The sequence below is a fragment of the Paenibacillus cineris genome (assembly GCF_018333335.1).
GTDB classification, from domain to species: domain Bacteria; phylum Bacillota; class Bacilli; order Paenibacillales; family Paenibacillaceae; genus Paenibacillus_AQ; species Paenibacillus_AQ favisporus.
The window spans coordinates 230,686-346,028 of sequence record NZ_BORU01000004.1; the positions used below are offsets into that span (position 1 = coordinate 230,686).

General features: G+C 55.4%; 106 protein-coding genes (2 of these 106 only partly in view). 33 read left to right on the top strand and 73 right to left on the bottom strand.

The window, feature by feature from the left end; translation table 11 throughout:
• Positions 1-184 carry the end of a LysE family transporter gene (locus KI379_RS27790; protein WP_076171924.1) on the top strand. Its footprint begins 446 nt before the window's first position, so the window shows 184 of its 630 coding nt (coding positions 447-630); its start codon lies off the left edge, out of view; it ends in the stop codon at positions 182-184.
• On the opposite strand, the gene KI379_RS27795 is transcribed toward KI379_RS27790, so the two are convergent.
• Positions 126-1,565 (bottom strand): amino acid permease, encoded by a 1,440-nt coding sequence (locus KI379_RS27795; RefSeq protein WP_076171926.1) that lies wholly within the window; start codon positions 1,563-1,565, stop codon positions 126-128. The genes KI379_RS27790 and KI379_RS27795 overlap by 59 nt on opposite strands.
• A gap of 173 nt (positions 1,566-1,738) precedes the next feature.
• Positions 1,739-2,998 carry an alkaline phosphatase gene (locus KI379_RS27800; RefSeq protein WP_076171929.1) on the bottom strand — a complete coding sequence of 420 codons (1,260 nt, stop codon included), beginning with the start codon at positions 2,996-2,998 and terminating at the stop codon, positions 1,739-1,741.
• Between the two features lie 236 nt (positions 2,999-3,234).
• Between KI379_RS27800 and fumC the strand changes: the two genes are divergently transcribed.
• The gene (gene fumC / locus KI379_RS27805; protein ID WP_076171931.1) at positions 3,235-4,623 is read left to right on the top strand and encodes a class II fumarate hydratase; all 1,389 of its coding nucleotides are present in this window, start codon (positions 3,235-3,237) and stop codon (positions 4,621-4,623) included.
• Positions 4,624-4,706: 83 nt separating this feature from the next.
• Here fumC and KI379_RS27810 read toward each other — a convergent pair whose 3' ends face one another.
• From KI379_RS27810 to KI379_RS27870, 13 genes are all read right to left on the bottom strand, one after another.
• Positions 4,707-5,963 (bottom strand): MFS transporter, encoded by a 1,257-nt coding sequence (locus KI379_RS27810; protein WP_089549650.1) that lies wholly within the window; start codon positions 5,961-5,963, stop codon positions 4,707-4,709.
• 180 nt (positions 5,964-6,143) lie between these two features.
• On the bottom strand, positions 6,144-6,731 hold the full coding sequence (locus tag KI379_RS27815; RefSeq protein ID WP_076171937.1) for a TetR/AcrR family transcriptional regulator: 588 nt from the start codon (positions 6,729-6,731) through the stop codon (positions 6,144-6,146).
• A 180-nt stretch (positions 6,732-6,911) separates the two neighbouring features.
• Positions 6,912-7,073, bottom strand: coding sequence for a hypothetical protein (locus tag KI379_RS27820; RefSeq protein ID WP_163881934.1), 162 nt, complete (start codon positions 7,071-7,073; stop codon positions 6,912-6,914).
• Between the two features lie 94 nt (positions 7,074-7,167).
• Positions 7,168-8,937 (bottom strand): thiol reductant ABC exporter subunit CydC, encoded by a 1,770-nt coding sequence (gene cydC, locus KI379_RS27825; RefSeq protein ID WP_212985607.1) that lies wholly within the window; start codon positions 8,935-8,937, stop codon positions 7,168-7,170.
• On the bottom strand, positions 8,934-10,784 hold the full coding sequence (locus KI379_RS27830; RefSeq protein ID WP_212985608.1) for an ABC transporter ATP-binding protein/permease: 1,851 nt from the start codon (positions 10,782-10,784) through the stop codon (positions 8,934-8,936). The genes cydC and KI379_RS27830 overlap by 4 nt, the downstream gene beginning before the upstream one ends.
• A gap of 5 nt (positions 10,785-10,789) precedes the next feature.
• Positions 10,790-11,809 carry a cytochrome d ubiquinol oxidase subunit II gene (cydB, locus tag KI379_RS27835; RefSeq protein WP_076171943.1) on the bottom strand — a complete coding sequence of 340 codons (1,020 nt, stop codon included), beginning with the start codon at positions 11,807-11,809 and terminating at the stop codon, positions 10,790-10,792.
• Positions 11,793-13,205 carry a cytochrome ubiquinol oxidase subunit I gene (locus KI379_RS27840; RefSeq protein ID WP_212985609.1) on the bottom strand — a complete coding sequence of 471 codons (1,413 nt, stop codon included), beginning with the start codon at positions 13,203-13,205 and terminating at the stop codon, positions 11,793-11,795. Before KI379_RS27840 ends, cydB begins: the two co-directional genes overlap by 17 nt.
• A gap of 285 nt (positions 13,206-13,490) precedes the next feature.
• Entirely contained in the window at positions 13,491-13,973 is a 483-nt protein-coding gene (locus tag KI379_RS27845; RefSeq protein WP_076171947.1) for a hypothetical protein, read from the bottom strand.
• Between the two features lie 280 nt (positions 13,974-14,253).
• A complete protein-coding gene (locus tag KI379_RS27850) occupies positions 14,254-14,556 on the bottom strand; it encodes a hypothetical protein (protein ID WP_212985610.1) in 303 nt (100 codons plus the stop codon).
• Positions 14,557-14,617: 61 nt separating this feature from the next.
• Positions 14,618-16,684, bottom strand: coding sequence for an iron ABC transporter permease (locus tag KI379_RS27855; protein ID WP_373309625.1), 2,067 nt, complete (start codon positions 16,682-16,684; stop codon positions 14,618-14,620).
• 8 nt (positions 16,685-16,692) lie between these two features.
• Entirely contained in the window at positions 16,693-17,724 is a 1,032-nt protein-coding gene (locus KI379_RS27860) for an ABC transporter substrate-binding protein (protein ID WP_212985611.1), read from the bottom strand.
• A 201-nt stretch (positions 17,725-17,925) separates the two neighbouring features.
• Complete coding sequence (locus KI379_RS27865; protein ID WP_212985612.1) at positions 17,926-19,560, bottom strand: hypothetical protein; 1,635 nt, start codon at positions 19,558-19,560, stop codon at positions 17,926-17,928.
• Positions 19,557-20,354 (bottom strand): ABC transporter ATP-binding protein, encoded by a 798-nt coding sequence (locus KI379_RS27870; RefSeq protein ID WP_212985613.1) that lies wholly within the window; start codon positions 20,352-20,354, stop codon positions 19,557-19,559. Before KI379_RS27870 ends, KI379_RS27865 begins: the two co-directional genes overlap by 4 nt.
• A gap of 191 nt (positions 20,355-20,545) precedes the next feature.
• On the opposite strand from KI379_RS27870, the gene KI379_RS27875 reads away from it, so the two are divergent.
• A complete protein-coding gene (locus tag KI379_RS27875; protein ID WP_373309626.1) occupies positions 20,546-20,971 on the top strand; it encodes a DUF2500 domain-containing protein in 426 nt (141 codons plus the stop codon).
• Positions 20,972-21,144: 173 nt separating this feature from the next.
• On the opposite strand, the gene KI379_RS27880 is transcribed toward KI379_RS27875, so the two are convergent.
• Positions 21,145-21,894: a YheC/YheD family protein gene (locus KI379_RS27880; RefSeq protein ID WP_212985614.1), complete on the bottom strand. Its 750-nt coding sequence runs from the start codon at positions 21,892-21,894 to the stop codon at positions 21,145-21,147.
• Between the two features lie 237 nt (positions 21,895-22,131).
• Here KI379_RS27880 and KI379_RS27885 point away from each other — a divergent pair, with 237 nt between their 5' ends.
• Entirely contained in the window at positions 22,132-23,217 is a 1,086-nt protein-coding gene (locus KI379_RS27885; protein WP_212985615.1) for a glycosyltransferase family 4 protein, read from the top strand.
• A 33-nt stretch (positions 23,218-23,250) separates the two neighbouring features.
• Here the strand turns inward: KI379_RS27885 and KI379_RS27890 are convergent, their stop codons facing one another.
• The 3 genes from KI379_RS27890 to KI379_RS27900 form a co-directional block, all read right to left on the bottom strand.
• Positions 23,251-24,126 carry a hypothetical protein gene (locus tag KI379_RS27890; protein WP_244879472.1) on the bottom strand — a complete coding sequence of 292 codons (876 nt, stop codon included), beginning with the start codon at positions 24,124-24,126 and terminating at the stop codon, positions 23,251-23,253.
• A 345-nt stretch (positions 24,127-24,471) separates the two neighbouring features.
• On the bottom strand, positions 24,472-25,785 hold the full coding sequence (locus KI379_RS27895) for an MFS transporter (RefSeq protein WP_212985616.1): 1,314 nt from the start codon (positions 25,783-25,785) through the stop codon (positions 24,472-24,474).
• 67 nt (positions 25,786-25,852) lie between these two features.
• Positions 25,853-27,013 carry a winged helix-turn-helix domain-containing protein gene (locus KI379_RS27900; RefSeq protein ID WP_212985617.1) on the bottom strand — a complete coding sequence of 387 codons (1,161 nt, stop codon included), beginning with the start codon at positions 27,011-27,013 and terminating at the stop codon, positions 25,853-25,855.
• Between the two features lie 194 nt (positions 27,014-27,207).
• On the opposite strand from KI379_RS27900, the gene KI379_RS27905 reads away from it, so the two are divergent.
• Together KI379_RS27905 and KI379_RS27910 are read left to right on the top strand one after the other, a co-directional pair.
• Complete coding sequence (locus KI379_RS27905) at positions 27,208-27,783, top strand: hypothetical protein (RefSeq protein WP_212985618.1); 576 nt, start codon at positions 27,208-27,210, stop codon at positions 27,781-27,783.
• A 40-nt stretch (positions 27,784-27,823) separates the two neighbouring features.
• Entirely contained in the window at positions 27,824-27,994 is a 171-nt protein-coding gene (locus KI379_RS27910; protein ID WP_212985619.1) for a hypothetical protein, read from the top strand.
• Here the strand turns inward: KI379_RS27910 and KI379_RS27915 are convergent, their stop codons facing one another.
• From KI379_RS27915 to KI379_RS27930, 4 genes are all read right to left on the bottom strand, one after another.
• The gene (locus tag KI379_RS27915) at positions 27,995-28,972 is read right to left on the bottom strand and encodes a siderophore ABC transporter substrate-binding protein (protein WP_244879487.1); all 978 of its coding nucleotides are present in this window, start codon (positions 28,970-28,972) and stop codon (positions 27,995-27,997) included. It abuts the gene before it with no gap.
• A 235-nt stretch (positions 28,973-29,207) separates the two neighbouring features.
• A complete protein-coding gene (locus tag KI379_RS27920; protein WP_089549638.1) occupies positions 29,208-29,966 on the bottom strand; it encodes an iron ABC transporter ATP-binding protein in 759 nt (252 codons plus the stop codon).
• Complete coding sequence (locus tag KI379_RS27925; protein WP_076171982.1) at positions 29,963-30,919, bottom strand: iron chelate uptake ABC transporter family permease subunit; 957 nt, start codon at positions 30,917-30,919, stop codon at positions 29,963-29,965. Before KI379_RS27925 ends, KI379_RS27920 begins: the two co-directional genes overlap by 4 nt.
• Positions 30,916-31,875, bottom strand: a complete 960-nt coding sequence (locus tag KI379_RS27930; RefSeq protein ID WP_089549636.1) for an ABC transporter permease — start codon at positions 31,873-31,875, stop codon at positions 30,916-30,918. Before KI379_RS27930 ends, KI379_RS27925 begins: the two co-directional genes overlap by 4 nt.
• Positions 31,876-32,143: 268 nt before the next feature.
• On the opposite strand from KI379_RS27930, the gene KI379_RS27935 reads away from it, so the two are divergent.
• Positions 32,144-32,272: a DUF4023 family protein gene (locus tag KI379_RS27935; RefSeq protein ID WP_076171988.1), complete on the top strand. Its 129-nt coding sequence runs from the start codon at positions 32,144-32,146 to the stop codon at positions 32,270-32,272.
• A 462-nt stretch (positions 32,273-32,734) separates the two neighbouring features.
• Positions 32,735-33,361: a DedA family protein gene (locus tag KI379_RS27940; protein WP_076171991.1), complete on the top strand. Its 627-nt coding sequence runs from the start codon at positions 32,735-32,737 to the stop codon at positions 33,359-33,361.
• A 146-nt stretch (positions 33,362-33,507) separates the two neighbouring features.
• On the opposite strand, the gene KI379_RS27945 is transcribed toward KI379_RS27940, so the two are convergent.
• From KI379_RS27945 to KI379_RS27960, 4 genes are all read right to left on the bottom strand, one after another.
• Entirely contained in the window at positions 33,508-34,326 is an 819-nt protein-coding gene (locus KI379_RS27945; RefSeq protein WP_212985620.1) for a carbohydrate ABC transporter permease, read from the bottom strand.
• Positions 34,326-35,192, bottom strand: a complete 867-nt coding sequence (locus KI379_RS27950; RefSeq protein ID WP_212985621.1) for a carbohydrate ABC transporter permease — start codon at positions 35,190-35,192, stop codon at positions 34,326-34,328. The genes KI379_RS27945 and KI379_RS27950 overlap by 1 nt, the downstream gene beginning before the upstream one ends.
• Positions 35,193-35,221: 29 nt before the next feature.
• Positions 35,222-36,445, bottom strand: coding sequence for an ABC transporter substrate-binding protein (locus tag KI379_RS27955; RefSeq protein WP_089549633.1), 1,224 nt, complete (start codon positions 36,443-36,445; stop codon positions 35,222-35,224).
• A 192-nt stretch (positions 36,446-36,637) separates the two neighbouring features.
• Complete coding sequence (locus KI379_RS27960) at positions 36,638-37,015, bottom strand: c-type cytochrome (RefSeq protein WP_076172002.1); 378 nt, start codon at positions 37,013-37,015, stop codon at positions 36,638-36,640.
• A 182-nt stretch (positions 37,016-37,197) separates the two neighbouring features.
• Here KI379_RS27960 and KI379_RS27965 point away from each other — a divergent pair, with 182 nt between their 5' ends.
• The 4 genes from KI379_RS27965 (at position 37,198) to KI379_RS27980 (ending at position 40,958) form a co-directional block, all read left to right on the top strand.
• Complete coding sequence (locus KI379_RS27965) at positions 37,198-37,974, top strand: gluconate 2-dehydrogenase subunit 3 family protein (RefSeq protein WP_076172005.1); 777 nt, start codon at positions 37,198-37,200, stop codon at positions 37,972-37,974.
• A 33-nt stretch (positions 37,975-38,007) separates the two neighbouring features.
• Positions 38,008-39,729 carry a GMC family oxidoreductase gene (locus KI379_RS27970; protein WP_212985622.1) on the top strand — a complete coding sequence of 574 codons (1,722 nt, stop codon included), beginning with the start codon at positions 38,008-38,010 and terminating at the stop codon, positions 39,727-39,729.
• A gap of 44 nt (positions 39,730-39,773) precedes the next feature.
• The gene (gene tatC, locus KI379_RS27975) at positions 39,774-40,502 is read left to right on the top strand and encodes a twin-arginine translocase subunit TatC (protein ID WP_089549631.1); all 729 of its coding nucleotides are present in this window, start codon (positions 39,774-39,776) and stop codon (positions 40,500-40,502) included.
• Positions 40,503-40,757: 255 nt separating this feature from the next.
• Complete coding sequence (locus tag KI379_RS27980; protein WP_076172013.1) at positions 40,758-40,958, top strand: twin-arginine translocase TatA/TatE family subunit; 201 nt, start codon at positions 40,758-40,760, stop codon at positions 40,956-40,958.
• Positions 40,959-42,607: 1,649 nt separating this feature from the next.
• On the opposite strand, the gene KI379_RS27985 is transcribed toward KI379_RS27980, so the two are convergent.
• The 4 genes from KI379_RS27985 to KI379_RS28000 all read right to left on the bottom strand — a co-directional run bounded on the left by KI379_RS27985 (position 42,608) and on the right by KI379_RS28000 (position 49,088).
• On the bottom strand, positions 42,608-44,497 hold the full coding sequence (locus KI379_RS27985) for an ABC transporter ATP-binding protein (RefSeq protein ID WP_373309620.1): 1,890 nt from the start codon (positions 44,495-44,497) through the stop codon (positions 42,608-42,610).
• A complete protein-coding gene (locus tag KI379_RS27990) occupies positions 44,484-46,229 on the bottom strand; it encodes an ABC transporter ATP-binding protein (RefSeq protein ID WP_212985623.1) in 1,746 nt (581 codons plus the stop codon). The genes KI379_RS27985 and KI379_RS27990 overlap by 14 nt, the downstream gene beginning before the upstream one ends.
• 132 nt (positions 46,230-46,361) lie before the next feature.
• Entirely contained in the window at positions 46,362-47,363 is a 1,002-nt protein-coding gene (locus KI379_RS27995; RefSeq protein ID WP_212985624.1) for a glycosyltransferase, read from the bottom strand.
• A gap of 60 nt (positions 47,364-47,423) precedes the next feature.
• Positions 47,424-49,088 carry a PucR family transcriptional regulator gene (locus KI379_RS28000; protein WP_212985625.1) on the bottom strand — a complete coding sequence of 555 codons (1,665 nt, stop codon included), beginning with the start codon at positions 49,086-49,088 and terminating at the stop codon, positions 47,424-47,426.
• A gap of 148 nt (positions 49,089-49,236) precedes the next feature.
• Between KI379_RS28000 and ald the strand changes: the two genes are divergently transcribed.
• Positions 49,237-50,364, top strand: coding sequence for an alanine dehydrogenase (ald, locus tag KI379_RS28005; protein WP_089549627.1), 1,128 nt, complete (start codon positions 49,237-49,239; stop codon positions 50,362-50,364).
• A gap of 91 nt (positions 50,365-50,455) precedes the next feature.
• On the opposite strand, the gene KI379_RS28010 is transcribed toward ald, so the two are convergent.
• From KI379_RS28010 to KI379_RS28030, 5 genes are all read right to left on the bottom strand, one after another.
• Positions 50,456-51,214: a stalk domain-containing protein gene (locus tag KI379_RS28010; protein ID WP_212985626.1), complete on the bottom strand. Its 759-nt coding sequence runs from the start codon at positions 51,212-51,214 to the stop codon at positions 50,456-50,458.
• A 132-nt stretch (positions 51,215-51,346) separates the two neighbouring features.
• Entirely contained in the window at positions 51,347-52,345 is a 999-nt protein-coding gene (locus KI379_RS28015; RefSeq protein WP_212985627.1) for an efflux RND transporter permease subunit, read from the bottom strand.
• A gap of 319 nt (positions 52,346-52,664) precedes the next feature.
• On the bottom strand, positions 52,665-52,889 hold the full coding sequence (locus KI379_RS28020; RefSeq protein ID WP_076172035.1) for a cold-shock protein: 225 nt from the start codon (positions 52,887-52,889) through the stop codon (positions 52,665-52,667).
• A gap of 101 nt (positions 52,890-52,990) precedes the next feature.
• The gene (locus KI379_RS28025; RefSeq protein WP_212985628.1) at positions 52,991-53,749 is read right to left on the bottom strand and encodes a glycosyltransferase; all 759 of its coding nucleotides are present in this window, start codon (positions 53,747-53,749) and stop codon (positions 52,991-52,993) included.
• Between the two features lie 23 nt (positions 53,750-53,772).
• Complete coding sequence (locus KI379_RS28030; protein ID WP_105445504.1) at positions 53,773-54,360, bottom strand: TetR/AcrR family transcriptional regulator; 588 nt, start codon at positions 54,358-54,360, stop codon at positions 53,773-53,775.
• A 262-nt stretch (positions 54,361-54,622) separates the two neighbouring features.
• Here KI379_RS28030 and KI379_RS28035 point away from each other — a divergent pair, with 262 nt between their 5' ends.
• Complete coding sequence (locus KI379_RS28035; RefSeq protein ID WP_212985629.1) at positions 54,623-55,468, top strand: lipoate--protein ligase family protein; 846 nt, start codon at positions 54,623-54,625, stop codon at positions 55,466-55,468.
• Between the two features lie 36 nt (positions 55,469-55,504).
• Here KI379_RS28035 and KI379_RS28040 read toward each other — a convergent pair whose 3' ends face one another.
• The gene (locus KI379_RS28040; protein WP_212985630.1) at positions 55,505-56,212 is read right to left on the bottom strand and encodes a DUF2294 domain-containing protein; all 708 of its coding nucleotides are present in this window, start codon (positions 56,210-56,212) and stop codon (positions 55,505-55,507) included.
• 372 nt (positions 56,213-56,584) lie between these two features.
• Between KI379_RS28040 and KI379_RS28045 the strand changes: the two genes are divergently transcribed.
• From KI379_RS28045 to KI379_RS28055, 3 genes are all read left to right on the top strand, one after another.
• The gene (locus KI379_RS28045) at positions 56,585-57,112 is read left to right on the top strand and encodes a cupin domain-containing protein (protein ID WP_212985631.1); all 528 of its coding nucleotides are present in this window, start codon (positions 56,585-56,587) and stop codon (positions 57,110-57,112) included.
• 151 nt (positions 57,113-57,263) lie between these two features.
• Positions 57,264-57,950 (top strand): response regulator transcription factor, encoded by a 687-nt coding sequence (locus KI379_RS28050; protein ID WP_089549619.1) that lies wholly within the window; start codon positions 57,264-57,266, stop codon positions 57,948-57,950.
• Positions 57,943-59,223, top strand: coding sequence for a sensor histidine kinase (locus KI379_RS28055; protein WP_212985632.1), 1,281 nt, complete (start codon positions 57,943-57,945; stop codon positions 59,221-59,223). The genes KI379_RS28050 and KI379_RS28055 overlap by 8 nt, the downstream gene beginning before the upstream one ends.
• An 835-nt stretch (positions 59,224-60,058) precedes the next feature.
• On the opposite strand, the gene mprF is transcribed toward KI379_RS28055, so the two are convergent.
• Positions 60,059-62,698 carry a bifunctional lysylphosphatidylglycerol flippase/synthetase MprF gene (mprF, locus tag KI379_RS28060; protein WP_212985633.1) on the bottom strand — a complete coding sequence of 880 codons (2,640 nt, stop codon included), beginning with the start codon at positions 62,696-62,698 and terminating at the stop codon, positions 60,059-60,061.
• Between the two features lie 326 nt (positions 62,699-63,024).
• Positions 63,025-65,184, bottom strand: coding sequence for a catalase (locus KI379_RS28065; protein WP_212985634.1), 2,160 nt, complete (start codon positions 65,182-65,184; stop codon positions 63,025-63,027).
• 206 nt (positions 65,185-65,390) lie between these two features.
• Here KI379_RS28065 and KI379_RS28070 point away from each other — a divergent pair, with 206 nt between their 5' ends.
• Both KI379_RS28070 and KI379_RS28075 read left to right on the top strand, forming a co-directional pair.
• Positions 65,391-65,702, top strand: a complete 312-nt coding sequence (locus KI379_RS28070) for an ArsR/SmtB family transcription factor (protein WP_076172062.1) — start codon at positions 65,391-65,393, stop codon at positions 65,700-65,702.
• Between the two features lie 125 nt (positions 65,703-65,827).
• A complete protein-coding gene (locus tag KI379_RS28075) occupies positions 65,828-66,952 on the top strand; it encodes an NADH:flavin oxidoreductase (protein ID WP_212985635.1) in 1,125 nt (374 codons plus the stop codon).
• 155 nt (positions 66,953-67,107) lie between these two features.
• Here the strand turns inward: KI379_RS28075 and KI379_RS28080 are convergent, their stop codons facing one another.
• The 5 genes from KI379_RS28080 to thrC all read right to left on the bottom strand — a co-directional run bounded on the left by KI379_RS28080 (position 67,108) and on the right by thrC (position 75,597).
• Positions 67,108-70,230 carry an MMPL family transporter gene (locus tag KI379_RS28080; protein WP_212985636.1) on the bottom strand — a complete coding sequence of 1,041 codons (3,123 nt, stop codon included), beginning with the start codon at positions 70,228-70,230 and terminating at the stop codon, positions 67,108-67,110.
• Between the two features lie 77 nt (positions 70,231-70,307).
• On the bottom strand, positions 70,308-70,925 hold the full coding sequence (locus tag KI379_RS28085) for a TetR/AcrR family transcriptional regulator (protein ID WP_076172070.1): 618 nt from the start codon (positions 70,923-70,925) through the stop codon (positions 70,308-70,310).
• Between the two features lie 259 nt (positions 70,926-71,184).
• Positions 71,185-72,198, bottom strand: coding sequence for a biotin synthase BioB (bioB, locus tag KI379_RS28090; RefSeq protein WP_244879473.1), 1,014 nt, complete (start codon positions 72,196-72,198; stop codon positions 71,185-71,187).
• A gap of 432 nt (positions 72,199-72,630) precedes the next feature.
• Positions 72,631-74,142 carry an FAD-dependent oxidoreductase gene (locus tag KI379_RS28095; protein ID WP_244879474.1) on the bottom strand — a complete coding sequence of 504 codons (1,512 nt, stop codon included), beginning with the start codon at positions 74,140-74,142 and terminating at the stop codon, positions 72,631-72,633.
• A 222-nt stretch (positions 74,143-74,364) separates the two neighbouring features.
• Positions 74,365-75,597: a threonine synthase gene (gene thrC / locus KI379_RS28100; protein ID WP_212985637.1), complete on the bottom strand. Its 1,233-nt coding sequence runs from the start codon at positions 75,595-75,597 to the stop codon at positions 74,365-74,367.
• 175 nt (positions 75,598-75,772) lie between these two features.
• On the opposite strand from thrC, the gene KI379_RS28105 reads away from it, so the two are divergent.
• Entirely contained in the window at positions 75,773-76,654 is an 882-nt protein-coding gene (locus tag KI379_RS28105) for a LysR family transcriptional regulator (RefSeq protein ID WP_212985638.1), read from the top strand.
• A gap of 201 nt (positions 76,655-76,855) precedes the next feature.
• On the opposite strand, the gene KI379_RS28110 is transcribed toward KI379_RS28105, so the two are convergent.
• The 4 genes from KI379_RS28110 to KI379_RS28125 all read right to left on the bottom strand — a co-directional run bounded on the left by KI379_RS28110 (position 76,856) and on the right by KI379_RS28125 (position 80,825).
• Positions 76,856-78,829 carry an FUSC family protein gene (locus tag KI379_RS28110; RefSeq protein WP_244879488.1) on the bottom strand — a complete coding sequence of 658 codons (1,974 nt, stop codon included), beginning with the start codon at positions 78,827-78,829 and terminating at the stop codon, positions 76,856-76,858.
• A gap of 95 nt (positions 78,830-78,924) precedes the next feature.
• Positions 78,925-79,422: a MarR family winged helix-turn-helix transcriptional regulator gene (locus KI379_RS28115; protein ID WP_212985640.1), complete on the bottom strand. Its 498-nt coding sequence runs from the start codon at positions 79,420-79,422 to the stop codon at positions 78,925-78,927.
• Positions 79,423-79,632: 210 nt separating this feature from the next.
• Complete coding sequence (locus KI379_RS28120; protein ID WP_212985641.1) at positions 79,633-80,532, bottom strand: ROK family protein; 900 nt, start codon at positions 80,530-80,532, stop codon at positions 79,633-79,635.
• 122 nt (positions 80,533-80,654) lie between these two features.
• Positions 80,655-80,825 (bottom strand): hypothetical protein, encoded by a 171-nt coding sequence (locus KI379_RS28125; protein WP_163882017.1) that lies wholly within the window; start codon positions 80,823-80,825, stop codon positions 80,655-80,657.
• 142 nt (positions 80,826-80,967) lie between these two features.
• Between KI379_RS28125 and KI379_RS28130 the strand changes: the two genes are divergently transcribed.
• The 3 genes from KI379_RS28130 to KI379_RS28140 are packed head-to-tail and all read left to right on the top strand — an operon-like array spanning position 80,968 to position 84,676.
• On the top strand, positions 80,968-82,452 hold the full coding sequence (locus KI379_RS28130) for a spore germination protein (protein WP_084203960.1): 1,485 nt from the start codon (positions 80,968-80,970) through the stop codon (positions 82,450-82,452).
• Between the two features lie 15 nt (positions 82,453-82,467).
• The gene (locus KI379_RS28135; protein ID WP_212985642.1) at positions 82,468-83,565 is read left to right on the top strand and encodes a GerAB/ArcD/ProY family transporter; all 1,098 of its coding nucleotides are present in this window, start codon (positions 82,468-82,470) and stop codon (positions 83,563-83,565) included.
• Positions 83,555-84,676, top strand: a complete 1,122-nt coding sequence (locus KI379_RS28140) for a Ger(x)C family spore germination protein (RefSeq protein ID WP_089549604.1) — start codon at positions 83,555-83,557, stop codon at positions 84,674-84,676. Before KI379_RS28135 ends, KI379_RS28140 begins: the two co-directional genes overlap by 11 nt.
• Positions 84,677-84,834: 158 nt before the next feature.
• Here KI379_RS28140 and KI379_RS28145 read toward each other — a convergent pair whose 3' ends face one another.
• Positions 84,835-85,152 (bottom strand): hypothetical protein, encoded by a 318-nt coding sequence (locus KI379_RS28145; protein WP_373309622.1) that lies wholly within the window; start codon positions 85,150-85,152, stop codon positions 84,835-84,837.
• A 187-nt stretch (positions 85,153-85,339) separates the two neighbouring features.
• Between KI379_RS28145 and yedE the strand changes: the two genes are divergently transcribed.
• Positions 85,340-86,548: a selenium metabolism membrane protein YedE/FdhT gene (gene yedE, locus KI379_RS28150; protein WP_076172093.1), complete on the top strand. Its 1,209-nt coding sequence runs from the start codon at positions 85,340-85,342 to the stop codon at positions 86,546-86,548.
• Positions 86,538-86,765 carry a sulfurtransferase-like selenium metabolism protein YedF gene (yedF, locus tag KI379_RS28155; RefSeq protein WP_212985643.1) on the top strand — a complete coding sequence of 76 codons (228 nt, stop codon included), beginning with the start codon at positions 86,538-86,540 and terminating at the stop codon, positions 86,763-86,765. The genes yedE and yedF overlap by 11 nt, the downstream gene beginning before the upstream one ends.
• Positions 86,766-86,974: 209 nt before the next feature.
• Here yedF and KI379_RS28160 read toward each other — a convergent pair whose 3' ends face one another.
• The 8 genes from KI379_RS28160 to KI379_RS28195 all read right to left on the bottom strand — a co-directional run bounded on the left by KI379_RS28160 (position 86,975) and on the right by KI379_RS28195 (position 95,041).
• Complete coding sequence (locus KI379_RS28160) at positions 86,975-87,994, bottom strand: NADP-dependent oxidoreductase (protein ID WP_244879475.1); 1,020 nt, start codon at positions 87,992-87,994, stop codon at positions 86,975-86,977.
• A gap of 134 nt (positions 87,995-88,128) precedes the next feature.
• Positions 88,129-88,422, bottom strand: coding sequence for an ArsR/SmtB family transcription factor (locus KI379_RS28165; RefSeq protein ID WP_212985644.1), 294 nt, complete (start codon positions 88,420-88,422; stop codon positions 88,129-88,131).
• Positions 88,423-88,479: 57 nt separating this feature from the next.
• Positions 88,480-89,406 carry a M15 family metallopeptidase gene (locus tag KI379_RS28170; RefSeq protein ID WP_212985645.1) on the bottom strand — a complete coding sequence of 309 codons (927 nt, stop codon included), beginning with the start codon at positions 89,404-89,406 and terminating at the stop codon, positions 88,480-88,482.
• Between the two features lie 74 nt (positions 89,407-89,480).
• On the bottom strand, positions 89,481-90,554 hold the full coding sequence (locus tag KI379_RS28175; RefSeq protein WP_212985646.1) for an acyltransferase: 1,074 nt from the start codon (positions 90,552-90,554) through the stop codon (positions 89,481-89,483).
• A 149-nt stretch (positions 90,555-90,703) separates the two neighbouring features.
• Positions 90,704-91,561, bottom strand: coding sequence for an RNA polymerase sigma-70 factor (locus KI379_RS28180; protein WP_212985647.1), 858 nt, complete (start codon positions 91,559-91,561; stop codon positions 90,704-90,706).
• A 34-nt stretch (positions 91,562-91,595) separates the two neighbouring features.
• On the bottom strand, positions 91,596-92,777 hold the full coding sequence (locus KI379_RS28185; protein ID WP_212985648.1) for an NAD(P)/FAD-dependent oxidoreductase: 1,182 nt from the start codon (positions 92,775-92,777) through the stop codon (positions 91,596-91,598).
• A gap of 156 nt (positions 92,778-92,933) precedes the next feature.
• Positions 92,934-94,193: an MFS transporter gene (locus KI379_RS28190; RefSeq protein WP_212985649.1), complete on the bottom strand. Its 1,260-nt coding sequence runs from the start codon at positions 94,191-94,193 to the stop codon at positions 92,934-92,936.
• Positions 94,190-95,041: a MerR family transcriptional regulator gene (locus KI379_RS28195; protein ID WP_212985650.1), complete on the bottom strand. Its 852-nt coding sequence runs from the start codon at positions 95,039-95,041 to the stop codon at positions 94,190-94,192. Before KI379_RS28195 ends, KI379_RS28190 begins: the two co-directional genes overlap by 4 nt.
• Before the next feature lie 216 nt (positions 95,042-95,257).
• On the opposite strand from KI379_RS28195, the gene KI379_RS28200 reads away from it, so the two are divergent.
• Complete coding sequence (locus KI379_RS28200; RefSeq protein ID WP_212985651.1) at positions 95,258-96,259, top strand: phosphotransferase; 1,002 nt, start codon at positions 95,258-95,260, stop codon at positions 96,257-96,259.
• Between the two features lie 16 nt (positions 96,260-96,275).
• Complete coding sequence (locus tag KI379_RS28205) at positions 96,276-97,184, top strand: aminoglycoside phosphotransferase family protein (RefSeq protein WP_244879476.1); 909 nt, start codon at positions 96,276-96,278, stop codon at positions 97,182-97,184.
• A gap of 81 nt (positions 97,185-97,265) precedes the next feature.
• Here the strand turns inward: KI379_RS28205 and KI379_RS28210 are convergent, their stop codons facing one another.
• The 12 genes from KI379_RS28210 to KI379_RS28265 form a co-directional block, all read right to left on the bottom strand.
• Positions 97,266-97,586 (bottom strand): MGMT family protein, encoded by a 321-nt coding sequence (locus tag KI379_RS28210; RefSeq protein ID WP_089549593.1) that lies wholly within the window; start codon positions 97,584-97,586, stop codon positions 97,266-97,268.
• Between the two features lie 201 nt (positions 97,587-97,787).
• Positions 97,788-98,648, bottom strand: coding sequence for an AraC family transcriptional regulator (locus tag KI379_RS28215; RefSeq protein ID WP_076172125.1), 861 nt, complete (start codon positions 98,646-98,648; stop codon positions 97,788-97,790).
• A 282-nt stretch (positions 98,649-98,930) separates the two neighbouring features.
• Positions 98,931-99,299, bottom strand: coding sequence for a hypothetical protein (locus KI379_RS28220; RefSeq protein WP_084203961.1), 369 nt, complete (start codon positions 99,297-99,299; stop codon positions 98,931-98,933).
• Positions 99,300-99,369: 70 nt separating this feature from the next.
• Complete coding sequence (locus KI379_RS28225) at positions 99,370-100,665, bottom strand: glycosyltransferase family 2 protein (protein WP_212985653.1); 1,296 nt, start codon at positions 100,663-100,665, stop codon at positions 99,370-99,372.
• Entirely contained in the window at positions 100,658-100,801 is a 144-nt protein-coding gene (locus KI379_RS28230) for a hypothetical protein (protein WP_163882044.1), read from the bottom strand. Before KI379_RS28230 ends, KI379_RS28225 begins: the two co-directional genes overlap by 8 nt.
• A 21-nt stretch (positions 100,802-100,822) precedes the next feature.
• Positions 100,823-101,698, bottom strand: a complete 876-nt coding sequence (locus KI379_RS28235) for a diguanylate cyclase domain-containing protein (protein ID WP_076172130.1) — start codon at positions 101,696-101,698, stop codon at positions 100,823-100,825.
• A 205-nt stretch (positions 101,699-101,903) separates the two neighbouring features.
• Positions 101,904-102,266 (bottom strand): winged helix-turn-helix transcriptional regulator, encoded by a 363-nt coding sequence (locus KI379_RS28240; RefSeq protein WP_076172132.1) that lies wholly within the window; start codon positions 102,264-102,266, stop codon positions 101,904-101,906.
• A gap of 128 nt (positions 102,267-102,394) precedes the next feature.
• The gene (gene hxlB, locus KI379_RS28245) at positions 102,395-102,961 is read right to left on the bottom strand and encodes a 6-phospho-3-hexuloisomerase (RefSeq protein WP_212985654.1); all 567 of its coding nucleotides are present in this window, start codon (positions 102,959-102,961) and stop codon (positions 102,395-102,397) included.
• Position 102,962: 1 nt separating this feature from the next.
• Positions 102,963-103,595 carry a 3-hexulose-6-phosphate synthase gene (hxlA, locus tag KI379_RS28250; RefSeq protein WP_076172136.1) on the bottom strand — a complete coding sequence of 211 codons (633 nt, stop codon included), beginning with the start codon at positions 103,593-103,595 and terminating at the stop codon, positions 102,963-102,965.
• 206 nt (positions 103,596-103,801) lie between these two features.
• Positions 103,802-105,076, bottom strand: a complete 1,275-nt coding sequence (locus KI379_RS28255) for a DUF4129 domain-containing protein (RefSeq protein ID WP_212985655.1) — start codon at positions 105,074-105,076, stop codon at positions 103,802-103,804.
• On the bottom strand, positions 105,073-106,164 hold the full coding sequence (locus tag KI379_RS28260; RefSeq protein WP_244879477.1) for a DUF58 domain-containing protein: 1,092 nt from the start codon (positions 106,162-106,164) through the stop codon (positions 105,073-105,075). Before KI379_RS28260 ends, KI379_RS28255 begins: the two co-directional genes overlap by 4 nt.
• A gap of 5 nt (positions 106,165-106,169) precedes the next feature.
• On the bottom strand, positions 106,170-107,144 hold the full coding sequence (locus KI379_RS28265; protein ID WP_212985657.1) for an AAA family ATPase: 975 nt from the start codon (positions 107,142-107,144) through the stop codon (positions 106,170-106,172).
• A 417-nt stretch (positions 107,145-107,561) separates the two neighbouring features.
• Between KI379_RS28265 and KI379_RS28270 the strand changes: the two genes are divergently transcribed.
• Complete coding sequence (locus KI379_RS28270; RefSeq protein ID WP_244879478.1) at positions 107,562-108,191, top strand: hypothetical protein; 630 nt, start codon at positions 107,562-107,564, stop codon at positions 108,189-108,191.
• A gap of 72 nt (positions 108,192-108,263) precedes the next feature.
• On the top strand, positions 108,264-108,629 hold the full coding sequence (locus KI379_RS28275) for a DUF423 domain-containing protein (protein WP_105445472.1): 366 nt from the start codon (positions 108,264-108,266) through the stop codon (positions 108,627-108,629).
• Between the two features lie 128 nt (positions 108,630-108,757).
• Here the strand turns inward: KI379_RS28275 and rlmN are convergent, their stop codons facing one another.
• Positions 108,758-109,855, bottom strand: coding sequence for a 23S rRNA (adenine(2503)-C(2))-methyltransferase RlmN (gene rlmN / locus KI379_RS28280; RefSeq protein ID WP_116233330.1), 1,098 nt, complete (start codon positions 109,853-109,855; stop codon positions 108,758-108,760).
• 274 nt (positions 109,856-110,129) lie between these two features.
• On the opposite strand from rlmN, the gene KI379_RS28285 reads away from it, so the two are divergent.
• Positions 110,130-111,194 carry a bifunctional transcriptional activator/DNA repair enzyme AdaA gene (locus KI379_RS28285; protein ID WP_212985658.1) on the top strand — a complete coding sequence of 355 codons (1,065 nt, stop codon included), beginning with the start codon at positions 110,130-110,132 and terminating at the stop codon, positions 111,192-111,194.
• Positions 111,195-111,307: 113 nt separating this feature from the next.
• Here the strand turns inward: KI379_RS28285 and KI379_RS28290 are convergent, their stop codons facing one another.
• The 3 genes from KI379_RS28290 to KI379_RS28300 all read right to left on the bottom strand — a co-directional run bounded on the left by KI379_RS28290 (position 111,308) and on the right by KI379_RS28300 (position 113,737).
• Positions 111,308-112,429, bottom strand: a complete 1,122-nt coding sequence (locus KI379_RS28290) for a hypothetical protein (protein WP_212985659.1) — start codon at positions 112,427-112,429, stop codon at positions 111,308-111,310.
• Positions 112,430-112,588: 159 nt separating this feature from the next.
• Positions 112,589-113,047, bottom strand: a complete 459-nt coding sequence (locus KI379_RS28295; RefSeq protein ID WP_212985660.1) for an SRPBCC family protein — start codon at positions 113,045-113,047, stop codon at positions 112,589-112,591.
• A gap of 84 nt (positions 113,048-113,131) precedes the next feature.
• Positions 113,132-113,737 carry a TetR/AcrR family transcriptional regulator gene (locus KI379_RS28300; RefSeq protein ID WP_244879479.1) on the bottom strand — a complete coding sequence of 202 codons (606 nt, stop codon included), beginning with the start codon at positions 113,735-113,737 and terminating at the stop codon, positions 113,132-113,134.
• Positions 113,738-114,002: 265 nt separating this feature from the next.
• On the opposite strand from KI379_RS28300, the gene KI379_RS28305 reads away from it, so the two are divergent.
• The 3 genes from KI379_RS28305 to tpx form a co-directional block, all read left to right on the top strand.
• Entirely contained in the window at positions 114,003-114,176 is a 174-nt protein-coding gene (locus tag KI379_RS28305; RefSeq protein ID WP_212985661.1) for a hypothetical protein, read from the top strand.
• A gap of 39 nt (positions 114,177-114,215) precedes the next feature.
• On the top strand, positions 114,216-114,752 hold the full coding sequence (locus KI379_RS28310) for a DinB family protein (protein WP_212985662.1): 537 nt from the start codon (positions 114,216-114,218) through the stop codon (positions 114,750-114,752).
• A gap of 165 nt (positions 114,753-114,917) precedes the next feature.
• A protein-coding gene (tpx, locus tag KI379_RS28315; RefSeq protein WP_212985663.1) for a thiol peroxidase crosses the window boundary here: on the top strand, positions 114,918-115,343 show its 5' portion. It continues 96 nt past the right edge of the window; the window shows 426 of its 522 coding nt (coding positions 1-426); it begins with the start codon at positions 114,918-114,920; its stop codon lies beyond the right edge, outside the window.

The following is a 115,343-nucleotide window of genomic DNA, read 5'->3' on the forward strand; positions in this document are numbered from 1 at the left end:
CAGCTGCGCCATCATGGCCGGCCTCCTGCTGTGGGATGTGCTGATGGCAATCGTAGCCAGCATGTTCCGGCGGGTGCTTACGCAGCGCCTGGTCAGCGCGATTTCGGTCATTTCCGGCATTTCGCTTATCGGATTCGGCCTCTACTTCGGATACGAGGCATACCGAATTTTGTTCGGGTCCTGATCGTTCTCGGGCCAGACTCTGCGTGCTCTTCGGTATGGTACGAGCCCTTCTTCGACCCATCAGTCTTGTTCCAGAAATGGCGCATGACCAGCGTAACACAGCCGATCACGACGATAAATCCGAGACTGATGAAAAAACCGGGACGGCTGATTTTATGAAACAGCGTTCCGATCAGTGTCAGGGTGATCAGCGCCATGCCGATATACCTCTTGGCTTTGCCCCATCCGGTCAGCTCCAGCAGCTTGCCGGACGTGACGAGAATAAACATCCAGTTATACAGCAGCATCATGCCCGCAGCCGTCGTAATGTACTCATATACGCTTTTCGGCATCAGCAGAGCGGATACCACGGAAGCGAGGAGCCCCACAGCCGTCAGACCGATGGCCGGCAGGGGCTTTTTGCCTTCCTTCTTCTTGCCCTTAATGAAAAAGGGCGGTGCGTCCCCATCGCTGGCCAGCGTAACGATCATCGTCGTCACCGCAAACAGCGAGGCCGTCATCGTCGAGAAGCCGGCAATAATGAGGACCGCATTAAACAAATGCGGCACAAACGGAAGTTTATAATCGACAAGAGCCACCACAAACGGGCTCTCCTCGGCGGCATAGGATTTCCATGGCTCGAGAATAAGCGCCAGTCCGATGGAAATGACATAAATGGACACTAACAGCAGCAGCATCACTTTGCCAGCCTTCGGCGCGTCTTTGGGCTCCTTCAGCCTCATGGTCATCAGACCTAACGCTTCCAGACCCCCGTATCCGTAAAAAGCAAAAATGAGCGCCGCCCAAAATCCTGTGAGCCCGCCCGGTACCCAATCCCGCGGAAAGGCGGGACCGTGAGCTTTGGTCGGGAGTACGCCGGATACCGCCAGAATGGCGATGACCATAAACATAAAGATCGCCGCAATTTTTAGCACGGCAAAAATGTTCTCCATTCGCTCGAATCCCTTGGTTCCAATCCAAATAATAAGGAGCCCGAGAACACCGTACCCCGCCGCAAAGCACCACATCGGAACCTGCGGAAACCAAAAGCGCGAAAACAAGGCAAGCGCCGTTAATTGGCTCCCCATAATAAGCAGCTCCGACGACCAGTACACCCAGCCGCTGCTGAACCCTGCCCACCGGCCGAAAGCCTTCTTGGCGTAAGAGCGGAACGAGCCCTCCATCGGATCCTCCGCTGTCATTTGAGACAGCTTGTCATAGACCAGGTAGGCTCCGAACGCCGCCAGGGCGTACGCAACGACAGCGGAAGGGCCGCCGATCTCGATCGCAATATGAGAGCCCAGAAAAAAACCCGTACCGACCGTGCAGGCCACCCCAAGGAGCGACAGCTGCCACCATTTCAGTTTCTTTTCTTTCGTCTGGGAGCCTTGATTCTGTGCCATAAATGATTCCCTCCACCGTATTGGTCGAACTCTGTTATCATCCCCTGGAGGTGACATCTTATGTACATTATGGCGGGCCCCGAAATACCAAAAAACCGCAGCTGCAGGGACTTTCGCCATCCTGCAAACTGCGGCTTTGAAACAATAGATTTATGATTCCTTTTAACGATTCGTTACTTCTTGATTCCCCAAGCTTTCAAAATGGCATCATGCACATACGTGTTTTCGTAGACGCCTGCAAACAGCTCGGCTCCGCTGCCCGTAGCCGTCAGCGGCACGTCCACGCCGGAGTGGCCGGAAGTCGTCCAGTCCACATAGAACTGATTCTTCGAGTTCGCGATGGCGAACGGACCGTCTTCCTTCGAGATGCCGTCTCCGGACTCGTCCTTGTCATCCGGCTCTTCAATTGTCAAACCGCCTGTCTCATGGTCGGCCAGCACAAGCACCAGCGTGTCAGGATGCTTTTTCGCGAATTCCTTGGCGACGCCTACCGCTTTATCCAGCTCCTGGCCGGCTTTGATCGTCAGCTTGGCGTTATTTTCATGCGCCATTTCGTCCGTACCTTCTTCCTCCACCATCAGGAAAAAGCCCTTTTTATTCGTAGAGAGTGTATCGAGCGCCTTTTTCGTCATATCCACAAGCGGTACCGTCGGGTTGTACAGGTCGCCTTGTCCTTCCTCTCTTTGCTGGAACATTTCTTCATTGGCGAACAGGCCGAGAATTCTGCCGTTCTTCGCTTTGCTCAGCTCTTCTTTGTTCGTTACAAATTGATATCCGAGCTGCTTGGCTTTCTCCACCAGGTTGCCCTGAGTGCCCTTGCTGCCTTCCGACGGATCTTCAGCAGGCTGGTCCGGATGCGGCCCCGGCGTACCTTGCGGGTACCAGAAATCCTCACCGCCGCCCAGCAGGACGTCTACTTTTTTCTCCAAGTATTGCTTGGCGATATCGCTTTGCTTCGAGCGGTCCTCCACATGCGATGCGAATGCTGCAGGCGTTGCGTCGGTAATTTGGCTCGTCGTCACCAGGCCCGTGGATTTGCCTTTCTCCTTGGCGATTTCAAGCAGCGTTTTGACCGGTTTTTTGTTGGCGTCCACGCCGACGGCTCCATTGTAAGTCTTCACGCCGCTGGCAATCGCCGTTGCCGCTGCAGCGGAGTCGGTGACCGTAGTTGTGGAATGGGTACGAAGAAGTCCAACATATGGCATATCGTCCATTTGCAGCTTGCCGTTAACGCCAACCGTGCTCAGACGGATGGCATCGCGAGCTGCGGTGCCCATGCCGTCACCGACAAACAGGATCACGTTTTTAGCTTTGCCCGCATTGGGCGATGGAGCTTTCGAGTTTCCTTGGGCGCTGACCGAGCCCGTAAAAATTAAACTTGCCGCCGCGCTCAGGCAGAAAGCGGTTTGAACCAGACGTTTACTGCGTTTCATTCATCATTCACTCCTTTAAAGGATTCTAGCATGTCCCCATTATAGGAGCCGATTGTTAAACGGGATGGCGGAGTTTGTAAAATGTATTTCATCTTTACGAAGAGGCATGCGGATTGGGGCCGGACAGGTCCAAACTGGTTTCGGGTGAAATCTGTTTTCTCCTGGTCCCCGGATTATGATATATTTCATATCAGGAAGACCTATTTTTCATAGAAGTGGAGAAGGAGGAAACACAATTGGAATTCAGAATTGAGAAAGACACCATCGGCGAGATCAAGGTTCCGGCGGACAAGCTTTGGGCGGCGCAAACCCAGCGCAGCTTTGAAAATTTTGAAATCGGCACGGAGAAAATGCCCCTTGAGCTGATTCGTGAATTCGCCATCCTCAAGAAAAGCGCAGCTCTCGCCAATAAAGAGCTCGGCAAGCTGAATGCAGAAAAAGCCGACGCTATCGTCGCAGCGGCCGACGAAGTGATTGCCGGCAAACTGGACGATCATTTTCCGCTCGCCGTATGGCAGACCGGAAGCGGCACCCAGTCCAACATGAACGTAAACGAGGTCATCGCCAACCGGGGGAACCAGCTGCTTCAGGAACAAGGCAGCGACCAGCGTATCCACCCGAACGATGACGTCAACAAGTCGCAAAGCTCCAATGACACCTTCCCGACCGCTATGCATATTGCCGCCCTGATCGCCGTGGAGGATCAAGTCCTGCCTTCCCTGGTGAAGCTGAAGGAGACTTTCCGGGCGAAGAGCGAGCAGTTTATGGATATTATCAAGATTGGCCGGACCCACCTACAGGACGCGACTCCGCTGACCTTGGGACAGGAAATCAGCGGATGGCACCGGATGCTGGAGAAAAGCGAAGGCATGATCCGCAGCAGCCTGGAGTCCCTGCGCGAGCTGGCAATCGGCGGGACCGCGGTAGGAACCGGGATTAACGCCCATCCGAAGTTCGGCGAGATGACGGCAGCCAATATCAGCAAGCTGACCGGCAAAACGTTCACATCGGCAGAAAACAAATTCCACGCGCTCACGAGCCATGACGAGATCGTCTATGTTCACGGCGCGCTGAAAGCGCTTGCCGCTGATCTCATGAAAATCGCCAACGACGTGCGCTGGCTGGCCAGCGGTCCGCGCTGCGGCATCGGCGAGCTGACGATCCCGGCCAATGAACCGGGCAGCTCCATCATGCCGGGCAAGGTCAACCCGACGCAGAGCGAAGCACTGACGATGGTCGTCTGCCAGGTTATGGGCAACGATGCAGCGATCGGCTTCGCGGCGAGCCAAGGCAATTTCGAGCTGAACGTGTTCAAGCCGGTCATCATCTATAACTTCCTGCAGTCCGCCCGCCTGCTGGGCGACGCCATGCGCTCATTCAACGATCATTGCGCCGTGGGCATCGAACCAAACCGCGCAGTCATCGAGCGCAACCTGAATCAGTCGCTCATGCTCGTGACGGCACTCAATCCGCACATCGGCTACGAAAACGCCGCCGCGGTCGCCAAGCTGGCACACAAGGAAGGCCTGACGCTGAAAGAAGCGGCCCTGAAGAGCAACCTACTCACCGAAGAGCAGTTCGACGCGGTCGTGCGTCCGGAGGAAATGATTCATCCGAAGGAATAGTTAGAGATAGAAAAAAAGTCGAGTTAAGGTCAGGAATCTTCCTGGCCTACTCGACTTTTTTTATTTCTCTCACCATACTCCCCTCAGCTTGTCATTGCCCCTCGGTCTGCCCCTGCGGCGGCAGGTTTGGCTTTGGAGCGTGCCAGCCGGATTTCCTCCTGCTTTCTCGCGGCGTAATAACGCCGGAAGCGGACGGAATAACCGAGCATATACAGCACCAACAGCGAGGCCAGCGTGTTCAGCACCACGAGCGACACATGCAGATCGAAAAAGTACGTCAACACGCCGGTGCCGACAACCGGTACGATAAACCCGGCATAGCCGGCAAGGTAAAAGGTCGTGATGACCTTTGACCGAGCCTCGGCGTGCGGCAGCTCACCAGCCAGACGCAAGCTGATTTGGAACGTCCAGCCGCTGCCAAGGGCTTGAACCAGCACCCCGATCCACAGCAGAACGATGCTTCCGGTGGATCCTGAGAAGACGACCAGCCATGCCCCGATCGATAGCAGCGCGATGCCCAGCCGAAGACGGGTAACCGGTTCGCTCGCCAGCGGCAACAATTGCAGCAGGGCCCCTCCTCCAAGCAGCAGCAGGATCAGCAGGCCGGAGACGGACAGGTTGGATGAATGGAGCACGCTTTTCACAAAAGAAGGAATCAGGGACAAAATAATACCGTTCAGCGTAAACAGCGTAAAGATCGGCAGGGCGCTGAACGACCAGAAATGCGGGCTGATCTCGGACGGCACTCCCAGCGATATCGGTGCAGGTGCTGCTTTCGGCTTGCCTTTTTGCGCCAGAAAATCGGCATCCTTTAACGTTTCCAGAGCCATCCACGCGGTCACCAATAATGCCGTCAACAGCCAGAAAGGAACGCGCAGCGGCATCAAGTGCAGATACTGAATGACCAGTCCCGTCAAAGCCGGACCGAGACCGAATCCGACCGAGACCGTTATACCCGATAAGGTGATGGCCAGCGGGATTTTATCACCCGGCGTCTGCTTCAGCAGAAACGCCACCGCGGTACCGGTAAACGTCCCGTAAGCGATCCCCTCCAGAATTCTTGCGGCATACACGAGCCATGCCTGCTGGCTGCCCATAAATACCAGAGTGGCAAGAATGGAGATCCCTATGCTGATCCGGAGCACCCGCTTGAGGCCCCAACCGCTTCCCCGGGATCCGGAGACCAGCAGTGACGGCAGCAGGAACAAGGCATATACCGCAAACAAAATCGTGATCTGCAGGCTGCTTAGATGGTAACGCTCCTGATAAAGCGGAAATAACGGGGACGTAAATGTCGCCCCGATTGACATCATTAATATGATCCAAAGCATGCGTTTCATATGATTACCCTCACTTTTATTGGAATGTTCGTTCAAGAAAAAGGGTTAAAAATCGGCCTCCTCCCTACAAAAGGGAGAAGCAGCCGGTGCTGTAACTGCATTTATCTGAACGCTCGTTCAAGAAAATCTCAAAAAAATAGGGTCCAGACTCGCTGAAAACTTCCCCATTTCTATTTATCTTTAAAAAACCGTAGACACCGCGACGGCACAAATATCCTCCAGTACGCCGCGATCAGCCGTCGTCCGGGCCATGACATGGACGCCCTGCTTGACGCCGTTCAAAAAACGGGCCAGCTGGCGCAGACTTTGCTTGCTTCGCACCAGCCCTTTGTTTTGCGCCCGCATCAAGAAGCTGAACAGCAGCCCTTCTGTATGCATATAGTGCGCATCGATCCGGCTGGCGACGTTCGGGACATAAGCTACCGCTCCCAGGGTCGTGTTCGTCATGAGGCAGCCGCGCCCACGGGCCGCGTTACTCAGCGAAACGTCCATCACTCTGGAAAAATAACGCTCCAGCTGCTCCTTGGGCGAGTCGCTGTCCTCTTTTAAAATATAGTTGTAATTCTCGTCCGTCCTTGCGCTGAAACGGTCCAGGCAGGCCAAAAACAGCTCGTGCTTGTCGCCGAACGTATCGTACAAGCTGCCCCGGTGAATCCCGAGATGATCGCACAAATCCTGGATTGAGGTGCTCTCGTAGCCCTTCTCCCAGAACAGGTCCAGCGCCTGGTCGATGGCTTTCTCCTGGTCGAATTCCTTATGTCTGCCCATACCGTAAACGCCCCTTTCTTGATCATGATGTGAGGATAACATTTTCTTGAACGTTCAGTCAAGTATTTTGCGCAAAAACAGGCGGGACGCCCCCGATCTTCACGATCTCCTTAAGGCGTCCCGACGTCATATCGCTGCTATAAATGGAAAATGGTCTTTTGGCCAAAGCCCGAGGGCCGATTATTCGTTATCCTGGGTTGGCTGCTGGCTGAACGCTTCTTTAGCGTCCTTCACCATTTCTTTGGCGAACTCTTCTCTTTGTTTGTCCGGTACCGGCATTTTGTTCAGCTCGGTTCTTTGGACTTCGTATTTGCTAGGCTCTTGATCGTTGTGATTCGTCATGTCCGGGTGCACCTCCTTTAATTGCAAAAAACTGCCCAAGTGGTAGGATGCACCAGTCCGGTTTTTTTATGCATGGCTAGCCTTCCACAGCCGCTTAATTGGCCTTGATCAGCAGCGCCTCCGGCCGGTCCAGCTGGTACAAGCTGCGGTAGCGGGGCTCGTTCTCCATCAGCTCGGCATGGCTGCCGCGCATCACGATCCTGCCGTCCTCCATAAACACGATTTCGTCCATGTGTTCCGCTCCGGCCAAATGATGCGTCACCCAGATCAGCGACTTCCCCTGCAGCGAATCGAGCATGATCCGGATCAGCTCATTCTCTGTCCGGGGGTCCAGGCCAACCGTCGGTTCGTCCAGCAGGACCACCGGGTTGTTCCGCAGCCAAATCCGGGCCAAAGCGATCCGCTGGCGCTCGCCTCCGGAGAACCGCTGACCGGTCTCGTGCATCCGGGTATGGTAGCGGTCCGGCAGCGATTCGATCAGCCGGTCCAGCTTCACCTGCCGGGCGGCCCGCACGATATCCTCCTCGCCGGCGTCCTGGCTGCCGAGCCGGATATTGTTGGCCACGCTCGTATCGAACAGATGCGGATTCTGGTTCAGCAAGGAAACGATATGGGGCATATGCTCCCCGATCGCCGCGGCCGGAACGCCGTTCAGCGTGACCTCGCCTTCGCTAGGGGTAAGCGCCCCTTCCAGCAGCTTAAGCAGGGTCGATTTGCCCGCACCGCTGCGGCCGATGATGGCGACCTTTTTGCCCTGCGGAATATCGAGGGATATATCCCGAAGTGTCCAGGACGGATCGCCTTCATAGCGAAAGCCGGCGCGTTCCACCCGAATATGAACGGCGCCGCCGGCCATTGCTGCGGCTTGATCCCCGCTCACCTGTCCGTTTCCGTATCCATTCACGTTAGACTCCTCCCCTTCCAAATCCGAGAGCCGCCGCAGGGAATCCCGGTAGCGGGGAAGATGCTCCACGGCTTCCGAGACCGGGAGCAGGGCATCCGTCACCGGGAACACGACCAGCACAAAGGCCGCGATCAGCACGGCAGGCAGCTTCCCGTCGGCATACATTCCTGCCGCCCAGACCAGCACCGCCAGCAGGATCAGGCCGACAACGCACTGGCCGGCCAATTGTCTGAAGCGTACCCAGGCGCGGAGCTTCGCATCCGTTCGGGCGGCCTCCCCGGCCTTCGCATCGTATGCCGCCAGAAACTGGGCCTCCCGGCCGCTGATCACCCAGTCGCCCATACCCAGCACAGCATCGGTCAGCTGCCGGTACATGCCGGCTTTCTGCGTTTTGGCCAGCTTCGTTTTGGCCTTGGTCATCATCAGGGATAGCCACGGCAGAATGCCGACAAGGATGAACATATACAGCGCCAGGACCAGGGCAAAGCGAAGATCCCAGCGGCCCACCGCCGCTGTGGCTGCCGCGTACATGACCAGCGCCGACGCTCCGGGAAACACGGTCCGCAAATACACATCCTGCAGATGCTCGATGTCGGCGGACAGCACGCCCAATACGTCTCCGGCGCGAAACCGCGACTGGATCCAGAGCGCCTGGGGCTCCAAGATGCGGTACAGCCGCTCGCGCATGGAGGATACGATCCGAAGGACCGTATCATGGCCCGCCAGCCGCTCGGCATAGAACAGGACGGCCCGCCCGATGCCGAACGTGCGGACGAGCACGATCGGCACGTACACCATCAGAATGTTCTCCGGGCGCAGCGCCGATTTGGAGATCAGCAGTCCGGAGGTGAACATCAGGCCTGCCGCGAACAGCAGCGCGAGACTGCCAAGCCCGATAATCAGCAGGCAGCGTCCCCAGTGGGCCCGGATGTACGGTATAATCCATCCTTCTTTTCTCACCTTACTCCCTCCATTTGCGATCGAATCAAAGCGTCATACGCCCCGCCCTTGCCGAGCAGCCCCGAATGGGTGCCCTCCTCTACGATTCTGCCGTGGTCCATCACCAATACACGGTCCATATCGGGCATCCAGTGCAGGCGGTGGGTGGCCAGAAAAACAAGCTTGCCCCGGAACAGGCGCAGCATCGTTTGCTTCAGTTCATACTCGGTTTCAATATCGAGATGGGCCGTCGGCTCATCCAGCAAAATAATCGGCCGGTCGCTCAGAAAAGCTCTGGCGAGCGCCACGCGCTGCGCCTGCCCGCCGCTCAGCTGGCGCCCGCCCTCGCCGATCGGCTCATCCAGGCCACCCGGCAGGCTGCGGACCAGCCCGGCAAGGCCGGCTGCTTCCACGGCCTGCAGCGCTTCCTCCCGGGACGCCTCCGGCGAGTAGAACCGGATGTTGTCCAGCAGGGAGCAGCTGAACAGATACGGATGCTGCGGGATGTAAGTGATCTGGCTGCGCCACGCTTCACCGGCCAGCGAACCGACCGGCGTCCCGTTCAGGCAAATCTCGCCTGCATCGGGTGCGAGGAACCCGCCCAGCACGTCGATCAGCGTGGATTTGCCCGCGCCGCTGGCGCCGATGATGCCGATGGTCGGCATGCCCTGAACCTCAAGGGACACGCCATCCAAGGAACGAGGGCTCTGGGGGCTCTGCCCCTGCCCGGACCCATCCGTACAGCCCTCAGCAGGCCGGTCAGCCCCAGCCTCCCGTCCGCGTTCCGCACCATCCGTCTCCGGTGCTGAACCGTACGCCTCAGCCTGGTGCTGCACGGTCACCCCCGACAGCGTCAGCCGGCTGAACGGCGACCAGCGCCAATCGGCGCCCGGACCCGGCGCTCCGTCGGAATCAGCCGGCTCTCCCTCCGGCCGGTCCAGGATGGACTGCATCACGGCGCCCGCCTCTTTGCCGTCCTGCGTCGCATGGAAATCCGTGCCCACCTGCCGGACGGGCAGGAAATATTCCGGCGCCAGGATCAGCACCGTCAGCGCGGTGACCAGTTCAAGCTGGCCGTTCACAAGCCGCAGGCCAAGGCCGACGGCGACGACGGCCACCGACAGCATCGTAAAGAAGTCGAGCGCGAACGAGGACAGGAAGGCGACACGAAGCGTCCGCATCGTCGCCCTCCGGTAGCGGTCGCTCACCTTGGCTACCGATGCGCCGTGCTCCCGGCTCTGTCCCAGCAGCCTCAGCGTCTCCAGGCCGCGCAGCGAATCGACGAAGTGGTTGGACAGCACACGGAAGGTGTCCATCTGCTTCTCGGCCTGCTTGCGGGCCGCCAGCCCGATGAGGATCATGAAGGCGATCAGGATCGGCATGGAAACCAGCAGAATGACGCCGGACGTGATGTCGCGGAAAAAGACGTAGGCCAGAATCAGCCAAGGAATGATGGACATGCCTGCCATCCGGGGCAGGATCAGCTCCAGGTATTTGCGGAACTTCTCCGTCCCTTCGAGCGCCAGCGTGACCAGATGGCCCGTGCCTTCGGTTCGCGCAAACCGCGGGCCGAGCCGGAACAGCTTGCGCAGCACCCTCCCCCGGACATCGGCAGCGGTGCGGTCCGCAAATGCGCTGCCGATTTTCTGCTGCAGCAGTCCGAGCCCGTGCCGGAGCAGAAAAGCACCCAGGAACATCGCGATCCTGCCGGTCTGACCGGATAGCGGCGCCCCGGCGAACAGAGCCGACACGGCCTCTGCCAGCCCCTTGGCCATCATCAGGATGGAGACGCCTTGCAGAACCGTCAGGAGCAGCATGACGGCGAAAACGGGCTTTATCCCTTTGTAACCCAGCAGCTGCTTATCCATCGTGCTCAGTACTCCAGATGGCTCTGCTCGTGAACCCGTTTATGAAAGACGAAATAGCTCCAAATCTGATAGCCAAGCACGAACGGCAGCAGGGATAAAGCCACGATCGTCATGACTTTCAGGGAATACGGACCCGATGCGGCGTTGGTCAGCGTCAGGTTGAACGCCTGATCGATCGAGCTGATCATGACGTTCGGGAACAGTCCGGCAAAGAAGAAGGCAATCGTCAGCGCAATGACGGCGCCCGTCATGCCGAATGCCCAGCCGTCACGGCGCTTGGCGATGAAAACGGCGGCCAGCACGTAAGCGGCGACGATCACCACGCCCATGACGGTCAGCAGGAAGGCACGGCCCTCAAAAATGTCCGTTTCGAAATAGGTCATCGCCCCGAACGCCGCAATCAGTACCGCCAGCGGGGCAAGCAGCACCTCCGCCAAGCGGCGGGCCCGCACCTGCAGGTCGCCGGTGACCCGAAGCGTCGTAAACATCAGTCCGTGCACGAGGCAGAGCACTACCATGGTGAGCCCGCCGACCACGGAATACAGGTTGACGATGTCGCCGAAGAATCCGGCTTTCATCTCCATCGCCTGGTCGATCGGCAGCCCCCGGATCAGGTCGGCGAAGACGACGCCGAGCAGCAGCGGCGGCAGCAGACTGCCGATGAAGATGACGACATCCCACGTTTTTTTCCAAGCTGCGGTCTGCACCTTGCCGCGGAATTCAAAAGCCACCCCGCGCCCGATCAGGGCGAGCAGCAGGAGCACCAGCGGCGTATAAAATCCGCTGAACAGCGTCGCGTACCAGTTCGGGAATGCGGCGAACATCGCGCCGCCGGCCGTCAGCAGCCACACCTCGTTGGCATCCCAGAAGGGGCCGATCGAATTGATCAGCACCCGGCGCTCCGTATCGTTTTTGGCCAGAATGCCCGTGGACATCCCGACCCCGAAGTCAAAACCCTCCAGAAAGAAAAACCCGATAAACAGAACAGCTACAAGGACAAACCACAGCTCATTGAGAGACAGCATGCGGAACTCCCTCCTTATCAAATGGATCGGCCGACTCATTCGAATGAGCAGCGTTGTCGGCGTACGGTCCTTTTTTGATGACGCGGACGAACAGATACACCATGACCACCGCCAGAATGGCGTAAATGGCCGTAAAAGCAATGATGGAGAACAATACCTGGCCGGCCGTGACGCTCGGCGATACCCCGTCGGCGGTCGTCATCAGACCGAATACGGTCCAAGGCTGGCGTCCAATCTCCGTCATGATCCAGCCCGACGTATTGGCGATAAACGGCAGCGAAATGGCAAACAGCATCAGGCGCATAAACCAGGTGTTGCGGTTGTCGAGCTTTTTGCGTGCCGCAAGATAGGCGCCATACAAGCTGAGCACAATCAGCAGCGAGCCGCTGGCCACCATGATGCGGAAGCTCCAGAAGGTCGTGCGCACCGGAGGAATGTAATCCCCGGGGCCGTACTGCTGTTCATATTGGGACTGCAGCTCCTTCATCCCCGTCACTTCGCCGGAAAACTTGCTGTAAGACAAGAAGCTGAGCAGGTAGGGAATTTGAAATTCCCCGGTATTGGTCTGATTTTTCGTATCGATAAATGCGGTGACCGTCCACGGCGCGGGATCGCTGCTCGTTTCCCAGAGCGCTTCGGTCGCAGCCATTTTCATCGGCTGGGTCTTCACCAAATATTGCGCCTGCTGGTGGCCCACCAGTGCCACGCCGATCGAGGACACAAGCCCGATGATCACCGCGATGGCAAAAGATTTTTTGAAAAAGGCGGTATCCTGTTTCTTCAGCAGCTTATAAGCGCTGACCCCGGTGACCACAAAGGCCCCGGTCATAAAAGCCGCCAGAATCGTGTGCGGGAACTCCAGCAGCAGCTGGCCGTTCGTAATCAAAGCTAGAAAGTCGTTCATCTCCGCACGGCCGTTATGGATCGTATAACCGACCGGACGCTGCATAAAGGAGTTGGCCGCCAAAATCCAGAACGCCGACATCACCGTGCCGAACGCGACCAGCCAGATGCAGATCATGTGGACCTTTTTGGACAGACGCTCCCACCCGAAAATCCACAGGCCGATAAACGTCGATTCGAGGAAAAACGCAAGCAGCGCTTCGATCGCCAGCGGGGCCCCGAAGACGTCACCCACAAAGCGGGAGTAAGCCGACCAGTTCATGCCGAACTGGAACTCCTGCAAAATCCCCGTCACCACGCCGACGGCGAAGTTGATCAGGAACAGCTTCCCCCAAAATTTAGCCATTCGTTTGTACTCTTCTTTGCCTTTGACGACATACATCGTTTCCATGATCGCGATCGTGAACACCAGTCCAATGGACAGCGGCACGAAAAAAAAGTGAAAAATCGTCGTCGCGGCAAACTGGATACGTGACAGCATAACTACATCCATCGTCTCTTCCCTCTTTCCTGTCGTTATTCTTAAAACCCGCCTAACAGGTTCCGATAACTTGGCTTCATCGTTTCTTCCTGTATCATGGCAGACTTTGAATCCGAATATTGTGATAAATGTCACAATGCAAAGCCCAAATCGTTGATTTTGTGAAATTAGTCACAAAATATTAAAAAATGAGGCCCTTCAAGCACAAAAAAGACGCCCGCACCTTTCGGCGCAGCCGTCCAATTCTTCAGTTCCTCTATATATGTTGCCTGCTTCAGGCTCGTTCGTGAAATCATGCTAGTCCCGTGCCACATAGTATTTATTGGTCATGTACCAGGCATCGCCCTTATCGGTCGGCACTCTGCCCTTCTTCTTGTCCAAAAATACGATTTCCTTGCACTTGGAACAATACCATTTGGTCGTGTAGTATTGGGAAAAGGTCGTGTAAGTCGTACCGCATTTGCAATCGACCTTGAAGTACACCCGGTTTTCTTCGTACGCCTTCGACAGCTGATCCGTGTTGTCGGACTCCGAAGAAGGAACCACGGGCTTGATCAGTTCAGCGTAATTGGAGAACCGATTATGCACTTTAAAATCGGCGACCAGCTCCGGATTCAGGCCAAAAAACTCCTTACCGATCGCTGTGATGAATTTCGCATCTGTGCGATAGCACTCGATCCATTCCTGAATCTGCTTATTGGATAAAGGTACAGTTCCTTTAATGCCGCTATTCAAGGTGTAGGTCATGATGCTCAAATTCTCATTGTCTTCATAGAACATTAATTCGGAAACCTCCTTATGATTTCAATTAATAATGTACTACTTCTGAGGGACAGAATCAAAGTGAGAAATAGTGCCAAGTGCCGGAAATATAAAAAAGCCCCCTTTCGGGGGCCTTCCAAAGCGGGAAACCCGCAGCTGCCGGATGTAGAGCGCTTTAATACGGCATGCGTGCGGCTTCATTTTTTGTATGAAATTACGACAAAAGGATAACATTTACCAGCCATTTTGTCGAAATCCGCCTGGTGTAAACGGTTGTTAGCCGCAGAAACAAGTCCGATTAAAGACGACGGTATGGGCCGGGATACGGACCGTGTGGATAGTGTGGATGCGGAACATGATGGTGACGGCCGTCCGCCAGCGCAATCACCAGCAGATCAAACAGTACGAGCGGCAGAATGAAAGGAAAAAACGAGATATGCGCCTTTCCGGGACTGCTCGAGACCGAGGAAACCTTCAGGTATACCTTGGAACTGCTGACCTTGACGATCTTACCGTAGAACGTGCTTCCGTACTTCGTCTTGATCTTTACCCGGCGGTTCATATACTTCTTGGCAGCCGAATAATGTTTGGATGTCGTCATGCGTCTCACCCCCTTCTCCCCAGCTTATTCCAGCTGAGGCGAAGGGAGCCGGGGCGGAAGGCTATTTCCTGAGCCGGTTGGAGCGGAACATCAGAAAGAGCAGGTAAGGCGTTCCGATGACCGCTGCGACAAGACCGACCGGAATTTCCTTGGGGGCGATCAGCAGCCTGCCGACGATATCGGATATGACCATCAACAGGCCCCCGAGCAGCGCCGACAGCACGACCGCGCGCCGGGTATGATGCCCGGTCAGCAGGCGGACGGCGTGCGGGGCCAGCAGGCCGACGAAACCGACCGTGCCAACGGCCTGAACGACGGCGGCCGCGATGAGCACGCCGATCAGCGCTGTGAGCAGCCGGGCCCGCGTCAGCGCCAGGCCAAGCCCCTGGGATACGGCATCGCCGAATCCCAGCAGGTCCGCCCGGCGGCCGATCAGCCAGGCCGCCGGAAGCAGGACGATCAGCAGCGCCGCCAGCCTGATCAAATCGCTCCAGCCGCGGGCATAGACGGTGCCGGCCAGCCAGGCCAGCGCCGGAGCAGCCCCCATGCCGGAGCGGATGACCAGGAACTGGATCGCCGCGGCGCAGGCCGCCGACACGGCGATGCCGACCAGCGTCAGCGTGCTGGTCTCCAGCCCCTTCCGCCAGGACAGCACGCCCACCACGGCTGCTGCGCCCATAGCGCCCACGATGGCCGCAGCCGGCAGCCATCCACCGGAGGCGGCCGGGAAGAGCACAATCAGCAGCAGCGCCCCAACGCCCGCGCCGGAGGTGACGCCCACCACCGAGGCATCCGCCAGCGGATTGCGGACGGTGCTCTGCAGCATGACGCCGGCCACGGCGAGACCGGCTCCGGCCAGCAGCGATACCAGCAGGCGGGGCAGACGCATATCAAGGATGATATTGCGGTACATCGCCTCCCCGCCGCCGCTCAGGACCGCGAGCGTATCGCCCAGCGGGATGCGCAGGCTGCCTGCCGATATGCCGATGACCGATGCCAGCAGGATCAGCACCATCATGGCGGCAAGCAGCAGCGGGTACGGCGGGCGCTTATGCAGCACGCCGGCGCTCATCCCGCCTCCGCCGTCCGCCGCAGCCGTGCGGCTGGCCCGCAGCGCCAGCCAGATCAGCCACGGCGCGCCGAATAGCGCCGTGACGGCTCCCGCCGGCAGCTCCCCGAGCGTGCCGCGGAACAACCGGGCAATGGCGTCGGCACCCAGCAGGATGACCGCGCCCCATAACGCGCTGCCTGGAATGAGCAGCGCATGCCGCCGCATCCCGAGCAAGCGGATGAGATGCGGGGCGATCAACCCCACAAAACCGATCGGGCCCACCACGCTGACGGTGACCCCGGCGAGCAGGACCGCCGCGGCGAGTGCGGCGGTGCGGGCCAGCCCGACCCGCTGGCCCAGCGCCTGGGCGGTCTCGTCCCCCATCTCCAGCAGGTCCAGCTGGCGCCGGAACAGCCATGCCAGAACGAGGACGCCGGTCACCCACGGCCAGCTGTAGGCCGCTCCGTGCCAATCGTTCTGGTTCAGCGAACCCGAGCCCCAGACGAACAGCCCATTCGTCTCGTTCTCAAACAGCAGCTGAAGCGCGCCGGTGAACGAGGCGAGCACCAGCGACACGATCATGCCGGAGAGCGCCATCCGGACCGGCGTGCTCCGGCTTGCCCCAGCCAGCAGGTAAGACAGCCCTGCGCCCAGGCAGCCGCCGAGCAAAGCCGTGATAAGCGGTGACGAATGAATCAGGGACGGCATAAAGATCGTGCACAGCACCACGGCAAAATAAGCGCCGGCATTGATGCCGAAGGTTCCCGCTTCCGCCAGGGCGTTCCGCGTCACCGTCTGCAGCAGGGCGCCTGCCGCAGCCAGGGCGGCACCGGCCAATATGCCCATGACGGCTCTGGGCAGCCGCAGGCCGCGAATGGTCTGGTGTTCCGCGATGTTTTCCGGGTGAACGATCGCCTCATACACCGTACGAAGCGGAATATGAAGCTCCCCTTGCGTCAGGCTCAGCACCAGAAGGATCACAAGGAGAATACCTCCCCCGGCAAACACCAGCAGATTCAGGCTGATTCGGCGGTTTTCCGGCCTTACGGCAGCCACAGGTTCCGTCACCGGCTCCATTACCGGCTTCATTGCGTCAGCAGGCTGACCGTCTTATCGACCAGGATTTTCGCCGACAGCGGGCCGCCGTATACCCACATATCGCCGCCGAGAGAATACGTTTGTTGTTCCTTGACGAAATGCAAGCCGTTCCAGACGGCATTGTTCTTCATCTGCTTCTCGATAATGTTATCATCGTCCTGAACGACGTACAGCAGATTGGCATCCTGTACAGGTACCAGCGATTCCACTGTCGTCTGGGCGTAGCCGTCCTCCGGAAGGGGATTAGGCTGATAGGCATTCTCGAAGCCCGCACGCTTCAGCGCGCCTGCAGCAATCGAGTTGTCCGAGTACAGCAGCATGACCGCCGCATCCTGATTCGAAAAGCCTTGAATCAAAGCGTATTTCACATGTTCTTTGCCCGCGGCCTTCAGCTTCGCTTTGGCATCGTCAAAGGTAGCCTGCACGTCAGCGAGCACCTTCTCGCCTTCTTCTTTCTTGCCGACGATATCGGCAATCGTCCGGAAGGAATTTTCCATCGTGGCGTATTGATCCTGGGAAGCTTCTTTGGAGTAGTTATCAAAAACTACGGTCGGCGCAATCGCCTTTAGCTGCTCGTATGTATCCTTCACGCGGAAATTTTCCGCGATAATCAGGTCCGGTTTGAGGCTTGTAATCAGCTCCAGACTGGGCTCCTGCCGCGTACCTACATCGATGACGTCCGCCGACAGCCCCGGCTGGGCGTTCACGTATTTCTTATACCCTTCCACGTCGGCGACACCTTTGGGCTGAACGCCCAGTGCAATCAAATCCTCCGCGTACGTCCATTCCAGAACGACGATGTTTTCCGGCGTACCTTTCATCTCGGCGGTTCCCATCGAGTGCTGGATCGTGCGCACCTCTTCCTGTTGGGCCGGTGTGCTTGAATCTCCGCTGCCAGCCTGTGCCGCAGCTCCTTCCTTGGCTTCTCCCCCCGTACTGCAGCCTGCAGTGAATAAAGCGATGAGGCAGCACATGATGAACGGGGCAAACAGCCCCCTTTTTAACCGGAATGTCTTCATGAACACAATCTCCCTCTCTGCTATGTACTTATTATTGATATTGAGAATCAGTATCAATTAAATATCTAAATGATATTGGTTCTCAATTGGGATGTCAATAGCGATTTTGGGCATTAAAAAGCGGCCTTCCGCCGCATTGGCGGAGCCGCTTATGTACAGCTTGATAGAAGACCGCTTGCAGAATATATTCCGGCCCTTAGCTTAAAGGTTACGGAAGGCCAGTTTCCATGCGGCAATATTGGCGATCAAGGCCACAGCCATCAGCACATATACTCCGTAAGTCGAGAAACGGAGTGCAAAATGAAGCCCTGCCATTGCCCCCAATATTAAAAAAAGTAGGAGCATCAGGCCGGTCCTTCCGGATTGCGTTCCTGCCTGAGCGGGTTCGGTAAACGGCATCTCCAAACCCATCAGCCGGAAGCTGATCACGGTATACAGCAGGGTCATAACGAGTATGACCAGCAGATCCGGCAGGATCCTGACGCCGAAAATCACCGTAAAGATCATGCTCTCCACAACGAAAATCGGCAAAATAAGCTGAGCAATGCATGCTTTAAGCGTGCCTTTATAGACAGGCTCATGATTACGCAGCGGTACCGTACTGAAAATCCACGCCCCTTTCGGCGTGCTGGTGTATTGCAGCATCATGACGGCGCTGGGGATCATCACGGCACAGAAATACATAAACAAATAAGAGTTACCTGAACGAATCTCCTCCCAGCTGCTGCCCGAATTAAACGTATTAAACATGAAAATAAACGGAAAGATCAGCGAGAGTCCCAGCGAAGGGTACACCTTCAGTTTATAATCCCGCTCCTTCCGGATCATGCCGAGCGCAAAGCGGAAAAACACCTGCTCCTCCCGGCTTCTGCAGATCCAGCGCCCCAGAACATCCGGCCACCGTCCGCCTCTTCCCTTCTTGCGGGCAGTCTGGGTGGACAGTTTCCGCAAATTGGCTTCAAACGAAGGGATCATCCGAACATAAATCCATACGGCCAGGAGCGGCAGGAGGACCGACAATAGGCTGAAAACGATGATCGCCTCTCCCCTATGTCCACCGAACAGCCATTCAAACGGAGCCGCAAACCAGACCGGGAACAGAAATACATGCCACCATTGGGCTTCATACCCGATCTGCAGATCCACTAAATTGAACACTCTGGCGATGAGCTGATAACCAACCGCCATGACCATCGTGAGGCCGATTTGCACATAATTGATGATGTCCTTCAGCTTTTCTCCGTCGAAGAAGCGGAGGACGAGCCAGTACAACAATGCCGTTATCGCGACGATCAGCAGATCCATCAGTACGATCTCCAGCACAAATATCAAGAAAAATACAATGCCATGTCGGAACAGGACGCCAACGAGCGGTGCGGCCGTAATCGAGCCTGTAATAAAAAACAAATAAATCATGATATGAATGGCCTTGGCCATATTGATCGTCTTAGCGTTCACCGGTTTGGAACCCAAAATGGTATGGTCCCGAACATCCAGCAATACAGAGGAGAAGTCGGAAATCAGCGACGTCGTGATCATAAACATCAAGATACCGAATACGATGCTCATCTGAAAAATAAGGTTGTGACCCATGACCACGAATGGCGTCATGACCGCCCCCATCACGGCATAGATCCACAGCGACTTAAGAAACTGGTTCGACAGCTCATCAGGATCAGCAGATCGGGAAGTTTTACCGATGAGTGTCGGCGCCCGGCGGCCATCCATTGTGAGTTTGATCTGTAGTATACGGCGCATCTGCACATAATCCATCCCTGCCTTTTCGAATAAACCCTTGCAGCGGTCCAGCAGAATCAGCGTTTTGAAATCATTCATCGCTGTACCTCTTTTACAATGGACACGATTCGGGCTGCCGTATCTTTATGCTCATGATACCCGGTCAGCTCTGTAAAAATTTCTTCCAGTGTTCCTTCATGCAGCTGTTCCTGCAGCTGCTCGAAGCTGCCGTCGGCGACAACGTTCCCTTCATTCAGCAAAACGATCCGGCTGCTGATCTTCTCCACAACCTCCATAATATGAGACGAATAAAAGATCGTTTTGCCTTCGGCTGCAAGGCTCGCCAGCATTTCCTTCACCACCATAACGCTGTTTGCATCCAGTCCGCTGAGCGGCTCATCCAAAAAAAGAATGTCGGGATTATGCAGGAGGCTTGAGATTAACAGTACCTTCTGGCGCATGCCTTTGCTTAAAGAGGAGATCCGGTTAAAGTACACCTCTTCCAAGCCAAACTGCTCCATCAGCCGCTGCGCCCTGTGATCGGCAAGCCGCCGCTCCAGACCGTACAGCTCGCCAACGAACGTCAGATATTCCTGAGCGGTCAAGCTATCGTACATCTCGGCGATCTCCGGAACATAGCCGATCTTGGCCTTATACTCTACCTCTCCGTCCGAAATATCCTTGCCGAAGATGCGAACCCGGCCGCTGTAGCCTTTGATCAGTCCCAGCATGATTTTGACCGTCGTACTTTTTCCCGCGCCGTTCGGGCCGATATATCCGATGATTTGCCCTTCATACACATCCAGGTTGATGCCCTTCAGAACCTGCTTTCCCCCATAGTTCATTTCGAGTCCTTGGATGGAGATGATCGGCTCACGGTTTGATTCTGGCATAGCAGCTCCCCCTATCATCTTATTTTCCAAATACTAGCATAGCAGATATAGGGATGGAAGCGGCCATGAATCATGCAATCGGCGTAATTTTTTACGAAATGCGACAACTTTCCTTGTTTTTGCGCGTTCTAAACGATGTCCGGTTGAATGCACACCAAACCGGCATCATGAAAGGAGAATGACACGTTATGGTGACTCCCGGACCACCGCCATTTGGCGGAGGAGGCTTTAGCTTCGACTTTATGTTTACCCTCGTACCTGTTTTAATCGGCATCGTGTTCGTTATCGTCATTGTCGGCATCATTATGAACGGTGCCCGTTATGTGAAAAATGCCCGTACGCCCCGGTCGTCCGTGTACGCCCGCGTCATTTCCAAGCGGATGGACATCCGCCATCACAGCGGCAGCCATCATGATAACGGCAGCGGTTTTGTGAATTCCAGCAGCTCTTCCAGAACGTATTATTACATCACCCTGGAATTTGATAACGGAGAGCGGGTGGAATATTTGGACGTGAAGAATCTGTACGGCTTGGTTGCCGAAGGAGATGCGGGATATGCCGCGGTCCAGGGCGATTGGATCGTCGGTTTTGAACGGGATGTTCGGCAAACGCCTTAATACGGAAAAAGCAGCCTTGCCGCAGGCTTACCTGCAAGACAATGGCTGCATTTTTAACATTCGGGGAAGCCCCCAATGATAAGTGCCTCATTATTCAAAAAAAGAAGGCCGGCGCTTCAGCCAAGCCCTTCCCCGCATATAATGCTTATGAACGGCATCCGGCAGATGCCTGCTTACTTCCAAGCCTGTCTGAACTTCATCACTTTACGATACATGGATTTGTCCTTCAGCTGGTTAAAAATGTACGGATCGGGCATCGTGTTCACTTCAATGATCCAAGGCGTCCACGTCCGGTCAAAGCCGATGTCCAGGCCGATGTGCCGGAAACCGGGGTATTTTTTGTGCAGATGCTTTGCGGTAGTCACTCCGAGCTTGTTCAGGGATTGGATGACTTTAGCCGTCTCTTTCTCATTCAAATGGGCCCCGAGCAGCGTTTTGACATCCATCGGCGTGCCCCCGCTGTGGTAATTGGTCACGATTTTGCCTTCGCGGGCGACTCTTCCGATCAAACCGGTCGCCTCCCAATCTCCTCCAGGACGCCGCTGCACCATCACCCGGATATCAAAACGACGCTTACGGTACTTTACGAGATGAATCCCTTTTTGAATCAGGTAGCTTCGCTTCCCGGTCAGCTTCTGCAGCGATTGATAGAACGGATCATAGCTGCCGAAGGTCTTTTTTACCGTCTCCACCTGATACGTATAATCTCCGTTCTCCAGCTGTTCCGCCCGGATCACCCCTTTGCCGTGGGTGCCGTTTTCCGGTTTGACATAGACCATACGGTACGACTTGAGCATCTCCTTCAGGTCGGTTTTGCTGATTTTACGGGTATCGAGCATAAACGGCCGGACTTCCTTGCTGCCAAGCAGCACTTTCGTTTTAATCCACTTGCTGACGACTGCCGTGCGGTTCTTCTCCCCCATCCACCGATCTCTCCTGTCCTGTCTTCAAAATTGATTGTAACGCGCTTGCAAAACCTGTTTATTGTATGCAAGGCACGGCGGACTGGACAGGACATTCATCCCGCAAGCAGAACAATAGATTCCGTTTCTGGGCTGGCATCCCGTACTCCCTAATGGGGGCACGCATAAATAATAGAAGGATCAATTGAAGCAGCAGGTGCGGGGATCAGCATCTTTGCTGTAAGGGAGGAAAGCGGCTTGAACATACTGATCGTAGCCCCCGAACGGCTCCCTGTTCCCGGCAGCGGCTCGGTGGAAATCTGCATTTTATCCATCGCCAGGCAGCTAGCCAAGAAGCATGCGGTAACCGTCTTAAGCAGAGCCTCCGCGGGATTGCCTATGGAGAGCACGGATGAGGGGGTCCGCATTGTCAGGGTCCGTTCCGGCAGCTCCAAAGTCTACCTCGCTTCGGTGCTTCGATTCATTCATGGGAAAACTTACGACGTCATCCAGGTGGATAACCGTCCCCACTATATGGCCGCTATTCAGCGGGCTGTTCCCCAGTCCAAAGTAACCCTGTTTCTGCATTCGCTCACTTTCGTGCCTTCGACACGGCTCGTTGCCGCGAGCCTGAAGCATGCATGGTGGATTGTCGCCAACAGCGCTTCGCTAAAGCAAAAGCTGTCCGTACGGTTTCCCTCACAAGCGCACAAAATACGTACGGTCGAGCTTGGCGTCGACACCGACCGGTTCCGTCCGCCAACCGATTTTGAGCGGGCGCAGGCCCGCAGCCGGTATGGGATCGGGGATGTCTTCACCGTGCTGTTCACTGGACGGATCATCCCGAGAAAAGGCGTGCCCATTCTGCTGAAAGCCGCGCAAATCGCAAGCAAGCAGGTCCCACTGCATCTTGTGATTGCAGGCCGGAGCAAGGAGGGATATATCCGGAAGCTGAAAGCCGAGGCCGCCAAGCTGAGGGTAGCGGTCACCTGGACCGGCAACAAAAACCACAGCGAAATTCACAGCATCTACCGGATGGCCGACTGCTTTGTCTGTCCCTCCCAGCGGCACGAAGCCTTCGGCCTCGTTAACGTCGAGGCCATGGCATCCGGGCTTCCGGTCATCGCCTCGCAGATCGGCGGCATTCCCGAGATTATTAAGCACGGGGTAAATGGTTACCTGGTGGATGACTACTGGCGCCCGGAAGGTTTTGCGGAATATCTGGTCACACTGGCCCAAAGCAAAGAGCTGCGGCGCAGCCTGGGCGGCAGCGGACGCAGCATGGTACTTCAGTCTTTCACATGGGGCCGGACCGCCGAAAAGCTCGCGGCGCTGTATTCCTAAAGGGTGCTCCTCTGGCTGCTGAAGACAAATGACTCAATGCATTTTTCTCAATAATCCGTCCGCGTTGCGCAGCATCAAAGCACCGGCAGCCAAGGAGAGCAGGAAGCAGAAACCGGCAGCGACAGTGAGCGTTGACCATTCAAGAACCGTATGGCCCAACAAAGTCTGCCATCCGATGAAGACCAATCCAAGCACGTAGCAAATGCCCGTTAGGTGGATCATTCGGAGACGTACCCAAATGGAAAGCGAAGTCCGAGTACTCAGCCAGGCGACGAGCGGGATGGCCTGAAGTGCGTGGAAGCCCAGGCCGTGCAGCCAAATAATGTTGCCATGCAGCCCAACGGTCCGGCCTTGGTTAACCGAAATCCAGATTCCCGCTGCAAAAGACAGCATCACGGCTACCATGGCATAACGGATGCCCGTCACCAGCTCAGGATGAGCCGCGTATACTTTGCGACGGAAATACTGCGCGGCCAGGAACAGATAAAAAACGACGAGCAGCAGGGCGACAGACGCAAAAATGTTGCCCACTCCCTTGTCAAAGGCGGACCCGTCTTTGACAAACCGGGGATTGACCCCCCGGAAGTTTTGTACCGTTTCGGCAAAATAGGAATACAGTGCGAGCGCGATGTAGGGGTAGCGGTAAAAGGCTCTTCCTCTTCGCCCCAAGCCCGAATATGGGATAATGAGGGCTGTGGACAGCAAAAATATCCCGATCGCAGCGTTAAAAGAAAATGCGCTTTGAACATTGCCCCCAGGGGCTACTTCCGCTCCGTTCACAAGGGTCCAGATTCCACAAAAGGCGGACAGCAGAAATCCCAGAACAGCGGTCAGGACCAGCCACTTCTCCCCTTCAAACCAGCGAAACGCCGGCCGGGCGCCCACGCTCCTTACATTGACCATTTCCATTAATAATCTCCTCCATCCGAACGTTTTGGCTTTGATTACGTCTTATTGTACAGAGAAGGAGGTTACGGGAATTCTATCCGGGGTCCAGACTTTTCCCTGGACTTTGGTCGATGCCGTCCCCGACCAAAGTGCGGGATACAAGCCTCTTCATTGTTTAGTTCGGTGACAGAATAAGCAGGGGGAAGTTGCAGCCAGGACAAACAGCCCTGAGCCGGTTTACCGGATCAGGGCTGTTTTGGTTCAGGCTTTGTTTGTCTGGCTGCCAAGCCGCTCCTCGTTGAGCTCGCAGAAGAAGTGCTCATCCCTGGGAGCTATCCGGCCTGCACAGGATCAAGGCAGCACCATCTACCCGGACACCTGCCGCAGGGGTTCTTCATGGGTGTGTTTCTTGCTGCCTGCCGGCCACAGAACCCGCTGCAGAAGAAGGCAGATGATCCCAAAGGCAAGAACGAGCAGGCCAAGGACGCAGAACACCTCTCCCACGCCAAATCCTTTGATCAGCAAACCACCGGCCAACGGAGCTGCGATCATAATCGTACTGGACATCATGTTCTGAATGCCGAATATCCGTCCGGTCATGCCTTCCGGCGTCTCCTTTTGCAGCGCGTAATTGTTCGTCACCATAAACAGCCCGTTGCCGATCCCGATGACAAGGCCCAGCACGATGCTCCAGATCTCCGGAGAACCGGGTCTCAGCAGCCCCATCGCCCCGATCGCAGCGCCTACCAGGACAATGCCGCCCCCGATCCCTGTGCCGTAACCGATCCGGTTCCGGCGGTTCAAGATCATGATCGTGGCTACCGCACCTACACCGGTTGAGGAGACCATCCAGCCCAGCAGAGATTCGTTATTTGGCGCAATCTCTCTAAAGAGCGTAGGAAACTGGAAATCGATCATAAGAATAACGAGGATGACCGTCATATTCACGATCAGCGTGGTGAGCAGAATCCGGCGCTGCAGCAGTACCGCCCAGCCCTGCTTCCATTGCTCGATGAAGCCCGGTCTATGCTCCGGACCGGCATTTTCACCCGTATTCATGTCCTCCTGGGGAGCCGTATGATTTGCCTCGATTCGGCGCAGCGTAAACAGCAGCAGGCAGGAGATCAACCGGGTTACGGCATTCACCAGAATACACAGCTGCGGGGAAAGCACCGTCAGGACGACCGCACCCAGCAGCGGACCGGCAATTTTGGAGAACTGGTTGACCAGGCCGTTGTAGGAAGTGGCCTTCAGCAGCTGATCCTCGTGGACCACCTGGCGTGTCAGCGCCTGATGGGACGGGACGCGGAATACGCCCATAGCGGCACGCAGCGCCAGCAGCGGCAGCAGCCAGTACATGCCGGGAGCAAACAGCAGCAGGACCGTCAGGACAGTCTCGGCCGCATCGGCGATCAGCATCAGGTTGACCTTTTTCCAACGGTCGGCGACCACCCCCGCGAGCGATCCGAGAAGGATGCCTGGCAGGGCCATCATGACCGGGATCAGCGCAATCATTAAGGGATCGGCCTGCCAGCGGTAGGCGACCAGAACCTGGATCGCAAAAGCGTCGAACCATTCACCGAACGACGAGATGGCGTAAGCCGTAAACATTTTGGCATAGATGCGGTTGGTCCACACCGATTTTGCGGATGGCCGCGGCTCGGTAACAAGGGTAGACATGAAAAATTCCTCCGTTCAGTCAGAATATGGCGTACTCTCACTGTAACGAAGGAATATCAGAGGAACATCAGACAGCATTCAGAATGCTTTCGATTTTTTCTTCGATCGGCGCTTTATTGGCTTCCAGTTGATACATCCGGTTATATTCGGCGTATTTTGCGGCAAACTGGCGGTGAAGCTGGGGATCCTGCACGCTGCGCTCCAGATAAACCAGCGTTTCCCGAATCGATCCGACGATCAGCGGCACGTTGTGGGTCATCTCTCCGACCTCTATGCCGTAGTTCAGGGCTGCCGCGGCCTCGGCGCGTTTCCCCTGCCGGAGCAGCATCCGGCCTTTAAGCCCGTGATAAAAGCAAATTTCCCGCAAATACGGGGTTTCCTCCAGCATCCGTTCAACTTCGCCTGCGCAGCGTTCGGCTTCGGGCAGGTTGTCTGCACCCAGGTGGACGTACATCTCCGCCATTTTGATATGGACGTTGAACATATCCAGATCTCCCCCCGCCTCGCGAACGGCCTCGTATGCCACCTTAACCCTGGACAGATCCTCTTCGACCCGGCCGTTGTCGGTATACAGCCCAATAATATTTAAAATCCTCAGCTCCCGCTGATGATCCTCCGGACCAATGTTGGCGGCCATGGTTCGCTCGAAATAATCCAGGCATTTTCCCGGCTCATTGTAAAAGTACAAGTAAAAATGCAGCAAATAATACAGCTTGCTCGACAGCGGGAATTCGTTATCCGTTAAAAACCAGTTGATATCCGCCTGCGCATACCGGATAAAAATCAGGTGGGACGGGGGCAGCTCAAATCCGAGCAGATCCTGCTGGCTCGCCAGCGTAATCATCGATTTGCATTGGCCGTACATGAGGTACTTGTTCATCAGCTGCCGCATTTGGGCTTGCAGCTCGGTATCCTGCATCGACGGATTGCGGAGATCCGGCTCTTTGACCGTCAGGCTGTAGCCATAGCCGCGCACCGTGTTTAGAAAGACCCGGTTACTCCAAAGACGCAGCTTCTTACGCAGACGGTAAATGTGGTCGTCCACCGTCCGCTCCACCGGATATTCCATCGGCCATACCCGGTCCAACAGCTGTTCACGGCTGAAAGCCTGACCGCGATGGCTGTATAAAAATTGCAGCAGCGCATACTCTTTGGCAAGCAGCGAAATGCGCTCCTCCTGGTAGCTGACCGTATATCCGCTAGGATCAAAATCCAGCTGGGCCACCATGCTCCCCCCTTTCTTCAACCGCGCATGTTGGCGACCGTTTGTAACCCTTTCTGTTATTTAAGCATATTCCCGATTTACCGCACAATAGGATGGAGACGTATGATGAAATGATACTGTTAAGCCAACTTTTACCGCAGCGAAACGTTCAAGAGTAAAAGACGTTGGATTTTGAGGTATGAGTAGGAGGTGCACCCGTGATCAAAATTCAAACCAGATTGGTCATGGTACCGGTTGTGTTATTTGTCATCTGCCTGTTGATAGGCTGCAGCCGTGCAACGTCGGCCTCGCCCGGCTCTCCATGGTTTCGCAGTGCTGAACAGGCCGTGGAATTTGGCCTTCATGAAGAGCAGGTTGAACGGTCCGACGTACTCACGACCATCACGGTCGACGGGGAAGAGCTTATCTTTTACGAAAAATACGGCGCCTTCGGAGTGGGCGGGGTGAACGAGGGATCCCGCGGATATCAGTGGTACCGGTTATCTGCCTATTTGAACTTTGAAGGAGAGGACACCCCTTATATGACCGGAGGCTTTACCGTTCAAACCGCTAAGGGGCGTAATGTGAACATTCTTGCCGGAAAAGTGTTTGATCCGAAGATTACCAGCATGACCGTAAAAGGGAATAACGAAGCTCAAGAGCTGTCCGTTACGGGGCATTCCCGTTTCTTCTTTATGGTCCACCAATCGCCTTTTTCTGAATTGGAGGTAACCCCCGGTTCTGCGGAAGGAGCGGCCAAGATGGAGGAACGAAAGGAACCAATAGATAGATAGCACCCCGATTTATTCAAGTGACGAAAGAGGTGTTTTATCGATGAAACGCCAACTTAGACGCCCGGCAGCTCTGCTCGCAACGATTGCCGGTACAGCCACCATCCTGCTTTGGATGAAGCTGGGCAACGCAAAAACCGCCGCGGCGTCCTTACGGACCTCCGCGACAGCTCCTGGTGGCACGCGCTTGAACGGGCGCGTACTCTTTGCCTAACTACTGAATGCTTGCTCCGACTTCCTTGACCATCTCCTGTACGGACAGCAGTCCGCCGCCGGAGAGGTACCAGTAGTTCGGATCGAGATATACGATATGCCCTTCTTTGAAGGCTTTCGTATTTTTGATCAGATCGTTCTCCACCGTCTGCTTGGCGGATACGGATTCTCCGCCTTCTCCGGCCACAGCCGCGCCGCGGTCTACAACGAACAGGTAGTCCGGATTCTTCTCGGCTACGTATTCGGATGTGACGCTTTGACCGTGCGTAGAAGCTTCAATGTTTGCATCCACCGGCGTAAAGCCCAGCACGTCGTGGATCAGTCCGAAGCGGGAGCCCGCGCCGTAAGCGCTCAGCTTGCCTTCGTTCGCCAGCGCGATCAGGGCGTTTTTACCCGATGCAGCGGCTTTATCGTGAATTTCCGCGATCGTCTTGTCAACATGGTCCAGCTCTGTTTTGATCTCGTCCTCTTTGCCGAAGATCTGGCCGACGGTGTTCATATTCTCCTTAAACGATTCCATGTACCGTGTCGTATCCAGGCCCAGATAGACCGTCGGCGCGATCTTGCTGAGCTCTTCGTAAGCATCGGATTGGCGGCCGGAGATAATAATCAGGTCCGGGCTCAGTGCGTTGATTTTTTCAAAATCCGGCTCTTTCAGGCTCCCCACGTTGCTGTATGCATCCTTGTCGGCGTACTTGGACAGGTACGGAGGAATGTTCGCCTGCGGAACCCCGGTAACCTGAACGCCCAATTTATCCAATGTATCCAGAATGCCAAAGTCGAACACGACGACCTTCTGCGGATTTTTTTTGACCTTTGTCTCGCCCAGCTTATGTTTAATCGTCAGCTCCTCGGAACCGGAAGCCGCCGAAGTGTTGGTTGGTTCAGCAGACGCCTCTTTCGCGGGTTCTGCCGTATTTTTATTGCCGCATGCCGCCAGGACGACGACCAATACGGCCGTGATGATGAACAGCATCATCTTTCTTGTATTCAACTTCATCCACCCCATATTCTGATTTGGTTTTCGGCTTGAACCAAGCCGTAAATGTATAAAATTATGTGATGAACTATCCGCCGGCGCCTGGCTGGGATGAGTCCACGCATATAATTTCCCTTGGTTAGCACTGCATATGATTTTTCACTTGGCCCGTTTAACTCAGGGAGAACTTTATTTTTCGAACAAGCTGCCTCTTACCTCTCCCGGGCCTCCGGCTTCAGGCAAAATAAACGCAAATTTTGTTGTTGTTAATGTTCTCAATGGGGATATCCATCCCGTAGACCTGCTTCAGCACGGGCGTATCGATGATCTCGTCCGCCGTTCCTTCCTTCACGACTCTGCCATTCTTCAGGGCAACGATGTCGTCCGAATAGACGGAGGCAAAATTGATGTCATGAATGACGATAATGACCGTCTTACCCAGCTCATCCACCATCCGCCGCAGCACCTTCATGATCTGCACCGAGTGCTTCATGTCCAGGTTGTTCAGCGGTTCATCCAGCAGCACGTAGTCGGTGTTCTGGGCAATAACCATGGCGATAAAGGCCCGCTGCTGCTGCCCTCCGCTCAGCCGATCCAGGTACTGGTCCTGCAGATCGCCGAGCTCCATATAATCGATGGCTTCCTGAACGTATTTCCAGTCCTCCGGCTTCAGCCGGCCCTGCGAGTATGGGAACCGCCCGAAGCTTACCAGTTCCTTGACCGTCAAGCGGACGTTAATATGATTGGACTGCTTCAGAATCGAGATCTTCTTGGCGAGTTCGCTGCTCTTGCAGCGGTCCACCCGCTCCCCTTCGATCAGGATTTCACCGCCGTCACAGGAAATGAGGCGGCTGATCATGGAGAGAAGCGTGCTTTTGCCCGCCCCGTTGGCACCGATAAAGGAGGTGATTTTCCCTTTGGCGATGTTCACCGAGACGTTGTCGACCACTGTTTTGCCGCCATACAGTTTGGAAACCCCTTTAACCTCGATCACGATGATTTACTCCCCTTTAGCAAAAGATAGATAAAGTACGCGCCGCCGACCATATTGATGATGACGCTCAGCGTCGTGGAGAAGGTAAACACCCGCTCCACCAGCAGCTGCCCGCCTACAAGGGCGACGATGCTGATCAGCACCGCAGCCGGAATCAGCAGCGTGTGCCGGTAGGTCCGCATCAGCTGATAGGCCACGTTCGCCACGAGCAACCCCAGGAAGGTGATCGGCCCGACGAGCGCCGTCGCGATGGAAATGAGCACCGCCACAACAATGAGCAGCCTTTTCACCACCCGGTCGTAATCGACGCCCAGATTGACGGCGTGATCCCTTCCCATAGCAATAACATCGAGATACTTGGTATAGCGCATAAAATAGGCGGTCACCAGCACGATCCCTGCCGCCGAAACCAGCAGCAGATCCGTATTGACGTTGTTGAAGCTGGCAAACATTTTGTCCTGGACGATTTGGAACTCGTTCGGATCGATGAGCACCTCCATAAAGGAGGACAGGCTCTGAAACAATGTGCCGAAGATCAGACCGAGCAGAAGCAGAAAGTAAATGTTCTGGCCTTCCCTTTTAAAAAGGAGCTTGTAGAACACCACCGAGAACACGGCCATCATGCCGACGGATATGAGAAAATTCACGTTTTTGCCCATCGCCGTCAGGCTGATTGAGCCGAAAACGTAGACCATAAAGGTCTGAAATAGCATATAAAGGGAATCCAGCCCCATAATACTCGGCGTCAAAATGCGGTTGTTGGTAATCGTCTGGAACACGACCGTCGAGAAGGCGATCGCTCCGCCGGTCAGGACCATGGCCAGCACTTTTTTGCCCCTGCGCGGAAGGATATAGTCCCAGTTGCCCCCGGACTGGATCACCATAAAGACAGCAATCAGGACAAGTGCGATGACGGTTAGAACGATCAGCTTGGTCAGGTTGGATTTGCTCATGTATAAGCCCTTCTTCTCAGCAGTAAATAGATAAAGATCGCGCTGCCAATCACCCCGACAGTGACGCCGATGGAGATTTCATACGGAAAGATGATGACCCGGCCCAGAATGTCGCAGAACAGAACGAACACAGCTCCCAGTAGTGCGGTATGTAGTAGGCTTTTCTTCAGATGATCCCCCAGATACATCGTGACGATGTTCGGAACGACCAGGCCCAGAAAAGGAATCATGCCCACGGTTAAAATCACGACTGATGAAATAGCGGCGACGATGACCAGTCCGATATTGACGACGGCCTTATAGTTAAGCCCCAGGTTCACCGCGAACTCCTCCCCCATGCCCGCAATTGTAAAGCGGTTCGCGAACAGATAGGCGATGATCAGGAGCGGAATGCTGATGTACAGCATCTCGTATCGGCCCTTGAGGATCATGGAAAAGTCGCCCTGCAGCCAGGAGGACATGTTCTGGATCAGATCGTTTTTATAGGCAAAAAACGTCGTGACCGAGCTGACAATGTTGCCGAACATGAGTCCGACAAGCGGAATAAAAATCGCGTCCTTGTATTTGACCTTATCCAGGATCCGCATGAAGATCATCGTTCCCAGCAGGGCAAAAACGAAGGCCACCAGCATTTTCACCAGCGGCGCCGCGTTACCAAACACCATGAGGGCCACCAAAATGCCGAACCTTGCCGAATCCATCGTTCCGGCCGTCGTCGGCGACACGAACTTGTTTCTCGTCAGCTGCTGCATGATCAGGCCGATAATGCTCATGCTCGTGCCGGCGATGATAATGCTGATCAGGCGCGGCAGGCGGCTGATCCAGAGCACCTGCTTCTGTTCGGCTGTGAGATGAAACAGATCCAGCGGGGAAATATCCTTCACCCCGATAAACAAAGAAGCGGCTGAGAATACGATAAGCAGGATCCACAGCGTCCACAGGTAAGTGTTTTTCATGGCTATCCAACGCTTTCTTTAGTCTGGCCAGTCATTGAAAATAATGAAAATATTCCGAAAAAGCATATGTCACTTTCGATCTAATTAATAATGATATTCATTCTCAATTAACCGACTTAGTTATTATTCTAACAGCTGACCGGTTTTTGTCAAACGTTTCTGGGTATTTTTATTCTTCTGCCTTCCTCCCGCAGGATGAATGCAGGCCGCCCGGAGTGGCCATAGTAACAGGGAATGCCGACTGCAAACACAAGGAGGTTGAACAGCCATGGACAGCACGCATGAGTATGTGGAGAAGCTCCACGATACCCAGGAAAAAGCCCGCAAACACAAGGATGGCATCAGCAAAGGAGCCAGCGCAAAGCTTCCGACCAAGCAGCATGGCACGAAGAAATAACCGCAAACCTTAAAAATGGGCATTTCCCTTTCGACCGAAGGGGAAGTGTCCTTTTTATTTGAAGATATAAGAAAGTATAAGCTCCAGAGAGTGCTCCTCCTTATACCGCAAGAAAAACAACCGCTAACCGCGGTCTGTCTACTTTGAAGGTACGTCGATAGGCGTTTTTCTTAAGAGAGCAGAAGTACAGGATTCGGAGCCGCCGCTTCCGGATCTCGCAAGAAAAACTTCAGCTAACAGCGGTCTGTCTACTTTGAAGGTACGTCGATAGGCGTTTTTCTTATTATTCAGGGATTTTCGCAAAGTTTCTGCAATCTCCAAGACCAAAGTCCAGTTTGATCCTAGTCCAGAGACAGTTTCTGGATGGCCTGCCGCTCCGTTAGAATGAACGAAAGCATGAGACGGCATCGGCCTCAGGTTGGATTTGACTGCAGGCGGCGAAGGCCGGTAAGGAGAGAAACTATGGAGTGGATCATCCATCTGTTTGAACAATACGGGTATATGGTGCTGTTTGGCGGCCTTTTCGCCGAATCGTTGGCAATTCCCTTCCCGGGAGAGCTGGCCATGGCCATCTCCGGCCATATGTCGACCCTGGGGAGCTTTCACCTGCTGCAAATTATTTTGTATTCGTATATCGGCGCCATTGTCGGCACGACGGTGACGTATATTATCGGGTATCGTATGGGAACGCCCTTCTTTGAAAAATACGGCAAGTACGTCCTACTGAACCCGGCCCGGATCGCCAAAATTACCGGCTGGTTCGACCGGTACGGCACCAAGCTCATTCTGATCTGTTACTTCGTGCCTGGACTCCGGCATTTTACCGGATACGTGTCCGGCGTGCTCCGGATCAATGTCCGGACCTTCTTTATCTATAACTACATCGGCGGACTCGCCTGGGTCATCGTCTATGTCATGATCGGCAGACTGGTCGGCTCGAAGATCGAGCAGTTCCTGCATTTGATTTCCCAGTATTCGCTTGCCGCGATCCTGGTGGCTGCTGCGGTCCTCGTTCTCGTCGTGTACCTAAAGCGGAGAAAAAAATCTGCAGTCCCCCGGGTCAAAGCCGAAGTGCGGCAGGAGGACTAAGGGCAGGCGCACACGAACGAGCAGCTAACAGCTGTGGGACAGCCGACGCCCGATGACCGCACGCCTAGCACTGGCTATCGTCTAGAACGTCAAAAGCCGCCCCCGGTGCTTGCCCGGGGAGCGGCTTGTAACAAACGCTTTACACTTTATTTGACGGCGCCCTGTGTCACGCCGTTGATGATCCATTTTTGTGCGAACAGGTAGATGATGATCATCGGCAGCATCGCCATCAGATACGAAGCGAAGGCCAGGTTGTAGTCCGTGTTGAACTGTCCCTGGAAAATGTACTGCACGAGCGGCAGCGTATAGCTCGACTGGTCGCTGATGATGATCAGCGGGAGCAGGAAGTCGTTGTACGTCGACAGGCAGATCAGGATGTCGACGGTGGCGTTGATCGGCGCCATCAGCGGGAAAATGATCCGCCAGAACGTGCCCCACGTCGTTGCCCCGTCTACCGTGGCGGCCTCTTCCAGCGCCGTCGGGATCGAGCGGATGTAGCCGACGTAGACGAAGACGTTAAAGGCCAGCGCATACACCGTATGCAGAATCGTCAGGCCGACCAGATTGGTCATGTGCAGCGCCGACGCCAGCTTGACGATCGGTAGCATGATGATCGGGAACGGAATGAACATCGCGCTGATGAAGTAGAAGTACAGCCCTTTGAAGAACTTCCGGTGCATATTCCGGGCGATGGCGTACGCCACGAGCGAGTTGGTGAGCAGCGTCAGCACCACCGTCGAGATCGTCACGAGCGCGCTGTTGCGGAATGCGCGGAAGAAGTTGGTCATTTTCACCGCGTTCGAGAAGTTTTCCCAGTGAAACGTGATCGGAATCGCGAAGACCGACCGCGTCATCTCCTCGGGATTTTTCAGTGCAATGGTCAAGGTCATGTACAGCGGGAACAAAATCAGCAGCGTCCCCAGGGCAATCAGGATCATGACGGCCCAGTTCGTTTTCGTTCTCATTACATATCGCTCTCCCTTCCTTGAAGAAATTTAAGCTGCAGGATGGAGATGATCGCAATGACGATTAAATATATGACCGAGTTGGCGGACTGGTAAGCGAACTCGCCTCCCTGGAACCCGCCGATGTAGATCAGGTGCGAAATGGACTGTGTCGCCCGGCCGGGCCCACCATTGGTCAAGGCGACGATCTGGTCGAAGACCATCAGCGAGTTTTTCATCGCCAGCACCATATTGATCGTGAAAAACGGGGAAATGAGCGGAAAGGTAATTCTCCAGAATTCCTGCCAGCGGCTGGCCCCGTCCAAATTTGAAGCTTCATACAGCGAAGCCGGGATGGTCTGGAGTCCCGCCAGATACAGGATCGTATTAAACGCAATCCCCTGCCATACCGCCACGATGACGACCCCGATCCAGGCCAGATTTTCGTTGCCCAGTATGTTCGTTGAGAACGCATGGATGCCCAGGTTCTGCCCCCAGATCGTAAAGACGTTGGAGAACAGGTAGTTGAAAATGTAACCGACGATCAGCACGCTCAAAATGTTCGGCAGAAAGTAAATGCCGCGGAAGAAGTTCCGCGCCTTGATCCGCGCGTTCAGGCCAAGGGCGATCAGCAGACTGAGCACATTGATCAGAATGGTGACGACAATGGCGAACTTGAAGGTGAACAGATAGGCGTTCCCCACGTTGCTGTCCGTAAAGAGGTTTGCGTAGTTGCGGAACCCGATAAAGTCGTAATGCTTCCCGAACCCGTTCCAGTTCGTGAACGAATAGTAAATGCCCTGCAGGGCGGGCAGTGTCATAAATACGAAGAACAGTACGACCGCCGGCACGGTCATCCAATAAAACGCCGTAAGTCGCTTGGACATCCCTTCATCCTCCTCTTTTAGTCATGATGTTATTTCCGGCTCTGGACTTTGTCCCACTCGGTATCGAGCGTTTTCAGGTAGGCGTCGATATTCCGGTTTTGCAGGAATCCCTGAACGATCGAGTTCAGCTGCACGGCGGCCGGGATATAGTGGTCGGCAAAATCGACGACTCGGCCCGCCTTGAAATAAGGCTGCAGCTCGGCAACCGCCGGGTCGTCCTGCGTCACGCCCTTGACGGCCGAAAACGCGGTTTGCTCTTTGATGTATTGGCCGATGTTGTCCGGCTCGAGGAGAAAAGCGATGAATTCCTCCGCTTCTTTTTTATGCTTGGTGCTCTCGGAGATGGTCAGCAGCGTGTCCACCCCGGAGATCAGCTTGTTCTTGTCCGGGTCGTTTCCGGTCGGGAACGGGAAGAAGCCGATATTCGCGTTCGGGTTCGATTTCCGGATTTCCGGAATGGCCCAGCTGCCCTGGATATACATGGCCGATTCCCCGCGCGCAAAGGCACGGTTGCCGTCCGCGTATGTTTTCCCGAAGTTGTCCCCATGTCCGTAATCGAGCAGCTTCAGCTGCTTCTCCGCCACCTCACGGAATTTCTCCTGGAAGGTCACCTGATTTTCACGGCGCTGCTTGAAGAAATCGATGCCGACCAGGTTGGGTGCCAGCGCATTAAACGGCAGATTCGTCTGCCAGTCGTCCTTGTATGTAAAATAAAACGGAATGATGCCGCTGTCCTTCACCTTTTGGGCAGTCGCAATCAGCTCATCCCACGTTTTCGGAACGCTCAGCCCCAGCTTCTTGAAGATGTCCTTGTTGTACATAATGCCGTTGGCGTTGGTTGCGTAAGGGATGCCGGTAATTTTACTCAGCCCCGTTACGTCCTTGAGCATTTTTATGTAGTTCGGATCAATGGATTCGACCAGCTTGCTCTGGGTCAGATCGGCGAAAATATCGCTCTGCGCCAGGATCGAATACGTGTCGGTCGCGCCCATGCCGATGACGTCGGGAATGTCGTTCTTGACGACCCTTGTCTTCAAGACCGTTTCGGCATCCGGCGGATTCACCTGGGTGACCTGAATCCCGGGGTGCGAAGCGTTGAACTTGGCCACCAGCTTATCAAAGGAGCCTTTGGCCTCCGGCTTGTTTTGAAAAAACTCCAGCTTGACCTTCCCGGCGTTCTCCCCGTTATTCCCGCAGGCCGTCAGCATCGACGCGAGCAGCAGGCAGGCCAGAAGGATTCTTCCCATTTTCATGCGAAACCCCCCATATCGAAATTCTTGATGTTGAATTTTCACTAAAATTACCCGATTTTGTCGAAAAATAAACAAGCCGCCAAGCATGAAGCCTGCAGCGAACATGCGAATGCAGCGCCGTCTTCCCGGCGAAGTAAAAAAGCAGCCCCCTGACGGAAAGGCTGCTTTTTGCATGGCTGGGCCGAAGCGCGCTTATTTTTTGGCGGCCAACCACTGGGCTACGCCTTGAATGTCAGCATCGGACAGTTGGCCTTTGAAAGCCGGCATGCCGCCGCGGCCGTTCGATACGATCCCGGCGATTTCATCCGCGGAGTATTTGGCTCCGACCTTTTGCAGGTTCGGTCCTACAGCGCCTTCGAGGTTGTTGCCGTGGCAGCTGACACAGTTCGCTTTAAAGGTCGCTTCCCCGTTGCCGGCTGCTGCATTGCCGCCGGTTTGACCGGTCGTTGCACCCGTATTCCCGGCGTTGTTATTGGCTGCGCCCTGGTTGTTGTTATTGTCGCTGCTTTTACCGCAGGCGGACAGGGAAAGAACGAGCAGCAAGCTCAGGAAAATGATCGATTTTTTCATTGGGGGTGTCTCCCTTCAACTTTTTCAAATTTGCCTCAATACAGCTACGATGCCCCAGCAATAAGCTTTTCATGTACGCGGATTATCGTGATTTCTCGGATTTGCGGTTTTTTCGCCTTGGCGTGGCATGTGCATAATATACCCAGCAAAGGGGAACATATCCCTCAAGGAGGAATGCAACCATGGCAGAACAACAAAAGGAACAACCACCAAGCGGGTCCAGGCGCCAGTTCCTGAAATATTCAGGGACGGCGATCGGCGGTCTGGTCGTCGGGGGCGTGATCGGCGGAGCCATTACCGGCGGCTTCAACAAGAAAAAGCCGGCTGCGAATGCGCCGACATCGCCGCAAACCGGAACGCAGCCCGCTGCAGATTATAACCATGCGACCATGTACTTCAACCAGCGCCAGCTGCAAATTACACAGGCAGCGACAGAGCGCATTTTCCCTAAGGACGATAACGGTCCTGGAGCCAACGATTTGGGTGTTGCTTACTACATCGACCACCAGTTAGCCGGTCACTGGGGCTTCAACGCCCGCGAATACCGCATGGGGCCTTTTGTTAAAGGGGAAGCCACACAGGGCGACTATCAGAGCATTAACCGTAACGAGGTCTTCCTGCTCGGGCTTACCGCCATTGACAATGCAAGCCAGAAAAAGTACCAAAAGGGGTTTACCGACCTTGCCGACGAAGAAAAAGACGCCATTCTGACTTCGCTCGAAAAGGGTGACATTGAAGTGATTAACGGCATCACCGGCAAAAGCTTCTTCGATCTGCTTCGCAATATGACGCTCGAAGGCGTATATGCGGACCCGCTCTATGGCGGCAACGTCAACATGGAGGGCTGGAAGATGCGGAACTATCCGGGCAACCAGATGTCCTATGCCAAAATTGTCGGTGAGGACGCTTTTGCAAAAACAGATCCGCTCAGCCTGCATGACCATTTGGCCACACATTAATTTTTACATGCTGACAGAGAAGGAGAGTTATCCATGGCTACGAAATTGCCAAGAGTCCCGGTATTGATCGTCGGGATGGGATGGATCGGTGGCATTATCGCCGCTGAATTAAGCAAACAGGGAATCAAGGTCGTCGGCCTGGAACGCGGTAAACCCCGTTCCACCGAGGATTACTACATGGTCCATGACGAGCTCCGTTACGCCCAGCGCTATGAACTGATGCAGGATTTGTCCAAGGAAACGATCACCTTTCGGAACACGTCGAAAATGACCGCCCTGCCGATGCGCCAGTACGGCGCCTTCCTGCTCGGGGAAGGTCTCGGAGGCGCGGGCATCCACTGGAATGGACAAACGTACCGGTTTCTGCCGTACGATTTCGAAATCCGGAGCAAAACGATCGAGCGCTATGGGAAGAAAAAAATTCCGGATGGCATGACCATTCAGGACTGGGGCATTACATACGACGAGCTTGAGCCCTATTTCTACAAGTTCGAAGAGGTCGCGGGCATTTCCGGGGATCAAGAACAGACGCCGATGGTCGGCAAACGCTCGAAGCCGTTCCCGACCAAGCCGATGATCAAGACGCCGATGATCAAAATGTTCGAGGAAGCGACTAAAAAGCTGGGCTACCATCCGTATATGATGCCGTCGGCCAACCTGTCCGAGCAGTATACGAACCCGGACGGCATTACCCGCGCCCCTTGCCAGTACTGCGGCTATTGCGAGCGTTTCGGCTGCGAATACGGCGCCAAGGCCGATCCGGTCGTGACCGTGCTTCCGGTCGCACAGAAATCGGGTCATTTCGAGCTGCGCGAGTATGCCAATGTGACGGATATTCTGCATGACGGGAAAAAAGCCACCGGCGTGAAATACGTCAACCCGTTGACCGGCCAGGAATATGAGCAGCCGGCAGACGTCGTCATTCTGGCGAGCTACGTGTTCAACAACGTCCGGCTGCTGCTGACGTCCAAGCTCGGCAAGCCGTACGATCCGAATACGGGAACAGGCGTCGTGGGCAAAAACTACGCTTACCAAACGAATGGCGGGTCGGCGACGGGATTTTATGACGACCAGCAGTTCAACCTGTTTGCCGGAGCTGGCGCGCTTGGCATGGAGATCCCGGACTTCAACGGCGACAACTTTGACCACAGCGATCTGAATTTCATCCACGGTGCCGGCATCCGGATTTCGCAAACCGGGCTCCGCCCGATCGCGAACAATTCGGTTCCGAAAGGGACGCCAACGTGGGGCAAAGACTTTAAAGCGACCTCGCTGAAATACGCGAACAACTACTTGACCGTGGCGGCGCAGGGATCGAGCATGCCTTGGAGGCATCACTATCTCGATCTGGATCCGACCTACAAGGATGCTTACGGCAAACCGCTGGTCCGGATCACGTTCGACTTTGAGGAGCAGGACCGGCAAATGATCGCCTTCATGGCAGGTAAAACCGAAGCCATCATGAAGGAAATGAAGCCTTCGTCCATCGGCTCCTCCAAAGAGCTGGGGCCGTTCAATATCGTGCCGTATCAATCCACGCACAACACCGGCGGCGCGATTATGGGATCGGACCCTTCAACTTCGGTCGTCAACAACTATCTCCAAATGTGGGATGCCGAAAACGTGTTTGTCGTCGGCGCATCCGCCTTCCCGCATAACAGCGGTTATAACCCGACGGGTACCGTTGGCGCCCTCGCTTACCGGGCTGCGGAAGGCATTGCGAAGTATTTGAAATCGGGCGGATCTCTCGTTTAAGCGAAAACACCGCCTGGGGGCAAGGAAAAAGCGGAGGGAATCAAATGGATCAAGACAACTGGATTGTTCATGTCGCCGAGGCGCGAAAGCGGCTTATCATCGTCGGCATCTGCTTCATCGTGACGTTTGCCGCCGGATTGTACGCCGCCCCCGGCATCCTGCTCTACCTCAAGTCTCAGCCTTTGGCGGAGCCGATCGCCTGGAACGTGTTTTCCTTTACGGACGGCATTCTGATCTACATGAAATGCGCGCTGATCTTCGCGCTCATGTTCACGGTTCCCGTCCTGCTGTACCAGCTGTGGGCTTTTGTGAAGCCGGGGCTCACAGAGCATGAGGCAAAGAGCGCGTTCCCCTTCATTCCGGTCGCATTCATGCTTTTTCTGGCCGGGCTGTCGTTCAGCTATTACGTCGTGTTTCCGATGATGCTGAAGTTCATGAAGCGCATGAACCAAACGATCGGGGCGATCGAAACGTACGGGATTGACCGGTACTTCGGGTTCCTGTTCGATCTGGTCATCCCGATGGCCATCGCCTTCGAGCTTCCAGTGGTCATTCTGTTCCTGACCCGAATCGGAATCCTGACGCCTGATACGCTGAAAAAGACGCGCAAATACGCGTACCTGGGGCTGGCGATCCTCGGCTCCTGCATTTCGCCGCCGGACTTCGTCTCGCACCTGTCCGTCACCATTCCGCTCATCCTGCTGTTCGAGATCAGCGTTTATGTATCCGGCCGCCAGTGGCGGAAAATGCAGTCCAGCCCGTCCGGCAGCTAGGTCGTTGCATTCCCGCCATCCGGTTGCTGGGCTACTGCAGTTCCTGCTCTTTAGCAGCTGGACAGCCCCAAAGTCTGGCAACTGCAGCAGTTCAATCCGTCTAGCAACATTGCACTCTCCGTCTATCCGAGACCGCATCAGTTCCGTAGTCCGGCAACTCGGGGGTTGCAGTCCTGACCATACGACAGCCGCCATCCGTCCAGCGTTCAGTCATCTGGGGCTAGGACGTTAATCCAGAAAAGAGGTGTACATGCTATGCTGAATAACATTGGTGTATCCGGCCTGGTCATTATTTTGGCCATCGCCCTCGTCCTCTTCGGGCCATCGAAGCTCCCGCAGCTCGGAAGAGCGTTCGGGGACACGCTCCGCGAGTTCCGGAGCTCCACGCGCGGAATCGTCGAGGAAGAAGAGACTTCCTCCGAGTCTTCGGTGAAGCAGCTTGTCGAGAAGCGCTAATATGCCAACGCAACGCCTATTAAACCGATAAAAAGCAGCCTCCCCTATGGGGAATGGCTGCTTTTTCAATGAGGGTCCCTTCGATGGGGACCCTTTTTGGCTCTTCAATGGGACCCTTTGAAGAGACTAGTTGCTTATTAATGAGGGTTCATTTCCGGGGACCCCTGCACGACTCACTTCTATGTGCCCTTCGCTTACTTTATAAGAATAAAGAGGGGGGTATACGAAAATCGTCCTTTTCCAGTGTACATTTCTCTATTTTGTCCCACAAAAGAAAGACACGGCACTTATATTCTCCAGCCCTCGAATCAAAGAGGATACCTCTATATTTAGTGTTAAAACTCACGGACAATCTATATCTAGAAATTTACGATGGACCAAAGGTATGGTACTAGTGTCCACCTTTTAAAAGACAAAATCGAGGTTTGTTCGTTGTTAGTAGACAAATCCAGCCTAATTGGGACCAGCAAGAGGGCGTAAGGGCCCAAACCGTTCTTTTTCCCGTTGTTCTCCTGGTTTTAAATTCACGAACTGCTCCCTGGAACTCCACAATTCACAAGCCAATCAACTGCTCCACGACACTCCAAAAATCTCAAGTCAATCAGCCTTTTCTCCGGTACTGTTCAGATTTTAAAACCACCAACACTTTTCCTGATCTCAAACCCACTAACTGCTCCTGACAATCACAAATTCTAAGTCAATCAGCCTTTTCTCCGGCACTGTTCAAATCTCAAAACCACCAACACTTTTCCTGATCTCAAACCCACTAACTGCTCCCGACAGCCACAAATCCCAAATCAACCAGCCTTTTCTCCGGCACTGTTCAGATCTCAAAACCACCAACACTTTTCCTGATCTTAAAACCACTAACTGCTCCTGACAATCACAAATTCTAAGTCAATCAGCCTTTTCTCCGGCACTGTTCAAATCTCAAAACCACCAACACTTTTCCTGATCTCAAAACCACTAACTGCTCCCGACAATCACAAATCCCAAATCAACCAGCCTTTTCTCCAGCACTGTTCAGATCTCAAAACCACCAACACTTTTACTAATCTCAAACCAATCTTCTACTACTCTTCTCGACACTCCCTGATCTCAAATCCACTACCCGTTCCCCGACACTTTCCATTTTAAAATATCTCTCGCACTTCCTCTGTCCTCATATAATGGACATATCCTTGTTTTGTTTTATAAAAGGAGGACACGACACTATATTCTTCTACGGGCGGTTGGATAGAAAATTTTCCTATATTTTGTGTTATTATTTATGTTCAAATCAATATATGGGGTTGTGACTGAGGACAAAGATATGGTGTTAGTGTCCACCATTTAAAAGACAAAATCGAAATTTGTTCGTTACGAGTGAACAAACACTATGAAAATAAAAATTTAGGTTTTGTTCATTGTCAGTAAACAAACATCTTGAAAGATACAATCTGAATGTGTTCGTTGTCACGGAACAAATACCGTGAAAGATACGATTTGAATGTGTTGGCTGTCAGTGAACAAACACCTAGATACACATCGAAATGTGTTTGTTGTCAGTGAACAAACTCCTTTAAAACGGTACAATCCGAATGTGTTCGATCTGGTTAAGACAAATTCAATAGAATCGTGAACAAGCTCCGGGAGCGCAAGCCGACCCATTATTCTCCTGCGCTCTCCAGGTTTTTGAACTGGCTCTCGAACATCCGGGCGTAGAAGCCCTGGCGCCCGATCAATTCGTCGTGGCTGCCCTGCTCCACGATCTCGCCATGATCGATGACCATAATGTTGTCGGCGTCCCGGATCGTGTTGAGCCGATGCGCGATAATGAAGGTCGTACGATCCTTCATGATTTGGAGCAGCGCATCCTGGATATGCAGCTCTGTTCGCGTGTCGATGCTGCTCGTCGCCTCGTCGAGGATGAGGATCGATGGCTTCGCCAGGATGACGCGGGTGATGGCCAGCAGTTGGCGCTGACCCTGGCTGAGATTGCCGCCGTTCTCCGACAGCTCCGTCTCATAGCCGTCCGGCAGGCGGCGGATGAACACGTCGGCGTTCGCCATCACGGCGGCTTCGCGGATTTCCTCATCCGTCGCGTCAGGCTTGCCGTACTTGATGTTTTCCTTGATCGTGCCGGAGAACAGGTACGTGTCCTGCAGCACGATCCCGAATGTGCGGCGGAGGCTGTCGCGGGTGTAATGACGGATATCGACGCCGTCGATCCGGATGGAACCCCCCGTCACGTCGTAGAACCGTGTCAGCAGATTGACGATTGTCGTCTTGCCCGCCCCTGTCGGCCCCACCAAGGCCGTACTGGTCCCCGGCTTCGATTCGAAGCTGACCCTTTTCAGGATCGGCACCTCTGGCCGGTACCCGAAGCTTACGTCCTCGAATACGACGTGGCCTTTGGTGCGATCGAGCCGTACCGCATCCGGCAAATCGTCCGGCTCCTCCCGCTCGTCCAGCACCTCGAACACCCGCTCTGCACCCGCCACACCGGACTGAAGCAGATTATAGATGTTGGCCAGGTCGTTCAGCGGGCGGACAAACTGGCGGGAGTAGCTCAGGAAGCTCGCGATCACGCCGACGGTAATGAGGCTTTTGACGGCGAGAATCCCGCCGACGAGCGCGACGGCGGCAAAACCGATGTTGTTGATGACGTTCATGAGCGGCATCATGAAGCCGGAGCGGATCTGCGCTTTGAGCCCGACTTCAAACAAGCGGCCGTTGACCGCCTCAAACTCGTTGATCGCTTGATGCTCGTGATTAAACGCTTTGACGACTTCCATGCCAGAAATCGTCTCTTCGATATGTCCGTTCAGCATGCCAAGCTGAACTTGCTGCTCTTTGAACAGCACCGACGTTTTGCGTGTGACCGTGCGCGTCAGCAAATACAGAATCGGCACGGTTATGAGGCTCGCCAGGGTCAGGATCGGGCTGAGCACGATCATCATCACCAGCGAGCCGATAATGGCGATACCGCCGGCCATCAGCTGCGTGGTGGATTGGGATACGGTCTGGCTCACATTGTCGATATCGTTGGTCAACCGGCTCATGACTTCCCCGTGCGAGCGGGCGTCGAAATAAGATACCGGAAGCTTCTGCAGCTTCTGAAACAACGAACGCCGCAGTCCCGCAACGATTCGCTGCGACACGCCGGCCATCAGCCAGCCCTGCAGAAAGACGAGCACGACGTCCGTGATATAGGCTGTTGCCAGCACGATAATAAACGACTGCAGCAGCCCGAAAGCGACGCGTCCCTGGTTCGCGGACATAGCGTCGATCGATTTACCGATCAGAAACGGCCCGATCAGGGTTACGCCCGCATCGATGATGATAAACACCATGATCAGGCTGAGCAGCTTGCGCTCGCGTCCGAAATAACGCCACAGGCGCCCCATCGTTCTCCGGAAGTTTTTGGGCTTGACCGGCTTTCCCCGGCCCATGCCCCCGCTTCCGGGTCCCCTCATCATCCCGGCAGGGCGTCCCGCAGGACCCGGTGCCCCAGGAGGCGGCGTCTGCTGTGCCTGTGCGGCTTCATTCTGCGGCATGCGGATGCATCTCCTTTCCCATCTGGGATTGGTAAATCTCCTGGTAGACCCGGCACGTCTCCATCAGCTCTTCATGCGTGCCCGTGCCGACCATCTCCCCGCGGTCCATTACCACGACCCGGTCGGCATCCATGACCGACGTGATCCGCTGGGCGATCAGGATGCAGGTCAGCTCGCTGGCATACGTCCGCAGCGCTTCCTTGATTCTGGCTTCGGTCGCGACGTCCACCGCGCTCGTGCAGTCGTCGAGAATCAAAATTTCCGGCTTCTTCACCAGCGCCCTGGCAATGGACAAGCGCTGTTTCTGTCCGCCCGAGAAGTTGACGCCGCCTTGGCCGATCCGGCTGGCATATCCTTCAGGCGAAGCCATGATGAAGTCATGCGCTTCGGCGATCCGGCACGCCTCTTCCATTTCATCTTGGCTCGCGTCTTCCTTGCCCCATTTCAAATTGTCCTCCACCGTGCCGGTGAAGAGCATGATCTTCTGCGGAACGACGGCGATCATCTCACGCAACGCATGCGGGTCCATGTCCCGCACGTCGGTGCCGGCCACTTTGACCCGCCCTTCGCCGGCATCGTAAAAGCGCGGAATCAGGCTGACGAGCGTACTTTTTCCCGAACCGGTCGAGCCAATAATCCCCACGGTCTCCCCGGGAAGGCAGGTCAGCGTAAAGTCGCGAATGACCGGGTCGCCCTGGGTTCCCGCATAGGAGAAGCTCACATGCTCGAAGTCGATGCGTCCGCGCTGAGAAGCGCGTTTCGCCGCCGACTTCCCTCCATGATACAGCCCGCTTCCTTCGGCAAACACTTCGCCAATCCGTCCGGCGGACGCCTTGGCCCGCACGAACATGTTGAAGACGTTGCTGATCATCATCAGCGAGAACAGCATTTGCGTCATGTAGTTAATGAACGCGATGATGCTGCCGACCTGCATCTGCCCGTTGTCGACCCGAATCCCGCCGATCCAGAGGACGGCGATGATGCCGAAATTGAGGAAGAGCGAAATCCCCGGTCCGAAAACGGACATGACCCTCATCGACAGGACCGAGCGGCTGGACAGCTCCGTGTTGGCGCTTTCAAATTTTTCCACTTCGTAATCAAAGCGGTTGAACGCCTTGACCACCCTTACGCCCGACAAGTACTCGCGCATGACGCCGTTCACTTTATCCAGCGCCCGCTGCACCCGGATAAAGAATGGAAAACCGATCTTCATGTTCAGCACGATGAGAACGGCCACAACCGGCACTACCACCGCCAGCACGAGCGACAAATGCACATCCAAACGGATGGCCATAATGAGGCTGCCCACGCACAGCAGCGGTGCCTTTACGAAAAACCGCATCATCCCGTTCACAAAGTTCTGCACCTGGGTGACGTCATTCGTCAGCCGCGTGATGAGCGAGGCCCGGTCGAACTTATCCATGTCTTCAAACGACAGGGACTGGATTTTCCGGAACAAATCGGACCGCATTTCCGCCCCGAACCGCTGTGACACATGGCTTGAAATGATGTTCCGGGTGGAGGCCGACACCGCGCCAACGGCGGTGATCAGGAGCATAAGCCCTCCGTAATGGAGGACTTGATCCATCCGGCTCTGGGCCACCCCGACATCGATGACCTTGGACATCATCGTCGGCTGCAGCAAGTCGCACAGCGACTCTACCGCCAGAAACAATACCGCTACGCAAAACAATTTCCAGTATCTCTTGACATACTTGTTGAAAAAGGACATGGCTGCATCACCTTTTTACGCTTATTTGAGGTAAAGCTACATGTTCACCGATATGTAATTTAAGACATATACACTAGTGAAGATTACTCCTTTTTCGGTCATCTGTCACGACCAATATCCGGCAAAAATCTTTTATTCCCTAAGCCACTTGTCAAAAAACTCGCGGTACCCTTCCTTCATGATGCGGCTGGAAAAGCTCTCAAACGCGTAGCTCCGGTTGTCCCAGGAATAAGAAGACGGCGATGCCGCAGCCATGTTGACCAGCTCAAACCAATTTTTTTCGTTCCCTGAAAAGGAATGCCGGGCGCTGATATGGCCGTAGCAAGGGTGCTCGGGCTTTACGACGATTTTGCCCATGGCGAGCGCTTCGGTCAGCGGCATGGCGAACGTATCGAATTTCGAACAGTTCCAGTACACCTTCGCCGTGTTCATCAGCTTAAAAATGTCATCCTGGCTCAGCGCAAACTGCAGCCGGACATTGAGCGGGATGTCGTATTTCTTCATGCTCTCCCGGTATCGTTCGCCCCCGAAGACCATGTACACCTCTTTGTCCGGATTCTGCCGGGCATACTCCAGCACGAGATCCGGCCGGCGGTTCTCCTCGTCCCGTCCGATCCACAGAATGCGGTTGTTCACGATCTGCGACGGGTCAAAATGCCGCTCCGCCAGATCCTCGCTGAATCCGATCGGGATCACATCCACGTCGGTTACCCCGAAATTGCGGGCAAGCTCGCCTTTCAAAAACTCGGTCTGCACGACCGCCTTGTCCACCATTTGATAAAAAGGCTTCATCATGTCGTACCCCGTCAGGGCCGGGTCGGGAAAGCTGTGCGGAAAGAGTACGCTGTTTTTAAGAAACATTTTCAGATAAGTAAATCCGGATACGGTATAGATCACGTGCTCGATGCCGTTCGCGTAAATCTGGTCCAGCACGATGTCATAGTTTACCAGGTCACCCTTCTCATGCTCGTATCCCGGCAACCAGTCATACCCGCTCACATGGCGCTCCGGAGATATAAAGACGATATCCACCCCCAGCTCACGGCCGATGGCCTGCAGGCGGTCCGCAAAGACGCGCGGCCCCTGCCTCTCGGTAAATTGGATCTTTCTCATGACCAGTCCGACTTTGTTCATAACTTCATCATCCTTTATCTGCACTGCCTTTCTGAGTTGAGAAATCAACAGGTATACGGGTCAGGACAAGAGCGGGCAGGCCAGCAGCGCCATTTCCAGGCATATACGGCGTTCCGGCTCCAAAAAGTCCTCCCCGAGAATTTCATTTAGTTTGTCCAGACGGTTGTACAGGGTCTGCCGGTGGATAAACAGCGCCTTGGCCGTATCGTTCTTCGAGCCCATGTACTGCAAATAGACGTCGAGCGTCTGCACCAAATGCAGGTGATGCTCCTTGTCGTAAGCCATCAGCGCCCCAAGCTGCTCCTCGACGAACGATTGGAGGAACGCCTTGTCCGGGATAGCCTTCAGCAGCTGGTAGACGCCGATCCGCTCGTAGAACAAGCTGCTGCGCATCAGCTCCACCGAGCGGGATACCTCCATCACTTGCTCCGCTTCCTTGAAGCTCTTGTGCATGTCGGTCATCCGCGGGCGGATGCTGCCAAAGCCTGCGTGCAGGCTGAACGGCTGGGTAAGACCCACGCCTGTCAGGCGCAGGCTATCCACGATCCGGCGCACCGCCTGCTTCAAGGCTGCCGCGTTGTCCCCCGAAGCAGAGCGCTCCCGCGCGCACAAAATGTAGATGCGGTGCCCTTTCTGCATCAGCAAATTGCGCAGACCGTGCTTCTTGAGCAGGGCGCGCAGCCGGACGAGGAGATCCTGCTCCTCCGCTTCGATCCGGTCCCGGTCGGGCCGCAGGGCGCTGTCCGGATACTCCAGCTCGACGATGCCGCCGATGAAGAGGACCTCCCCCTGCTTGGCCGGACGTACGCCCATCCGGGACCGCGCCGCCTCTTCGTCCTCCAGCTGGTGGGACAGGATGTCCTGGATCAGCTGGTTCTGATCCCGCAGATGCTTCTCCTCCAGGAACAGCATCCGCAGCAGCAGCGTGGCCAGCGATTTGGCCGTGTAGTCCAGCAGCAGGACGATCCGGTCCAGCGGCTGCTCGCCCGGGAGGATCATTCCCACGTACGCCAAGGTCTCGCCGAGGCAGATGACGGGCTGCGAGAGCAGCAGCCGGTCGCCCGGCATCGGAAAGCGGCTGGGCTCCTGGGCGGCCGCTTCATTTCCCTCCACCTGCTTGCGGTAGAAGAAAGTCAGCTCATCGGCCTCCTCCGAGGTTACCGGCTTCGGACAAAATTTATTCGCTTCCACGGACGAATGATACACAATTTGATAACCCGTGTATTCATATAATACATGGAGAACGGCATGAACATCCGTACTCTGCAGGGTAATCTGCTGCAGCCGGCGGGAAAAGGCCTCCAGATCCTTCAGCAGCTGATGCTGCTGGTTGATCAGCAGCCCGTGAATATCCTGGGTGATTTCAACGAAGCGGACAGGCTGCTCGAACACGAGCAGCGGAAAATCACACTGGTCCGCCAGCTCGATAATTTCCTCCGGAATGTTCTCGATGCTCGTGCCCAGCTCCACGCACAGCCCCGCCGCCTGCTGGCGGATGAGCTGCTGCATGTAGGACAGGCGCTCCTGCTCGTAATGATGGAGCCAAAGGCCGGTGGTGAGGATCAGGTCGTTCTTCGTCACGAACGGGGCCACGTTCGTGATTTCGAGAATATGCACCCAGCCCACCTCACGGTCCAGGCCGTTCGCTCCGGCAATCAGCCGGGCCCGCTTGAACACCGGGCGTTCCAGCACTTCCCGGATATGCAGGTTGAAGCCGCTGCTCATCGGCATTCACATCCCTTATGTTAATTATGGTAACACCAGCCGAACATTATGTCCTGCCGCTGCGGCAAACGGATTGACAAGACGTATGATGAATACGCGCCGATTCGATTGTACACTTTTAATATATTATGAGGTGAGGTGATCTGTCATGAAAATCGGAGTACCTAAGGAAATTAAAAACAACGAAAATCGCGTCGCCGTCACGCCGGCAGGTGCCCTCGAACTGATTCAGCACGGACATGCGGTATATATCGAGCATCAGGCCGGTGCGGAAAGCGGATTTCCCGATGAAGAATACAAGCAGGCCGGAGCCACCATTCTGACGGAAGCATCGGAGGTGTGGTCCCAGGCCGATATGATTATGAAGGTGAAAGAGCCGCTTCCCAGCGAATACGGATATTTCCGTAAAGGGCTCATCCTGTTCACGTACCTGCATCTGGCCGCTGAGCCGAAGCTGGCCGAAGCGCTGGTGCAGTCCGGCGTTACCGCCATCGCCTACGAAACCGTAAACGTGAACGGCACTCTGCCGCTGCTCACGCCGATGAGCGAGGTGGCCGGACGCATGGCGGCGCAGATCGGCGCCCAGCTGCTGGAGCGCCCGCATGGCGGCAAAGGCATCCTGCTCTCCGGCGTTCCGGGCGTGTCGCGCGGCAAGGTGACGATCATCGGCGGCGGGACGGTCGGCATGAACGCGGCGAAAATCGCCGTGGGTCTCGGCGCCGACGTCACCCTGCTCGATCTCAGCATTCCACGGCTGCGCCAGCTGGACGATATTTTCGGCAGCCAGATCAAAACGCTGGTGTCCAGCCCGTCGAACATCGCGAAGTCGGTTCAGGAGGCGGACCTCCTGATCTGCGCCGTCCTGATTCCGGGCGCCAAAGCGCCGCGCCTCGTCACCGAGGAGATGGTCAAATCGATGAAGCCGGGCTCGGTCATCGTGGACGTGGCGATCGACCAGGGCGGCATCGTCGAAACGATCGACCATATCACGACACACGATAACCCGACGTACGTGAAGCACGGCGTCGTGCACTATGCGGTGGCGAACATGCCGGGCGCGGTGCCGCAGACCTCCACCTTGGCGCTGACGAACGCCACCATGCCGTTCGCCCTGAAGCTGGCCGGCGAAGACCTGCAGCATCTGCTGGCAACGAACAGTGCCATCCGCAGCGGGGCGAACGTGGTCAACGGCAGCATCACCTACGAGGCGGTGGCCCGCGACCTCGGTTACGACTACGTGCCGGCGGAGAAGGCGCTCGGACGCATTAAAGTATAGTTACCACGCATCCCTACGGGATCGATACCCATCTCAAAAACCGGCTTCCTGATGTATAGGAGCCGGTTTTTTTGGGTCCGCTTCGGTCAATTTACTTGACAGTAATTTGAATTTCGGCCGATTCCTCGAAACGCTCGCCCGTGGACTTCAGGCTAAAATCGGGACGCGCCGTGATCGTGTACTTCCCTGGAGGAAGAGTGCTCCACCTGGTGTCCTTCAACATCTGGACGGGCAATTCCTCATTCGGGTGGGCCTTCTGATAGATCGTAAAGTTATAGCTTGGAATATCGATGAATGAGTCCAGCTGATCCAGAAACACATCGCCGGGCGAATAGGTAGTGGGGATCAGGATCGCAGGGATAAGGGCGCCCCCTCCCTCCCCCGCCTCATCGCGAATCTCAAAGTAGAACGGCTTAAAGCCTTGATTAACAACTGCCTCCTTGTCCCCCAGGTACTCCAGCTGCGCCCAGACCGGAATCGGCTTGCCGTAGGGAACCTCCGTTTCGGCAGCATACAAGGACAGCTTGAAATCCCCCAACGTCTTCGTGGCATGAATCTTCGACTTCCCGTTCACCGGGACAGGCGTATCCACATGCACCGTGTTGAACTCCTTGTCGTAAGAAACTTTGGCTCCCATCGCCGTGGAAACGTCGCGCAGGGGGACGTAAGTCGAGTCCCGGTAGGAGAACATCGGACCGGTTCCGCCCTTCGCCTCTTCCCCGTTAAAAACCAGCCGCGGATGAACCGGCTTGACCTGAAGCGAGTCGGAGGAATAGGCGGCGACGGATAAGCTCCATGCGGCGGCAGCCAGACCGGTTACTGCAGCCGCCCGTATCCATAATTTGCTCATGCTGCTGCACCCTCTTTTCCATGAATCTGTATGCCTCTCGAACTCATTGGACATTTTAATCACTTAGCCCAATCATACATGGTTATGGAAATTATTTGAAGTACCAGGGGTGCAGCAACACAGCATGTAACCCTATTCAGTGAAGGTGGCGCGCGTTCCTTGGTCAAACAAGACCGTTAATTTCACGTCCTCCGGCGGATAACCGGTCATGCCTGAAAGACGTTCGCGGATCCTCTTCGATACTTCCGCAAGGTTGACTGAAGGTTCTTTGAAGATGTCCACAACGACACCCCCAATTCCTCCGGTCCTGGCAGTCGTCTGCCTATCAACCAGCGATGGGGAAAGGGTCGCAACGGAGGAGAGGGGCACGCTCTGGCCGTGGTCTCCGCAGATAGCAGCGTCCATCCAATCCGTCTCGTACGGGCTCCAGCCTGCAGCTTCGAAAGGGATGAACGTAACGCTGTCCGCCAGTCGGGCTTGAACAGAAAGATCGTTTACCCCGTCCAAGGACTGCTTGACGTTATCGACCGTTAATCCAGCCTTGGCCAGTTTATCCATCCGAACCGATAGAACATAGGTATTTTCTCCCGAGCCGGTACCCCGGACATCGCTTACCCCCGTTGTACGCAGCAATTCATCGGTGATGCGGGCTTGAACAGTCGTTCGCAGCGTCTCTTCATCCACCTCTCCTGAAGGGCTTGTCACCTTTAACTTCATGATCGGAAAAGAGTCAGCCCGGATGCGGGTGACCTTCGGCTCACCCGTGCCCGCAGGCAAATCCACGCCCTTTAAAGCTTCGTTTACGTCCCGCTCGGCACGGTCCATAGTATCATGCAAGGGAAAATACAGGCTGATCAGGAGTCCGCCATTAAAACTGTTCATCTCCAACAGCTGCAGATCTTCCACAGCGCGGACCGCTTGCTCAATCGGCGTTGTCACGTTATGTTTAATCTCCTCGGCCAGGTAACTCGGGGCTTGGACCGTAATCAAAAGCGCAGAATGATTGACCGGTGGGAGATCTCCCCGCTGCATACGGTACGCAGACATTTCTCCCCAAACTAAAATGATGGCCGGCAAAACCAGAATCAATACGGTTCGTTTCATCGCTGCCCCAATGAGTCTGTTCAACATCCATCAGCTCCTTGTAGAATTGACGAAATGCAGACCATCTCCGCGGAATCCGGTCCGGTACGGACTTATAAGGCTTGAGATTCGGCTTGCAGGTCAAGCGCTCGCTCAAAGGGATGGCTCTTCCGCATCGCTCTGTCTCATCGTTCCCGCTTCTTTTTGGATCGGTTTGGAGCCGGCCTGCAGCCTAGATAGTAAGAAGTGAATGTAACGGTGATATAAAAAGAAACGTCGGATCAGATTAAACCTGCATCCAAAGCAAAGAAGAGGCCCTCACAGGACCTCTTCATACATCGCTTTGAGCTGAACGGACGTCGCGCCCTTAAATGAGCGTCCCCTTCTTCAGCATTTTCGTCGGATGGTCGTTGACGACCAGCGGCAGCATCTTCATGCTGCTCACCATTGGAGAGTTGCACTGAACGCAAACCGGCTCCGTTTCAAAAGCAAAGTTGTCTCTCATCCAGCCGTTGCATCCATCGTTTACGCATGACCAGATTAAAGTATCGGCCTCGGGAATTTCCTCGACCACTTTTTTTCCGAAATACATCGCGAACCCTCCCGTTATTTACCTCAGTTCATCGGTGTCCGCTTAGTATGCCCCAGAAATATATATTTATGATAAAAATCGCCTGATGATCCGTAAAACTGCTACCGCTGGATTTCGTAGTACGTTTCGTCCGCGTGCTTGCGGTCCGTTCCTTTCAGATACGCCCATATAATTTTCGGGTTCTTGACGACGGCCCAATCACCGTACTCATCGAATTTCCGGCAGGAGGTCGTCATGCTGGCCTTCGTGACGGTGCCGTACTTCTTCCCCTGCTGCTTGCCCCATTGCTTGAGCCGCTTGGCAAAGTCGGCATCTTCCGCCATCAGCATGTTTTCGTTAAAGCCGCCTATCGCTTCAAAATCCTTCTTGTACCCCCAGAACAGTCCGACGGTAACCAGTCCGTATTTGAACAGAAGGGGCACGATCAGCAGCAACCCGGAGACGATGATACCGAGCGACACCCGCTCAAACTGGCTCCTCACCCCGCCGCCGATCCATTGTCCGGCTGCCAGCAGCCGGTCGATCTCGGTGAGCATATTGTCCGTCACCCAGCTGTCGGCGTCAATCGTCACGATGATTTCGCCCCTTGCAGCCTGAATCCCGGCGTTGCGGATCTGCGACAAATTTTTGCTGTCGTTCTTCAAAATGACGGCCCCGTACGACGAAGCAACCTCCTCAGTCCGGTCGGTGCACCGGTTTAAGACGGTGATGACCTCTACCTGTCCCGGAAAAGGCTCCGCTGCGGCAGCCAGAGAATCAAGGCAGCGCCCGATATAGTTCTCTTCGTTTCTGGCCGGAATAATCACCGAAAATTTAATGTTCCCCGTGTGGTCGTTACCTGCGAACCGCTTTGTTTCCATCAGCCATCTCTCCCTAGGATTGATTACTTGCGAATCCCATCAAGCAGTAACGTGGTGGCTTTACGGAACAGCTCTTTCATCGCTGCCTTGTCCATCAGGTGGTAGCTGTCGCTGAGACCGGAATAATAGCTGAGAATAATAAAGGACAGCTCCTGCACGCTCTCCCCTTTCCATTCCCCGCTGTCCAGTCCGGCCTGGACCAGATCCTCAAATCCCTTCATGTAGTTCTGGATGATCTCCATAAACCGCCGCCCGGCTTCCGAATCGGCACCCACCCGGATCATAAATTCCTCGCCGGCCTTGTTGAGCGGCTTCTGAAGCGTGTCGACAAAATAGTCGGCGTAAGCGTAGAGCTGCTCCGTCGCGGAACGATCTTCCCCGGACTGCTCATGCCAGGTCTGCCAGGAGTTCGTAAACGCCTGCTCCGCCAAGTAGAGAAACAAATCCTCTTTGCTCTGAAAATGGTGGTAGATGCTTCCCTTGCTGCAGCCTGTGGCCTCGCAAATATCCATCATGGACGTTGCGGCATACCCTTTGGCGGCAAACAGCGCCTTAGCTCCCTCGACAATGGTCTGTTTGGTCTGTTCGGCTTCGTATTTACGCTTTTTCATGGTCGGAAGGCTCCTTGTTGTTTTAAAACCGACCGTCCGGTTTGTATCCATTATATGGTATTTACAGGCTTGGTGTATGCTTCTTCTTTGTCTGTTTTTTGACATTTTCGGGCAGCCTGCCCCATCGGGAATCCCATGCTCATGCAGTAGCCACGCCGGATCGGTTATGTCATAATCAGGATCAGGGAGATTGTAATAGGAACGGAATAAACGGTTGGTAACCGGTGGTCCCGGTATCACCTGGGAAAAGGAAGCGGTGCGCATGTTTGAAGATATTACGGAAATAGCGGGGCAGATGCTCATTTTGGACCGGACGGCACAACTGGAGGATGTGGATGCCCTGTATCCATTCGCGATGGACGAGCTGCTGTGCCGGCGCACAGGAGAAGGCGGTCCGCCGTTATGCCATATTTGGCGTCATCCCCGCTCTTTTATTATCGGTCTTAGGGACAGCCGGCTTCCCGGAGCGGAGCAGGCCCGGGCTTGGCTGGAATCGCTCGGGTACCGCACGGCCATCCGCAACTCGGGCGGCGCCGCCGTTCCGCTCGATCCGGACGTGGTCAACGTGTCGCTCATCCTGCCGAAGCGGGGCGCGGGCGATCTCCACTTCCACCGGGACTTCGAGCGGATGTACGCGCTCATCCGGCAGGCGCTGGCCGCCACCGGTCAAACGGTGGACAAAGGAGAAGTCGCCGGGGCTTACTGCCCGGGTGACTATGATCTGAGCATCGGCGGACGCAAGTTCTGCGGCATTGCACAGCGCCGCCAGGCTCATGCCTACGTCATCCAGGCTTTTGTCATCGCAGGCGGATCCGGGCGGGAGCGCGGTCAGCTGGTCAAGTCGTTCTACGACCTGGCTGGAGCCGGGGCCAAAGACGGAGATTATCCGTCCGTTGAGCCCGGTACCATGGCTTCGCTGGACGAGCTGACCGGCATGGGCCCGGGGGCGGCCGATACGTTTGCCGCTTCCGTCAAAGAGGTGGTCCGGAGCCTGCAGACGGCTGCCGGAGTAGCCGAGGCGGCGAGCCGCCTGCACCTGCCGGGCGAGGAGGAAATCCGGGAGATGACGGTCAAGCTAATGCACCGCTACACGCCCCGGACGCCATAGGCCCGCCTCTATAAAATCAAAATCCGCCCGCGAAATTTATCGGGGCGGATTCATGATCAGCAGAAGAATGCTCTTATCCAGCTTATCATTCCAGTCTATAAAGCAATCGGATACCGGCTGATGCAGCAGGCTGTTCAGACGCTTGCTGCGCATAATATACTCTTTTTCCAGTCCGCTCTTCACCGACTTCAGCAGGCGGCCATGGCCCAGCCGGATCAGTGCCTTCTCCAGCTCCAGGTATACGCCGCTTCGCACGACCAGCAGCGTTCTGGAATTGAGCTCAAAGGAATCAATCTGCTCGGGCGATTTTTGAATCTGCTGGCAAATGTGGAGTATTTCCGCTTCCACTTCGGATTTCACAGGGTAATCCCTGTTCACCGCGGTGCCCTGTTTGCCCGCCTCTGCCGATACGACCGCGATCATCCCCGATCTTTTATGGAGATTCCAGTCATAATACACCTCTTCCGGTTTCGATCCGTTCATGATTTCAAGATAACTGATAATTTCGGGAATCACCGCCTGCATCAGATTGGCTCTGGTCTGCACAATCATGTCCTCCTGCTCCTGTTCCAGCAGGATGCGTTCAGACGGCGTCAGGAAGTTGCGCAAATATATCGTAATAAAGGTGTGACCGACAGAAACCACCACGGATTCAGGTCCTTTGCCAAAGTGGTCTCTTAATAGCTTGCTGGTATAGCTGGCAAAGAGCTGATGAAATGGTTGTTGGTTATGTAATTGATCCATTGAATTAGACGCGTCGTTGCGGTACGCTGCTAAACATGATTGCGGCAAGCCGCCATATCGTGTACCCGCAAAAGCGTGTCTTTATATCCCTCCTGATTACGAAATAAGCGGGTGTTTCCCTGTCCCCGGCACAACCTCCCGGGTCCTCAGCAAAACAAAAAGGCCTAACTTTCCCTTTAACAGCAAGAAAAAGTTAGGCCATAAATGACTTTTATCCAAGGATATATTCATTCATTTACCCGACAATATGAAATTGACGTTTACCAGTCTTGATTATAGCATAGGTATCGTTCCAAGAACAACCGCGTTTCATAAAGTGCGAATATGTTTATTTACATTCCAAATGAAAGCAGATGAGCGGAGGTTGACGGCATGAACGGTGCGGAGATCAAAACGATATTTTTTAAGGATGACGGTGTTATTCCGGGCAACCCCAACCTGCCGGTCATCCTATACTTGGGTTCGCTTAAGGATGAACCGGAGGAAACGGAAGCTATCTTTAACCGCAACGGCTGGCTGAACAGCTGGACGAACGGCGTCTTTGATTACCATCATTATCACAGCAATGCCCATGAGGTGCTGGGGGTTATTCGCGGCTCCGCCGTGCTTCAGCTCGGCGGTGAACATGGCCAGAAGTTCGAGCTGACCGCCGGTGACGTGGCCGTCCTTCCGGCCGGAACGGGGCACAAGCGATGCTCTGCCAGCAAGGATTTCAGGGTCGTCGGAGCCTATCCGGACGGCATGGATTACAATCTGTGCACCGGCAAGCCCGGGGAGCGCCCAAAGGTGCTGGAAGACATCGCCCGGGTGCCCCTTCCGAATACCGATCCGCTGTACGGTGCGGAGGGCCCGCTCATGAGTGCCTGGAAACCTCAGCAGCAGACGGGAAATCACACTTAATCCTTCCTTAGACGACCGCTGGTTGAATGAGCCCCGTGCAGCGGAATGCATTACAGCTCTGAACAAGTTAAGCCGCAAGCCGTTCCCCATTTGACATTCCTGACAAAATAGGTTTCGATTAGGATCAAACGTCAATTGAGGTGAACTTGCCATGCGGCTTCTTGTCATTGAGGATGACAAGCATTTATCCGATACGGTATGCGAGACGACCCGGGACCTGTTTGAGGCCGATCAAGCCTTTGACGGCGAAGAGGGACTGTATCTCGCCCAGCAAAATATATACGATGTCATCATTCTGGATATTATGATGCCGGGTATGAACGGGTACGAAGTGCTGACCCATCTTCGGGAATACGGCATCTCCACGCCGGTGCTGATACTGACCGCCAAGGACAGCATCGACGACAAGATTCAGGGCTTCAAGAAGGGGGCCGACGACTATCTCGTCAAGCCGTTCCATCGCGAGGAGCTCCTGCTTCGCCTGGAGGCCATCGTCCGGCGCTCTGTCGGAGGGTTCAGGGAGCACACCCTCTCCTTCAAGGAACTGAAGCTCAATCTGAAGAGCCGTACGGTCAGCATTGGCGAGGAAGCGATCCTGCTGAACGGCAAGCAGATCGACCTGCTGGAATACCTGATGAACAACAAAAACATCATCGTGACCAAAGAACAAATTTTCGACCGGGTCTGGGGTATGGATTCCAGCACCACCAACACGGTGATCGAGGTCTATATCAGCAACCTGCGCAAAAAGTTCAAAGCGGCCGGCTACGACAAATACATCAAGACGATCCGCGGCATGGGGTACATGCTGTCGGAGAACGGTGAAGACCATGAATAAAAACAAAGTGATCCGTCACCAGCAGCTCCGGCTGATTCTGTACAATCTGATCGCATTCACCCTGCTCTTCGGCCTGTTCGGAGCGATCGTATTCGGCCAAATGCGAACCACACTGTTCGCCAAACCCGACCGGGATCTGACCATGTACAAAAGTATCATTGAAGCCAGGTTCGGCGACAGTCCGCTCAAGGATGGGTCGTCGGAGCGGTTCCGGTTTGGCAGGGTCATGCCCCCTCCAAGCCCCCGGATCATTCCCGTTCAATGGGACGCCAAAGGAGAAATTACCAACATCCAGCAGATCGGTATGCTGAACTACGAAAATTACGGTTTGGAAAATCTTAAATTTGACCCGTCCACGATCGGCGTCATTTCCAACCTGACCTTGAACGGCACGTACCACTTCCGCACACTGACCGTTTCAGACCCCCTTTTCAAGGGCAGCTACATTCAGCTGCTGGTCGATGTCGATACCGAGCATAATCTGCTGGGCAACTTCAAGCGTATTATCATCATTTGCGCGGCCGTGTTTATCCTGCTGTCGATCACCGCCAGCATCATTTTATCCCGGAAAACGATGAAACCGGTGATTCGCTCCTGGGAGAAGCAGGTGGAGTTTGTTGAGAACGCGTCGCATGAGCTGCGGACTCCGCTCACCATCATCCAGAACAAACTGGAACTCCTGCAGACCATGCCGGATAAAAAAATCGTGGACACGTTCGAGAACATCGCCTTGTCCCTCTCAGAAACGCGCCGGTTGTCCCGGCTGACGACCGATCTGCTTACGCTCGCCAGAGCCGATTCCACCGAAACCCAGCTGGAGAAGCAGCCGGTCGACATAGACGATTTGATCTACGAAATGTGCAGCCCGTATATCGAAATCGCCGAGCTTTCGGACAAGCATATCTGGCTCCGGCTGACGAGCAAGGCCCGGATCCAGGCGGATCCCGCCCGGCTTCACCAGCTGATGGTCATTTTATTGGACAATGCCCTCAAATACACGGGAGAGCACGACAGCATCGGCATCAGCACCTATATCAAGGAAAACCGGGTGTTTATCGAAGTCAGCGACACCGGCATCGGCATCAGCGAGGAAGGCCTTCAGCGCGTCTTCGACCGGTTTTACCGGGAAGACCGGGCACGCACCAGGGAGAGCGGCGGCTCCGGACTCGGGCTCTCGATCGCCCAGTGGATCGTGCACAGCCATCACGGCACCATCCAGGCGCTTCATAACCATCCGAAGGGCGTCATTATCCGCATTCGTCTGCCCAAATAGCTGCCTCCCTCCGCTCGGGCTTTTCAGGAAATATGCTACCCCTCGCGTCTTGAACACGAAGATGCGGAACGCCCCGACCAAAGCGGACAGAGCCACACACCAACGAACAAGATATCGCGAGCTGACCGCATCATGCTTCGATAGCAAAGCAAGCTTCGCATGAACAACAAATGAGGCAGTCTGTACCAGCGGCCCTATAAGGGGCCAGGTACGGTCTGCCTCTTTTTATATGAACAATAAAATTAAAATGTCGCAGCCTCCCTTAGGGGCATGCCTGTTTTTTCATATAGGATCACTTTGGTGAAGAGTGGCTGAAGTTTTATCCCGGTTCCCTTTGATGAGGATGATCATTTGCCTTTTGGCCATCCAACAGTAAGAAAACCGGGATCTGTCCTTATATAATGGACAAATCCTTATTTTGTCCTACAAAAGAAGGACAAGACAAATATATCCACCTGCATGCGGTCGGGCTCAAAATTCCCTGTATCTAGTGTCATTATCCAACCCTATATATGGAGGCGGATGTTTGAGCAAAGATATGTTACCTCTGTCCACCATTTAAAAGACAAAAACTGAATTTGTTCGTTATACGTAGACAAGATCAAAATACGTAGACAAGATCAAATTAACCGTTACCCCAGCTCTAAATCGTCTAACTTGTCTAAATCGTCTAAATCGCAAACCATTCAGCTATTCTCCGGCATTCTTCAGGTTTTTCGATTGATTTTACAAATTTACGGCCAGCCTGGTGCTAAGGATTTTCTACGCTGGCCCGCCAATCTCCAAGCTTCACCATACTTTGCCGCCATCCTGAGCAACGCCACGCCTGGCATCCTTACACCCTGCGCGATACGAGCCGCACCAGGTCGACGGTCAGCACTGGCAGGGACACGGAAGCGGGATAGGCCAGGAACCGCGGCTCCCATTCGGGCGAAAACTTGCTCTTGTACTTCCGGAGGCCCTTAAATCCGTACCAATGTCCTCCGTACTGGAACACCAGCGCGGCCAGCTTCTCCTCGCGCAGCGCGCTCCGGGTCTCGCCTACGCTTGCCAGCGGCGCGTTCCCGAGGTTAAAGACCTCGTATCCCTGCTCCTTGGACCACTCCAAGAGCTGGACGAACAAATAATCCATCGTCCCGTTCGGAACCTGGCTGCGGTGGCGCATCAGATCGATGGATATCGTCCGTCCGCCGTCATAAGCCGGGGCAAGGGACGCAAAGGCAAAGATGCTTCCTCCGGTCTCCCGCAGCACGGCAATCGGCGCCTCCTGCAAGTAGCGCTCGTCAAACCAGCCCAGGGAAAACCCTTTTTCCCGCCTGCCGTGCATCCAGTCGTCCGACACTGCCCGCAGCTCGCGCAGCAGCTCCGGTGCAAAAGGCGGATGAACCACTTCAAACACCGCCCCCTCCCGCTCAAAGCGATTGCGTACCGTGCGCAGGTCGGTGTTTTTCTTGCCCGACAGCGTAAACTGATCCAGATGCACCAAGGCTTCTTCCCCAAGCTTGAAAAACCGGTAGCCGAACTCATGATACATCGGCAGATAGCCGGGGGTCGCCTGATAGAAGACCACGGACATCGCGTAGGTATCGGCCATTTGCAGAAACTCGCCCAACGCATCCGGCACCAGCTTCTCCGGACCGAGCGGATCGCCGAGCACGACCAGCTTGTCCCGCGAGCGGGCGTAAGGGATCAGCACTTCGCCATCCGCGGACCAGAAGAAGCTTTTATCCCCCGTAAACAGCATATGGGTCAGCAAATTTCCGTGATGACTCTGCAGATACTGCCGGAGTCTGTCCAGATCGGCCGGTGTCGCCGGGGCCGCCACCTTGCGGCTGGGACGCAGCACGATCAGCATAGTCAGCAGGATCCATGCCCCGGCGAGACCGATCACGGCGGATGCGGCATACGGATTGGAGCCGACCATCCAATGCATCCGTTCCGCGGTCGGCAGGTGGCGCAGCCATCCATGATGGACATGAGCGCCGACCCAGTAATAAGCCAAGGCGATGACCGCCGAGAGCACATACCATACGGCTGCGCTTCTCCACTCGATCAATGCACCCGAGCGATAAAAACGGGCCCGCGAGATCCACAGCATCAGTGCAACGATCAGCAGAAAGATCGCTTCCTCGAAATCAAACGCCTTCGTAAAGGTGAAGACCGCCCCGGCGAACAGCAGCCCGCTCGTCCACAAATACGCCCCGCGGATACGGAGCGAAATGCCCCGGGAGAGGATAATCAGCATAAAGCCGATCATGACCGACAGCAGGTGGGAGATGCGCATGATCGGCATGGACAGCAGTTCCTCCGACAACCGCAGCCGATACAGCAGTCCCGGCGTAGCCGCCGACAGCAGCAGAAGAAGACCGCTGACCAGCACGAGCTTGCCCAGCGCCCACACGCCCAGATCGCTGAGAAAGCGCATCTGCCCCGGCCAGCGCCACAGCCGCTGCCAGGCGTTCAGCGGAATCTCGATCGCGGTCTCGACCTTCTCCAAGTTGCGTTTCGCTGGACTGCCGAATTCGAAGGCCGCCATGATCAGCCCGATCAGCCAGGGTATAACGTAGTAGAACAGCCGGAACAGCACCAGGACGGCCATTGCCCTTTCGGCGGGAAATCCCATATGCTCAATGCCGAGAAGGACGGTCAGGTCGAACGCGCCGATACCTCCCGGCGCCATGCTGAGGATACCGGCAATGGCGGATACGGTATACATGCCCATGACGCCCTGGAAGGTCACGTCATGCAGGACGCTGGCGGCAATCAGCCAAAACGTCACGCCAGCGCAGACCCACTCCAGCAGCGATGCGCACAGAGAGACGGCCACCGTGCTCCACGGCGTCCGGCCCTCCCCTTTGTTGAACCACCGCGCGAATAGCGATGAGCGCTGCATCAGAATAAATAAAGGCAGGTACAGGGCCATCCCCCATACGGCGAAAATCAGCCAGCGATGCTCCCGAATCATTGTGGTTGCCGGGAACACCCCCGATAAAACGCCCCAGGACATGATGGATAACCCCGTAATGATGACCGGTGACAAAAATACGACCGCAGACGCCATCAGCGAGGGCGCAATGCCGCTTCTTTTATACAGCAAGGTACGGAGACCGGCGCCGGTCAGACCGGCAAAACCGATAATGTTGTTGAATGTGTTGGCGATCCAGGCATAGCGGAACGTGTTCCACCAGCCAACTTTCAGCTTGAAATGCATGCGGATCATGTAATCGTACAGGCTCATCACCCCGACGGAAAACAGGGAAAAGAGACAGATCCCCACAACGGTGCCCACCGGCAGCAGACGCAGCTCATGGAACGTACGCGCCAGGTGAATCTGCCGCAGCTCCCGCTGCCCCTCCCAATAGACGAGCGCGATCACCGCAAGCGGAATGAGCAGACGAATCGCTTTGATTTCATATATTGAAGCCAGGATACGGAAAAATTTGTACCGCTCCAGCTTTTCCTTCATGTTATGCACCCTTTCAGCAGCGAAAACCCATTGATGTTGGTCCTGACATTCTTCCTTATCCTACCATAAAGCACTCATCCCATCCAAACACGTCCAATGAGCCGGGTTTCTATGGGAAGAGAGGCAAAGAGAGAGATAAGGCAGGAGAGATAAGGCGGGAGCGGTAAAGCGGGAGCGGTAAAGCGGGAACGGTAAACGGGACGGAACGAACCGCAGCACGAACGGCCAGATTCGGCGCCCCGGTATCGAAATAACGCTGAATGTTAAAAAATCCGGCCCCGCAACAAGCGGAGCCGGACCATCTTGCTTTATTTATTCTCAATCGATTTACACGTTCACTTCGCTGGAGAAATCATCTGCATTTCCCGGCCCCAATGGCGGTGCAAGGCGATGGCGTCGACCAGCTGCTGGGCAAAGACGCTGCCGTCTTCCGTCTCCTTGCGGATCACCAGTCCGGTATCCTCGCCCGGAGACGTCAGATGGCCGGAAGATGCCGAGGCGTCGGCCAAATGAATGCCTGAGCCGGACAGCAGTCCGGCCGCCAGCTCGGAAGCGCCTACCGTTTTGAAGTGGTTGTAGGCTTCCGTCACGAAATTGACCGCCTCTTTGATACCCTGCAGCTTGGCGATACTCTGCTCCCCGCCGGCCACATAGACGGCGTCAAACAGCACAGAGTCGGCCGTCAGGAAGGTATGCATAGCCTCCAGCTGGCTGCCGTCGGTTCCTGCGATCATACCCAGATTCTCGCTGACGACTTCCGGCACGACACCTGCTTCAGCGAAGGCCGCGAGGACAGCCTTCATTTCGCCCGCGTCGAATCCGTCAGCGGCCAGTACCGCCACCTTACGGGTAGCCGGGGACATGGCGGTATGAAGCTGGCTCAGCGCCGGGGAAGCCTGGGTTTCGGCACCTCCTGCCACGGTCGCTCCGGAGGCTTCTTCTCCAGCCTTCGGCGGGTTGACACCAACGCCAAGGGCGATTTGCTCAGCCAGCATCAGATCAACGTTGCCGAACATATCGACAACCTGCTGCTGCACGCTTTTACTTTTCACCTTGCCTACTTCAAAGCGGAAAGCTTTAATAATATGCTGCTTCTCCACGTCGGACATGCTGTTCCAGAACAGCTTGGCCTGGGTATAGTGGTCCTTGAAGCTGTCGCTGCGCGCCCGGACCTTGCGCCCCTCCACTTTTTCCTGATAGTGGGTGTATCCGCCCTCCTGCTCCGAAACCGGACGGGGATCGTTGTTTCCAAGGGAGTTTTTATGATAGCTCGTTTGGCCCCGGTTGATCGTCATGCGGTGGTATCCGTCGCGCTGGTTGTTATGGATCTCCGCCACCGGCCGATTGATCGGAATCTCATGGAAGTTCGGTCCGCCAAGACGGATCAGCTGCGTATCGGTATAAGAGAACAAGCGTCCCTGCAGCAGCGGATCGTTGGAAAAATCGATCCCCGGCACGACGTTGCCCACGTGGAAAGCCGCCTGCTCCGTTTCAGCGAACACATTGTCCACATTGCGGTTCAGTGTCATTTTTCCGATGCGCTGAACGGGAATGAGCTCCTCCGGCCATATTTTGGTCGGGTCGAGAATATCAAAGTCGAAGTTGAACTCCTCATCCTCCCGGATCATTTGCACGCCAAACTCATATTCGGGATAGTCGCCCATTTCAATCGCTTCCCACAGGTCGCGGCGGTGAAAGTCGGGATCTTTGCCGGCGATTTTCTGCGCTTCGTCCCAGACCAGGGAATGCACGCCCAGCAGCGGCTTCCAGTGGAATTTGACGAAATGTGCTTCGCCCTTGTCATTGACGAGCCGGAAGGTATGTACACCGAACCCCTCCATCATCCGGTAGCTGCGCGGAATCGCCCGATCCGACATCGTCCACATGACCATGTGGGCCGATTCCGTGTTATTGGCGACAAAATCCCAATGCGTATCATGGGCCGTCGACGCCTGCGGAATCTCGTTATGGGGCTCAGGCTTGAACGCATGTACCAAATCAGGAAATTTCAGCGCATCCTGAATGAAGAAAACCGGAATGTTGTTGCCTACGAGGTCGAAGTTGCCGTCCTCTGTATAGAACTTGGTGGCAAAGCCCCGGGCGTCCCGCACCGTATCAGCCGAACCCCGCGAACCGGCCACGGTTGAGAAACGCACGAACACCGGCGTTTTCATCGACGGGTCCTGCAGAAACTTCGCCTTCGTATACTGCGTCATCGGCTTGTACACCTGAAAATACCCGTGTACGCCAAAGCCCCGGGCATGAACCACACGCTCAGGAATACGCTCATGGTCAAAGTGGGTCATTTTCTCCCGAAAATGAAAATCCTCCATTAACGTCGGCCCGCGTTCGCCTGCTTTGAGCGAATGTTCGTCCTCAGAAACCCGAACGCCCTGGTTCGTAGTCATGGGTTTCCCCGCATCGCTGACGCGGAATTCCTCCAGCTGACTGTCCTTAACATCCTTCTGCGGCTGCTGTTCATTCTTACGGTCCATCAATGCATCCCCTCCTGGTCGGTTACGGACGGTGTCCGAGTATTTACACCCGTTATTACCCGAATGAAAATCCACCCAAACGGGAATGTTAACCTGGACATTTGCGGTACTTCGTTAAAAGCCGTTCTGCAGGGGCGTTTTCCGGATTTCAAACTTTTTTGCCAAACTATATTTACATTTCTATAAAAATAGATATAATAAGATCCATGGATACCTTATTAACCATTAAAGCACTATCAAACGAGACCCGGTTTAAAATTCTCGAATGGCTGAAGCATCCGGAGGAGCACTTTGATCCTCAGGAGCATATGCCGGCATCCTGTAATTTCAAAGGCGGCATTTGCGTCGGAAGCATTTCGCAGAAGACAGGGCTTGCACAGTCGGTTGTTTCAGGCTACCTGGTGAAATTGCAAAAGGCTGGTTTGCTGGAATCCCGCCGGGCCGGCCAGTGGACCTACTATAGACGGAATGAGGAGGGTATCAATCGTTTTATCGAACAACTCAAGAATGAGCTTTAGGCTAAAATGACATATGGTACACATCTGGACTTTTTGGCTTAAACGCTCTTTCTTTTCATCATATATATCTATTTTTATGTAAATGTATAAAGATATAAATCTCACATATTGGAGGAAACCGATACATGAACAGCAATACACAGCATACCCGTTCCACCGCAGCTCTATTCGAACCGTTTACCATTGGCAACTTGACGCTGCCCACCCGCATCGTCATGGCGCCAATGACCCGCGGATTCTCCCCGAACGGAGTACCGGGCCCGGACGTAGCAGCCTATTACCGCCGCCGTGCCGAGAACAACGTCGGCCTCATCATTACCGAAGGTACGGTAATCAATCACCCGGCGTCTACTGACAGCCCGAACATTCCGAGATTTTTCGGTGAAGACGCCCTGAACGGATGGGCCGAAGTGGTTAAGCAAGTTCATGAAGCCGGAGGCAAGATCATGCCGCAAATCTGGCATATCGGCATGACCCGTCCGGTCGGCGCTGAGCCGAATCCGGAAGCGATGCCGATTGGTCCTTCGGGCCTTGATCTGAACGGCAATCAGGTTTCCGAACCAATGACCGAAGAAGAAATCGCCTACGTGATCCAGGCTTATGCCGATGCGGCTGCCAATGCCAAACGAATCGGGTTTGACGGAGTGGAAATCCATGGCGCCCACGGTTATTTGATCGACCAGTTCCTGTGGGAACAAACGAACCGCCGCACGGACCGCTACGGCGGCGATATGATGAAGCGCGCACGCTTTGCGATTGAAGTCGTGGAAGCCGTCCGCCGTGCCGTAGGACCGGATTTCCCTGTCGTGCTGCGCCTCTCCCAATGGAAGACAAACCAATACGACGCAAGGCTCGCCCCAACTCCGGAAGACCTTGGGAAGCTGCTAGGCGCCTTGTCAGACGCGGGCGTCGACGTGTTCCACTGCTCGACCCGCCGTTTCTGGGAGCCGGAGTATGAAGGCTCCGACCTGAACTTCGCCGGCTGGGCCAAGAAGCTGACGGGCAAACCAGCCATTACTGTCGGTTCCGTCGGACTCGACGAAGCATTCACGAGCCTGTTTGCCGAAGGCAAAGGTGCAGGCAGCAAGGATATCGACGATCTCCTGGAACGCCTGGAGAACGGTGAATTCGACCTGGTTGCCGTAGGCCGTGCATTGCTTGGAGACCCGGCTTGGGCCACCAAAGTGCGTGAAGGCCGCTTCGATGAGCTTGCTCCGTTCACGCCTGATGCGCTGAAAACACTGGCTTAATGCGGTCCCGCCCCACCCCCGGGACAACGCGCCGCGTGAAGCCTTGATATAAATAAAGACCGGAAGAGGGCTGCAGCCTCTTCCGGTCTTTTTGCTGTGTACAGAATATTGTTCTTGTTGGACCTGTGCACCATCGTTCATACGTTTACAAGTTATTAGGAATCCAGCGTGGAGTCCTTCCCGCTGACATGGGCCATCTGCTGCTTGCGGGACCGCCCGCGCGACAAGGTTTCCGGCAGCACGATCAAGGCCGGTACCAGCATCGGCAGCAGGATGAAGCAGAGCACGACGAGACCGACGATCACGGCCGCAGCCAGCTCGATCAAGAGAACGAGCCCCGAAGGCATCAGCGTTGCGAACGTTCCGCCGAGAATGACCATGGCGGAAATAATGACGCCGCCCACGCTTCGGGCTGCCTTGACAATCCCTTCTCCCGGAGACAGCTCCCCGTTTTCCTTGTAGCGCTCCATCAGGAAGATGCTGTAATCCACGCCCACCGCGACGATGACGATGAAGGAGAAGAACGGCACGAAGGACGATACCCCTTCCGCTCCGATGATATAGGTCGTTACGAACTTCGAGGCACTCATCGCCACGTAGTAGGAAGCGACAAGTGACAATACGATAAAGACCGATGGCCAGAAGGAACGGATCACGAACAGCAGAACGACGAACACGCTGACGATGACGATAATCGCCGTGCTGTTGAAGGATTTGATCTGGGCCTCATTCGTATCATACGTCGTTGAGCTTGGTCCCGCAGCTCCGAACTTGGCGTCGCCCAGCACAGTTCCCTTCAGCGTGCCGGAAACCTCGCTGTTGATTTTCTCGATCGTGTCCATGGCCGCTGGGGAATACGGATCGTCGTTGAGGATGACAATCAGCTTCGTAATCTTGCGGTCCTTGGACATAAAGGCATCCACGGCCTGCTGGAAATCTTCATTTTCCAGCGCTTCGCGTGGAATAAAGAAGGTTTTCGAGCTGTTCAGCTGGGTCAGGAAGTCATTGGTTTTGCCGAGACCCTCGGAGATGTCTCCCAGTCCGTTGCCGCTCTTGTCGATGCCTTCCTTCAGCTGGGACATGCCGCCCGAGAGGCTGGAAAGTCCGCTCAGCAGCTGTTGCTGCCCGCTTTGGACGCTGCCCAGTGCAGCGTTCAGCTTCTTCATGTTTGCGGCGATTTCCTGGCTGCCACTGCTGCCTTGGCGCAATCCCTTGGCCAACTGGTCAGCCCCTTGCTCCAGCGCTGCCAGACCGGTAGCCATTTGCTTCTGCGCCGCGGCAATTTGGCCTAAGCCGCCGGAAGCCTGGGCGAAGGATGCGTTCAGCTTGGCATAATTCGCATTCAGTTCCTTGAGACCCCCGTCCAGCTGTGCCAAACCGGTAACGAGTCCTTCGCCGGTCTGCTTCAGCTGGATATAGTTTGGATCCTCGGCCAGCTCGCTGTGGCTCTCACCCAGGTTGCCGATCAGCGTATTCATGCCGGCAAGCCCCTGCTGAATTTGCGGAATCTGTCCGGATACCTGCTCATAACCGCCTGCGAGCGAAGCGTATCCTTTGGACAGCTCGGTGAGTCCTTGGTTGATTTTGGACGTATTGGTGCTGACGGTGTTCATGCCGGCTTCAAGCTTCGCAATGCCCTTGCTGAGCTCCGATGCGCCGCTTGCTCCCTGCTGGATGCCTCCGGACACCTGTGAGATCGCGTCCGTAATTTGATCGTAGCCCTGCTTGACCTGTCCCGTACCCGACACCAGCTGATTGGCGCTGGAGAAGTCAGGCGTCGTCAGCTTATCTCCGATCTGGTCCAGGCCGTCCTTGATCTGGTCCACGCCCTTTTTGGACGCCGAAATGCCGTCCGTCACCGTTTCCGTCTGGCTGCTGATATAGAAGTCCTCCACAGGCTCCGACTGCGGCTGGGTCACGCTTGATACCGACTTGACCCCGTCGATGCCTTTTAACTTCTCGGTCAGCTTGTCGATAACCCCAAGCGTGTCGTTATTGTCCATCGTCTTGTCGTCTTCGATGACGACAGTCGTCGGCAGCGCCTGGCCGCGGCTGAAATGATCAGCGACGATGCTGAAGCCCTTGGTCGACGGATAGCCGTCCCCCAGCTCCTTCAGCTGGTCGAACGACAGCTTCTGGCCGCTGGTCAGCAGCACCGGAATCATCAGAATGACGATGATAACCGTCACGATGACCGGATGCTTAACGGAAACTGCCGTCAGCTTCGCCCAGAAGGTGCTTTCCTTGTGGCCCGCCACCTTTTTCGACGGCCAGAATAGCTTCGGTCCGAGCGTCTTCATCAGGAACGGCGTCAGCGTCAGAAATTCAAGCACCAAGATCACTGTGCCGATCGCAACCACATTGGCGGATTTATAGATGCCGAAGTCCGAGAAGCTGAGTCCTGCAAAAGCAATAAAGACGGTAAGAATGCTGTATACGATCGTTTTGCCCGCCGTTCTGTAGGAAGCGACGATGGCTTCATCGACGGATTTGCCATGCGACAACTCCTCTTTAAAACGGTTGAACAGCAGAATGTTATAGTCCGTCCCAATGCCGAACAGGATGAGTACCAGCAGCATCTGGGTCACACTGGTGACCGGGAAGTTCATTTTATCGATGATCTGCGCCGCAATCCCCATCGAACAGAGGTAGGATATGCCTACGGCAAGGAGTGACACGAACGGGATCACGATCGAACGGAACATGACGATGAGCACGACGAGAATAAAAATAACGGTCAGCGCCGCGCTTTTCTCCACCCCTGCCGTGGACGCCTTGATGTAGTCGTTCTGGATAAAATCCTCGCCGCTCAGGTAGTATGTCGCTTTGACATCCTTCAGCGCCTGATTGAACTGATCCGTGATTTCTTCCATATCCCGCCCGTTCTTGTCCAGGCTGAAGCTGACCATCACGGTCGTGCCGTCCTCCGAAATCAGCTGAGATTTGGCTTCAGGCATCGAGAACGGGTCCAGGACTTCGGTGATGCCAAGCTCAGACTGCTTCGCCTTCATGTTCATCACGCCGCTCTCGATGCTCTTCATATCCTCATCGGTCAGCTTGTTTTCTTCATGGAACACCACGATGTCGCTGGTCCCGCTCTGGCCGGTCATTTTATTGAGCAGCGCCCCCGCAACCTTGGAAGGGCTGTCTTCGGCGAGGGGATCCTGGCCTCTCTGCTGGAGAATGGCATTCACGTCGGGCTGGAACACGGTCAGCAGGACCGTCGCCACCAGCCATAACACCAGAATCGCCCAGCGCCACTTGATGATTTGCCGCATGTTGTTGATATTCCTCCTTCAACTTCCTTAGTAAACAAGCGTTCATTTTTGAGCGAAAAAAAGGGAATCCCTTGGATTCATCCCTTTTTCTTATTCCAATGATCGGTGCCAAAGTAGTACAGATACACCAGCTGGTTCACCAGCCGTTTGACCGTTTCCCCGTCTTCATGATCACGCAGAATCAGACATACGCCTTCCACCACGGTTCCGCCCAGCATCTGGGCCGTCTGTTTCTCTTCCAGCGTCAGCTCGCCGGTCTCATCCTTACCGAAGCGGATCATGCTCTCCAGAATCGATACGACCAAAGCGCATATACTTGCCTTCACGCCGGCGTATTTGGAACCGGTGCTGCGGTTGAGCAAAATCATCAACTCTGCGCTGGATTCCTCGAACAGATCAAGAATAATGCTCTCGACCATCTGTAGGCAGTCGCTCGCCTCCGTCCCTTTGGCGAAGTTCCGGTCCACTTCCTCCTTAATGACCAGGATGTTGGCGATGCATCGCTCATAGACCGGCCCGACCAGCGCTTCGAACAGCTCCTCTTTATTTTTAAAATAACGGTAGATATTCCCGGTGGTCATGCCGGCGGAGGCGGAAATGCGGCGCATGGAGGCATCGGCGTAGTCGTGCTGCTTGAATTCGGCCAGTGCGGCGTTCAAAATACTTTGGCGGACGTCATCTTTGAGAATTTGCATAAATAAACACCCGTTTACTGATAGTTTAATGAGTTTATTATAGCGGCTCCATCGCCTGCTGGCAAATGTCGTTTTTCCGGCTTTTCATCCTATGCGGGAAATTGTCGAAACATACGTTCATTTTAGGCGGCTGCGGTCGGTCGACGTAAGTATCAAAATGCCCTCAGCTGGGCGGCATTTCTGCCTCGTCAAATACCACCTCGATCAGATAAATAGCAGCACCTGCCCGCAGCCCTCCCCTGCGGCTCCGCATCCTCAGCTAGACCGCCCGCTCCTCGATCTCAAAGCCGAGATCCTCGATCATCGCATGGTCCGCAAGCACGTCCTGCCCTTCGGTCGTCAAGTAGTCGCCCACGAATACCGAGTTGGCTGCGTAGAGTGCGAGCGGCTGCAGGGAACGGAGGTTCAGCTCGCGGCCGCCGGCCACGCGAATTTCCTTGGAAGGGCACACGAGGCGGAACAAAGCCAGCACCTTCAGCGCCTTCAGCGCGGGCGTACGTCCGGCCTGCTCCAAAGGCGTCCCCGGAATCGCGTTCAAAAAGTTAACCGGGATCGAATCGGCGTCCAGTTCCCGCAAGGCATAGGCCATGCCGACGATATCTTCGTCACTTTCGCCCATGCCGATAATGACCCCGGAGCAGGGGGACAAGCCGGAGGCTTTGGCCTTCTGCACCGTGTCCACCCGGTCGTCATAAGTGTGTGTTGTGGTAATGCGGCTATAATTCGATTGGCTCGTGTTGAGATTGTGGTTATACCGATGCACCCCTGCCTCAGCCAGTTTCTCGGCCTGCCCATCCTTTAGCAGCCCAAGGCAGGCACAAATTTTAAGCGGCATCGTCCCCCGGATTTCCTGAACCGCCTCCACTACTTGATCCAGTTCCCTCGGCGTCGGGCCACGGCCGGAGGCCACGATGCAGTATGTACCCGCTTTACGCGCAAGAGCCTCTCGGGCTCCGGCAAGCACCGTTTCTTTATCCAACAGGCTGTACTTCTCGATCGGCGCCGTAGATACGATGGATTGGGAGCAGTAGCCGCAGTCCTCGGGACACAGCCCGCTCTTGGCGTTTAAGATCATGTTGAGCTTCACCTTCAGGCCGTAGTAATGCTTTCTTACCGTAAAAGCAGCCTGCATCAGTCCCAGAATCTCATCGTTCGATGCGCTTAAAACTGCCAGTCCTTCTTCCATGGTAAGCCGCTGCCCATTCAGCGCCTTGTCGGCCAATGCCTGCCAGTCCTGCCGTACCGGGCTTCTCAGAACCATGTCCTTCTGCATAGGTTATCATCCCTTCGAGCTGTTATATTTTCGGTATTCGTTTAGTCGTTACATCGGTCTATTTGCTACTCGTTAATTGTCAACCAAATCAGAGTTGTATTGGTTGACAATTAATTTACCGCTATTCTAGCAGATCCATCATCCGCTGTAAATGCGCGAAAAAGGCAATCCGCTGCCTCTGGTTTTGCATCTCCCCTGCAGGCGACTCTACCGCACCTACCAAAGGCAGCCGATAAACGCTGTTGTTCTTCAAGCGCACCGGTTCCCGAAGGGATGCCTTTCACGAACGACGTTAAAAAGGCAGAGAGCCTTAGCTCCCTGCCTTTTCTGACACACTGATGATCCAGATCCATATTACCGCAGCTGGTAACGGTTGAATGGTACTAGAACGCCCGGAACGAAGGACAGCGCATAAATCTCTTAACCCGTTCCTTATCCGGCTACTTTAATATGGTATTCCTTTTTCAAGTACTGATGAATCCGTTTGAAGTCTTCCTGGTTCAGGTCGTGCAGGCGCTTGCCCTGCTTCAGCTCCCTGCCCAAAATAATGCCGATGGTCTGCGCCGCCAGGGCGGTGTTCGGCATGATACGCGCACTGCCATAGGCTTCGATGGACGCCCCGATATTTTTGCCGGTCACCAGGACGTTGTCATAGCCCTTCAGTTCAAAAGAGCGCAGCGGAATGCCATAGCGGTCCGGCTGCCCGAGATGGATGCCCTTCGGCACCGTCCGGGTTCCCTGCAGATCCAGCGCATAACCGCCAATGCTGACGTTATCCCAGAACATCCGGCTGTTCATGACGTCCGAGAAGGTCAAAATATAATCCGTTTCGAACCGGTTATAGTCGCGGATATACAAATAATCCGGAAAGCCGTTCAGCTCGGCCCGGTCGAATCCCGGGATGTTCTTCCTCAAAAATTGCAGGATGAACGGAGCCTCTGCCTTTGCTTTATCCAGGGCGGACTGCACCGACTTCGGATCGGAAGGATTGACGTCGAAGATCAGAAGGGAGTTCATAATGGCTTCGCCGCCCTTCTGGTAAGAGGTGTTCATTCCTCTCAGCAGCAGCTGCGGATCGCGCGGCATGTATTTGAGCGTTATGTTGCTGAACCCGGTGGCAAAATCCCAATCGACATACGTATTTCCGCCGTACTTATCCCGGACGTTGGTCAATGGGTAGTCGTCCAGCACGGCCTGGTGGAGCTTGCTCCAGTTCACATGCTTGAACTTCAGCATCATCGTGGCCGCCATGTAGTCGGGGTGGCCAACCTTTGAAATGCGCTCCATCCCGGGAATCCGCTTCGCATTCAGCTTGCCGGTCAGGGCATTAAAGTCCGTATTTTCCACCCAATAGCCCGCCTCCACCGTAACGACGCTGCCTTGATGATCCCGGTACGTCAAGGATTTCAGCAGCTTTTTGCTGCCGCCGGAAGCCGCAGCCGTGACGGACTTGACCGTGATTCCGCTTTGGACCGGAATTCCCTTGATCAGCCGGTTATAGTACCGGTTAAAATCGGCTGCCTTCCGGATCTTCCCGCTGTTGTAGCCGTCAAACAAGGCTTTGATCTCGCCCTGGACCAGGCTCCGCTTCTTGGCGTCATGCGGCTCGTCCAGAAAGATCATCTGCCCCTGAATCAGCTCGCCGCCCGGCTTGCTCCGCGGATCGAGAATCAGAACGCTGAGCCCCTGCTTTTGCGCTTCCCGGGCCAGCAGCACCCCCTGTATTTCACTGCCGATGACGACGACGTCGTAATACTTGCTCTGTGTGTGCATGCCCTGCGCTTGCTTGCCCTGCGTTCCCGCTGTGCCCCCCGTCCTAACGGGAGCATCCACCTGAGCCGTCGCTGCCTCATGGAACAGGGAAGCTGGCGTCAATGAAATAACCAGCCCTATAAGCAGGAGTGGAACAAGGACGAAATATACGAATTCCCTCTTATTGATCATGAAAAAGCATGCGCCCCTTATCCCTTTGTAATCGTGTCTGGAAAACGTCTAATCATGCGGGTGCCACAGCGTCTTGGTTATCATTAACCCGTGACGGATATTAGAAGGCAACGTCAGAGCAGGCGAACCTTTTCCATAAAAGATGCCCCAAAAACGCTCCCCGTATGTTTGCGGTCATTCCCTCAGTCACCCTCCGCTGGCTTAAGGAGACGCGGCTTAAGTTTACCGGAGCAGCGCCTCCCAGTCCGAACCCGACAAGTCAACCGGAATGTCCTGAAAGCTTCCCTTCAGCACATCGGTATCCTTCAGAAGGTTTCCCGTCAAAATGCAGACCGCTGTCTCATCCTTGGCAATCGTCTTCTCGGCGATCAGCTTCTGCAATCCGGCGAGTGTCGCCGCCGATGCCGGCTCGCATCCGATTCCGCTCCGGTCGATCTGCGCCTTGGCGGCGAGAATTTCCGCATCGGTGACGGAGCAGGTTACGCCGCTGCTCATCTTCAGCACGATTCGCGCCTTTTTCCAGCTCGGGGGGTTGCCGATGTTCAGCGCCGAGGCCAGCGTATCCGGCCGGGGTTCCGGCGTCAGCACCGGGCTTCCCGAAGCCATCATGCGGTGGAAGGGGCTGGCCCCTTCCGCCTGGATCAGTGCGATCCGCGGCACCGACGGGATGAACCCGAGGCTTTTCAAATCGGCCAGCCCTTTGCCAAGTGCAGATACGTTGCTGAGCGCACCGCCGGGAATGATGATCCAGTCCGGCAGACTCCAGCCGAGCGTCTGGGCGATTTCATAAATGATGCTCTTCTGACCCTCGATCCGCAGCGGGTTCACCGAGTTGCAGACGTACAACCCCAACTCCTCGCCCCGCTTCTCCAAGAAGCGGATTCCGTCATCATACGTGCCGTCAAAGCTGAGGACCCGGGCGCCGTAAGCCTGGGTCTGCAGCACCTTGTTCGCGGATACCTTCCGATTGGGGACAAATACATAAGCCCGGCTCCTTCCCATGGCTGCATACATGGCGAGCGAAGAGGAGGTATTGCCTGTCGAGGTGCACGCAAATGCGGAGTACCCGAGAGAACGACCATGCGATACGGCCACGGTCATCCCGTTATCTTTGAATGAGCCGCTCGGATTCTCGCTCTGCGCTTTGAAGTACAGCCCACGGATTCCCAGCGTTTCGCGAATCGACTCCGGAGCGTACATTCCGGTATTGCCTTCATATTTAGTAACAATATATTCGTCCGGAAGTTCCGGAAAAATTAATTCTTTATACCGCCATACGCCGCTGGCATAGACCCCCATCCGTTCGGACAGGCGCTCCTGAAACCGCCGCTTCAGAAGCTCGGCATCGACCATCGCCAGCTCCTGCTCCACTTCCAGCAGCCCGCCGCACCCGCATCGAACCTGAAACGGCTCCAGGGAACAACGGCTGCCGCAATCCACGCATTTCAGCCTCATTGACAAATTCCTCCTATTTTGACGTTGTGCTTCCTCAAATGGTTGCACCCGCCTGTAATTTAAGCTTAGAATATGCTCTGTTACGGTATAAATCTAATATATTGTTTTTCATAAAACATAAATTTCAATTATGAATCGACCTAAATCTCTAATCCCTATGTAAAGGAGAACTCCCATGAACCTGCACGCGCTTCGCCTCTTTTACCAAGCCGCTTCCCTCGGAAGCGTAACTCTCGCAGCCGAGGCTCTGCATCTCAGCCAGCCCGCCGTGACGGCCCAAATCAAAAAGCTGGAACGCGAAATCGGCCTCCGCCTGCTGATCCCCCAGGGGCGGGGCGTCATGCTGACGGAGGCCGGCAGTCATCTGGCTGCCGAAGCCCGGCGGCTGTTCGAGCTGGAAGGACATATCGAGGAGACCTTGGAGCAGCTGAAAGCGGGCAGCGCCGGCAAGCTTCACCTGGCGGCCACCTATCTTCCGGCCAACTTCCTGCTCCCCAAGTGGATTGCCCGCTACAAACGAGCTTATCCCGGCGTCGGCGTCGAGCTCAGCACCTCCAATTCCAGCCAGGCCGCCGATCTGCTGCTGCATTACCGCGCGGAGATCGCCTTTATCGGCGGCATCCGGCTGGACCATCCGCTTCTGCTGCGCACCCCTTGGTATGAGGACGAAATGTGCTTTATCGTTCATAAGGGGCATCCTCTGGCCGGCGCCCGGGTCACCCTGGAAGAGATGCTGCAGGAGCCGTTCATCTACCGCGAGGAGGGCAGTTTCGGCAGAGAGCAGCTGATCGCTCTATGCTCCGCCCGCCATCTGCCCGCCCCGCCGGTCGGGCTGCAGATGAACGGTCTGAACGAAACGCTGCGGGTCGTGATGGAGGGTTACGGCGCGGCCTTTCTGTCGCTGCTGGAGACCCGCGAACATATCGCGGCAGGCGTCATTTCCCGGGTGGAAATCGACGGCGTGCATATGACGAATCCGGTCTCCATCTACACCCGGAAGGAGGAGGCCTCTCCCCCTGCACAGCGGTTCATCGATATGATTTTGGCCAAGTCATAACTTGTCGAAAAGCGTAGTCTTTTTCAGTACAACTATAGGAGGCTTTGTCGAAGAACGGCTGGTGGTGGCGGTTAAAGGAGGCTGGAGGTTAAAGTTAAAATTAGAAGAGAAAAGATGAGATGAGTTGGGATGGGATGAGATAAGAAAAAAAGGCAAACCGCGGGACATAAAGTCCTATTACGGCTTGCCGAAGAGGGTAGATTATGATGATTTGATGGCAGGGGACTGCGCCGTGCGGTCCCGGATCTGCAGCGCTTCATGAAGCCCGGCCAGTTCATGCTGCAGCACAGGGATGGAGCTGAGCGCCGGGATGTTCGCCGACTCAGGCGAGAGCTGCTGCTCGGCGGCCTGGGCCATCTGTTCAAAGAACAGGCTGCAGTCCGATGACGCTTCATCCGGTGCGGCATGACTCTGGGCGTTACCGGCTGCCGTGATCAGCGCGTAACCGATGTGCTGCACCGCATCCAGCGCAGGCCACCAGGAGCTGGCCTGATTCCGCCGGCCCACCGACTCGGCGAGCGCTCCGTCATACAGCAGACGCAGCCGGATAAGCGCAGTTTCCAGCTCGTTCGTCCATGTGGTAACCCTGCTGGAGGGGGAGGAGGACAGGATGCTCTCCAGCAATTTCCCCTCCATCCGGATGACGCCTGCAAGCGCCCGCGGCAGCTTGCTGGAAGAAGCGCGTCTCCAGAGGAGAAGCATGCCGATGATGCCGATGGCGCTCCCGATCAGAATATCGGTCAACCGGGCCGAGATGAAGAAGCTTACCGCCATATCCGGATGGCTGCTCTCCGCGATCAGCAGGGAGCTTGGCGTGATGAAGATGACGGCCAGGGCGTAATTGCGCAAGTAAATCAGTTCGATAATAAATTGAAGAACAGCCATGATCAGCGCGATATAAATGCCCTCGGGCCGCAGCGACAGGATGAAGGCGCCGAGGAACAGCCCGACGACGGTGCCCGCCGTCCGCTGGATGGCCCGGTGAGCCGTGCCGAGCACCGTTGTACCGAGCATCACCGCCGTACAAGAAAGCGGCACCCAGTAGGACCGGTTCAAATCCAGCGAGTAGGCGACCGCAGCAGCGACGGCAATCATGATGCCGTACCGAAGCGAGGTATGGAGCAGCGCCGAGTGCGGATTCAGAGCGCCGGACAAGAGACGGCGCAGGGAAAAAGAGGGAGGAAGGGTCCCTTCCTCCGCCGTCCCGCGGCCTGCATCTTCCCCCAGGCAGATGGCGGCCGCCTCGTTCAGCAGCCCGGACAAGCGCCGGACATGCCCGTTCGGGATGTCCGCAGCCGCCTTGGGCTGCAGCATCTCCTGCTGCGGATGCTGCAAGCGATCCGCAATCGAGAGAAGGGACGCCGCCGTCCCTTCCGGCACCTTCGCCGCCTGGCGGTCCAGCGAGATTTCGACGGCGGCCATAAACATCTCATTGGCCTTCCGGGTCAATGCCATCAGCCGCAGCGTCGGCCCGTAATTCCGGCGCCAGCGCAGCTCCCCGCCGGACACGGCCGCGTCGGCTGCTCGAAGCTGAACGGCCGCCTGGTATCTTTTCTCCGGGTACAAATCGGTTCCGATCGCATCCACAAAGGCGGCCAGGCTCCGGTAAGCCCCGGCGACCGCTTTGGTCTCCGGCCCATGAGGGCGAAGCAGCCAACCGCTCATTCCCACCATCCAGGCAAAGGCTCCGCCGGTCAGCACGAGCAGGGTTCGCAGCGGCAGGGCGTGAAGATCGTACGGCAGACTCGTTCCGACCGAGAAGGTCAGAATGAAGAACATGGCCGACGGTCCGGCCATTTGAAATGCGCCGAAGCCGAATACGGCAAGGGCACCGATCAAGCCAAACAGCAGCACCATCAGCCACGGGGTTGCCGCTGAGAGCGACCCCAGACCAAAGGTAAGCGACAGGCCCAGGGCCACACAGGCAAGCTTGATCGCCCGCTGCCGGTACGTTTCGCTGCCCACGTACAGGAAAGCAAAACCCCCGATCGAGGCGCACAGCCCGTAATCGAGATGCCCGGTCAGCGCGCCGATCAGCGTAGGAACCCCTGCTGCAACGGCCGAGCCGATCCCCCGGAACCACTGCAGCGGCATCCGCCGGATGCGGAACGCGTCCCGGACGGTTCCGGGAGCCGGGCCCTTGTGAACCGCCCGTACCCCCGGATAAGTATGCATCGTATTCAATTCGCATCATCTCTTTCTCTTAGATTCCATATTTATTCGCACCCATTCCATGCGGTACGTTCTACCTTTTCATCTATCCCTTTTCATCACTGCTCAGCCTCATATTCATCAACGAACGGACCGCTCGCTCCGATATTCCGGTTGATCCGCTTCAGCATCCCGCTGAACAGGGCCAGCTCCGCCTCCGGAATACCGGCGAGCACCTCTTCCCGGTACAGCCGGTTGATCCGCCCGACCAGCTCCCGATGCAGCTGCCGGCCCTCTTCCGTGATATAGATCAAGAACGACCGCCGGTCCTCTTCATTTCGGCTGCGGCGCACGAGATGCTTACGTTCCAGGATGTCGAGAATTTTCGTCAGGTTTGCCTGGTCTTTATCGGCAATCCATGCGAGATCCTTCTGCGTAATGCCGTCCTGCTCACTGAGTCGCTTAATGACCGTCCATTGTTCCGGGGTAATATCGTCATCCTTTAAATGTACCGCCATGTACCGGTTCAGCGCGCGGCTGGTTCTGGAAACAAATTGTCCGTACAGATCCTCGTAGTCTCCCTTGTTCACGGCCGGATCGTCCCTTCTCTTGTGCATGTTCTTCTTTTCACTTTACAGCCAAAGATGTTTTTTGTAAATAATATTTGCAAACATATAATTAATATACAAACTATTTATCCAATCGCTTCCCTTCCCCTACATCATGCGCAGTACAGGTGTAAGGGGATACATCCGGTTTTCAAAAAAATGAACGCCATACGCCAAAAAGCAGCCATTCTACCCGAATGACTGCCATGCTATGTATTTCTATTCTCTTTCCAGTTGGTTCAAAATCAGCCTGGCCGCCCCGATCGCTCCCGCCTGGTTGCCGAGCTGCGCCGGGCGGACATCGATCCCCGGACTTAAGCTGGAGAGACATTCATCAAGCAGCGGCCACCAGATTTCCCGTGAATCGGTCAAGCCTCCGCCAATAACGATCACACCGGGGTTGAGGCCGATATGGATATTGTGCAGCAGCACACCTAAATTTCCGACGTATTCGTTGACAACCTTTACAACAGCCGGAAGCCCTCGCTTAAAGTCCTCCAGCACCTCAACCCCTGACGGATAGGATACGCCTGCAGCCTCTGCAGCAAGGGAAACCAGCGCCGTCCCAGACAGATATTGCTCCACGCAGCCCCGCTGGCCGCAGTTGCATGGCCGGCCCCCGGGTATGAGAATGGTATGTCCCCATTCTCCGCCGTTCCAGCCAGCCCCCCTGAACAGTTCCGTGCCCACCATATTTGCCCCGCCTACGCCAGTGCCCAGGGTAAGCATGGTGATATCGGGAATCCCCTTGCCCGCTCCCAGCCAAGCCTCTCCGACGAGGGCTGTGTTGGCGTCGTTATCGACAAAGACCGGCCGGCCGTATGCCTGCTCCAAGATCGCCTTCAGCTCCGTTCCCTGCCAGCCCGGCAAATTGTCGGTCGCATACACAATCCTTCCGGCATGGACGTCGACCCGGCCGGCGGTGCCGATACCGACTCCGGTCACATCGCCGTTTCTTTCCAGCAGCTCACGCAGAAGCGAATGCATGTTGGCCATAATCCGGTCTTTCCCCTGCTTCGCATCGGTCGCGATTTTACCGAGGTCGAGCACCTGTCCGTTCCTATCGAGCACCATGCCCTTGATGGAAGTTCCCCCAATATCCAGGCCAATTGCTTTCATGTATCGCACATCCCTTCGGTTCTGCTCAGATGCCTCCATTATAGCAATTTTCAGATATTTTCTCCATAAATATGTTTATAAAAGGAGAAATAGTTCAGCGCTACAATCGTACCTGCACCCCATCAACAGTACCGCTTGAAATGGATATTCTCGTACTTCATTCTCAGCCGGTCCCGGAGCGCAATCAGCTCGTCTTCAGTCATGGGTTCCAGCTTCTCCCTCGTATAATCCAGCCCATGCTCCTCCGCTATATCCAGTATCCCCCGAATATATAGTTCCCGGTAATCTTTCATCCCCGGCCCGCCTCCTTTGAAGTTTATCCCCTACTTCATACACTACCCCTCTGTTCTGTGATCAAACAGCAACCTCTGCCGCCTGCACCTGGTCGCGTATAACTGTACCACGATTGGATAGAATACCCACGAGGTGTGATTTATGGACATATTTGCAAAAATTAAGCATTTTTTTGTAGCCGGGGAACAAGAGAAAACAACCGTCAAAGAGCCGGAAAAAAATGAGCATCCTTCGCTGGAGCACACGATCCGGCAGTTCGAAAACTCGATGGATTTTATACACCGAACCTACCCGCATTGTAAAGTGGATGTTATTTATTTGGCTTTTCTCGTCGGCAATGACCAGCTGCTGCAGGAAATCATCCAGCCCTTTACCGATGCGGACGAAGAACAAGTCAAAACCGTCCTTAGCCGTTCCCAATATGTCGTCGTCGTAGACAGCAAAGAGTGCATCAAAGGCATTCTAAACGGCAAGGCAGCTGTTTTCTTCCGAGGCAGCACTTATTTGGTCGATATCGCCAAACCGCCCGGCCGCAGCATTGATCAATCCGAGACCGAAACGGTCATCTCCGGTCCCCATGACGGCTTTGTGGAGAATATTGGACAGAACCTCGGTGTCCTGCGCCAAAGGCTGAAGAGCTCCCATTTAAAGTTCATTAAGCTGGAGGTCGGGGAGGTTGCCAAAAACGTCGTCGTCATCGCTTATATAGAAGGGCTCGCCAATCAGGAAATTGTCGACGAGCTGATCAGGCGGATCCAAAGGATTGAATATAACGCCGTTACCGATTCCAATATGCTGATACAGTTTATCGATGAGAATCCCAACTCCATCTTTCCGCAATTTATGACGACCGAGCGTCCGGATGCCATCGTGTCCAAGCTGGTCGCCGGGCGGGTCGCCGGATTTGTCGATGGCAGTCCGTCGGGCTTTACCTGCCCGACCGCCTTCTTCGATTTCTTCTCATCGCCGGATGACTATTATCAGCGGTGGCTGATCGGCACCGCACTGCGCTTTTTGCGGTTGATCGGCTTCCTGATTACGATTTCCTTTACCGCCTTCTACGTATCTGTCACAACCTACCATTATGAAATGATCCCGCACACGATGCTGCTCAACTTGACGGAGTCCCGGGCCAAGGTCCCGTTTCCCCCGCTGCTCGAAGCGCTGCTTATGGAAACGACGATCGAGCTGCTGCGGGAAGCCGGCGCCCGGCTGCCGACGAAGGTCGGACAGACCATCGGCATCGTCGGCGGTATTGTCATCGGTCAGGCTGCAGTTCAGGCCGGGTTTACAAGCAACATCCTGATCATTGCCGTCGCGACATCAGCGATCGCTTCCTTCGTCATCCCGAGTTACATCATGAGTGCATCGATTCGTCTCATCCGGTTCGGGCTGATCATCATGGCCGGTATTCTGGGGAATCTTGGTCTGCTAATGGCCATCGGCATGGTCGTGATCCATTTGGCGGGGGTCACGAATATGGGGACCTCTTATCTCACGCCCCTGGCCCCAATCAACTTTAAGGACATGCTGGACACTTATATCCGGGGGCCGTTTTGGGCTTTGCGCAGCCGGCCGACGATAGTGAAAACACCCAACAAAAAAATCAATAAAATGCGGAAATAGCGGCGGTGATGGACTGTGAACGAAAAATTAAGCGCTTTTCATATTGCGACCTTGATCTATATGATCGAGAATAACATCACCTTGTTCGCCCTCCCGCGGCTGGTGGCGGAGAACATGGGAACCAACGGCTGGGTGGGATACATCGTTCTTGCCTTGGTATCCACCGGCAATATTTTGCTGTATTGGGTCGTCTATCGCATGGGGAAGGGACGGTCCATGTTCGACATTCTGGAGAAATCCCTGTCCAAATGGATTCTCTACCCGGTATATGCAGGATTGGCCGTCTTTTATATCATGATCGCTTCCTTTGTCGGAAAAAACTTCTTTCTGATCTTCCAGATGATTTCGTTCCAGACATCCAATGTAACGTTTATCTTTTTGCTGTTCTGTATTATGGTGTATTTCCTGCTCATCAAGCCTGTTTACAGCATCAGCAAAGCAGCCACGGTGTTTGCATTTATGACTTGGTGGACCTTATTGCTGACATCCTACCAGGCGCGCGAGTGGAAGCTGGTCCGCCTCACGTCTTATTTTTTTGAGGATCCTGCCGGGGGGCAGGTTCTTCACAATTGGGCCGAGGTGTATACGTCCTTTATTGGCTATGAGCTGTGCATCTTTCTATTCCCTTATGTCAACAAAAAGAGCAAATTGTTCAAGGGCGTTCTGTACGGTCATCTGCTGACTGCACTGGCTCAGGTGATCGTCCTGCTGACGGCGTTTGGCTTCTTCAGCTTCCAGCAGCTTCAGTCCCTGCTGTACCCGATCATCGATATGCTGGATTTTATTGAGATGCCGTTTATTAACCGGGTGGAAAACCTGGTGTTTGTCATTTTCGTATTCGGCAATCTGATTTCGACCACGATGTTTTCGTTCGCGTCCCTGTCCATGATCAAGCGGATCTTTCCCAAGACCCGTCCCAAGCGCCTCGAGTTTTTGATCGTGCTCGGGGTATTTATCGTCGGGTTTTATTCCAAGTACTTGTCCCAATCGGAATATCAGCTCCGGCGTGTGCTATTCACGGAGATCGGCGTTGCCTTCATCTTGCCTGCACTGCTGATCCTGGTGCTCCTGTTTCAAAAGCTTCGGGAAAGGATGAACAGCCATGAGCATTAACAAGCGCCTGCTGATGACGCTGACTGCCGTTATGCTGCTCACGGGATGCACCGACCAGCATATTATCGAAAGGGCGGGTTTCGTCCGGACGATTGCTTATGACTTATCCGGGGAAGGAGAAAACACCAAATTAAGGGTAACCGTCAGCATCCCGAAGTCCAACCACGAGGATGCGATTGTCTATTCTACCATGGCGGAATCAGGAAAGAAGGCCAAAATGATCTTTGACCGGCAGAACAACCGCCGCTTGGTCAACGGGCAGCTGCGGCAGGTCGTTTTCGGCGAGAGGCTGGCAAGAAGAGGCGTTTGGAGCAATATGGACACACTGACCCGGGACCCGTCCATCGGCTCGCGCCTGCATATTATCGTGGCGGAATCCGACCCGCATCACATCCTGATCCGGAACGACTATCCCCAAGGCCCGACCGCCGGAGAATATCTCGATACGCTGATCCGTACCGAAGCTAAGTCCGGTGAAATTCCGGATACCACCTTATATACATTCACAAGAGATTACTATGACGACGGCATTGACCCGGTCGCCACGATCTTAAAGGAAGAGAAGGAGTCTCTTTCTGTTGACGGCATCGCCCTGTTCAAAAACGATCAATATGTCGGGAAAATCAACGCGGATGACCGGATGTTCTTCGCCCTGCTCCATCACGGGGTCCGTGCCGGCGATTTAAACGTCGGCATTCAAACGGATCGGAACGCGGATGAGCAGGCGACGCTGGAGTACCTGTCCAGCAAGCGGAGGATCAAGGTGCTCTCGACCCGCGACATCCGCGAGGGCAGGCCGATTCAGGTCGCCCTCCATATCAGGCTGTCGGGCTCGCTGCTGGAGTATATTGGAGCGCTCGACATGAAGAAGCGGACCGATCAGCGAAAGCTGGAAGCGGAGCTGGAAAAAACCATTAACCGGAAGTGCCAGAAGCTGATCGACCACATGCAGGAGGTAAAATCCGACCCGATGGGTATCGGACAGTATGTCCGTAACTCGATTCCCCACAGCGTATGGAAGCAGCTGAAGTGGGAAGAGGTATTTTCCAAGGCGGATATCAGCGTGCACGTCGACGTCAAAATCCGGGATTACGGCAAAATGCTGCACTAATGCGGCTGGTTCCGCAGTGCTTTTATCGAATTTGTGAGAACGAATCAAAAAAACCGCCCGAACGAAACTGCACCTCCAGTGTAGAGACAATCTACCACTGAGGATGCAGTTTAAACGCTCGGTGCGGTTTTTTCCGTCTGTCTGCTTGGTCCGGCTGCCTAGTCCTCGTAACTGGCCAATCCCTGGTCCATCAAGAAATCCATTTCCGCCTCCAGAATAGCTTCCACGGTCATCTCGTCCAGCTTGATATCGCGGCGGCTCAGCACGTAATCGACCAAATCGTCCATGTCGATCTCCACCTCACCCTTCACATCGGCCTTGGCGTTGTTAATATAGGCTTCCTCATGCTTCAGGACGAGCGTAATGCTGTCCCTGTCGGCTTGGGTTTCCTCGGCAATATATGAAATCAGCTCTTGTTGTTTGAGCGGCTTGTTCATGGGCGAAATCATCTCCAATCTTTGTTTGACTAGAGCCATTGTACCACAACTTCCTCCGATCTCCATGGGCAACGCCCGGCGCGAAAAACCCTCTTCTCATTTCGGCCCGTTGTTGTAGAATAGAATGGCATCCCTATGGAATGCAAGGAAACCATTGGGAGAGCCAAATGATGAATTCAACAGCTCCCTACATCGGGACTGTTCGGAAAGGAAATGTTGGACGAGAATGAAGCAGGTGTACGACAAAGTGTTTAACCGCTACTGGAGCCCTTATTTGGCCATGGCGCTGGCCGGTATTTTAAGCGCCGTATATTTTGGTATCACCGGCACGGTCTGGGCCGTCACCGGGGAGTTTACCCGTCTGGGCGGACATCTTCTGGAATGGAGCGGCGTGGATATTTCGGACTGGGCTTACTTTCAGCTGATCCATATGAACGGAACCACGTTCACCCGGACCGACGGATGGATCGTCTGGGGCATGTTCATCGGCGCGCTGATCATGATTCTGCTCAGCAACAGCTTCAAAATCAGGGTGCCGCGGCAGAAACGCCGGCTGCTTCAGGGACTGGCCGGAGGTTTTGTCGCCGGCTTCGGGGCACGGCTTGCCCTCGGCTGCAATCTGGCGGCCTTTTTCACGGGCGTGCCGCAGTTTTCCCTTCACTCCTGGATTTTTATTGCCGCTACCGCAATCGGTACATACCTCGGGACCAAGCTGGTGAATACCTCCTGGTGGAAGGGCAAGCCCACCCTTCTGAAGGGTAATGCCGCCGCGCCTTCCGCGGCCCGCAAGAAGATCCAGCCCTACGTCGGTGCCGTTCTGGCGCTCGCGTATGCGGCTCTGATCGTCTATTTCTATGCGGCAGGCAAAACGATGCTGGGCACGGCCGCTTTGTTCGGGGCCGCCTTCGGCATTCTGATTGAACGGGGACAGATTTGCTTTACGTCCGCATTCCGCGATCTCTGGATCAGCGGACGGGCAGCCATGACGAAGGCGATCTTCGTCGGAATGGCCGTCAGCTCCGTCGCCACGCTGATCATTATTCTCGTAAACGGAATGGATCCGATTACGAAGATCGCCGCGCCGAGCACGCTGATCGGCGGCATCCTGTTCGGCATCGGCATCGTCATGGCCGGCGGCTGCGAAACCGGCATGATGTACCGTCTGATGGAAGGCCAGGTGGTATTCCTGCCTGTATTCATCGGCAACATTGCGGGAGCCACCGCTTTGGCATACGCCTGGGACCACCTCGGCATTTTCAATGCCATCGTGAAGCCAGGCAAACCGATCAACCTTATTACGGCAATGGGACCGGCCGGTGCGATCATTCTGACGCTGGCTTTGCTGGCGGTCGGCTTTGGTATCGCTGTGTACTGGCAAAAAAACTACCGGTTTGGCATCGGCTTTAAGAAAGGGGAAACAAAACATGTCCATTGATTTTACGCTCGATCTCCGCGGAGAATCCTGCCCGTATCCGGTCATTTACACGCTCGAAACGCTGCGTGACTTGAAGAAAGGCCAGCTGCTGCAGGTCATTACCGACTGCCCTTCTTCCTTCCGCAACGTACCGGAGGAAGCCGTGAAGCATGGGTATACGCTGGAACAGGATCCCGTCCGGAACGGGCAGGAGTTTTTGTTTTATATCCGCGCGTAAGCCGCGGCATACGTTGAAGACCAAAAAAAGGATTAGAGCGATAACCGCTCTAATCCTTTTTTACATAACAGACAAGGAACAGCGCCGAGAGAGTCCCCGTCACGCCCGCGATAACCGCAGTAACGCCGGCGGCCTCCGGCCGTTCCCTGACTTGATCATAACGTATGAAATGCATACCAGATCAAGATGTTTTTTCGTCGCGCCCATTTTTAGGCTTGCGGATCACTGACTTTGACTAACATTTTACCGAGATTCGTACCCTGGAACAGCTGCAGGAACGCGTCGACCACATGGTCAAAGCCCTCGACGATCGTTTCTTCGTATTTCAGCTTGCCTTCGGCCAGCCACTGTCCCAGCTGCTGCATGCCCTCAGCTTGGCGGGAGGCATAATCGCTCAGCACAAAACCTTTGATCATTGAGCGGGTCTTGATCAGCTTAGACAGAATTCTCGGACCCACATCCTCCGTGCTGTTGTAGGACGAAATCGCGCCGCACAGCGGAATCCGCGCATAGTCGTTCAGCAGGTTCATGACTGCATCCGATACGCTGCCGCCGACATTGTCGAAATACACGTCGACCCCGTTCGGACATGCCGCTGCCAGCTCTTCTTGGAAATTGTCGGCTTTATAGTTCACCGCTGCATCAAAGCCGAGCTCGCGGGTCAGGTACTCGCATTTCTCATCCGTACCGGCGATGCCGACGACGCGGGTGCCCTGAATCTTGGCGATCTGGCCCACGAACATGCCGACGGAACCGGCGGCTCCCGAGACGACGACGGTTTCCCCTGCCTTCGGCTTGCCGATATCCAGCAGACCGAAATAGGCCGTCAATCCGGTCAGGCCCAGCACACTCAAGTAAGCGGACAACGGCGCGATCGACGGATCGAGCTTGCGGACGCTGCCGGCATCGACCGTGTTATACAGCCTCCAGCCCAGCATGCCGATGACCTTGTCCCCTGGCTGCAGGTCACCGGACTTCGATTCCACCACTTCGCCGACGATCCCGCCGGAAATGACCTCATTCAGCTTGAACGGCTCCACATACGACTTCGCGTCGCTCATTCTCCCCCGCATATATGGGTCCACCGACAGATACAGTGTGCGGATGACGGCTTGTCCTTCCTGCGGCTCCTGGACGTTCCCTTCGCGGAACTCAAAGTTTTCGGGTCCCGGCATACCTACCGGGCGCGATTGTAACAGAATCGAACGGTTCATTAATGGTTGTACCATACAATATTCACATCTCCATCATTTAGAATTGGGGTCAAAAGGCGATGACTACACGGACTCAAAACCATCCAGCATTAATAGGATAGTTTTAAAACTTTCAAATTATAAAGAATAAAGAGGGGTTTCCCGCCCAATCATAGACTGTCCAGGAAACCCGGTAAAAATGCGTTAAACGTATCCTCTCTAAGCTGCCCGTATTTATTCTGGCCCCTCCGGTAAATGTGGATCAAATCGGCCTCATACAAAATCTTGAGATGATAAGACACGTTGGATTTGTCCATCCCAAGCGATTCGCCGACCTCACCGCATGTTTTGTGTTCCGGATGCCGAACCAGATACCGGACCATTTCGATCCGTTTCACTTCCGACAGCGCCTTGAAAATTTTGGCCCGCTTCTCATCGTCTTTTGACGTTAGTTTGATAGTCATGCAACTATCCTACTCCTTTGCCTTCGGCGGAGTCAAGCAGCCAAATTGTTACATCCCTTATTCTGCTGCCTGCTCTTTCTCGGTCGTAACAATGACCCCATCGATATTATCCCCGGAAATTTCATAGTTTGCAGAAGCCGGCTTATCAATTTTTCCCATATCGGCCGACGGGTAATAAGCGATCTCATAGGTCTTGCCTTCCACCGTCTCCGTGATCTTCCCCTGCTGCTTTAGATAGTCCAGATATTCTTCCAGCGCCATATTCTTCTCATACATCACGGCGCTGTGCGGCAGGCCGACATACCGGAAGTGCCACGGTTCATATTGGATGCCGGTAATGCTGATTTTGTCTTCGGGATAACGCAAAATAAAGCCGTATTTCCAGGCGTTCTCCTTCAGCCATTTGCCTTCCGGCGCCTTATCCATCTCCTTCAGACTGGAACCGATATCCATGGAGAGCCCCAAATTATGCTCGCTGGCACCGGCCGGAAGGGCATACTCGGAGCCTTTTTCCTTATACAGCTCCTCCTGCTTGTCAAAATCGCGGTAGCCGCTGCTGATGAGAAAATGATCCACGCCGTCCTTCCTGGCCGCGTCCACCATCGTCATAAAATGGCGTGCCAAATCCTCGGACAGCATAATATGCGCGTCCAGCAGGCTGTATCCTTCCATCAGGTCTTTATGATCAAACAGATTGACAACATCTTTCTTTACCGCATCCCCTGAAACGGGATGATCCTTGTTGACCAGCAGCAGGTTGCCCAGATGCACCTGATTCGAGCTGACGTCCAAATACGGACTTTCTTCCTTGGAAGGGGATTCATCTTCCGGCTTCGCCGAAGCTCCGCCCTGCTTGGCGGCTTCCTGTTCCGTTTCTGTCTTCACATGCTTTGTGCCCGAGCCGCCGATCTGATGCTGTACGCTTCTAAAGCCCACCAGCACCAGGATGACGATGACTGCGAGCATGAAAAACCACTTTCTCATTTCATCGTGTCCTCCTTCAATGCCTGTGTAATATAATAGAGGATCGCTTGGGAAATGAATAGGGGAAATTATGACTATTTCGCGGATTCGCCAACAATGTAAGGTGCCAGGGGCGTTCGGGAGACCGCCTTGACGATCGTCCAGGACAGCAGGATAGACAGCGCTCCGCCGGCCCATACAAGCAAATGATAAGAGAACGGTCCGGTCTGCTGCACATATTCCCGCCACAGGAGCAGGAAGAATGGATGCAGCAGGTAAATGCCGTAGGAATACGTCCCGAGCGAAAACAGTATCTTGTACAGCGGGCTTCCTTGACGGAATTTCCGCGCCAGCTGCAGCAGGAATAAGCAGGCCAGTGAGAAATACAAACCTTCGGACAGCTTGTTCATGTACGATAGATACGGCTGCGGAACCCAGTGCGGAGCGGCGGTCTGCAGCCATTTCTGTCCAATATACACGGCTGCAGCCGCTATAAACGCTGCCGACATCCAGCCCGCGCCTGAGCCAAACGCTTGTCGGACGCCCTTCTCCCTCATCTTTTTGGCAGCATAAGCCCCCAGGTATAAATACAGCATATACGATCCGATAAACGTACCGATTTCGTCCATATGCCATACATAATAGTTCAGCAAATAGATGGCCAGCTGGATGGCGATCCCGAAGACGAGCGGATGGCGTTTCAGCACCGGAATTTTCTGCAGCAGCATAAACAGCGGAAACAGCAGGTAGAACTGCGCGATAATGATCATGAAGTACAAATGCTCGTAATTGTTCCCCAGCGGCAGGTTGCTCCAGAATCGATGCCAGCCCTGCTCCAGCGGGAGTCCGTGATCGTACGTATAATAGGCCGCATAAAAAAGGGACCAGAACAGATACGGAACCACGACTTTCTTGATCCGCTTTTTATAAAAAGAAAGCCAGCTCAGCTGCCTCCCGTCGTAATGATAGAACAGCAGGAGCGCGCTCAGGAACAGAAATCCCGGAACGGCGAAATTACAGCCGACGTTTACGATATAGTACAGCGGGTATAACGTTGAACCGGTCGTTAGCTTCGTGACCGAAAACGAAGTCGTATGAATGGCAACCACCGCGATGATCAGTATGCCTCTCAGCAGCTCCAGATAGGTTATCCTCTCTCTTTTTCCCATAATGTCCACCCCAGATGTCAGGATTCAGCCTTATAGAGGTCATTACCCATATGGTGGGGGCGGTTACCAAGGTATTTTCTAGGGGGCGAAAAGCAAAAGGCCCGCGGGATGATTCCTGGGGCCTTAAACTGCTGCGTTAACCTACCGTTCTACAGATGCTGAAGCTTATCAGGGTTTCTGACGACAAACAGATCACGAATCCGGTCACCTTCCACATGGAGAAGCATGACGCCTTCGACCCCCTCCTGAGACCGGAACACAATCCCAGGCTGGCCGTTCAGTGAGACATGCTCAATCTGGATGTCTCCGTCAGCGGCCGAAAATTTGCGATACACGCCCAGCGCAAAGCGGGCGACGAAGATCGGCGACACGATCGGATGTACCGCCGCGGACGCCTTGCCGCCCCCGTCGGAGGTGATGACGACGTCCTTCGAGAGCAGAGACAGCACGGAATCCATGCTGCCCTGCTCCAGAGCCGACAGAAACCGGTGGACCCACTCTTCGTCCGCAGCTTCCGGCTGAATCGGCATCTCGGGATCGAACCCCATTTTGGCACGGGCCCGGCTGAACAGCTTGCGGCAGTATACCTCCGTTTTCTCGACGAGTTCCGCAATGTCCGGATATTCAAAGCCCAGCGCCTCCCGAAGGATAAAGACGGCGCGCTCCAGCGGGGACAGCCGTTCCAGCAGCACCAGCATCGCGTAGGACAGCAGCTCCCCGCGAACCACGGTTTCAGCGGTATCCTCCGCCGATGTCTCGATCGGCTCGGGCAGCCATGGCCCGAAGTACTGCTCCCGCTGCCTCTGGGTGGATTTCAGCATATCCAGGCAGCGGTTCGAAACCATTTTACACAGGTAGGATTTCGGTTCTTTCAGCTGTGCCAGGTCCCGGTCCGCCAGCTTCACGAAAACGTCCTGCACCGCATCCTCCGCATCGGACACGGAGCCCATCATTTGATAAGCGATCGAAAACAGCAGCGGACGGTAATTCTCATACAGTTCCCTCATGGATTGCTCACCTTTCCTACTGGCATGGCGCTGCTCACTTGAGCAGACTCGCATGATCCCAGGTGAATTTCCGAATATTCCAGCCGAGTCTCCCTTGTATGATCATATCGAGTCCCCACTGCCGGGTCCAGACCATTCCTTTGGCCGGACCAAGGCCGAAGCAGAAAACGTCCATATACCCTTTATGGACAGGTGCAGGACGGCCCTCGACATCCGCCGCCACGACCTGGCCGAGCCTGGCCGCCTGAGCGCCGGCTTCCTTGCAGGTCATACTGTCTGCCCGGCCCGTCTCCGGATCGACGATCTGCGCGCAATCTCCAATGCTGTAAACGCCGGGTTTGCCCTCCACCCGATAGCTCGCATCGACAACTACTTTTCCTTCCGCAGTGACCGGAAAGCCCATGCTGGAAAGCCTTGGATTCGGCACGATGCCAAGCGTCCATACGCACAGCCCTGCGGAAATTTCGCTCCCGTCCGAAAGGGCGATCACCCCGCCGCGTTCCCGGATGACCTTGCGTCCGTGCAGTGTAGTGACCCCTTCATCGGCTAGCAGCCGCTCCAGCTTGCGGGACACCTTCGCCGGCCCCTGCGCAAACAACCGCTCCTCGGCATTGACCAGGTACACCCGGATGTCCGCGGAATGAAGACCCATACCTTCGGCATCGGCACGAATGGCATGAGCCAGTTCGGCCGAGGTTTCAATGCCGCTGATGCCCCCTCCGGCCACGGCAAACGTCAGCAGCTTGGCGCGTTCCTCCGCACTGGCGGCGGCCGCTTCACGGAGATTCTGCTTCCACATCCGGCGGATCTGTTCAGCCGCTTCCGGCGAGGTCAGCGCAATACCGCCCTGATCCGGCTGTGGACGCCGAACCATGCTCCCCGCCGCCATCACCAGGATGTCATATCCAAGGCGTGCGTCCCCGCCCTCACTGCGGCTGTAGATCAGCTGCCTGGCGTCAAAATCCACACGCGTGACCTCCCCCTGAACGAGGTCTACGCCTTCCCCTTCCGGGAACAAGCGTCTCAAGGGGACGGCAATGTCCTCCTGCAGAGCCGCCGGCTTGAATAGCAGCACCTTGCGAAGGTGATAAGGATCCTTGTTGATCAGGATGAGCCTGAGTTCCCGGCCAGCCCCTTTAAGCGATTTTTGCAAAGCCTTGACCGCATTGATTCCGGCGTAGCCGCCGCCGACCACGACGCATGTTAACTTTTCCATAACGTCCACTCCCCGCTTTGGTTTTGCATATATCACGAGGAAGGGGAAGCATTTGTGACACTGAAAGCAGAAAAAAATGAAAAAGCGGCACATGCCAAAAAAAACCTCCCGCCTTCGGGAGGTCTCACCGGCTTCTATGATCCGGCTTCCTGTAATCTATGACTGGGCGCCGGGATTCAATCCGCAAGACGCCTCGCCTGCAGCATTCACGCATTCCGCCTGTCCCGCTGCCCCTGCGCTTCCTGGCTTCGAGCGCTCCAGCATGACGCTGCCCGCGGCTAACGCGATGCCAATGGCCACGATCACGGCCGAAGCCAGCGGCAGTCCGGACAGCCCCAGCCTGCTCTCAGCCACATACCCGCCGATAAAGGCGCCAAGCGCATTGCCGAGATTAAAGGCAGAGATGTTCAGGGTGGAGGCCAAATCCTGCGCCGAGCCGGACCGCCGCAGCACCTGGACGTTCAGCGGAGTGACCATCGCGTACGCGGCCGCTCCCCACACAAACACTGTAATGAGCGTGGGAACGACCGAAGTGCTCGTGAAATAAAAGGCGATCATCACTGCCAGCAGCAGCCCCATACTGCCCAAGAGAGCCGCATGAAGATGCCGGTCGGCCAGCTTGCCTCCAGCGGCATTCCCGATCACCGACGCCAGCCCAAACAGCAGCAGCACGATTGAAATGCGCTCCTCCGGCAGCCCCGTGATCTCCTGCAGGATCGGGGAGATATACGTAAAGGCCAAAAAGACGCCGCCAAATCCGAATACCGTCGTGAAAAGGGCCAGTACCGGGCCCGTACGCGCGACCTGCCCGAGCTGCCGGCGGATCTGAGGCCGTGTCGCCTGCGGCATGTCTGGAATCTTCCACAGGATGCCCGCTCCGACGAGCAGCGTAATGATGACCAGCATCCAAAACGGAAAGCGCCAGCCGAACTGCTGTCCGAGCAGCGTGCCCAGCGGCCCGCCGATGACCGTCGCAATCGTCAGCCCCGACCCGGCCAGAGATATGGCCGCGCCTTCCCGTCCCGGAGCCGCCAGCTGGCCTGCCATGACGACGGCGGCACCGAAGAAGGCCCCCTGGGCCACGGCGCTGACGACGCGGGAGGCGATCAGCAGTCCGAAGGAAGGCGCGACTGCGCTGAGCAGGCTCCCTGCCCCGAACAGGGCCAGCATGTATAGGAGCAGGCGTTTGCGGGGGACCCGGACTGTGGCGACCGTCAGCAGCGGTCCTCCCGCGACAACCCCGAGTGCATAGGCGGTGACGAGCCATCCTGCTGTCTGAACGGTGACCTCGTACTGCCGTCCGATGTCCGGCAGCAGACCCATCGGGAGCAGCTCTGACGTACTGATCACAAAAATGCCCACCGCCAGCAGGAGGACCTGCAGGATACCGGACGGAACCCGTTTTCTTTCCCTCATGCCTGTCCCCCCTCTGCCCCGGGAGCTCCGCCCGGTCTGTCCACGATCGGCATCTGCAGCTCGGACAACACCGGGCTGGCCGGCTGGTCCGGCAGTTCCCAGTAAATCTCCCGGCTCGGTTCCTGCTCCGAAATGCCGTATCCCTGTTCCTCAAGCCAACCGGCCAGCTTGGCCGTGACCTCATAGGAACCCGCTAGGCCTGCGGAATGGGCTATACAAGCAAGCTTGGCGCCTTTCAGCTCCCTAACCCGGATCCGGCCTTGGTCCGAAAGGGGGCCCGCAACCGGAACGCCTACCTCCAGGTCCACGGCGTCTTCGCATTCGGCACAGCTGTGCCACAGAACGATCACCTTTTGATCCAGGGTGCCCTTGTACAGCGTCTTGACGGCCTGCCGCAGCTCCCGGATCAGCCCCGGAACCTTCGATTTGGAGGTGACTTCCCGAATGGAGGCGATCCATTCAGGGCCGGTCTGCCTCACGATGACATCCAGGGGCGGCTCTCCATCCTCACTCCGGTCCAGCTCATCCAGCCTGGCCTCGATCCGGTTCAGGCGGGCCTGCTCCTCCCTCAGCATCTCGGCAATTTCGGCCGATTTATGAAGAAGCATCGCCCGCATCTGTTCCGTGCCCAAGGCTCCGTCCAGCAGCGGAATCATCTGCTCCAAGGTGAACCCCAGGTCCTTAAACACCAGAATCCGGTGAACCCGCTTCAGCTGGTCTGCCGTATAGAATCGGTATCCCGTATCCGGATCGGTATAAGACGGCTTCAACAGCCCGATCTGGTCGTAATAGCGAAGCGCTTTGGCCGATACCTGGCTAATTTTCGAAAATTCCGTAATTTTGAACATTTCCCAGCCTCCTCTCCGCTCCAGTATAAAGCTTTCCCTTAAGTGGAAAGTCAACCCCTGTGCCAGCATCCATCGTTCCAAGAATCCACAAGCTTTTACGAAATCCAAGGCGAATGTCCATACCTTTCATGACATAAAGAATACGATAAAAAATCAACGGTCACCACACCATGCGCTGCTGTCTAAGTTACTTTCTAACGGAGGGAGACCCCACCCATGTCACATCTACTGAGTCAAAGGGAAATCCGCAGCATTTCCCGGCGTTTCCGTCTGCAAACCCTTCGCTACACGCCGGTCTCATCGTTTTACCGGAAAAACGCCGTGATCCAGATCCAGACGAACCTGGGCACGTTTGCATTAAAGCCGTATAACCGGAATCCCCACCTTCGCTCAGGTCTGGCTGCCCAAATCAAATCAGCCGCAAAGTATGTTCGTCTGTTAATGAACAACGACTATGGCTTTATGCCGGACTGGCTTCCTGCCGACTCGGAAAAGCTGTGGGTCATGCGCCAGAGGCAGCCTTATTATATGACGGAGTGGATTCATGGACGGCCGATGGGGACGGAGCAGGATTGTGAGCAGCTGGGCCATGCCCTGGCAAAGCTTCACACCCTCCGCTGCGGGCTGCCGCCCACAACGAAATCGGCTACCTTGGAGCAAGTTCGGCTGTGGAAAGTCAAGGATCGTTATCTGCGGAAAAACATGGTTCAAGCAGCTTCCGCAAATACGGCGCTCCGAAGAGCCGTCAGGAAATACGGCGCGGCTTGGAAACGCTTCTCTGATGAGGCATGGTCCGAAATCCGCCATCCGGATATTTCGCGGCTTTGCGCCCAGGAAAAGGCGAATCCGGCCTTAATTCACGGCGATATCACGCCGCCGAATGTCATTATCGCAAATGACGAGCGTCTTCATATTATAGACTGGGATTTTATCAGAGTCGGCTCCACCTATGCGGATACGGCCAAGACGATCATGAATACGACCGGGTTTAATACTGCATTCATAGAGGCTTTTCTTAGGGGATACGAAGGGATCCGGCCCTTAAGCCCACCGGAGCGAAAATTGGTCACGGCATTATACGGCTTGCCGAGGGAAGCCTGGTATGCCGTCCGGTTCCCACGAAGCAACAGAAGCGCCGAGATGCTGAAGACCATGGACCAGACCTGGGTGCTCAGGCGTCAGGCGATGGAATATATGAGCAGGTGGGCAAATCTATAACCAAGGGGTGATGTTTGTGACGGACTTCAGGACCGGCATTGAAGAAACCTACGGCATGAGAATCCGTGAAATCAGGCGGGTAAAGGACGTGTTCCGAATTCGGACTCGTCTGGGTATTTACTGCTTGAAGGGCTACGATGTTCAAGTGGAAGAAGTCTTCTATATCGCCCGGGTCTTTGCCTGCCTGGACGAACGGGGATTTACCCGCAGTCCAAAAGTATACCCTACAACCGCGCTTTCGCCGGTCATGATCCATCAGGGCTCGGTGTACATGCTGACGAATTGGGTGCACGGAAGACAGCCGGATTTTGGGTCAGCAGCGGATTTGAGGAAAGGTCTTCGCTCGCTGGCCAGGTTTCACGCTGCCGCCGAAGGCTTTCCCACAGGGGAGGCCCCCGCCTCTAGAATACGTTATTTCGATTTGGAGAAAGATGTCTCGGATTATAAGGACCTGCTTGGGTGCTACGAAAATACACGCCACTTAGTCCCTCCTTGCGAAGAAGCGATCAGCCGGCTGCGAGAGCCCGCCGCTCTTGCGGCGATTACAGCGGAGCAGCAGGCATTTGCTTTTATCCATGGAGATTATAATTATCCCAACTTGATTAAAGACAAGCGGGGAAAGCTGCATCTGATTGACTTTGAAAACAGCTCACTGCACGTGCGAATGAAGGACTTAGCCCACATTCTCCACCGCAATTTTACCTGGAACGCTGGCGGAATGCTGCGTGCCGTCGAATACTACCAGCGGCACCGGCAGCTTAGCGCTCCGGATCTCTCCCTACTGCATGCACTGCTGTCTGCACCGTATCCCGTCGTCCGAAGCATCAAAATCGGCGGGATCCAGTCTGCCGCACGGGTCATCCCTTCTACAGACCGATTCTTGCAATATCAAAAAGAGCTGGGCGCATTGCTCACTTCCTCCTGAGTTCCCCGGCCATGCTCATCCTTCATCGAGATGGTGCGCCCGCCGCTGTTCAACGGAACGAAGGGAGTCTGTGGCAAGGCCTCAGTCCGCCCCAGGCTCCGGATAATAGCGGTACGCCTCTAAGTCAATCCGTCCCTCGGCATCGACCTCTATCCCTTCGCCCTTCAAATACAAAATTTGCAGCATGCGCGGCTCCTCCTCCACAAGGGCAATCTCGCCTTTCGCGTTGACGACCCGGTGCCAGGGAAGACGGTGCTTCTTGCCCAAGGAATGAAGAATGCGCACGACCTGCCTTGCCGCTCTCCGGCTCCCCGCCAGCTCGGCGATTTGCCCATAGGTCATCACGCGGCCCTCCGGTATATTTTGAATAATGTGGATGACGTTCATCGTAAAAGGCGTCATTAGCTTCTCCAACCTCCAAAACGGGATTCATGCTTAAAGCGGTCGATCATATACTGATACGCCGGCCGCTTCCGGCTTTCCTGCAAAAATCCAGCCGTAACAGCAGGCTGCAAATCAACGACGGCTTTTCACTAGCACAACATCAACAAGACCGCCTCTAAAGAGGCGGTCTTGTTTGGGCTGCAGCGCTTGTACAGGTCGTTACTTCACCGGAATCCAAATTTCCGAATACAGGTCCGGACTGGAAGGATCCTCGTCCGTATAAACCTCCAGCTCGGCGGTGCCGGTATACTCGTAACCGCTGGACGGAAACCATTCGGAGAAAATCCGCTTCCAGGCGCTCTGCATCGCGTCCGGCATCGGGCCGCGCACTTCGAACACGGCCCATTTGGATGCCGGGATGTCCAGCTTCTCCAAGCCTTCCGGCACCTCCTGGTCGCACTCGGTCGCAATCCAGTAGTCCATCTCCTCCGGTCTCACCGCGCTTTGATCGACGCATACGCCAAGCACGCCCTTGATTTGCCCGCTGTTCACGCGGAACAACAGGTCGTTGACCCCGTTCTGGTGAACCTCCTGCCACATCTTCGGAATCCCCTCGAGATTCTGGCCATTTTCACAGGAAAAGGCCCGTTTGACTCCAACGACCTGGAACGCTTCTCTCTCCACAATATGATATTTCACCGGTTCGGCTCCTTTCAGACTCACCTGGATGACCAGGCGGTTATAAAATTGCAGCTTCCCGATCCCTTTCCGCGCTTCCGTCGGGGTCACGCCGTGCTGCTTGCGAAAAGCTTTCGAGAACGCCTCGGGAGTGTCGTACCCGTATTTGCAGGCAAGGTCGATAATTTTGGTATCCGTCCCCGTCAGCTCCTTCGCTGCGAGAGACAGCCGCCTGCGCCGAAGATAATCGCCGATCGTAATGTCGGTCAGCAGCGTAAAGGTCCGCTGAAAGTGAAACGGCGACGAATGTGCCTGCTTCGCGATCTCCTCAATGGTAATGTCCTCGGAGAGGTGGTCCTCCATATAATCGATTGCCCGCTGCAGCGATTCTACCCATGCCATATATCCGATCACTCCTCGTAAGTCATCATAACCCCGTCATTCGCCAAAATCCTGTCATTCCGTGCTATTGCCGAACAGGTTGTCCGTTACATTCTTCCGTTAAACTTAAGTATACAACAGGAACACGGGGGTACAGCACTCCGTTTGGCGAAGGCAGCACAAATCAGGGAGCCCGGCTGTTTGGGAACTCCGCATAGAACGAACGTCAAATAAGCCCGAAACGCGAAGGTTTCGGGCTGCCATCGGATGTGGCTGATCATCAGGTACGCTCACCGTTCACTTTTATTTTCCCCATTTCAGGAACATGGCCAGTTTGCAGCAAGGGTCGGTTTCAACTAACGGGTCGACGGTAATCCCGATTCCGCTCGGAGAAAACTCGGACGAAATCTTCGACCTGCTGCTGATCGACTTCATCAGCCGGTCCACCTCCTGCTTGTTGCCGGCCTGGGCGGCTGTCATCACCTGAACGGCAAAGGCATGGTCCGACAGCCGGTTGAGAATTTTGTAGCCCTCCTCCATCAGCGAATAATATCCCTGAATGGACTGGTTGAGGGTATCGGTCTTGATCTGCGGGTATTCACGAATCCATGAATAGTAATAGGGCCGCGGGTAATAATGGGGACACCATCCACCGTATGAGGGATAACTCATGGCGTGATCTCCTTTCTGTAGGCACCGGTCGGTCCATTATATGCCGCGGCTGGGCAATGGTGAGAGGCGCCTATCCAAAGCGCTTGGTTTTATACCATTTGCTCTGCCTGCCCGTCACTTTATCGACGATCATCGACCAGAAGGCCAGCAGCGAAATGACCAGAAACAGCTGGGCATACGTAAAGTAAGACACACAGGACAGGATGAAGTTCCTGACGTTGCTCTGTCCGATATCGGTGGCCAGTGCCAGGTTGATCTGAAGAACATAAATGTAGTACATCAGAGCCCAGGCGATGACCAGATACACATACAGGTCACTGCTGAATTGGAACGGAGATACCGTATCCGGGTGAAAGAGCGCAATGATCTGGTACACGAGGTTGACGATAAAAATAAGGTCGGAAACGATAATCGCCACCATGAACCAAAAGTAACTTGCGGCATAATAAAGCACGTGCAGCTTGATCCGCCAGCTGCTCCGATTAAACAGCTGGTGGATATTGTCCACGACCACCTTGTAATTGCCTTTGGCCCAGCGCTGGCGCTGCCTCATGTAGACGTCGAGCCTTTCCGGCTCCTGCTGATAGGCTTCGGCCTGCGGTGCGAGCGCGATCAGCTGGCCGCGGCCCAAAATTTCGAAGGACACCGCCGTGTCTTCCGTGATGGCGTGCTCATCCCATCCCCCGATATCCTCCATAAGCGAGCGTTTGACGATAAAATTGGTCCCGGGGATCGTTCCCAGACCGAACAGCTCCCACAGACCGGTATGATGCACCCGCTGGATCGTGATCAGCTCCAGGTTGATGAATTGCGACAGCAGGTTCTGCCCGCGGTTGCGCGCTTTGTTCCGTCCGAACACCGCACCGTAGCGCTCTGGCTGCTCCATGGCTTTCTGGATCAGAAAGTAGAGGGCGTTATGCTCGGGTGCGGCATCGGCGTCATAGACGCAAATCCAATCGCCGGTGGCTTCCTTCAGCGCATCATTCAGAGCTCCGGATTTCCCGCCGGTGCCGGTTCTTTCCAAAATGAGCAGGTCCCTGTCTTTATAGCTGGTCCTGGCCTTCAGTGCCTTCAGCTTGTCCGCGGTGCGGTCGGTGCAGTTATCGGCGATCACGATGATCTGGACCTTGTCCGGGGGATAATACAGCTGCAGAATATGCTCCACCGTCGCGGTAATGACCAACTCTTCATTATGGGCGGGGACCATCACCGTCACGGTCGGAAAATCGTCCATTTGCCCGCTGCGCACCAGAGCCCCCCGGTTCTGCCTGTACACAAACCGGATCGCCCCCGACATGATAACAATCGACTCCAGCACGGCGATCCAGATCGATACGATCGACAGGAGCAGGATGACGTCAGCCACTGAAATTCCCCCGATCGTATTTTTTATTAACCTTGGCCCGGAACATCAGCGTGGCGATTGTCAGCACCAGCACCGCTGCGGCAAAAAGGATGCTGACGCCGATACATACGGGTATAAACCATTGAGCATACGACATGCGGGCGCCCCTCCTTTCTCCTTATACATACTCACCGATCAGATCGGTCTCCGTATTGCGCTCCAATGCGGCAATGACCGCATCGATATGTTCATATTTGCTGAACTGCTCCGGCTGGAACACGAGCGCCCCCGTGCGGACGACGAGCTTCAGCGGGCTCCCGCTCCGGTCGACGGCTTCAACATTCATCATTGCCTGCTTAATCCGGGCGGTGAGCTGCTGCAAATGCTCCTGATTCGTCATCGGATACAAGACCACAAAGCGCCCTTGGTCGATGAAAAATTTATAATCCTCGTAGCGGATCTGCTTCTGGATCGTGTGCGATAACTCGAGCAGCAGCCGGGCGTACCGCCTGGATCCGAGCGACTCTTTGACGAGCGGCAAAAATTCGATTTTAAACATCGCCATACAGAAGTCGTAACGCTGCGGATAACGCTTGGCTAGATTGGAGTGTTTGATGACGGCATCCTCCAGGGACAGCTTGTTCCCGAGGGACGTATCGAGGTCCAGCTGCGGGCTCATGTCCTTCAAATCTTCCAGCCGCTCGATCAGTCTCCGGTTGCGGATCAACCCGGAATGAATCACGGAGGCCAGAATCATGTTGGCGGGAACGAGCAGCAGCCATGAGAAAGATAAGATATCCACATGTGCATAAGTGTTCAGCCACACAAAATAACTCACAAGATAAAAGAAGACGGCCACCGCCGTGACGCCGACCGGCATAAAGAAGCCGATCAGCAGCGCAGCCAATGTCCCCAGACTGAACAGCAGCTCCGGAGTGGTATAAGCTTGATCTGCATATACCTTGATAAAAATAAGCAGCTCCTGAATCATGATGACAAACACAAGGATGAGATAGCCTGCTTCAATGCGTCGTGTCGGCGTTTGGTCTTTCATCGGCATCCTTCCTTTACAGCAGCTGCAGCAGCCAAAATTGGAATCAATTTCTAATTATTACCCCATTTACAGGCGATGTCACAAAAAAATACCCCCGCAAAGCGGCGGCTTTTTACTCAGCTGCCTTGGGACTCTGCGGGGGATTGAACTTCATATTTTTTTAAGTACGTGAAAAAATTATTCCGATGAAGAGAATGCCGACCTGTTAATGATCGTCCTTCCAAATGACCCGGTCCCCATAATGACTGCCCCAGTCGTACATCATCTTCAGCACCGGCATCAGCGAGCGGCCGTATTCGGTCAGCGAATACTCCACCCGGGGAGGGACCTCTGGATATACCTTCCGCGAAATCAGCTGATCGTCTTCCAGCTCCCGAAGCTGGTTGGTCAGCATTTTTTGGGTCACATTGGGGATCAGCTTCTTCAGCTCGCCAAACCGCTTCGTCCCCTCAAGCCCCAAATGCCACAATATAATCAACTTCCATTTGCCGCTGATCACGGCAAGGGTCAGTTCCTTCGCGCAATTAATTTCTTTTAAGTTGATACGGTCTTTGATTTCCGTTGCCACGCTGCCACCTCCTTCTTATAGGATACTACACGATTCGCTTTTTCGCTTGATGCAAAAAAGAACCATCCCTCGGTCTGCGACCTCCGGGATGGTTCCTGTTTGGATGGGTATCTTTTTCAGGTGAAGCTTTACTCCAGGTTGGCGTGTCTGCCGAACATCTGGGAGGAATCTTGACCCCGCTGCTCCATCAAGCGGAGAACGACGGCATCGTACAAAATGATCAAGGTTTGCTCAAACAGCGATCCCATCGGCTGTATGGTCACCTTTTCTCCGCTGCCCGCTGCCTGCTGTTCCTTCGGCGTACCCGGAAGACAGACCGGGAAATCGGACAACCGGCCCAGCGTGGAGTCCTGGTGAATGGTTGCGGTGACGACCGCTGCTCCGATCTCCTTGGCTTTCCTGGCCATCGTGACCAAGCTTTGCGTCTCGCCTGACCCGGACCCGATGACAAGCAGGTCCCCCGGGCCGATTCCGGGTGTCACTGTCTCGCCGACCACATATGCGGTAATTCCGAGATGCATTAACCGCATGGCCAGCGCCCGGCCCATCAGGCCCGACCTGCCGGCTCCCGCCACAAATACAGTTCCGGCTTCAAGAATCATGTCAGCCAACTGGTCCGCTTCTCCATTCGAGATGCGGGCAATCGATCGCTGCAGCTCCTTCGTAATTTCGAGGGCATAATCGGCCGTGTTCATCTTAGACCTGACTGACCAGCTGCTTCATCTGCGATGCCGCAGCCCGCTTGTCATCCTGACCGGTGATTCCCCCGCCCACAATAACCAGATCCGGGCCGGCCGCAATCACCTGAGGCAGCGTACTCAGCTTGATCCCGCCGGCAATGGCCGTTTTGGCGCGGTTCACCACCCGTTTGATCGTCAGCAGATCTTCAAAGGAGCTGATGCCTGCCGCCTGATGATCGTACCCTGAATGCACGCAGATATAATCCACGCCCATTTGGTCAATTTCCTTGGCGCGCTGTTCAATATCCTTCACATTGATCATATCGACCATGACTTTTGTGTTTTGCTTTCTAGCTTCTTCCACGGCTCCGCGGATGGTGGAATCGTCTGAGACGCCGAGCACGGTAATAATGCTCGCCCCGGCCTCGGATGCCTTCATGACTTCGTATCCGCCGGCGTCCATGATTTTCAGGTCTGCCAGCACGCGCAGGGAAGGGAAGGCCTCTTTCAGTTCTTTCACCGCCCGAAGCCCCTCATTGATGACGATCGGCGTTCCGATTTCCACGATGTCTATATAATCAGCAACCTCGTTTACGATTTCCTTGGCTCCGGGAATATCGACAAGATCAAGTGCCAGTTGAAGTTCCATAATGCGTTTGTCTCCTTTATGATCGATTTGGTTCGTGAACCACAACCCCATTGTAGTAGCTCTATTTCGCTTGCGTAAGTAGGCACTTTATCGTAATGAAGTTACCTCGGCGTAACTATTGGACGTCCAAGAGCACAAAAAAGGCCCCCTTTAGGGGACCTTCACGACCAAAAGTGTACGGCATCATGCTGGCCGGAGCAGGGCTTCTACGGCTCCTTTTTCCCGCCGTACCGCACGGCGTTATACCGCTCGATGAGCGTATGGACCGCTTCCGGCGCCATGCCGGTGAAGCTCTCTCCCGCCGCAAGCTCGGCGCCGTTCTCCGCAGGCGTACGGCTCGCCCGGAACGCGAATCCTTTCTTGACCGCACGGCGGATCAGGCTCTCGTAAGCCTGACGCGGGTCGCTGCCGCTGATATCCGGTTCCTTGCGGAAGCGGCGGAAGCGGCGGGGCTTGGCGGCAACGCGGTCGATTCGCTCGACCTCATCCACAAAGTCCGCCGTCTCCTCGGAAATGTGCCGGATCTGGCGCAGCAGCCCGAGCCGGTAAGCGAGGCGCCGGACCCAGCTTCGGATGCGCTCCGGAAGCCAGCGCCGGAACAGCTTATACAGCAGCATCCCCAGCAAAACAAGGGCAGCCAGGCAAAGAATGCCCAGGACGACATAGCCTATGACTTTCAGCCACATTGGGTGTTGTACCGGACCCTGATCCATTCCGGACAGATCGGGCATCATTGGATCGGCAGGTGCTTGCGGAGGCTGTTCCACAGACTGTCCGTCTCCTCCCAAGCCTTGGAGGAGAGACCGAAGGCCGTCCCGCAGGAAGAGGAAGATCGCTCCAAGGCCCTTCCATCCGCTGAGCAGGGCGATAACGGCAATGACGATCCACGTCATCGAGCGGTTTGCCGTCAGGATCCGGCCGAACAGCTGACGGTCGGCCTGCTCGGCGTGCGAGGCGTCCCGGACCCGCTCGCCGTTCATGCGCAGCAGGAGGGCGAACAGCGTAATCATCGCCATCACGTACAGCGACGTGCGGTGCGGATGAAGGGCGCTGACCTGGCCGGCCGTAATGTAGAGCACAAGCGAGGCGCCAAGGCCGATCAGCGGCAGCCGCTGCACCGCTGTCTTCCACCACTGCTTGCGCCCGGCGATCAGCCCGCGGATCGCAGCCGCCAGCAGAGCCACAGCAGCCAGCGCCGCGGCGAGCCGCAGCCCGAACACGGCCAGGGGCAGCAGGACCGCGGCCGCCAGCGGGATCGGCGTCCACAGGCGGCCGCCCCCGCTGCGGGACTGCTCCCGGCCGGCCAGCACGCCTGCAGCGTGAACAACCCCGGCAAGCAGCCAGATGAGCAGCGGATGGAGCGGCAGCGCATATGCCGCAAGCAGCACGGCCACAGGGTACAGCGAGGCGGACTCGAGCAGCGAGAAGTATAATGCTTCCCCGGCTCCCCGGTAACGGGCTTGCGCTTGCTGACGTATCATACCGCCGCCTCCCTCGCATCCGGCCATTCCGCTACCGATACGCGGTGACCTTTGTTCTCCAGTCCGTGGATGCTCTCCCGGACCGCTTCCGACAGATGGGCCGTTATGAGCAGATAGTCGACCGTCTCTTCCGACTCGCGCTCCGCTTCAAGACGCAGCATTTCGTGGAATGACATCCGCGTCTTCATATCCACACCGGCCATCGCCTCCAGCAGGTTCTCCAAATGGGCCGTGCCGTAATCCGGGTCGAGCCGGAGCATGGCCTGGCTCTCCGGATTAACCGACGCATTATGGGTGAAACCGGCGGCCATACCCTGGTGGATCAGCGAAGCCGCACAGGTAGCCGCATAGGACAGCGCATCCTCGACCATCTCCGGCCGGGTCACCACGTTCCACATCTGCTCGGACACCTCGATGTTCAGGCAGATCATGACCCGCGGATCGGCGGTATAGCCGTGCTTATGCACCTGAAGCTCGCCTGTTCTGGCGGTGGCTTTCCAGTGGATCCGGTTCATCGGATCTCCCGCAGCGTATTCCCGGATTCCGGTAATGAGGAATGGATCCTCAACGACCCAGCGCCGCACCGCGAGCTCCCCCTGCCATGTCTTCCAGGAGGAAGGCAGCCGGTCATCGCTCAGCAGCTCCGGGTAAACGACAAGCCGTTTGCTGAGCGTAATTTGCCGTGACGGGGTGTAGACCGCAAACAGGTCCCCGCCGGTCATCGTGGCCGAATCCATCCGATAGATCCCCCGGCGGGTACACTGGATTTGATGCGTCCGGGTAATCCGTGTCCGGGGACGGAGCATAAATAAACTCGTATGATTCTGATAGATATTCCCCTCGCTGATTGAGGTTTCCCGGCTGCGCTTAAACATCAGGGACGAAGGAAGCATCGCTTCCAGGCGCAGCCAGGGCACCGGAAACACTTTGCCGTTTTCGATCACCTCGACCATTTCGATCCGGTCTCCCACGTAACAGGTTTCCGTGCTGAAATGGCGCTCGTACGTCAGTCTTCGCAGCGATCCCCTGCCCAGGATCAGGCCCTGCAGCACCAACACGCCGCCGCAGGCCAGAAGCAGCCACAGCATCGCCATTATCTCACGCCGCTTTCCAGTCCCGCTTCGCTGGGAACTGCGATCTGATCCAGCACCTCAAGCAGAATGCGCCGGGCGGCCTCATGCTGCCCGCCGTAGCGCTTCTTGAGCACCATTCTGTGAGCGCAGACCGGCTCCAGCAGATGCTTGATGTCATCGGGAAGTACGTACTCCCGTCCATTCATCGCAGCATAAGCCTGCGCCGCGCGCAGCAGCGCCTGGGTTCCGCGGGGGCTGATGCCAAGAGCCACTTCCGCATGGACGCGGGTCGCTTCGGCCAGGGATACGATGTATCCCATCAAGTCCTCGCTCACGTTCACCTGCGTGCACAGCTGCTGGGCTTCCAGCACCTCGCCGGCTGTTGCCGTGCGCTCGGCCCGCTCTGCCGTTAAGCCGGCTGGTCCCTGCGTCCGCTTCAAAATCTCCTTCCCTTCCGCTGCGGATGGGTACCCCAGCTTCATGCGGATCATAAAGCGGTCCATCTGGGCTTCGGGCAGCGGAAACGTGCCCTGGTTGTCGACCGGGTTCTGGGTGGCCAGCACCATAAACGGCCGCTCCAGCGCCATCGTCTGCCCATCAATGCTGACCTGCCGCTCCTCCATACACTCCAGCAGGCTGGACTGGGTTCTGGGCGTAGCCCGGTTAATTTCATCCGCAAGCACGATCCGCGAGAACAGCGGACCCGGGCGAAACTGAAACTCGCCGTCCTTCTGGTTGTAGAAATGGATGCCCGTCAAATCCGACGGCAGCAGATCGGGGGTAAACTGAATCCGTTGAAAGCTGAGCGACAGGGACGCCGCCAAACTTTTGGCAAGCAGCGTTTTACCGGTACCCGGCACATCCTCCAGCAGCACATGTCCTGACGCCAGCAAGGCCGTTAGCAGCAGCTCCACTTCTCCCTCTTTGCCGACAATGACTCTCCCGATATTCTCTTTCAGTTTCACAGCCAACTCGCGAACTTGATTCACCTGCATTGCATTCCCATCCTCTCCTGTATGACTGCCCGCGCTTTAGGCAAAGCAATCTACGGTTTATGATTAAAGCGTTTACAAGTGTCTTTGATACCCCCGGCAGACTGGACCTTTACGCCGGGAACGGTTCAGCTACAGATCTTCCGGCAGGCCGTTCTCTATGACCGGACGGTTTTGCTATATTTTATCACCGACAGAAGCATTAATCACCTATCAGGGGTAAAATCCGGCTAAATCGATTGAATTAACGTTTTGCTTGATCTTCCTGTGATAACAGCTCAATAGAGGCCTATAACATTCATTTCTTTAGTTCATTCTATATCAAACGCCCTATTTTTTGGCCCTCCAAGACAGTTGTCCCTCACAAAATCCGGCAAACATCACTAGGATGAACCATACCACAGACAAAGGATGGTTGATATGAGGAGGTATCTTAGAAGCCACGGTTGCGGTTATGCCCGCCGGCATATGGCAAGACGACTGAAGAGGCACTCTCGTTCACGGTCACAGGGCAAGCTCATCGTCAGCATCGTCCGAGGCGAAAAACGGCTGACGACCAAAGTTCCGCTCCGCAGGTTCGATAAGTTCGTGTTTGTCATTAACGATCAATTTACCAACGCCCCGAATACGACGCAGATCGCCAGCGGTGCAGGCCACAGCAGCGCGTCGGGAAGCAACGCGGCCATCGGTTCCCCGAATACGGACCAGCAGGTCAGCGTCGGGGCCGGAGGCACCGCCGATAACATCAGCATCCTCCGCGAGCCCGCTCACGCCTGCCGCGGTAAGCGGAAACGCTCGCACCGCCGGAAGAAGGAAGCCATCTTCGTTCTGAATCACCAGCGGGTTCAAATGCCGGAGGGAAGCGAGGAGGCTGCCGCCACCCAAATTGCCAGCGGCTCCGGCACACACAGCACGAGCGGCACCAACTCCACCATCGACAGCCCCTGCACCAGACAGCAGGACTCGGTCGGCGGCGGACCCGGCGCTAGCGGCATGAACAAGTTTGTGAAGAAGAAAAAACGGAATCACCATATCCGCCGGCATTATTAAGAATACAGCTCAAATCCAAGTCGTTGACGGCCGCCGCGCCAGAACGTATGATGACGCATAGAGGTGATTGATGTGAACACGCTGCTCATTCTGGGTGGAATCATGATGTTTTTGGCCGTGGCCATCGGCGCATTCGGGGCGCACGCCCTGAAGGAAAGACTCGACGATAACCGGCAGAAAACCTATCAGACGGGAGTCCAATATCATTTGGCTCACGGACTTGGCCTGCTGTTGATGGGCCTCTATGCCCCATCCGCCGCACATGCGGGCACCATCCAGCTCGCAGGATGGCTGCTGTTTGCAGGAATTCTGTTATTCTCGGGAAGCCTGTACGCGCTGAGCGTGACCGGCATCCGCAAGCTGGGGGCGATTACGCCGATCGGCGGGGTGGCCTTTTTGGCGGGATGGGTCGTATTCATCGTGGCTGTGGCTGGTTGACCGGTTGAGGATAGGGATGTTTCGTATAAAATGCCCTAGGCATGACAAAAGCCTGCAGATTTGCAGGCTTTTTCGTGTTATGCATGTTTTAAAAAGGAGGTACCCTCCTGTAAAACAGGAGGCCGGCCTCATCCGTTTACCGCGCTGGCCTGGCCCGCGCCTCTGCCGTTTTCCTTACGGATTTGCTTGCTGCGCAGCTGTCCGCAGGCCGCGTCAATATCGGTTCCATGCTCCAGCCGGACACTGACGCTGACCCGGTTCTTCTTGAGCGTGTCATAGAAAGCCAGGATCGACTCCTGCGCGCTTCTCTGATACTGGCTGTGCTCATCGACCGGATTGTACGGGATCAGGTTGACGTTGACCAGCTGTCTGCGGTCACCGATCAGCTCCGCCAATTCAGCCGCGTGTTCCCTGCCGTCATTGACGTCCTTGAGCAAAATATACTCGAGCGTCACTCTGCGCTTCGTTTTGGCCAGATAGTAATCCATGGCCCCCAAAACTTCCTCAATCGGATAAGCCTTGTTAATCTTCATAATCCGGGTTCTCAGCTCATTGTTCGGCGCATGCAGCGAAATCGCCAGGTTCACCTTCAAATCGCGGTCGGCAAATTCCATGATCTTTGGAGCCAGGCCGCTGGTCGATACGGTAATATGGCGCCCGGCAATCGCCAGCCCTTTGCGGTCCTTAACCACATTGATGAAGTCGACCATGTTCTCGAAATTATCAAACGGCTCCCCGATGCCCATCACGACAATATGGCTGACGAGGTCGCCCGGCTTGTTCTGGTCCAGGAACAGCTGCACCTTCATGAGCTGCTCCACAACTTCCCCGGCGGACAGGTCCCGGCTTTTCTTCAGCAGTCCGCTCGCGCAGAAGCTGCAGCCGATGTTGCATCCGACCTGGGTCGTCACGCAGACGGAAAGGCCGAACTTATGGCGCATCAGCACCGTCTCGATCAGGTTGCCGTCCTGCAATCGGAACAGAAACTTGACCGTCCCGTCGGCCGACTCCTGTTTCACATGCTCTTCGAGCGTCTGGATAACGTAATGCTCCGCAAGCAGCTTCACGCAGTCCGGATTGGCATCCGTCATATCGGCAAAATCGGTGACCCGTTGTACATATAGATAGTCCCACACCTGAGAGGCGCGGAATGGTTTATGTCCATATTCAAGCAGCCATGCAGACAGCTGATCGAACGTTAATCCATAGATGGATGGTTTGTTCATCGTTTTTCCTCTTTTCAAAAGCTTTAAAATGCATACTCTCTCTACTTTACCAGATCCGACAGGCAATCTGTCTATTATTGTCCCAAATTTTTTTTGTTAAAACAAGGGATGCAGCGGGAATTTAGCCACGGATGGGGGCTGCTGGCTCCGCCATTACGGCGTCCTGTTGAAAAAGAACGATGATTTAAAAATCAGTGCCCGATTTTCGGCGGCGGAGATCTGCAGGGCTGGTCTATAATAAGAATAAAGGATGATGAAAAAAAGGAGGCCGGTCATGATTACGGCTGAACATAAAATGGAGTATTATCAGGCGCTGCTCGATAAAAAGTCGGAGTACGAGGGGATTTTCTATGTCGGGGTCAAAACGACGGGAGTGTTCTGCCGCCCGACGTGCCCGGCCAGAAAGCCCAAATATGAAAACTGTGAGTTTTACGAGACCGCGCAGGAGGCGCTACTCGCTTCTTTCCGGCCCTGTCAGCGCTGCCGCCCGCTGTCCCATCCGAATCACGTTTCGCCGGTCGTCCAGAAGCTGGTCGAAGCCGTCGAGACCTATCCGGAAAAACGGTGGAAGGAACAGGACTTTGATGAGCTCGACATCGATGCCTCAACGGCGCGGAGGCAGTTCAAAAAACGGTTTGGCATGACCTTTGTGGAGTATGCCCGCGCCCGCCGCATGGGGCTGGCATTCAAGCAGATCCGGTCCGGCCATGCGGTAATCGACGCCCAGCTGTCGAGCGGGTATGAATCCGGAAGCGGATTCCGGGACGCCTTCTCCCGCATCATGGGGGCGGCTCCGGCGAAATCCGCAGACAGCCGCATCCTGCGCGCGGCATGGATCGATACGCGCCTCGGCCCGATGGTCGCGATCGCCGACGAGGAGGCGCTGTATCTGCTGGAGTTCGTGGACCGGCGGGGCCTCGAGCGCGAAGTTGAGCGGCTGCGCCAGCGGACGAAATCGGCGATCATCCCGGGCGTCACCGCTCCCATACGCTCCATCGAGCAGGAGCTGACGGCTTATTTTGACGGGAGTCTGTCCGTATTCACCACACCGCTGCATCTGATCGGCTCTCCATTCCAGAAGTCGGTCTGGGCGCAGCTGGTGCAAATTCCGCCGGGCGAGACCCGTTCCTACTCCGGGCTGGCCGGGGCTCTCGGCAAACCGAAGGCCTTCCGGGCCGTGGCTCAGGCCAACGGCGCCAACCAGCTGGCCCTTGTCATCCCCTGTCACCGCGTCATCAATGCGAGCGGCGACTTGGGCGGTTACGGCGGCGGACTGACGCGTAAAAGCTGGCTGCTTCAGCACGAGAAGCAGTTTCTTTCAAACCAGCGGCAGCATTGATCCGGAGCGTTCCCTGCTTATATAAAGGCAAGCCGATCACGAAAAACAGGAGTCCCCTTGAGGTCCAACGACCGCTCGGGTACTCCTGTTTGCTTTGTCTTCGCATGCTTCGCCTATGCCTGCTGCTCCCCGCCGCTGCCCGTAAGCATAAGGCTGGCGGAAGCCGTCTCCTGGCCGTTGACCAGCAGCACGATCCGGTGCTCGCCCGGATAATGGCGGCGCGTCGTCAGATCGGCCCAGGAATGGGTTCGCGTCCCCGACAGGCGGGAGCCTCCGGGTACGGTCTTATCCGACAGCAAAAACGCTTTGCGTGATATTTTGCCGCGGGCTTTGACAAAGTCGATCCCGTATTCCACCCGGATATGGGCCGGCTGCCCGTCCCGCACGCGGATCTCGTAGTGAAGCTCTGTGCTGCCCCCGACCGCGACCTCGGACGGCTCTACCGTCAGCGAAGCGGCGGACGCCAGCGGTTCCTCCGCGGATGAATCTGCATAGCCGAACAAAGCCATCGCTTCCGGATGGGACTTCTTGATCAAGGTCCGGCAGCCGTGACGGATAATCCAATCGGTATGCGGATGAGTACCTTTCCAGCGCCGCGCCGTCTCCAGCACCACGTCAGAATGGTCCTTTGCGATGTCGTTCAGGTTGTTGGCGACGCTCTTGCGGACATAAAGCGACGGGTCCTGCTTCAGCAGCTCCAGCACGGGCAACACCGGCGCCGGATCCTTCTTGAACATCGGCAGGGCCTGTCCCCACGGCAGCCGCGGCCGGCTGCCTTCGCTGGCCAGACGCCGGACATGTTCGTCCGGATGCTGCGCCCAAGCCGTCATCTGGCGCATCATCCGTTCCGGGTCCCACAGCAGAAAGGGCCTGACGGCAAACTCCGCCGACGATTTGGACGTGAAGCGCTCGAGCGCCTTCATTGAAAGGTCCCAGTGCTCCGGCGCCTGCCCGAACACTTCCACGAAATCGGGAAAGAACAGGTACGGAAACCCCGCACAGTGTTCGTCGATCGCGAAGAGCACCTCCAGCGCCTCTTCATATCGGGCGGGCAAGTGATCGCCCAGCTTTTCGCTGATCCGCCGCATACGGGCTTTCAGCTCAAGTTCCTGCCATGTGTCGTCCATGATGTCTTTGACAAACTTATCTGTATCAAACGCGGCGTGGGCCGTATGAACCTTCGCCCCGAATCCGCGCAAAAATTCCTCATTGTATACTGCCTTCAGTTCAGCCATCGGCAGACCTCCTCCTGAAGTTATTATAGTAAGCCGCAGCGGAGGAGGAAATCAACACTCCAAGTCGTCTTACTGGCCTTACGGCTCCTTCGATTCAATCAAGCGATTCAAGTGGCGGAGTTTTACTCAATGATCAATTCGTTGAGGCCATGCTTTCGATCAGTCTGCAGCCAGCTGCTGCCGGATGTGGTCCGCCGCCTCCTCCCAATATGCCTTCATCTGCTCACGCTGATGGATATCCGTCAGCTTTTCCTGATGGAAGCTGATCGTCGTTCCCGTCTTGGCCTCCAGCAAGCGGATCTGGACCGTGGAAGGATGGGGCCAGCCGGGCCGCTGCCAGGTCAAGCGGATTTGCTCCCCGGGTTTGACGACCCGAATCTCGCCGTGGTTTCCTTCCTTGGACGTATACGTCGTTCCCGGCTTGAATTCAAGGGCCGGAAGTTTCCCAAGCCATACCATCATACCCTCCGGGGAAGTCAGCAGCGACCACGCCGCCTCCCGTGATACCGGAAACGTTCTCCGGACACCGACCTGAAACCCGGCAGCGGCGGTCAACCCCACGGGCTTCGCTGCATCATCCGCAATGGGTACCGCCAGCTTGCTTGTTGATTTGCTCATTGTCACCGCTCCTCGCAATGTAAAAATAGTTGCTTGGCCTGTCCCGGCCGATCGAGCATCCATTGCCGCCGCCCGCTCCCCTCTCTACCGCTCTTTAATCCGTTCGTTTATCGGAGTGAGGGCATCGACGAACAATGCGATGCTCGTCTGCAGAAACTGCTCCTGGGACACGGCTGTAATCAAATCCGCGTTATGCAGACGGGAAATGAAGGCACCGTAATTCATCCACATAAACGCCATAGCCTGCGCCTCGGAATCTATGGCCTTCACCTTCCCCTGCCTTTGCATTTCCTGGAAGTACGCCGTCAGCAGCTGCTGCAGCTGCCGCGGATGATCCTGCGCCCGGTCGCGCAGGTCGGACAACTCCGCGCTGCGCAACATGACCAGCACCAGCTTCCGGTTCCGGTCCATGATGTCATGGTAGGCACGGGTTATCCGCAGCAGATCTTCACGCAAGCTCCATGTCAGCCGGGTGGAAAACAGCTCCTCCATCTCGCCCGCATAATGAAAACGGTCGATCGCCTGTTCCAGCAGCTGCAGCTTGGTGCCGAATTGACGGAACAGCGTCATCTCGCTCACTCCCGCCGCTGTGGCAATTTCCTTCGTGGTTACTCCCTGATATCCCTTCTCGGCCATCAGGTCAATCGCGGTCAGCATCAGTCTGTCCCGGTTGGTCGTTGATTCCGTCATTGTGTCAGCATCCTTTGGAGTCGTCATCCGGACGATGTTAGTAATCACTAACATTCCGTTGATTCATTGTAAAACCTCCACGCGCCCGTTGTCAATAACTGGGATATAACAAAAAGATGACTTTTCCCATTAAAAACAATCCTATCGCCAATTCGTCCGTGCCTTGAGCCAAAGCTTCGCATTTATAAAATCGTGAAAAATACGCATTGACTTTGACACTGTGTCAACCTTTTAAGATGGGTAGGAAAGGAGATGAGAACATCCTATGAGGGAAAATAAACAAGGGAATCCGCTAGGGCAGGAATGGAAACAAACTGAGGGGCATCTTATACCGGTGAGCGTCATCGGACTAGGCATGATGGGGTCGGCGCTGGCCCAAGCCTTTCTGAAGGAGGGCCGCCGGACCACCGTCTTAAGCGGACCTTCGTTCGAAGTATAATAAGTTTCCAAATTCAACGTAAAGCAGGGTGATTAGCACATGTTTACTAGTTTGCATCAATTTATCGATGAGTGGAAAATGGAAGCGGCCCTCACACAGAAGGTCCTCCAAGTCCTGACGAACGAGTCTCTTCAGCAACAAGTGGCTCCAGATCATTTCACTTTGGGGAAACTGGCGTGGCATATAACACTATCGGTTCATTACTTTTTGTCCGCAGCGGGGCTGGAATTCCAAGCGGAAGGAAATTGGCTGGAATTCCAAGATCAAGGAAAAGATAGCGATCAACCAACATCGGCAGCTTCCATCACAGAGGCCTATGATCGGACGAGCCGTGCGATGCTGGATGCGCTGCAGACGCAATGGAACGATGAGACGTTGAGCGAAACCCGGAATATGTGGGACACGATAGCACTACCCATTTCTGCAGTGTTGCGTTTGCTGATCCAGCACCAGGCCCATCATCGTGGACAAATGTTCGTGCTCATGCGTCAAGCCGGATTGGTGGTACCTGGCGTTTACGGCCCCAGTCGCGAAGAGCGGCAGCAGAGAGGTCGGAATGCAGGGCCTAAAGCTTAAGCTCGAGCATTTATGACGTGCTCATTAAAGAAATTATCCAAAGGTTGATGAAATCCAGCTTTGTAAGCAATGCTGACAATACCGTACAGTACGTTGAATATTTAGGCGAAATGACAGAGCGTCCTTCCCATTATATCCATTAAAAAAATAAGGAGGCCGTGTACAATGGCACAAGAACGTACCGGTGTAGCAACAGCTCAAGGCAACCCGCTTACTTTAGTAGGACCTGAACTGAAGGTCGGAGACAAAGCCCCTGACTTCAAAGTTAGCAAAAATTTGTTAGAGCAAGCATCCTTGGCTGATTATGCCGGGAAAGTCAAACTAATCAGTGTCGTTCCTTCCCTGGACCATACAGGTGTATGCGACGCTCAAACCCGGCGTTTTGACAAGGAAGCCGCAAAGCTTGGCAATAACGTGGTTGTCCTGACCGTCAGCGTGGATCTTCCTTTTGCACAATCCCGTTGGAGCGATGCTGAGGGCATTGACAATGTAATCATCTTATCCGATTATAAAGACCGCAGCTTTGGCCAATCATACGGCGTTCTCATTAAGGAAATTCAATTGTTGATGAGATCCGTCTTTGTGATCGAT

Bases quoted from the DNA above. Each gene is read 5' to 3' on its own strand.
- KI379_RS28285 (WP_212985658.1), top strand. From the start codon at position 110,130: ATGATTACGGCTGAACATAAAATGGAGTATTATCAGGCGCTGCTCGAT.
- KI379_RS27990 (WP_212985623.1), bottom strand. From the start codon at position 46,229: ATGTCCTTTTTCAACAAGTATGTCAAGAGATACTGGAAATTGTTTTGC.
- KI379_RS27845 (WP_076171947.1), bottom strand. From the start codon at position 13,973: ATGTTCTATGAAGACAATGAGAATTTGAGCATCATGACCTACACCTTG.
- KI379_RS28185 (WP_212985648.1), bottom strand. From the start codon at position 92,777: ATGGAAAAGTTAACATGCGTCGTGGTCGGCGGCGGCTACGCCGGAATC.
- KI379_RS28065 (WP_212985634.1), bottom strand. From the start codon at position 65,184: ATGGACCGTAAGAATGAACAGCAGCCGCAGAAGGATGTTAAGGACAGT.
- cydB (WP_076171943.1), bottom strand. From the start codon at position 11,809: ATGCTGTCTCTCAATGAGCTGTGGTTTGTCCTTGTAGCTGTTCTGTTT.
- KI379_RS28190 (WP_212985649.1), bottom strand. From the start codon at position 94,193: ATGAGGGAAAGAAAACGGGTTCCGTCCGGTATCCTGCAGGTCCTCCTG.
- KI379_RS28070 (WP_076172062.1), top strand. From the start codon at position 65,391: ATGGATACCTTATTAACCATTAAAGCACTATCAAACGAGACCCGGTTT.
- KI379_RS27910 (WP_212985619.1), top strand. From the start codon at position 27,824: ATGAAACGCCAACTTAGACGCCCGGCAGCTCTGCTCGCAACGATTGCC.
- KI379_RS27830 (WP_212985608.1), bottom strand. From the start codon at position 10,784: ATGGATAAGCAGCTGCTGGGTTACAAAGGGATAAAGCCCGTTTTCGCC.
- KI379_RS28010 (WP_212985626.1), bottom strand. From the start codon at position 51,214: ATGAGCAAATTATGGATACGGGCGGCTGCAGTAACCGGTCTGGCTGCC.
- tatC (WP_089549631.1), top strand. From the start codon at position 39,774: ATGGATCAAGACAACTGGATTGTTCATGTCGCCGAGGCGCGAAAGCGG.
- KI379_RS28120 (WP_212985641.1), bottom strand. From the start codon at position 80,532: ATGAAAGCAATTGGCCTGGATATTGGGGGAACTTCCATCAAGGGCATG.
- KI379_RS28255 (WP_212985655.1), bottom strand. From the start codon at position 105,076: ATGATACGTCAGCAAGCGCAAGCCCGTTACCGGGGAGCCGGGGAAGCA.
- ald (WP_089549627.1), top strand. From the start codon at position 49,237: ATGAAAATCGGAGTACCTAAGGAAATTAAAAACAACGAAAATCGCGTC.
- KI379_RS28115 (WP_212985640.1), bottom strand. From the start codon at position 79,422: ATGCACAAGAGAAGGGACGATCCGGCCGTGAACAAGGGAGACTACGAG.
- KI379_RS28215 (WP_076172125.1), bottom strand. From the start codon at position 98,648: ATGGCATGGGTAGAATCGCTGCAGCGGGCAATCGATTATATGGAGGAC.
- KI379_RS28095 (WP_244879474.1), bottom strand. From the start codon at position 74,142: ATGATCAATAAGAGGGAATTCGTATATTTCGTCCTTGTTCCACTCCTG.
- KI379_RS28230 (WP_163882044.1), bottom strand. From the start codon at position 100,801: ATGTCGTATGCTCAATGGTTTATACCCGTATGTATCGGCGTCAGCATC.
- KI379_RS28075 (WP_212985635.1), top strand. From the start codon at position 65,828: ATGAACAGCAATACACAGCATACCCGTTCCACCGCAGCTCTATTCGAA.
- thrC (WP_212985637.1), bottom strand. From the start codon at position 75,597: ATGAGGCTGAAATGCGTGGATTGCGGCAGCCGTTGTTCCCTGGAGCCG.
- KI379_RS27895 (WP_212985616.1), bottom strand. From the start codon at position 25,785: ATGTCTACCCTTGTTACCGAGCCGCGGCCATCCGCAAAATCGGTGTGG.
- KI379_RS28145 (WP_373309622.1), bottom strand. From the start codon at position 85,152: ATGGCTCTAGTCAAACAAAGATTGGAGATGATTTCGCCCATGAACAAG.
- rlmN (WP_116233330.1), bottom strand. From the start codon at position 109,855: ATGAACAAACCATCCATCTATGGATTAACGTTCGATCAGCTGTCTGCA.
- yedF (WP_212985643.1), top strand. From the start codon at position 86,538: ATGTCCATTGATTTTACGCTCGATCTCCGCGGAGAATCCTGCCCGTAT.
- KI379_RS27915 (WP_244879487.1), bottom strand. From the start codon at position 28,972: ATGATGCTGTTCATCATCACGGCCGTATTGGTCGTCGTCCTGGCGGCA.
- KI379_RS28040 (WP_212985630.1), bottom strand. From the start codon at position 56,212: ATGGATCAATTACATAACCAACAACCATTTCATCAGCTCTTTGCCAGC.
- KI379_RS27940 (WP_076171991.1), top strand. From the start codon at position 32,735: ATGGAGTGGATCATCCATCTGTTTGAACAATACGGGTATATGGTGCTG.
- KI379_RS28050 (WP_089549619.1), top strand. From the start codon at position 57,264: ATGCGGCTTCTTGTCATTGAGGATGACAAGCATTTATCCGATACGGTA.
- KI379_RS28265 (WP_212985657.1), bottom strand. From the start codon at position 107,144: ATGCAGGTGAATCAAGTTCGCGAGTTGGCTGTGAAACTGAAAGAGAAT.
- hxlA (WP_076172136.1), bottom strand. From the start codon at position 103,595: ATGGAACTTCAACTGGCACTTGATCTTGTCGATATTCCCGGAGCCAAG.
- KI379_RS28300 (WP_244879479.1), bottom strand. From the start codon at position 113,737: ATGACGGAATCAACGACCAACCGGGACAGACTGATGCTGACCGCGATT.
- KI379_RS27810 (WP_089549650.1), bottom strand. From the start codon at position 5,963: ATGAAACGCATGCTTTGGATCATATTAATGATGTCAATCGGGGCGACA.
- KI379_RS28165 (WP_212985644.1), bottom strand. From the start codon at position 88,422: ATGACTATCAAACTAACGTCAAAAGACGATGAGAAGCGGGCCAAAATT.
- KI379_RS28045 (WP_212985631.1), top strand. From the start codon at position 56,585: ATGAACGGTGCGGAGATCAAAACGATATTTTTTAAGGATGACGGTGTT.
- KI379_RS27945 (WP_212985620.1), bottom strand. From the start codon at position 34,326: ATGAGAACGAAAACGAACTGGGCCGTCATGATCCTGATTGCCCTGGGG.
- KI379_RS28260 (WP_244879477.1), bottom strand. From the start codon at position 106,164: ATGCTGTGGCTGCTTCTGGCCTGCGGCGGCGTGTTGGTGCTGCAGGGC.
- KI379_RS27850 (WP_212985610.1), bottom strand. From the start codon at position 14,556: ATGACGACATCCAAACATTATTCGGCTGCCAAGAAGTATATGAACCGC.
- KI379_RS27965 (WP_076172005.1), top strand. From the start codon at position 37,198: ATGGCAGAACAACAAAAGGAACAACCACCAAGCGGGTCCAGGCGCCAG.
- KI379_RS27860 (WP_212985611.1), bottom strand. From the start codon at position 17,724: ATGAAGACATTCCGGTTAAAAAGGGGGCTGTTTGCCCCGTTCATCATG.
- yedE (WP_076172093.1), top strand. From the start codon at position 85,340: ATGAAGCAGGTGTACGACAAAGTGTTTAACCGCTACTGGAGCCCTTAT.
- KI379_RS27880 (WP_212985614.1), bottom strand. From the start codon at position 21,894: ATGGGGGAGAAGAACCGCACGGCAGTCGTCAGCAAGTGGATTAAAACG.
- KI379_RS27930 (WP_089549636.1), bottom strand. From the start codon at position 31,875: ATGAAAAACACTTACCTGTGGACGCTGTGGATCCTGCTTATCGTATTC.
- KI379_RS28310 (WP_212985662.1), top strand. From the start codon at position 114,216: ATGTTTACTAGTTTGCATCAATTTATCGATGAGTGGAAAATGGAAGCG.
- KI379_RS27800 (WP_076171929.1), bottom strand. From the start codon at position 2,998: ATGAAACGCAGTAAACGTCTGGTTCAAACCGCTTTCTGCCTGAGCGCG.
- KI379_RS27995 (WP_212985624.1), bottom strand. From the start codon at position 47,363: ATGAACAAAGTCGGACTGGTCATGAGAAAGATCCAATTTACCGAGAGG.
- KI379_RS27955 (WP_089549633.1), bottom strand. From the start codon at position 36,445: ATGAAAATGGGAAGAATCCTTCTGGCCTGCCTGCTGCTCGCGTCGATG.
- KI379_RS27865 (WP_212985612.1), bottom strand. From the start codon at position 19,560: ATGAATGATTTCAAAACGCTGATTCTGCTGGACCGCTGCAAGGGTTTA.
- KI379_RS27925 (WP_076171982.1), bottom strand. From the start codon at position 30,919: ATGAGCAAATCCAACCTGACCAAGCTGATCGTTCTAACCGTCATCGCA.
- KI379_RS28220 (WP_084203961.1), bottom strand. From the start codon at position 99,299: ATGAGTTATCCCTCATACGGTGGATGGTGTCCCCATTATTACCCGCGG.
- KI379_RS27890 (WP_244879472.1), bottom strand. From the start codon at position 24,126: ATGGAAATGGTCAATGTAAGGAGCGTGGGCGCCCGGCCGGCGTTTCGC.
- KI379_RS28055 (WP_212985632.1), top strand. From the start codon at position 57,943: ATGAATAAAAACAAAGTGATCCGTCACCAGCAGCTCCGGCTGATTCTG.
- KI379_RS28170 (WP_212985645.1), bottom strand. From the start codon at position 89,406: ATGAGAAAGTGGTTTTTCATGCTCGCAGTCATCGTCATCCTGGTGCTG.
- KI379_RS27815 (WP_076171937.1), bottom strand. From the start codon at position 6,731: ATGGGCAGACATAAGGAATTCGACCAGGAGAAAGCCATCGACCAGGCG.
- KI379_RS28305 (WP_212985661.1), top strand. From the start codon at position 114,003: ATGAGGGAAAATAAACAAGGGAATCCGCTAGGGCAGGAATGGAAACAA.
- bioB (WP_244879473.1), bottom strand. From the start codon at position 72,198: ATGCAGAAGGACATGGTTCTGAGAAGCCCGGTACGGCAGGACTGGCAG.
- KI379_RS28195 (WP_212985650.1), bottom strand. From the start codon at position 95,041: ATGTTCAAAATTACGGAATTTTCGAAAATTAGCCAGGTATCGGCCAAA.
- KI379_RS28110 (WP_244879488.1), bottom strand. From the start codon at position 78,829: ATGCATACTTATCCGGGGGTACGGGCGGTTCACAAGGGCCCGGCTCCC.
- KI379_RS27985 (WP_373309620.1), bottom strand. From the start codon at position 44,497: ATGCCGCAGAATGAAGCCGCACAGGCACAGCAGACGCCGCCTCCTGGG.
- KI379_RS27960 (WP_076172002.1), bottom strand. From the start codon at position 37,015: ATGAAAAAATCGATCATTTTCCTGAGCTTGCTGCTCGTTCTTTCCCTG.
- KI379_RS28210 (WP_089549593.1), bottom strand. From the start codon at position 97,586: ATGACGCCTTTTACGATGAACGTCATCCACATTATTCAAAATATACCG.
- KI379_RS28025 (WP_212985628.1), bottom strand. From the start codon at position 53,749: ATGGAAACAAAGCGGTTCGCAGGTAACGACCACACGGGGAACATTAAA.
- KI379_RS28295 (WP_212985660.1), bottom strand. From the start codon at position 113,047: ATGAGCAAATCAACAAGCAAGCTGGCGGTACCCATTGCGGATGATGCA.
- KI379_RS28175 (WP_212985646.1), bottom strand. From the start codon at position 90,554: ATGGGAAAAAGAGAGAGGATAACCTATCTGGAGCTGCTGAGAGGCATA.
- KI379_RS27870 (WP_212985613.1), bottom strand. From the start codon at position 20,354: ATGCCAGAATCAAACCGTGAGCCGATCATCTCCATCCAAGGACTCGAA.
- KI379_RS28020 (WP_076172035.1), bottom strand. From the start codon at position 52,889: ATGTATTTCGGAAAAAAAGTGGTCGAGGAAATTCCCGAGGCCGATACT.
- KI379_RS28270 (WP_244879478.1), top strand. From the start codon at position 107,562: ATGAGGAGGTATCTTAGAAGCCACGGTTGCGGTTATGCCCGCCGGCAT.
- KI379_RS28200 (WP_212985651.1), top strand. From the start codon at position 95,258: ATGTCACATCTACTGAGTCAAAGGGAAATCCGCAGCATTTCCCGGCGT.
- KI379_RS27840 (WP_212985609.1), bottom strand. From the start codon at position 13,205: ATGGATGTAGTTATGCTGTCACGTATCCAGTTTGCCGCGACGACGATT.
- KI379_RS28290 (WP_212985659.1), bottom strand. From the start codon at position 112,429: ATGGCTGAACTGAAGGCAGTATACAATGAGGAATTTTTGCGCGGATTC.
- KI379_RS28140 (WP_089549604.1), top strand. From the start codon at position 83,555: ATGAGCATTAACAAGCGCCTGCTGATGACGCTGACTGCCGTTATGCTG.
- KI379_RS28130 (WP_084203960.1), top strand. From the start codon at position 80,968: ATGGACATATTTGCAAAAATTAAGCATTTTTTTGTAGCCGGGGAACAA.
- KI379_RS28015 (WP_212985627.1), bottom strand. From the start codon at position 52,345: ATGTTGAACAGACTCATTGGGGCAGCGATGAAACGAACCGTATTGATT.
- hxlB (WP_212985654.1), bottom strand. From the start codon at position 102,961: ATGAACACGGCCGATTATGCCCTCGAAATTACGAAGGAGCTGCAGCGA.
- KI379_RS27795 (WP_076171926.1), bottom strand. From the start codon at position 1,565: ATGGCACAGAATCAAGGCTCCCAGACGAAAGAAAAGAAACTGAAATGG.
- KI379_RS28105 (WP_212985638.1), top strand. From the start codon at position 75,773: ATGAACCTGCACGCGCTTCGCCTCTTTTACCAAGCCGCTTCCCTCGGA.
- KI379_RS28085 (WP_076172070.1), bottom strand. From the start codon at position 70,925: ATGCAAATTCTCAAAGATGACGTCCGCCAAAGTATTTTGAACGCCGCA.
- KI379_RS27855 (WP_373309625.1), bottom strand. From the start codon at position 16,684: ATGGAGCCGGTGACGGAACCTGTGGCTGCCGTAAGGCCGGAAAACCGC.
- KI379_RS28180 (WP_212985647.1), bottom strand. From the start codon at position 91,561: ATGAGGGAACTGTATGAGAATTACCGTCCGCTGCTGTTTTCGATCGCT.
- KI379_RS28235 (WP_076172130.1), bottom strand. From the start codon at position 101,698: ATGAAAGACCAAACGCCGACACGACGCATTGAAGCAGGCTATCTCATC.
- KI379_RS27980 (WP_076172013.1), top strand. From the start codon at position 40,758: ATGCTGAATAACATTGGTGTATCCGGCCTGGTCATTATTTTGGCCATC.
- KI379_RS28030 (WP_105445504.1), bottom strand. From the start codon at position 54,360: ATGAAAAAGCGTAAATACGAAGCCGAACAGACCAAACAGACCATTGTC.
- KI379_RS27820 (WP_163881934.1), bottom strand. From the start codon at position 7,073: ATGACGAATCACAACGATCAAGAGCCTAGCAAATACGAAGTCCAAAGA.
- KI379_RS28160 (WP_244879475.1), bottom strand. From the start codon at position 87,994: ATGGTACAACCATTAATGAACCGTTCGATTCTGTTACAATCGCGCCCG.
- KI379_RS27935 (WP_076171988.1), top strand. From the start codon at position 32,144: ATGGACAGCACGCATGAGTATGTGGAGAAGCTCCACGATACCCAGGAA.
- KI379_RS28035 (WP_212985629.1), top strand. From the start codon at position 54,623: ATGTTTGAAGATATTACGGAAATAGCGGGGCAGATGCTCATTTTGGAC.
- KI379_RS28125 (WP_163882017.1), bottom strand. From the start codon at position 80,825: ATGAAAGATTACCGGGAACTATATATTCGGGGGATACTGGATATAGCG.
- KI379_RS27950 (WP_212985621.1), bottom strand. From the start codon at position 35,192: ATGTCCAAGCGACTTACGGCGTTTTATTGGATGACCGTGCCGGCGGTC.
- KI379_RS28080 (WP_212985636.1), bottom strand. From the start codon at position 70,230: ATGCGGCAAATCATCAAGTGGCGCTGGGCGATTCTGGTGTTATGGCTG.
- KI379_RS27970 (WP_212985622.1), top strand. From the start codon at position 38,008: ATGGCTACGAAATTGCCAAGAGTCCCGGTATTGATCGTCGGGATGGGA.
- KI379_RS28000 (WP_212985625.1), bottom strand. From the start codon at position 49,088: ATGAGCAGCGGCTTCAACCTGCATATCCGGGAAGTGCTGGAACGCCCG.
- KI379_RS27900 (WP_212985617.1), bottom strand. From the start codon at position 27,013: ATGGTGGCCCAGCTGGATTTTGATCCTAGCGGATATACGGTCAGCTAC.